The organism is Methylobacterium sp. WL64 (assembly GCF_008039945.1).
Classification (GTDB): Bacteria; Pseudomonadota; Alphaproteobacteria; order Rhizobiales; family Beijerinckiaceae; genus Methylobacterium.
The window spans coordinates 1-113,413 of sequence record NZ_VRVA01000009.1 but is presented as its reverse complement, the minus strand read 5'-3'; the positions used below and the strand labels follow the sequence as shown (position 1 = coordinate 113,413).

The 113,413-nt window shown below is 70.7% G+C and carries 98 protein-coding genes and 4 pseudogenes (1 of these 102 cut by a window edge); 56 read left to right on the top strand and 46 right to left on the bottom strand.

Annotation, left to right across the window (positions count from 1 at the left end):
* A pseudogene (locus FV242_RS36325) lies at positions 1 to 522 on the top strand (MFS transporter) (it extends 1,068 nt beyond the left edge of the window).
* Positions 523 to 935: 413 nt separating this feature from the next.
* Complete coding sequence (locus tag FV242_RS07385; protein ID WP_147938476.1) at positions 936 to 2,426, top strand: murein L,D-transpeptidase family protein; 1,491 nt, start codon at positions 936 to 938, stop codon at positions 2,424 to 2,426.
* Positions 2,427 to 2,429: 3 nt separating this feature from the next.
* Here FV242_RS07385 and FV242_RS07380 read toward each other — a convergent pair whose 3' ends face one another.
* Entirely contained in the window at positions 2,430 to 2,603 is a 174-nt protein-coding gene (locus tag FV242_RS07380; protein WP_147909127.1) for a YqaE/Pmp3 family membrane protein, read from the bottom strand.
* A 198-nt stretch (positions 2,604 to 2,801) separates the two neighbouring features.
* Between FV242_RS07380 and FV242_RS07375 the strand changes: the two genes are divergently transcribed.
* Positions 2,802 to 3,089, top strand: a complete 288-nt coding sequence (locus FV242_RS07375) for a type II toxin-antitoxin system RelE/ParE family toxin (protein ID WP_147938475.1) — start codon at positions 2,802 to 2,804, stop codon at positions 3,087 to 3,089.
* A 5-nt stretch (positions 3,090 to 3,094) separates the two neighbouring features.
* Complete coding sequence (locus FV242_RS07370) at positions 3,095 to 3,379, top strand: HigA family addiction module antitoxin (protein ID WP_147938474.1); 285 nt, start codon at positions 3,095 to 3,097, stop codon at positions 3,377 to 3,379.
* Between the two features lie 380 nt (positions 3,380 to 3,759).
* Here FV242_RS07370 and FV242_RS07365 read toward each other — a convergent pair whose 3' ends face one another.
* The 9 genes from FV242_RS07365 to FV242_RS07320 form a co-directional block, all read right to left on the bottom strand.
* Complete coding sequence (locus tag FV242_RS07365; RefSeq protein ID WP_147938473.1) at positions 3,760 to 5,346, bottom strand: cytochrome c; 1,587 nt, start codon at positions 5,344 to 5,346, stop codon at positions 3,760 to 3,762.
* Between the two features lie 22 nt (positions 5,347 to 5,368).
* Positions 5,369 to 5,716, bottom strand: a complete 348-nt coding sequence (locus FV242_RS07360; RefSeq protein ID WP_147938472.1) for a hypothetical protein — start codon at positions 5,714 to 5,716, stop codon at positions 5,369 to 5,371.
* Positions 5,716 to 6,219, bottom strand: a complete 504-nt coding sequence (locus FV242_RS07355) for a TspO/MBR family protein (protein ID WP_187278356.1) — start codon at positions 6,217 to 6,219, stop codon at positions 5,716 to 5,718. Before FV242_RS07355 ends, FV242_RS07360 begins: the two co-directional genes overlap by 1 nt.
* Positions 6,216 to 7,430 carry a geranylgeranyl diphosphate reductase gene (locus FV242_RS07350; RefSeq protein ID WP_147938471.1) on the bottom strand — a complete coding sequence of 405 codons (1,215 nt, stop codon included), beginning with the start codon at positions 7,428 to 7,430 and terminating at the stop codon, positions 6,216 to 6,218. The genes FV242_RS07355 and FV242_RS07350 overlap by 4 nt, the downstream gene beginning before the upstream one ends.
* A 4-nt stretch (positions 7,431 to 7,434) precedes the next feature.
* The gene (locus FV242_RS07345) at positions 7,435 to 8,673 is read right to left on the bottom strand and encodes a BCD family MFS transporter (RefSeq protein WP_246692629.1); all 1,239 of its coding nucleotides are present in this window, start codon (positions 8,671 to 8,673) and stop codon (positions 7,435 to 7,437) included.
* A gap of 395 nt (positions 8,674 to 9,068) precedes the next feature.
* On the bottom strand, positions 9,069 to 9,953 hold the full coding sequence (chlG, locus tag FV242_RS07335; RefSeq protein ID WP_147909134.1) for a chlorophyll synthase ChlG: 885 nt from the start codon (positions 9,951 to 9,953) through the stop codon (positions 9,069 to 9,071).
* 1,196 nt (positions 9,954 to 11,149) lie between these two features.
* On the bottom strand, positions 11,150 to 12,571 hold the full coding sequence (locus tag FV242_RS07330) for a DUF2254 family protein (protein ID WP_147938470.1): 1,422 nt from the start codon (positions 12,569 to 12,571) through the stop codon (positions 11,150 to 11,152).
* Between the two features lie 675 nt (positions 12,572 to 13,246).
* Positions 13,247 to 14,695 carry a transcriptional regulator PpsR gene (gene ppsR / locus FV242_RS07325; RefSeq protein ID WP_147909136.1) on the bottom strand — a complete coding sequence of 483 codons (1,449 nt, stop codon included), beginning with the start codon at positions 14,693 to 14,695 and terminating at the stop codon, positions 13,247 to 13,249.
* Positions 14,696 to 14,723: 28 nt separating this feature from the next.
* Positions 14,724 to 15,635 carry a B12-binding domain-containing protein gene (locus FV242_RS07320; RefSeq protein ID WP_147938469.1) on the bottom strand — a complete coding sequence of 304 codons (912 nt, stop codon included), beginning with the start codon at positions 15,633 to 15,635 and terminating at the stop codon, positions 14,724 to 14,726.
* A 326-nt stretch (positions 15,636 to 15,961) separates the two neighbouring features.
* Here FV242_RS07320 and bchF point away from each other — a divergent pair, with 326 nt between their 5' ends.
* From bchF to FV242_RS07240, 16 genes are all read left to right on the top strand, one after another.
* Entirely contained in the window at positions 15,962 to 16,468 is a 507-nt protein-coding gene (gene bchF / locus FV242_RS07315) for a 2-vinyl bacteriochlorophyllide hydratase (protein ID WP_147938468.1), read from the top strand.
* 50 nt (positions 16,469 to 16,518) lie between these two features.
* On the top strand, positions 16,519 to 17,754 hold the full coding sequence (locus tag FV242_RS07310) for a ferredoxin:protochlorophyllide reductase (ATP-dependent) subunit N (RefSeq protein ID WP_147938488.1): 1,236 nt from the start codon (positions 16,519 to 16,521) through the stop codon (positions 17,752 to 17,754).
* 4 nt (positions 17,755 to 17,758) lie between these two features.
* Positions 17,759 to 19,348 (top strand): ferredoxin:protochlorophyllide reductase (ATP-dependent) subunit B, encoded by a 1,590-nt coding sequence (gene bchB / locus FV242_RS07305; RefSeq protein WP_147938467.1) that lies wholly within the window; start codon positions 17,759 to 17,761, stop codon positions 19,346 to 19,348.
* Positions 19,338 to 23,084 carry a magnesium chelatase subunit H gene (locus FV242_RS07300; RefSeq protein ID WP_246692625.1) on the top strand — a complete coding sequence of 1,249 codons (3,747 nt, stop codon included), beginning with the start codon at positions 19,338 to 19,340 and terminating at the stop codon, positions 23,082 to 23,084. The genes bchB and FV242_RS07300 overlap by 11 nt, the downstream gene beginning before the upstream one ends.
* On the top strand, positions 23,081 to 23,974 hold the full coding sequence (gene bchL, locus FV242_RS07295) for a ferredoxin:protochlorophyllide reductase (ATP-dependent) iron-sulfur ATP-binding protein (protein WP_147909140.1): 894 nt from the start codon (positions 23,081 to 23,083) through the stop codon (positions 23,972 to 23,974). The genes FV242_RS07300 and bchL overlap by 4 nt, the downstream gene beginning before the upstream one ends.
* A gap of 33 nt (positions 23,975 to 24,007) precedes the next feature.
* Positions 24,008 to 24,763, top strand: coding sequence for a magnesium protoporphyrin IX methyltransferase (bchM, locus tag FV242_RS07290; RefSeq protein WP_147938466.1), 756 nt, complete (start codon positions 24,008 to 24,010; stop codon positions 24,761 to 24,763).
* Positions 24,760 to 26,190 (top strand): BCD family MFS transporter, encoded by a 1,431-nt coding sequence (locus tag FV242_RS07285; RefSeq protein WP_147938465.1) that lies wholly within the window; start codon positions 24,760 to 24,762, stop codon positions 26,188 to 26,190. The genes bchM and FV242_RS07285 overlap by 4 nt, the downstream gene beginning before the upstream one ends.
* 18 nt (positions 26,191 to 26,208) lie before the next feature.
* Complete coding sequence (gene puhA, locus FV242_RS07280; protein WP_147938464.1) at positions 26,209 to 26,988, top strand: photosynthetic reaction center subunit H; 780 nt, start codon at positions 26,209 to 26,211, stop codon at positions 26,986 to 26,988.
* Positions 26,985 to 27,641 carry a photosynthetic complex putative assembly protein PuhB gene (gene puhB / locus FV242_RS07275; RefSeq protein ID WP_147938463.1) on the top strand — a complete coding sequence of 219 codons (657 nt, stop codon included), beginning with the start codon at positions 26,985 to 26,987 and terminating at the stop codon, positions 27,639 to 27,641. The genes puhA and puhB overlap by 4 nt, the downstream gene beginning before the upstream one ends.
* An 11-nt stretch (positions 27,642 to 27,652) precedes the next feature.
* Positions 27,653 to 28,141 (top strand): photosynthetic complex assembly protein PuhC, encoded by a 489-nt coding sequence (puhC, locus tag FV242_RS07270; protein WP_147938462.1) that lies wholly within the window; start codon positions 27,653 to 27,655, stop codon positions 28,139 to 28,141.
* Positions 28,141 to 28,437, top strand: coding sequence for a hypothetical protein (locus FV242_RS07265; RefSeq protein WP_147938461.1), 297 nt, complete (start codon positions 28,141 to 28,143; stop codon positions 28,435 to 28,437). Before puhC ends, FV242_RS07265 begins: the two co-directional genes overlap by 1 nt.
* Complete coding sequence (gene acsF, locus FV242_RS07260) at positions 28,434 to 29,522, top strand: magnesium-protoporphyrin IX monomethyl ester (oxidative) cyclase (RefSeq protein WP_147938460.1); 1,089 nt, start codon at positions 28,434 to 28,436, stop codon at positions 29,520 to 29,522. The genes FV242_RS07265 and acsF overlap by 4 nt, the downstream gene beginning before the upstream one ends.
* 1 nt (position 29,523) lies before the next feature.
* Positions 29,524 to 30,318: a putative photosynthetic complex assembly protein PuhE gene (gene puhE / locus FV242_RS07255; RefSeq protein WP_147938459.1), complete on the top strand. Its 795-nt coding sequence runs from the start codon at positions 29,524 to 29,526 to the stop codon at positions 30,316 to 30,318.
* A 110-nt stretch (positions 30,319 to 30,428) separates the two neighbouring features.
* Positions 30,429 to 31,646, top strand: a complete 1,218-nt coding sequence (gene hemA, locus FV242_RS07250; RefSeq protein WP_147938458.1) for a 5-aminolevulinate synthase — start codon at positions 30,429 to 30,431, stop codon at positions 31,644 to 31,646.
* Positions 31,647 to 31,820: 174 nt separating this feature from the next.
* On the top strand, positions 31,821 to 32,834 hold the full coding sequence (bchI, locus tag FV242_RS07245; RefSeq protein ID WP_147909149.1) for a magnesium chelatase ATPase subunit I: 1,014 nt from the start codon (positions 31,821 to 31,823) through the stop codon (positions 32,832 to 32,834).
* Positions 32,831 to 34,711 (top strand): magnesium chelatase subunit D, encoded by a 1,881-nt coding sequence (locus FV242_RS07240; RefSeq protein WP_281407047.1) that lies wholly within the window; start codon positions 32,831 to 32,833, stop codon positions 34,709 to 34,711. The genes bchI and FV242_RS07240 overlap by 4 nt, the downstream gene beginning before the upstream one ends.
* 36 nt (positions 34,712 to 34,747) lie before the next feature.
* Here FV242_RS07240 and FV242_RS34405 read toward each other — a convergent pair whose 3' ends face one another.
* Positions 34,748 to 34,894, bottom strand: coding sequence for a hypothetical protein (locus FV242_RS34405; protein ID WP_187278355.1), 147 nt, complete (start codon positions 34,892 to 34,894; stop codon positions 34,748 to 34,750).
* 207 nt (positions 34,895 to 35,101) lie between these two features.
* Between FV242_RS34405 and bchO the strand changes: the two genes are divergently transcribed.
* The 3 genes and pseudogenes from bchO to FV242_RS35360 form a co-directional block, all read left to right on the top strand.
* The gene (gene bchO / locus FV242_RS07235; RefSeq protein ID WP_147938457.1) at positions 35,102 to 36,007 is read left to right on the top strand and encodes an alpha/beta fold hydrolase BchO; all 906 of its coding nucleotides are present in this window, start codon (positions 35,102 to 35,104) and stop codon (positions 36,005 to 36,007) included.
* Between the two features lie 90 nt (positions 36,008 to 36,097).
* Positions 36,098 to 36,868 carry a gamma-glutamyl-gamma-aminobutyrate hydrolase family protein gene (locus FV242_RS07230; protein WP_147938456.1) on the top strand — a complete coding sequence of 257 codons (771 nt, stop codon included), beginning with the start codon at positions 36,098 to 36,100 and terminating at the stop codon, positions 36,866 to 36,868.
* Positions 36,869 to 37,070: 202 nt separating this feature from the next.
* A pseudogene (locus tag FV242_RS35360) lies at positions 37,071 to 37,426 on the top strand (outer membrane protein); the annotation flags it as partial.
* A 230-nt stretch (positions 37,427 to 37,656) separates the two neighbouring features.
* On the opposite strand, the gene FV242_RS07220 reads toward FV242_RS35360, so the two are convergent.
* Together FV242_RS07220 and FV242_RS07215 are read right to left on the bottom strand one after the other, a co-directional pair.
* Entirely contained in the window at positions 37,657 to 37,869 is a 213-nt protein-coding gene (locus tag FV242_RS07220) for a hypothetical protein (protein WP_147938455.1), read from the bottom strand.
* Positions 37,870 to 37,909: 40 nt separating this feature from the next.
* Positions 37,910 to 38,092: a hypothetical protein gene (locus tag FV242_RS07215; protein WP_147909061.1), complete on the bottom strand. Its 183-nt coding sequence runs from the start codon at positions 38,090 to 38,092 to the stop codon at positions 37,910 to 37,912.
* A gap of 332 nt (positions 38,093 to 38,424) precedes the next feature.
* Here FV242_RS07215 and FV242_RS07210 point away from each other — a divergent pair, with 332 nt between their 5' ends.
* Both FV242_RS07210 and dusA read left to right on the top strand, forming a co-directional pair.
* Complete coding sequence (locus FV242_RS07210; RefSeq protein ID WP_147938454.1) at positions 38,425 to 39,300, top strand: SDR family oxidoreductase; 876 nt, start codon at positions 38,425 to 38,427, stop codon at positions 39,298 to 39,300.
* A 196-nt stretch (positions 39,301 to 39,496) separates the two neighbouring features.
* The gene (dusA, locus tag FV242_RS07205) at positions 39,497 to 40,513 is read left to right on the top strand and encodes a tRNA dihydrouridine(20/20a) synthase DusA (RefSeq protein ID WP_147909059.1); all 1,017 of its coding nucleotides are present in this window, start codon (positions 39,497 to 39,499) and stop codon (positions 40,511 to 40,513) included.
* 106 nt (positions 40,514 to 40,619) lie between these two features.
* Here dusA and FV242_RS07200 read toward each other — a convergent pair whose 3' ends face one another.
* Genes FV242_RS07200 through cobS form a run of 3 tightly spaced genes read right to left on the bottom strand, consistent with a single transcriptional unit; the run spans position 40,620 to position 42,398 of the window.
* A complete protein-coding gene (locus FV242_RS07200; RefSeq protein WP_147938453.1) occupies positions 40,620 to 41,312 on the bottom strand; it encodes a TIGR02281 family clan AA aspartic protease in 693 nt (230 codons plus the stop codon).
* Positions 41,309 to 41,521: a DUF1289 domain-containing protein gene (locus tag FV242_RS07195; protein WP_147909057.1), complete on the bottom strand. Its 213-nt coding sequence runs from the start codon at positions 41,519 to 41,521 to the stop codon at positions 41,309 to 41,311. The genes FV242_RS07200 and FV242_RS07195 overlap by 4 nt, the downstream gene beginning before the upstream one ends.
* 52 nt (positions 41,522 to 41,573) lie before the next feature.
* On the bottom strand, positions 41,574 to 42,398 hold the full coding sequence (cobS, locus tag FV242_RS07190) for an adenosylcobinamide-GDP ribazoletransferase (protein ID WP_147938452.1): 825 nt from the start codon (positions 42,396 to 42,398) through the stop codon (positions 41,574 to 41,576).
* A gap of 132 nt (positions 42,399 to 42,530) precedes the next feature.
* Between cobS and cobT the strand changes: the two genes are divergently transcribed.
* Positions 42,531 to 43,568, top strand: coding sequence for a nicotinate-nucleotide--dimethylbenzimidazole phosphoribosyltransferase (cobT, locus tag FV242_RS07185; protein WP_147938451.1), 1,038 nt, complete (start codon positions 42,531 to 42,533; stop codon positions 43,566 to 43,568).
* 45 nt (positions 43,569 to 43,613) lie between these two features.
* Here cobT and FV242_RS36045 read toward each other — a convergent pair.
* Positions 43,614 to 44,654 (bottom strand): annotated as a pseudogene (locus FV242_RS36045) (methyl-accepting chemotaxis protein).
* A gap of 453 nt (positions 44,655 to 45,107) precedes the next feature.
* Here FV242_RS36045 and queD point away from each other — a divergent pair.
* Positions 45,108 to 45,464, top strand: coding sequence for a 6-carboxytetrahydropterin synthase QueD (queD, locus tag FV242_RS07175; protein WP_147855190.1), 357 nt, complete (start codon positions 45,108 to 45,110; stop codon positions 45,462 to 45,464).
* A complete protein-coding gene (gene queC, locus FV242_RS07170) occupies positions 45,454 to 46,173 on the top strand; it encodes a 7-cyano-7-deazaguanine synthase QueC (protein WP_147938449.1) in 720 nt (239 codons plus the stop codon). Before queD ends, queC begins: the two co-directional genes overlap by 11 nt.
* Here the strand turns inward: queC and FV242_RS07165 are convergent.
* Complete coding sequence (locus FV242_RS07165; protein ID WP_147938448.1) at positions 46,160 to 46,726, bottom strand: TetR/AcrR family transcriptional regulator; 567 nt, start codon at positions 46,724 to 46,726, stop codon at positions 46,160 to 46,162. The two genes, queC and FV242_RS07165, sit on opposite strands and share 14 nt — an antisense overlap.
* Positions 46,727 to 46,854: 128 nt before the next feature.
* Between FV242_RS07165 and FV242_RS07160 the strand changes: the two genes are divergently transcribed.
* The 4 genes from FV242_RS07160 (at position 46,855) to panB (ending at position 50,409) form a co-directional block, all read left to right on the top strand.
* Positions 46,855 to 47,826 carry a quinoprotein relay system zinc metallohydrolase 2 gene (locus FV242_RS07160; RefSeq protein ID WP_147938447.1) on the top strand — a complete coding sequence of 324 codons (972 nt, stop codon included), beginning with the start codon at positions 46,855 to 46,857 and terminating at the stop codon, positions 47,824 to 47,826.
* A gap of 41 nt (positions 47,827 to 47,867) precedes the next feature.
* Entirely contained in the window at positions 47,868 to 48,686 is an 819-nt protein-coding gene (locus tag FV242_RS07155; RefSeq protein WP_147909049.1) for a quinoprotein dehydrogenase-associated SoxYZ-like carrier, read from the top strand.
* A 2-nt stretch (positions 48,687 to 48,688) separates the two neighbouring features.
* A complete protein-coding gene (locus FV242_RS07150) occupies positions 48,689 to 49,285 on the top strand; it encodes a rhodanese-like domain-containing protein (protein ID WP_147938446.1) in 597 nt (198 codons plus the stop codon).
* A gap of 305 nt (positions 49,286 to 49,590) precedes the next feature.
* Entirely contained in the window at positions 49,591 to 50,409 is an 819-nt protein-coding gene (gene panB / locus FV242_RS07145; RefSeq protein WP_147938445.1) for a 3-methyl-2-oxobutanoate hydroxymethyltransferase, read from the top strand.
* 15 nt (positions 50,410 to 50,424) lie between these two features.
* Here panB and FV242_RS07140 read toward each other — a convergent pair whose 3' ends face one another.
* The gene (locus tag FV242_RS07140) at positions 50,425 to 51,294 is read right to left on the bottom strand and encodes a LysR family transcriptional regulator (RefSeq protein ID WP_187278353.1); all 870 of its coding nucleotides are present in this window, start codon (positions 51,292 to 51,294) and stop codon (positions 50,425 to 50,427) included.
* Between the two features lie 77 nt (positions 51,295 to 51,371).
* On the opposite strand from FV242_RS07140, the gene FV242_RS07135 reads away from it, so the two are divergent.
* Positions 51,372 to 52,592: a YbfB/YjiJ family MFS transporter gene (locus FV242_RS07135; protein WP_147938443.1), complete on the top strand. Its 1,221-nt coding sequence runs from the start codon at positions 51,372 to 51,374 to the stop codon at positions 52,590 to 52,592.
* Between the two features lie 72 nt (positions 52,593 to 52,664).
* Here FV242_RS07135 and FV242_RS07130 read toward each other — a convergent pair whose 3' ends face one another.
* Positions 52,665 to 53,660 (bottom strand): hypothetical protein, encoded by a 996-nt coding sequence (locus FV242_RS07130; protein ID WP_147909044.1) that lies wholly within the window; start codon positions 53,658 to 53,660, stop codon positions 52,665 to 52,667.
* Between the two features lie 202 nt (positions 53,661 to 53,862).
* On the opposite strand from FV242_RS07130, the gene thiE reads away from it, so the two are divergent.
* From thiE to FV242_RS07115, 3 genes are all read left to right on the top strand, one after another.
* Positions 53,863 to 54,573, top strand: coding sequence for a thiamine phosphate synthase (gene thiE / locus FV242_RS07125; RefSeq protein ID WP_147938442.1), 711 nt, complete (start codon positions 53,863 to 53,865; stop codon positions 54,571 to 54,573).
* Positions 54,570 to 55,385, top strand: coding sequence for a bifunctional hydroxymethylpyrimidine kinase/phosphomethylpyrimidine kinase (thiD, locus tag FV242_RS07120; protein ID WP_147938441.1), 816 nt, complete (start codon positions 54,570 to 54,572; stop codon positions 55,383 to 55,385). The genes thiE and thiD overlap by 4 nt, the downstream gene beginning before the upstream one ends.
* Before the next feature lie 96 nt (positions 55,386 to 55,481).
* Positions 55,482 to 56,108: a helix-turn-helix domain-containing protein gene (locus FV242_RS07115; protein ID WP_147938440.1), complete on the top strand. Its 627-nt coding sequence runs from the start codon at positions 55,482 to 55,484 to the stop codon at positions 56,106 to 56,108.
* A 21-nt stretch (positions 56,109 to 56,129) separates the two neighbouring features.
* Here FV242_RS07115 and FV242_RS07110 read toward each other — a convergent pair whose 3' ends face one another.
* The 5 genes from FV242_RS07110 to FV242_RS07090 all read right to left on the bottom strand — a co-directional run bounded on the left by FV242_RS07110 (position 56,130) and on the right by FV242_RS07090 (position 61,191).
* On the bottom strand, positions 56,130 to 56,711 hold the full coding sequence (locus FV242_RS07110) for an ABC-type transport auxiliary lipoprotein family protein (RefSeq protein WP_147938439.1): 582 nt from the start codon (positions 56,709 to 56,711) through the stop codon (positions 56,130 to 56,132).
* Positions 56,712 to 56,832: 121 nt separating this feature from the next.
* Positions 56,833 to 57,915: an MlaD family protein gene (locus tag FV242_RS07105; protein ID WP_147909039.1), complete on the bottom strand. Its 1,083-nt coding sequence runs from the start codon at positions 57,913 to 57,915 to the stop codon at positions 56,833 to 56,835.
* Between the two features lie 98 nt (positions 57,916 to 58,013).
* Positions 58,014 to 58,823 (bottom strand): ABC transporter ATP-binding protein, encoded by an 810-nt coding sequence (locus FV242_RS07100; RefSeq protein WP_187277788.1) that lies wholly within the window; start codon positions 58,821 to 58,823, stop codon positions 58,014 to 58,016.
* Between the two features lie 10 nt (positions 58,824 to 58,833).
* The gene (locus FV242_RS07095; protein WP_147938485.1) at positions 58,834 to 59,958 is read right to left on the bottom strand and encodes an MlaE family lipid ABC transporter permease subunit; all 1,125 of its coding nucleotides are present in this window, start codon (positions 59,956 to 59,958) and stop codon (positions 58,834 to 58,836) included.
* A 66-nt stretch (positions 59,959 to 60,024) separates the two neighbouring features.
* On the bottom strand, positions 60,025 to 61,191 hold the full coding sequence (locus FV242_RS07090; RefSeq protein ID WP_147938438.1) for an MFS transporter: 1,167 nt from the start codon (positions 61,189 to 61,191) through the stop codon (positions 60,025 to 60,027).
* A 163-nt stretch (positions 61,192 to 61,354) separates the two neighbouring features.
* On the opposite strand from FV242_RS07090, the gene FV242_RS07085 reads away from it, so the two are divergent.
* Positions 61,355 to 62,326 (top strand): hypothetical protein, encoded by a 972-nt coding sequence (locus tag FV242_RS07085; RefSeq protein ID WP_147938437.1) that lies wholly within the window; start codon positions 61,355 to 61,357, stop codon positions 62,324 to 62,326.
* Between the two features lie 71 nt (positions 62,327 to 62,397).
* The gene (locus tag FV242_RS07080) at positions 62,398 to 62,838 is read left to right on the top strand and encodes a DUF1489 family protein (RefSeq protein WP_147938436.1); all 441 of its coding nucleotides are present in this window, start codon (positions 62,398 to 62,400) and stop codon (positions 62,836 to 62,838) included.
* 51 nt (positions 62,839 to 62,889) lie between these two features.
* Here the strand turns inward: FV242_RS07080 and FV242_RS07075 are convergent, their stop codons facing one another.
* Positions 62,890 to 70,410: a hypothetical protein gene (locus tag FV242_RS07075; protein WP_147938435.1), complete on the bottom strand. Its 7,521-nt coding sequence runs from the start codon at positions 70,408 to 70,410 to the stop codon at positions 62,890 to 62,892.
* A gap of 290 nt (positions 70,411 to 70,700) precedes the next feature.
* Between FV242_RS07075 and FV242_RS07070 the strand changes: the two genes are divergently transcribed.
* Positions 70,701 to 71,024: an Hpt domain-containing protein gene (locus FV242_RS07070; protein ID WP_147908601.1), complete on the top strand. Its 324-nt coding sequence runs from the start codon at positions 70,701 to 70,703 to the stop codon at positions 71,022 to 71,024.
* Between the two features lie 146 nt (positions 71,025 to 71,170).
* Complete coding sequence (locus FV242_RS07065; RefSeq protein WP_147908602.1) at positions 71,171 to 71,491, top strand: 2Fe-2S iron-sulfur cluster-binding protein; 321 nt, start codon at positions 71,171 to 71,173, stop codon at positions 71,489 to 71,491.
* Between the two features lie 6 nt (positions 71,492 to 71,497).
* On the opposite strand, the gene FV242_RS07060 is transcribed toward FV242_RS07065, so the two are convergent.
* Positions 71,498 to 72,673 carry a VWA domain-containing protein gene (locus tag FV242_RS07060; RefSeq protein ID WP_147938484.1) on the bottom strand — a complete coding sequence of 392 codons (1,176 nt, stop codon included), beginning with the start codon at positions 72,671 to 72,673 and terminating at the stop codon, positions 71,498 to 71,500.
* Positions 72,674 to 73,010: 337 nt separating this feature from the next.
* Between FV242_RS07060 and FV242_RS07055 the strand changes: the two genes are divergently transcribed.
* Complete coding sequence (locus FV242_RS07055) at positions 73,011 to 73,418, top strand: hypothetical protein (protein ID WP_147938434.1); 408 nt, start codon at positions 73,011 to 73,013, stop codon at positions 73,416 to 73,418.
* A 34-nt stretch (positions 73,419 to 73,452) separates the two neighbouring features.
* Here the strand turns inward: FV242_RS07055 and FV242_RS07050 are convergent, their stop codons facing one another.
* The gene (locus FV242_RS07050) at positions 73,453 to 75,300 is read right to left on the bottom strand and encodes a cation:proton antiporter (protein ID WP_147908604.1); all 1,848 of its coding nucleotides are present in this window, start codon (positions 75,298 to 75,300) and stop codon (positions 73,453 to 73,455) included.
* 319 nt (positions 75,301 to 75,619) lie between these two features.
* Here FV242_RS07050 and FV242_RS07045 point away from each other — a divergent pair, with 319 nt between their 5' ends.
* The 3 genes from FV242_RS07045 to FV242_RS07035 all read left to right on the top strand — a co-directional run bounded on the left by FV242_RS07045 (position 75,620) and on the right by FV242_RS07035 (position 78,462).
* A complete protein-coding gene (locus tag FV242_RS07045) occupies positions 75,620 to 76,894 on the top strand; it encodes an ATPase (RefSeq protein ID WP_147938433.1) in 1,275 nt (424 codons plus the stop codon).
* Positions 76,891 to 77,538 (top strand): hypothetical protein, encoded by a 648-nt coding sequence (locus FV242_RS07040; protein ID WP_147938432.1) that lies wholly within the window; start codon positions 76,891 to 76,893, stop codon positions 77,536 to 77,538. Before FV242_RS07045 ends, FV242_RS07040 begins: the two co-directional genes overlap by 4 nt.
* Positions 77,539 to 77,610: 72 nt before the next feature.
* Positions 77,611 to 78,462: a MoxR family ATPase gene (locus FV242_RS07035; RefSeq protein ID WP_147938431.1), complete on the top strand. Its 852-nt coding sequence runs from the start codon at positions 77,611 to 77,613 to the stop codon at positions 78,460 to 78,462.
* Between the two features lie 3 nt (positions 78,463 to 78,465).
* On the opposite strand, the gene FV242_RS07030 is transcribed toward FV242_RS07035, so the two are convergent.
* The gene (locus FV242_RS07030; RefSeq protein ID WP_147938430.1) at positions 78,466 to 79,395 is read right to left on the bottom strand and encodes a class I fructose-bisphosphate aldolase; all 930 of its coding nucleotides are present in this window, start codon (positions 79,393 to 79,395) and stop codon (positions 78,466 to 78,468) included.
* A 173-nt stretch (positions 79,396 to 79,568) separates the two neighbouring features.
* Between FV242_RS07030 and FV242_RS07025 the strand changes: the two genes are divergently transcribed.
* The gene (locus FV242_RS07025; RefSeq protein ID WP_147908609.1) at positions 79,569 to 80,093 is read left to right on the top strand and encodes a histidine phosphatase family protein; all 525 of its coding nucleotides are present in this window, start codon (positions 79,569 to 79,571) and stop codon (positions 80,091 to 80,093) included.
* A gap of 4 nt (positions 80,094 to 80,097) precedes the next feature.
* Here FV242_RS07025 and FV242_RS07020 read toward each other — a convergent pair whose 3' ends face one another.
* Entirely contained in the window at positions 80,098 to 81,129 is a 1,032-nt protein-coding gene (locus tag FV242_RS07020; protein WP_147938429.1) for an alpha/beta fold hydrolase, read from the bottom strand.
* Positions 81,130 to 81,335: 206 nt separating this feature from the next.
* On the opposite strand from FV242_RS07020, the gene FV242_RS07015 reads away from it, so the two are divergent.
* Positions 81,336 to 81,818 carry an Hsp20 family protein gene (locus tag FV242_RS07015; RefSeq protein ID WP_147908611.1) on the top strand — a complete coding sequence of 161 codons (483 nt, stop codon included), beginning with the start codon at positions 81,336 to 81,338 and terminating at the stop codon, positions 81,816 to 81,818.
* Positions 81,819 to 81,969: 151 nt separating this feature from the next.
* On the top strand, positions 81,970 to 82,962 hold the full coding sequence (locus tag FV242_RS07010) for a GNAT family N-acetyltransferase (protein WP_147908612.1): 993 nt from the start codon (positions 81,970 to 81,972) through the stop codon (positions 82,960 to 82,962).
* 155 nt (positions 82,963 to 83,117) lie between these two features.
* Here FV242_RS07010 and FV242_RS07005 read toward each other — a convergent pair whose 3' ends face one another.
* Positions 83,118 to 83,570, bottom strand: coding sequence for an RNA polymerase subunit sigma-70 (locus FV242_RS07005; RefSeq protein ID WP_147908613.1), 453 nt, complete (start codon positions 83,568 to 83,570; stop codon positions 83,118 to 83,120).
* A gap of 221 nt (positions 83,571 to 83,791) precedes the next feature.
* Here FV242_RS07005 and FV242_RS07000 point away from each other — a divergent pair, with 221 nt between their 5' ends.
* The 4 genes from FV242_RS07000 (at position 83,792) to FV242_RS06985 (ending at position 92,283) form a co-directional block, all read left to right on the top strand.
* Positions 83,792 to 84,652, top strand: a complete 861-nt coding sequence (locus tag FV242_RS07000; protein ID WP_147938428.1) for a Kdo hydroxylase family protein — start codon at positions 83,792 to 83,794, stop codon at positions 84,650 to 84,652.
* A gap of 18 nt (positions 84,653 to 84,670) precedes the next feature.
* A complete protein-coding gene (locus FV242_RS06995; RefSeq protein WP_007568328.1) occupies positions 84,671 to 84,970 on the top strand; it encodes an antibiotic biosynthesis monooxygenase in 300 nt (99 codons plus the stop codon).
* A gap of 697 nt (positions 84,971 to 85,667) precedes the next feature.
* Entirely contained in the window at positions 85,668 to 90,953 is a 5,286-nt protein-coding gene (locus FV242_RS06990; protein WP_147938427.1) for an alpha-2-macroglobulin, read from the top strand.
* A 205-nt stretch (positions 90,954 to 91,158) separates the two neighbouring features.
* Positions 91,159 to 92,283, top strand: a complete 1,125-nt coding sequence (locus FV242_RS06985) for a mechanosensitive ion channel family protein (RefSeq protein ID WP_147938426.1) — start codon at positions 91,159 to 91,161, stop codon at positions 92,281 to 92,283.
* Positions 92,284 to 92,429: 146 nt separating this feature from the next.
* On the opposite strand, the gene rlmN is transcribed toward FV242_RS06985, so the two are convergent.
* Positions 92,430 to 93,704, bottom strand: a complete 1,275-nt coding sequence (rlmN, locus tag FV242_RS06980; protein ID WP_147938425.1) for a 23S rRNA (adenine(2503)-C(2))-methyltransferase RlmN — start codon at positions 93,702 to 93,704, stop codon at positions 92,430 to 92,432.
* A gap of 99 nt (positions 93,705 to 93,803) precedes the next feature.
* Between rlmN and FV242_RS06975 the strand changes: the two are divergent.
* Positions 93,804 to 94,458 (top strand): annotated as a pseudogene (locus FV242_RS06975) (class I SAM-dependent methyltransferase).
* Positions 94,459 to 94,614: 156 nt separating this feature from the next.
* Here the strand turns inward: FV242_RS06975 and grxD are convergent.
* The 6 genes from grxD to recQ all read right to left on the bottom strand — a co-directional run bounded on the left by grxD (position 94,615) and on the right by recQ (position 101,349).
* Complete coding sequence (grxD, locus tag FV242_RS06970; RefSeq protein ID WP_147855269.1) at positions 94,615 to 94,953, bottom strand: Grx4 family monothiol glutaredoxin; 339 nt, start codon at positions 94,951 to 94,953, stop codon at positions 94,615 to 94,617.
* A 28-nt stretch (positions 94,954 to 94,981) separates the two neighbouring features.
* Positions 94,982 to 95,491 carry a DUF29 domain-containing protein gene (locus FV242_RS06965; RefSeq protein WP_147938424.1) on the bottom strand — a complete coding sequence of 170 codons (510 nt, stop codon included), beginning with the start codon at positions 95,489 to 95,491 and terminating at the stop codon, positions 94,982 to 94,984.
* 23 nt (positions 95,492 to 95,514) lie between these two features.
* Complete coding sequence (locus FV242_RS06960) at positions 95,515 to 95,751, bottom strand: BolA family protein (RefSeq protein ID WP_007568343.1); 237 nt, start codon at positions 95,749 to 95,751, stop codon at positions 95,515 to 95,517.
* Positions 95,752 to 95,777: 26 nt separating this feature from the next.
* Complete coding sequence (purL, locus tag FV242_RS06955; RefSeq protein WP_147938423.1) at positions 95,778 to 98,003, bottom strand: phosphoribosylformylglycinamidine synthase subunit PurL; 2,226 nt, start codon at positions 98,001 to 98,003, stop codon at positions 95,778 to 95,780.
* 138 nt (positions 98,004 to 98,141) lie between these two features.
* Entirely contained in the window at positions 98,142 to 99,296 is a 1,155-nt protein-coding gene (locus FV242_RS06950) for a hydrolase (RefSeq protein ID WP_147938483.1), read from the bottom strand.
* 211 nt (positions 99,297 to 99,507) lie between these two features.
* A complete protein-coding gene (gene recQ, locus FV242_RS06945; RefSeq protein ID WP_147938422.1) occupies positions 99,508 to 101,349 on the bottom strand; it encodes a DNA helicase RecQ in 1,842 nt (613 codons plus the stop codon).
* Between the two features lie 86 nt (positions 101,350 to 101,435).
* Between recQ and FV242_RS06940 the strand changes: the two genes are divergently transcribed.
* Both FV242_RS06940 and FV242_RS06935 read left to right on the top strand, forming a co-directional pair.
* Positions 101,436 to 101,672: a type II toxin-antitoxin system VapB family antitoxin gene (locus FV242_RS06940; protein WP_147938421.1), complete on the top strand. Its 237-nt coding sequence runs from the start codon at positions 101,436 to 101,438 to the stop codon at positions 101,670 to 101,672.
* Complete coding sequence (locus FV242_RS06935) at positions 101,672 to 102,076, top strand: type II toxin-antitoxin system VapC family toxin (RefSeq protein ID WP_147938420.1); 405 nt, start codon at positions 101,672 to 101,674, stop codon at positions 102,074 to 102,076. Before FV242_RS06940 ends, FV242_RS06935 begins: the two co-directional genes overlap by 1 nt.
* A 4-nt stretch (positions 102,077 to 102,080) precedes the next feature.
* On the opposite strand, the gene denD is transcribed toward FV242_RS06935, so the two are convergent.
* The 5 genes from denD to FV242_RS06910 form a co-directional block, all read right to left on the bottom strand.
* A complete protein-coding gene (denD, locus tag FV242_RS06930) occupies positions 102,081 to 103,058 on the bottom strand; it encodes a D-erythronate dehydrogenase (protein ID WP_147938419.1) in 978 nt (325 codons plus the stop codon).
* Positions 103,059 to 103,166: 108 nt separating this feature from the next.
* Positions 103,167 to 104,453 carry a 3-oxo-tetronate kinase gene (gene otnK, locus FV242_RS06925; RefSeq protein ID WP_147938418.1) on the bottom strand — a complete coding sequence of 429 codons (1,287 nt, stop codon included), beginning with the start codon at positions 104,451 to 104,453 and terminating at the stop codon, positions 103,167 to 103,169.
* Positions 104,450 to 105,232, bottom strand: coding sequence for a 2-oxo-tetronate isomerase (gene otnI, locus FV242_RS06920; RefSeq protein WP_147938417.1), 783 nt, complete (start codon positions 105,230 to 105,232; stop codon positions 104,450 to 104,452). The genes otnK and otnI overlap by 4 nt, the downstream gene beginning before the upstream one ends.
* 29 nt (positions 105,233 to 105,261) lie before the next feature.
* A complete protein-coding gene (ltnD, locus tag FV242_RS06915; RefSeq protein ID WP_147938416.1) occupies positions 105,262 to 106,176 on the bottom strand; it encodes an L-threonate dehydrogenase in 915 nt (304 codons plus the stop codon).
* Between the two features lie 98 nt (positions 106,177 to 106,274).
* On the bottom strand, positions 106,275 to 107,594 hold the full coding sequence (locus FV242_RS06910) for an MFS transporter (protein WP_147938415.1): 1,320 nt from the start codon (positions 107,592 to 107,594) through the stop codon (positions 106,275 to 106,277).
* A gap of 288 nt (positions 107,595 to 107,882) precedes the next feature.
* On the opposite strand from FV242_RS06910, the gene FV242_RS06905 reads away from it, so the two are divergent.
* Together FV242_RS06905 and FV242_RS06900 are read left to right on the top strand one after the other, a co-directional pair.
* On the top strand, positions 107,883 to 108,890 hold the full coding sequence (locus FV242_RS06905) for a LacI family DNA-binding transcriptional regulator (RefSeq protein ID WP_147938414.1): 1,008 nt from the start codon (positions 107,883 to 107,885) through the stop codon (positions 108,888 to 108,890).
* On the top strand, positions 108,887 to 109,564 hold the full coding sequence (locus FV242_RS06900; RefSeq protein ID WP_147938413.1) for an aldolase: 678 nt from the start codon (positions 108,887 to 108,889) through the stop codon (positions 109,562 to 109,564). Before FV242_RS06905 ends, FV242_RS06900 begins: the two co-directional genes overlap by 4 nt.
* Before the next feature lie 50 nt (positions 109,565 to 109,614).
* Here the strand turns inward: FV242_RS06900 and glyS are convergent, their stop codons facing one another.
* The 3 genes from glyS to FV242_RS06885 form a co-directional block, all read right to left on the bottom strand.
* Positions 109,615 to 111,798 (bottom strand): glycine--tRNA ligase subunit beta, encoded by a 2,184-nt coding sequence (gene glyS, locus FV242_RS06895; protein WP_147938412.1) that lies wholly within the window; start codon positions 111,796 to 111,798, stop codon positions 109,615 to 109,617.
* Positions 111,799 to 111,937: 139 nt separating this feature from the next.
* Positions 111,938 to 112,381, bottom strand: coding sequence for a hypothetical protein (locus tag FV242_RS06890; protein ID WP_147938411.1), 444 nt, complete (start codon positions 112,379 to 112,381; stop codon positions 111,938 to 111,940).
* A 68-nt stretch (positions 112,382 to 112,449) separates the two neighbouring features.
* A complete protein-coding gene (locus tag FV242_RS06885) occupies positions 112,450 to 113,361 on the bottom strand; it encodes a glycine--tRNA ligase subunit alpha (RefSeq protein WP_147855523.1) in 912 nt (303 codons plus the stop codon).
* Between the last annotated feature and the right edge of the window lie 52 nt (positions 113,362 to 113,413).

Sequence of the window (113,413 nt, the reverse complement as noted above, 5' to 3'; positions counted from 1 at the left end):
TCGGGCCTCGGGCTGCTGGTGGCCGCGTCCGGACTCGTGTGGCTGGGCTTCACCGAGATCGGCCGCCGCGCGGTGCTGGCGCCGATGCTGCTCATCGGCCTCGGCAGCGGACTGCCCTGGGGGCTGATGGACGGTCTGTCGGTCGCCGTCGTGCCCCGGGCGCGGGCCGGAATGGCGGCGGGCATTTTCGGAACGGTCCGGGTCGCCGGCGAGGGCGTGGGGCTCGCGCTGGTCAGTGCCGCGCTGGCCGGCCTGGCCGCTGTCGCGCTCCGCCGGGCCCCGGGGCAGCCCGACGGCGCCCTGCTGGCCCAGGCCGGCCAGCGCCTGGCCGTGGGGGACCCGGACGCCGCCCGGGCGCTGCTGCCGGGGCTCGACGGCGCCGCCCTGATCCAGGCCTACCAGGCGGCCTTCGCCACCCTGTCCTGGACGCTGGCCGCCGTCACGGTGGTCTGCGCCGTCGCGGTGTTCCGGTTACTGGCGGAGCGGACGGACAACGTGGCCGATGCCGGCGTCGGTCTCTGACGGCGCCCACTACCCCCGCACATCCGCGCGGCCACAAGGCCCCGCCCCTCGCCGGCGCCGCCATGGCGGCACTGGGCCTCGCCTGCCTGCCGTGGCTGCGCCGGGACGGGCGGGTGCGTACGACCGCGGCGGCGAGCCGCGGTTCATTTTTCAGAACAATGGTTTAGCGCCAACCGTGAAGGGCCCGGATTCAAAAGGCCCGGGACCGTTTGCGGGTGCAGGACGCAGCCCCGCCGCCGGGCCGGAGACGGGCCCGCGTTCCCTCATCCACCGGAGAGTCCGGTGCAGTGTTGCGCCCCGGTCCTTGCGGTAACGAAGGCGCAAGCTTAACGAGCCTATTGGGTTGGGGAGTGGCGCCCGATGTCGGCTCGCAAAAGGCCGCCGGGCGCAGACTGAAGACGACGAGGTTCCCCATGACGGCGCGTCTCGCGACTGCGCGACTGCTGGCGGCGGCGTCCCTGCTGGCCCTCGCGCTGGCCGGCTGCCAGGACGGCTCCGGGATCAACGGCCCGAGCGCGCGCAGCATCGCGCCGATCGCCCCCCAGACGGTCGCCCTGATGCAGACCAAGGGCATGCAGCAGACCGACCCGATCCTGATCCGCGCCTACAAGAAGGAAGCGGAGATGGAGGTGTGGAAGCGCGGCGGCGACGGTCGCTACGCGCTCCTGAAGACCTACCCGATCTGCCGCTGGTCCGGACAGCTCGGGCCGAAGGTTCGCGAGGGCGACCGGCAGGCCCCGGAGGGGTTCTACACGATCACCCCGGGCCTCATGAACCCGAACTCGTCTTACTACCTCTCGTTCGACACCGGCTTCCCCAACGCGGTCGACCGGGCCAACGGGCGCACCGGCAAGTACCTGATGGTCCACGGCACCTGCTCGTCGGCGGGCTGCTTCGCCATGACGGACGCGACCATCGCGGAGATCTACGCGGTGGCCCGGGAGGCGTTCATCGGCGGCCAGCGCAGCTTCCAGTTCCAGTCCTACCCGTTCCGGATGACGGCCCAGAACATGGCCAAGTTCCGCAACGACCCGAACATGCCGTTCTGGCAGAACCTCAAGGAGGGCTCGGATTACTTCGAGGCCCTGCGCGAGGAGCCGAAGGTCGGCCAGTGCGGGACCAAATACGTGTTCGGCGGCTCGGACGCGGCGGCCGGCGCGTGCAAGCCGCGACTCGACCCGGTGGTGGCCGAGAAGCGCGAGCACGACGAGCGGGAGGTGGCCGAGCTGGTCGCCAAGGGCACGCCGGCCGTGCGCGTGGTCTACCAGGACGGCGGCCAGAACCCGGTGTTCCGGCCGCAGAACAACAGCAGCGCCTTCGCGAGCCTCGGCGGCACCGAGACCGTGCTGCCCTACGACGCGAAGGAGTTCGGCCGGCACAATCTCGGCGACGTCAGCCGCCCCGAGACCCTGGCGGCTGGGCCGCAAGAGATCGAGATCGGCCCGAAGGTGCAGCCGACGATGATGGCCGGGGCCGAGCCGGCGAAGGCCGCCACGAAGGCCGCGACGAAGGCCGGCCGGGGGCAGAATCCCGTCGCCACGACGCTGATGGCCAACCGCACCGATCCGGACCTGCGGGTCGAGACCACCGCGTCGGTCGGCGAGAGGCCCGCCCGGATCACCGTGGCCGACGCGGACGGCGATCCGAGCAGCTACCAGAAGCTGATGGGCTCGCTGTTCAGCAAGGAGAAGCCGGCCGCCCCCGCGACCCCGGCGGTGGATGCGGCGGTGGTGCCGGAGCCGGTCAAGCTGGCCCATGACGCGGACAAGCTGGCCCCGAAGGCGACGGCCAAGCCGCATGCGGTGAAGACCGCGAAGGTCGAGGGCAAGGTTGACGCGAAGGCCGCGGCCTCCCCGAAGCTCGTCCTGCGCAAGGGCGAGCCGGACGTGAAGGCCAAGCCGTAGCGGTCAGATCAGCGGCCGGTCGCGGTTCATCAGCCACAGGGCGTGGACCGTGCCGGGCAGCCAGAAGATCAGCCACAGCAGGATGTTCAGCAGGAACTGCAGGCCGAAGCCCGTGGTGACGAGCACCGCCACCGGCGGGATGAAGATCGCGAGCAGGATTCGGACGAGACTGGACACGGGAACTCCGAGTTGAAAGGTCCCGGCTCAAACGAAGCGCGACCGTGTCCGTTCCCGGAGGGAAGGACGTCACATCCGAGTTCCCATCGGGCGCTTCCGCCACCCGCCCCTTCGTGCAGGGGCTGACGCGTCCCCTCCGGAACCCTTTTCCCGCTCCTGATATTTTGATACGTGTTACGTACAACGTAGCACGCGGCGATGATCCGGAGTTTCGCGGACAAGGAGACGGAGGCGCTCCACCTCCGCGACGTCTGTCACCGGCAGTGGGGTGCCTTCAAAGCCGTCGCCGTCCGCAAGCTCGACATGATCGACGCCGCGGCCGCGTTGAGCGACCTGCGTTCCCCGCCCGGCAACCAGCTCGAGAAGCTGAGCGGCAACCGCAACGGACAGTGGAGCATCCGCATCAACGACCCGTGGCGCATCCGCTTCACGTGGGGCGACGCCGGACCCGAGTCCGTCGAGATCGTGGATTACCATCGAGGATAGTACCCATGCCCCGCCTGCGCACGCATCCCGGTGAGGTTCTCCGCGAGGAGTTCATGGCGCCGCTCGGACTGAGCGCCAACCGCTTGGCCGCCGAGATCGATGTCCCGCCCAACAGGCTCAGCGAGATCCTCCGCGAACGCCGCGGCGTGACCGCCGATACAGCGCTTCGCTTGAGCATCCGGTTCGGGACGACCCCCCAGTTCTGGCTCAACCTTCAGACCGCGCACGACCTCTCGCACGCGGAGGCCGAAACCGACCTTTCGAAGGTACGGCCCTACGAACCGGCCTAAGCGCCTCTTTCACGCCGGGTGCGATGGCACGTCAGGGAGGCGCCGGCTGGAGGTGGCCGAGGCGGCGGCGTTCGACCTCCGACACGTCGGGGACGTGATCCACGACGAGCTTCCGCCACCCGCCCTGCCATTCCGGAGCCGCAAAACGGGGCCCGGAAACCAGAACCGCCGTGGTTGCCGACTGTGAGCCGCAGCGTTCCGCGCTCTCCGTGCGCGTCGGCGGATCTGGGTTCCGGGCTTGCTTGCGGTGCCCCGGGATCCATAGTCGCGACTGTCGCGGACTTGAGCAGTCGCGTTCCAACCCGTCCATAAAACGCGGTGGTTATGGATTCCGGGCTCCGCTACGCGGCCCCGGAATGACGGTATTAAACCCAAAAACCTCAGTTCTTCGCCGGCGGCGTGGTCGCGCTGGGCACGGCCGCCGCCTGCTTCTCCGGGTTCTTCACCTGGCTGTAGGCGACGTTGGCAAAGGTGCCGATCACCGCGGGCCAGCTCGGGCTGGCGTATTGCGGGTCGTCGCGGCCGACCTTGCAGAAGGCCGTGGTGAGGGCGTTGACCACGTCCTCATCCGTGGCTCCCGCGTCGGCCGCCTTGATCTGCGGCACCACCCGGACCAGCGTCGGCACGAAGTCCTGCTGCTTGAGGCCGGTGAGCGTCGCCGCCACCCCGGCCTTGTCGAAGGCGGCCTTGAGCGCGTCCTGCTCGATCTCGGCGCACGGGGCGGTGCCGGCCAGCATGGTCTTGGTGGCGGCCCGGGCCTCGGAGGCCTTGTCGCCGGTCACCGGCGGCGCCTTGTTGCCCCAGGAATTGCGGATGTAGTCGGTGACGTTCCTAACCTCGACATCGGTCATCTGCTGGCCGATCGCCACCATCGGGGCGTAGCCGCTTTGGGCGGCAAGCCCGCCGTAGATCACCCGCAGCACCGTCTCGGGGCCATCCGACATCACCGAGGTGTTGCCGGCGAGCGCCGGCACCGCGCCCTCGATGCCCTTGCCGTTGGGCTGGTGGCAGGAGGAGCAGTAGGTCAGGTAGGTGGACGCGCCCGGCGCGTCGGCGGTGTCGAAGGCGGTGAGGTCCTTCGGCTTGTAGGTCTGCTTGGCCGGGACCGTGCGGAGGTAGGCGACCATCGCCTTCAGGTCCTCCTCCTTCACCTTGGAGAGGGATTCCATGATGGTCTGGCGCATCGGGCCGGCGGCGACGCCGGGGCGGTCCCCCGGGGCGGTGCCGGTCTTGAGGTAGGTCACCACCTGCTCGTCGGTCCAGGCGCCGATGCCCTGGTGGCCGTCCGGGGTGATGTTGGGGGCGTACCAGCCGTCGATGACGCCGCCGCCGAAGCGGCCGGCGAAGCTCGAATTGCCCACGAGCTTGTTCTCGTTGTGGCACATCGCGCAGTGGCCCAGCCCCTCGACCAGGTAGGCGCCGCGGTTCACCTCGGCGCTGGCGCTCGGGTCGGGCTTGAAGCGCTCCTCCGTGAAGAACGCGGTCCGCCACGTCACCAGCGCGGTGCGGACGCTGAACGGGAACGGGATCTGGTTGTCCTTGCGCTTCTCGTTCACCGGCGGCAGCGATTGCAGGTAGGCCCAGATCGCCTTGGTGTCCTCGTCGGTGACCTTGGTGTACCAACCGAACGGGAAGGCCGGGTACAGGTAGCCGACATGCTTGCTGTAGCCCTGTCGGAACGACTTCTCGAAGTCGGCGTAAGCGTAGTCGCCGAGCCCGGTCTCCTTGTCGGGGGTCAGGTTGGGGGTCATGATCACCCCGAACGGCATGTTGAGCGCGTAGTTGCCGGCCAGGAACTTGCCGCCCGGGGCGGTGTGGCAGGCGGCGCAATCGCCCATGGTGACGAGGTACTTGCCGCGCTCGACCGGATCGGACGCGTCCTGCGCCAGGGCCGGCGCGGCGAGCAGCAGGCCCGCCAGGAGGGGGGCCGCGCCACGGGCCGACGAGAGGGCGTTCCTGCGCTGCATGGCGACCTCTCCCGAGCCGTCTTTATAGGTTTTCTAGGGTGCTGCGCGTGAACGCAGCGCTTTGTGGCGTTGTTCCTGGCTGCGGCCGGGTGCGGCGATGCGCCGTGGCGCCCTGACGGAACCGAAAACCAAGATCGGCGAGGTGGGCCAGGAGGCCCGCCAGCATCCAGCCGGCGACCACCGGCCAGCCGGATCCGGTGAGGGCGGCCCGGAGCGCCAGCATCAGTGCCGCACCGGAGCCCAGGTTGGCGAGCAGCGCCGACGGGGCCATCCCGCGGCGCCGCGCGAACCAGGCGAGCAGCAGCGCCTCGGCGGCGACCAGCGCCAGGATCGCGTCGACGATCCGGCCCGAGGCGAACAGCGCCTCCATCAGGCGAGCCCCCGGAACGGCGCGTTGAGGCGCACGATCCGCAGGTTCAGGCAGGCGGCGACGCTGACCCAGGCGAGATACGGCAGGTTCATCAGCCCGGCCATCGCCGAGACCCGGCCGGTGACCAGCACCAGCACGGCGATCGACAGCCACAGGGCCGCAACCTCGGCGAGCGCCCAGTCGGGCCGGCGGAACCGGAAGAACAGCACGCTCCAGGCGATATTGAGCACGCCGTTGACCGCGTAGGCGGCGACCAGCAGCACCCGGGCGGTGGGATCGGGATCGCCGTTCCAGGCCGTCACCGCCGCGATGGTGGTGAGCAGGAAGATCACGGTCCAGACCGGCCCGAAGGCCCAGTCCGGCGGCTTCCAGGCGGGGAACCGGAGATGCCGGTACCAGCCATCCGTCTTGGTCGCGACCCCGCCGGCGACCGCGACCAGGATCGCCAGCACGGCCGCCACCGCGGGCGGGCCCCAGCTCGGATCGAGCCCCAGAAAAGTCACGGGGAGACCCAGCGGAACAGGTGGGCGAGGTCCTTGAAGAAGATCCGGGCGTGGGCGGCGGGCTTGGCCCGGACCAGCTCCTTGTTCATGTAGCTGTCCCAGGTGAGCTGCTGGACGTCCTTGTCCCGGCAGATCGAGACGAACCGCTCGCGCAGGCCGTCGCTGCGGTACCAGACCCACTGCATCATCCCGAGGATCCAGAACACGCGGCCGTGCAGCTTCATGAACCGCTTCCGCGCACTCGCGAGCGCCCGGACGTCGCCGGTGGCCAGGAAGGCCTTGGCCGCCTCGGCCGAGAGCTGGCCACCCAGCATCGCGTAGTAGATGCCCTCGCCGGAGGCCGGGGCGACGACGCCCGCGGCATCGCCCGCCAGCAGCACGTCGCGGCCGTTGTCCCAGCGCTTGAGCGGCTTCAGCGGCAGGGGCGCGCCCTCCCGGCGGATGGTCTCGGCGCCGTCGAGGCCGGTGGCGACGCGCAGGGCCCGGATCGAGGAGCGCAGGGAGAAGCCTTTCTTCGCGCTGCCGGTGCCGATGCTGGCGGTCTCGCCGTGCGGAAAGATCCAGCTGTAGAAGTCCGGCGAGTGCCGGCCCTGGTAATAGACGTCGCAGCGGGCGGCATCGACGGCGCCGCCCCCCGGCGCGTCGGGGGCCGGCACCCGGACGATCTCGTGATAGGCGAAGACCTGCTTCATCCTGTCGTGGCCCGGCACCTCGGCCCGGCCGACCGGCGAACAGGCCCCGTCGGCGCCGATGACCAGCCGCGCCCGGACCGCGTGACGGGCCTGGGCCTCGCCCTTGCCGGTGGTGAAATGCACCAGCGGCGGCCCGTCATCCGGCCGGCTCATCGTCTCGTAGGCCGCCTCGCGCAGGTCGGCGCCGGCCTCCTCGGCGCGGGCACGCAGCCACGGGTCGAAATGCTGGCGGTCGACCATGCCGACGAAGCCCTCGCCCACCGGCATGTCCACGGCCTTGCCACTCGGCGCCACCATCCGGGCGGAGCGGATCTTGGCCACCAGCAGCGCGTCGGGAATCGCGAAGTCGCGGATCAGCCGGGGCGGGATCGCGCCGCCGCAGGGCTTGATCCGCCCGGGCTTGTCCAGCAGCAGCACCGCGTGCCCGGCCCGGGCCAGCTCGGTGGCCGCCGTCGCCCCCGCGGGGCCCCCGCCGACCACGACGACGTCGTAGGGGGCGTCATCATTCAACCGAGCCATCGCGTCACCTCGCGCCGAGGATGGGATTGAGCGGGATCGCGCCCCGGCCCGCGGCCCGGACGGGCTCGAGCCGCAGGGCCAGCACCACCGCGACGAGGAACAGCACCCCCTCGGCGGCGAAGACGGAGGCGTAGGCCTGGACCGGCTGGGCCGTGAAGAGCCGCACCAGATCCACCGCGGCCGCGCCCAGGAATCCGCCGGCCCCGAACGCGATGCCCTGGGCCGCGCCCCAGACGCCCATGCGGGTGCCGCGCTCCCGTGCGTCGCCGCGGCCGGCGAGCGCCATCATCGACCCGATGGCGGCGACCGCGTAGGCGCCGTTGGCGACCCCCAGCGCGAACACCACCGGGCGCAGGGGCAGGACGTCGCCGCCGGCGGCGAGCGCGAACAGGGCGGCGGCCGAGCCGGCGCAGCCGAGCGCGATCCAGAGCCGCAGGGAGGCCAGCGCGGTGCCGCGCGCCGCCAGCGTGACGCCGGCCACCAGCAGCATCCCGGCGAGCACGCCGCCGTGCTGGAGCCCGGCGAGCTTGGTGGTGGCCCCCGGGCTCATGGCGAAGACCAGCCCGGCATAGGGCTCCAGGATCAGCTCCTGGGCGCTGTAGGCCAGCATCGAGACGAACACGAAGATCGTGAAGGTCCGCGCCACCGGATCGGCAAGCACCTGGACCAGCACCGTGAAGAACGGTTTTTTGGCCGCCGCGGGCTCGGGCGCCCGGGCGGGCAGGCGTCGCTCGACCCCGATCAGCGCCAGCACCGCGACGCAGAACGCGATCGCCGAGACCGTGCCCGACACGGCGACCAGCCGCAGGCCGGAGAACGGATCCAAAAAGTGCCCGGCGAGCGGCGCCGTCAAGGCGAAGCCCAGGATCATCATCACCCACACGATGGTGGCCGCCGCCCCGCGCCGGGCCGGCGCGACGCCCCCCGAGAGCAGGACGAGCAAGGAGGTCCCGGCGGCCCCGGCCCCGATCCCGACGCACAGGAACGACAGCGCGGCCAGCGCGAGGCCGAGCACGAGGTCGGTGGCGGCGAGCGCCGTGCCGCAGGCCGCCCCGAACCCGCCAAGGCAGAGCGCGGCCATGCCGCCGACGATCCAGGGGGTCCGGGTCCCGCTCCGGTCGGAGCCGTAGCCCCAGCGCGGGCGCAGAACCTGCGCGGCGTAGTGCAGGGCGACCAGAAAGCCCGGCACCAGGGCGGGGAGCGCCAGCTCCACCACCATCACCCGGTTCAGCGTCGCGGTCATCAGCACGACGACGCTGCCCAGGGCGGTCTGGACCAGGCCGAGGCGGACGATCTGGGGCCAGCCCAGGCCGTCTTCGGGCGCCGCGCCGCTTTTCCCTCCCCCCTCTGCGGGGGAGGGTACCCTGCGCAGCAGGGGGGGAGAGGGGAGCGCCGCAGCCTGTGACGTCGCGACAGGCGCGAAACCCTGAATCGTCGCGCTGCCCCTCTCCCGACCCTCGCTGACGCGAGGCCCACCCTCCCCCGCAGAGGGGGGAGGGAGAGGCGCGTGGTTCGGCCCGGTGCCCCCATCGAGCGCCGAGACCGCGACGCCCCCCCTCTCCCGCACGGGAGAGGGGGCCAGCGCTGCATCCGGCCTTGGATCAGAAGAGGAAGCTGCGATCGAATCCGAACCACGCATCACGCCCCTCCCACCAGAGGCCGCAGCGCGAAGGCGGCGACCAGCATGCCGAGCACGTAGAGGGTCGTGCCGGTGCCGTTGTACCAGGCCGCCCGCTCGCGCGGGCTCTTCAGGAACCGGACCATCAGGGCGAGCTGCCCGGCGAGCAACGCCGCCACCAGGGCGGCGTGGGCCTCGCGCTCCCAGGCGACCAGCAGCCCGATCACCACCACCTGCGGCACCGCCATGACCAGGCAGGCGAAGCGGGCGGCCCGGTCCGAGCCCATCTGCACCGGCAGGGACCTCAGCCCCATGCGCCGGTCGCCCTCCACGGACTTGAAGTCGTTGAGCGTCATGATCCCGTGGGCGCCGATGGAATACAGCAGGGCGACCAGCAGCACCCGCCGGTCGGGCAGGGCGGCGGCCATCACGGCGGCCCCGGTGAACCAGGGCAGGCCCTCGTAGCAGAGCCCCACCGCGGCATTCCCCCACCACCCGTTTTTTTTGAGACGCAGGGGCGGCGCGGAATAAATCCAGGCCAGGACCAGGCCGAACAGGGCGGCCCCGAGGATCCAGGGCCCCAAAGCCGCCGCGACCAGCAGCGACAGCAGGGTCCAGCCCAATGCCAGGTAGAGGCCCCAGCGGCCCGGGATGCGCCCGGACGGGATCGGCCGGTTCGGCTCGTTGATCGCATCGACGTGCCGGTCGAACCAGTCGTTCGTCGCCTGGCTCGTCGCGCAGACCAGCGGCCCGGCGAGCACGATTCCCGCGGCGATCACCGGCCACTGCCCGTGGGCCGGCTGCCCGGACGAGATCACCCCGCAGGCGAACGCCCACATCGGCGCGAACCAGGTGAGGGGCTTGAGTAGCTCGACGACTGCGCTCGGTGCGGGCGTGGCGGCCATGGACGCAGGCTACCGGGGCCGCCGAGCGTGTCAAGCTGGATTTACACTTGGCGAAAACGTGTCGCGCCGGCTTGGCGAACGAGGTCCGCCGAAGTTTACGAATACAAAATCCATTATCAGTCTATCCCGAACACGAAGGCGCGATCAGCGACCGCTCGGCTGTGCGCGGGAACGGGTCGATCCGGGCCGATGCGGGCCAGCCTTCGTGAACTCCGCGAAGTCTGACGATGCCAATTCTTCGTGAATCCCGCACGCTCACGAGGCGCCAGACGCGGCAGCGCGCAGTCTGGCGGCCCGTGAACAAGCCGGGGCCCCGCATCCGGCATCGACCGCAGCGGATGGACCGACCGCGCCCTGAACGAAAAACAGCCCCGGGCTTGCGCCACGAGGCTGGAAGGTTGCCCCTCACTTTATTGCAGCGTGGCTGAAGCACAGGGCGCCACCTGAAGACACCCGCGCCGACGGATCGAGGGGAATGGACGTCGGCGCGGGCGGTGCCGGCTCGTCGCCGACAACTCGATTTTGCACAATCGATCCCGGAATGCACGGCGGAAAACCACGCAGACACAGAGATAATTCTCAGTCGTCGATCAAATTTTCGTCAGGCTTCGCCCTGCGATACTGCAACGAATTGAATACAAGATCACATATTCCGGCATGGCCTCGGAAGAGCGCTGCGAATGCTACCTGTGATCTGCAACAATCCCACGATTCTCGCCCCATGATTCATACGAGCCCGCCATGTCCTTGCCGGCCCGGGATGCCGGAGCCGATCATCGAACCTGGCGCGCTTCCCCGGGGGCTCGAAAAGACGTGTCGTGCAAAGGACTTGCATCGATGCGCGGGGGCATCCGTGTGGGCTAACGCGTCCCCACATCGCCTTCGAGCGAGGCTCGTCCGGCTCTCCTCCCCCCTGGCAACCGACGGACTATGCCCTCCGGACGATTCATCCCCTGAGGATCGATACCTCAGGCCTCAAGACCCGCGCCGTCATTCCGGGGCGCCGGAGGCGAGCCCGGAACCCAGAACCGCCGTCGGTGCAAGAGCTTGACACGTCGGCGTCCCTGGATCCCGGGCTCCGCTGCGCGGCCCCGGGATGACGGGCCGCGGCTGCATCGGTCCAGCCGCCGCTCGAAGATGAAATCCGGTACGCAGCGCAGGAAGCGCAGGCGTAACAGCCCGGATCGCAGGCACCGCTACGAGACTGTGCCGGGCACGCGGGTCGACCTGGAGTTGAGCCGGCCCAGGCTTTCCGCCAGCCCGGACGCGGCGTCGGACACGGCACCCGCCACGGCGGCGAAGCCGCGTGCCCGCAGCGCCTCCGTAAGGTCGGCCAGGGCGGCTTCGAGCTGGCGGGTCAGGACATGCTCGCCGAGGCTCGACAGCGCCCGGCTGGCGACGTCGGCGAGCCGGGCCGCGGTGGCCGGATCGACATGGCGCAGCAGGATCGCCACGCTGGTGAGGGCTTCGGCAAGCGTCTGGGACTGCATCGATTCCGAGGCCACCAGGATCACGGCCTCCAGGGCGTCGGTGGCCGCGATCGGGGCGGCATCGCCATACACGATGCCGGATCGCGCATCCTCGCCCGTTGCGGTCGCGCCGTCGCCCCAGTGCGCGATGATGTCCCGCAGGGCCTGGATGACCGAGAGCCCCGGGCTGGGATTCGACTTCGACGTGGACACCGAGGTCCACGCAATGGTGGCGAGCTGGTGCAGACCGTAGGTGGCATCGTTCCGGAGGTCGCGCCCGTCATCGTAGGACAGCGCCTTTAGCGCCTCCCCGACGACGGCCTCGCGCGCCGCCGCTTCGAGCGGCGCGCCGGGCCGGCCGCGCAGCCGGAACAGCGGATCGTGCAGGGCCCGGTAGGTCCCGACCGCGATCTCGAACTCGATCTCCACGGCTCCGCCTGCATGCCGGTCCAGGGCCGCCTGGATCCGTTCGAGGTCGAGGTCGACGACGTAGCCGCACTCGCGGGAGCGGATCACGGCGACGACCGGCCAATCGCCCCGGGCGGTCCTGCGCGTCGCGGCGAGCCGGCGCAGATCGGTCGCCCTGGCCTCCAGCACGCGGCCGTGGATGAACTGGATGATCTTGGCGGGCCGCATCTGGTCGATCGTGTTGTAGATCATCACGATGATCAGGCAGAGCGCCGAAGTGGTCAGCACCAAGGCCAGGGATGTACCGAACACCGGCCGGTGAAAGCCTGTATTGGTCACGAGGGTCATCAGGACGAAGACCGACAGGCCGACGAAATACCCGAAGTAGAACTGGTTGGTGCGCCGGGCCATGAACTGGTCGGTCACCTGGGCGGTGAGCGCGGCCGCGCCCTGCTGCACGGCGATGAGCAGAAGGGAGAAGGTGATCGACGTCACCGTGATGATGCTCGACGCCACGGTGGTCAGCAGGCTGCCCAGGGCGGCACTGTCGCCCAGCAGGTCGCCGAGCCACCGGAACCCCGCCGGCGCCTGCCCGGCGGACCACGACCGGTCGGCGAGATAGATCAGGGCGTTCAATCCCACGAAGCCGAGCACGGTGGCGAGCGGCAGGGCGAGGAATTGCCGGAACGACCGCTTCACGGCGTTGAGGAACCGGTTCGGCAGCGACGTGATGGTGGCCATGCTCGACGTTCGCTGTCGCGCGGCGTGCGCTCGGGATGCGTATGGCACGGATGCGGGGGGACCGTCCGCCCTCGGGGTGATGCGGATCGGACGGCTCGCGGCCGTTCACGCACCGGCTGTGGGAGAAGGCGACAACCCCTATCCCGTGCCGGGTTGCAGATTTACGGAACGTGGTCCGGATCGTTCATGGCGGCCGGAGACGGCGCATCGCAACCGACAGGCGCTCTCCCTCCCCCAATGCGGCCTCCGGGCTGGAGAGCTTGGAATTCCGATCTCTGCTCGGGGCGGAAGGCCCGGTCTTCATCGGATGTCGGCTTGACCGGTACAGCCACGCACCGTCATCCCGGGGCCGCGCAGCGGAGCCCGGGATCCAGAGACGCAGACGTACCAACCTCTTGCATCGACAGCGTTTCTGGGCTTCGGGCTCGCCTGCGGCGCCTCGGACTGACGGCGCGGGCTATCACAGATGGGGGATCAAACCCTGGGAGATGGATCTTCCGACCTGTCTAACCCACGGCGCAGAGGGGGAGGGAGACGCGCCCGGGTCCGGTCATCGCCCTCATCCCGTGTGAAGCGCCACCCCTATCCGGCGGAGTAAACCGTTGTCTTGTCTGTGCTTTCAGCCAAGCCCGCTGGACGCAGCCGTCAGCCGCGCCTTCCCCACGTCAAAAAGAATCACGCGTCCTCGGCCGGCGAGTCGAGGTCGCCGACGCCGTAGCGACGCATCTTGGCGTAGAGGCCCTGGCGGCTGAGGCCGAGCATCTCGGCCGCGGAGGCGCGGTTGTCCCGGGTGATCCGCAGGGCCGCCTCGATGCACAGCTTCTCGATCAGGTCGGTGGTCTCGCGGACCAGGGTCTTCATCGAGACCCGGCCGACCAGCTCGGCCATCTGCTCCACCGAGCGCGGCACGTCGCGGCTGCCGGCGAGCCGCCCCTCCGGGATCCGACGCGGGGCGGAGCGGATCGCGAAGCCGAGGCACGGGCGGGACCCGGGCACCGAGACGGCGGCGACCTCGACATCCTCGACGCCGCCATAGGTGCCGCGGATCACGGTGGCGAAGCGGCGCACGGAGCCGTGGTCCACCAGGCTGGCGAACAGGGCCTGCGCCTCGGTATCCTCGCGGCCGAGCCACTGGTCGAGGGTGCGGCCCCGGGCCTGGCTCTCGGTGGCAAGCTGCGCCAGCTCCAGGAAGGCGGCGTTGGCCATCAGGACCCGGCGGGCCGAATCGGTGACCACGAAGCCCTCGGGCATCGCCTCGATCACCGCGCGGGTCGGCGCCTCCTGGTCGGAGCCGACCTCGGCGGCGGCCGAATCGGCCACGATCCGCATCAGCGCGCTCGGGCCCCCCTCGCCGCGGAACAGCGACACCGAGACCGTGACCTCGCCGCGCCCGTGCGGCAGCGCGGCGCGCAACTCGCCGGCCTGCCCGGTCGCCCGCAGGGCGGCGAACTGCGCCTCCAGGGAGCGGGCGCTGCCCGCCTCGAACAGGTCGACCGCGTCCTGGCCGGCCAGCCGCTTGGCCGGGCGGCCGAGCAGGCGCGCGGCGGCGGGGTTCGCCTCGATCACCCGGCGGGTGCCGGCATCGAGCACCAGCACCGGCTCGCCGGAGATCTGGAACAGCAGCCGGTACCGGGTCTCGGCGGCGCGCAGGCGGTCGTAGTCGCGCTCCAGGGCCTGCTGGGCGTCGGTCAGCCGGCGCTGGAGCGCGGCCACCGCCCGCATGTCCCGGCCGAGGATCAGGATCGGGCCGCCCTCCACCGAACGCAGGGAGGCGTAGCGGATCGGCAGGTCGACGCCGCTGGGGGAGGGGTGGTTGATCTGCCGCCAGCGGGTGATGCCGCCGGTCTGGGCGTCGCGCAGCAGCGCGTCGACCTTCGGCCGGCTCTCGATCGTCACGGTGTCGATCCAGCGCCGCCCGAGCCAGCCGGGGATGTTCTCGGCGTCGAGGTCGGCCGCCGCCGTGGCATCCCGAATCACCCCGTCGGCATCCACCACCAGGGACAGGTCGGCCGATGCCGCGACGAGACGTCCGACCGCCTCTCCGTCGAGGTGGCCGGCCACCTGGAGCAGCGCCTGGGGCGGCGGCTGCGGGGTGGGGTGAGGCTGGGGCGTCACGATCACCATTACGTGAGAGTTGAAAATTTTGCCCCTTTCAGCAGGCCATGGCCCGTCTGTCCAGCAAGGCTTCTGCGGTTGCCGGCGCCAAGCAGCCGTCCGGAGCGCACGCATCCGCCCCGACGATGCCCGCCTCACCGCCGTAGCGCGCGAAATACGGGCCGCCGACGATGATCCGGACATCCGGATTGCAGGAGGCCTTCCGGACATCCGTCACGGTGCCGGACAGCGCCGGCAGGAACACGTCGCAGGACAGGGACAGGCCGACCACGTCGAACCACTCCGCGCGCAGCAGGGTCAGGGGATCGACCCCGGGGCCGGGGACCGCCGTGGTCACGTCCCAGCCGGCCTCGCGGAAGAAGCTCGCGACGATCGACAGGCCGAAATGGTGGGTCTCGCCCGGGCAGGGCAGCAGCAGCACGCTGCGGCCGTTGGCCGGCACGGTCTCGTCCTCGAGCTGGGCGCAGAGGCGCCGGCTCACCGCCTGCAGCCGGCCGAGCCCCTCGGTCACGGCCAGGAAATCGCAGGCGTCCTCCTCCCAGAGTTCCCCGAGATGGCGCGCCGCCGGGGCGAGCAGGTCGAGCAGCAGGCGCGGCAGCGGCAGCCCGCCCTCGCGCAGAGACGCGACCTGGCCGTCCAGGTCGATCGGCCCGGGGGCCAGCAGCAGGGCGCTGAAGGCCGCGATCTCCTGCGGGCTGGGCGCCCGGTCGCTCTGGGCCCGGCGCCCAACCGGCCGGTGGGCCATCATCAGGCGGGGCAGGATCTCCGCCTCGACCAGGCGGGCCAGCGCGTCCGGCACCGCCTTGTCGTCGGAGGAGGGGCGCGGGATGGCTTGGTGGCGCACCCGCGGCCCGTCGCCGTAGGCCGACAGGCCATCGCCGATCGCGCCGCAACCGCCAGCGATCGGACCCGGATCCAGACGCTCGCCGAAATGCCTCCAGTCTCCCATAGGCATCCCTCCCAGAAGCGGCCCCGGCCCAGGTGGGCCGGCGGTTCCGCAAGCGCGTCGAGTGCGGCGTTGCCCGCCGATCTTCTCAAGTCTTCGTCGTCGCAGATCCTCGAATCGAACCAGCCAAGCCACGGAAGGCATCGACCAGCGTTCGGAACGATACCTGAGCCGTCGATCTTGGCAATGACTTGGAACAAAGAAAATATATCAAACTCGATGTCACCCGAACGAAGCGTCAAGCGCACTTGACACTTTTGGTGCCTGGGCCCTAGCCTCTGCCCACGACGACACCCGACGGGCGTCGCCGAGCACAGGGGAGCGGATGCATGGGTCCCGGGGACCGGCCATCACGACCGCTCTACACGTCCGCCCAGCGGCAGAGGCGCGACGCCTCGCCCTGGACGCTGGTGCAAGGACTGCTCGCCCCGCTACAATTCCTGATTTTCCTGATGAGTCTGGCCCTGGTGCTGCGGGCGCTCGCCACTGGGCAAGGCCTGCTCGCCGCTCAGATCTCGGTCGTGGCCAAGACTGTGGCGCTCTACGCAATCATGGTGACAGGCTCGATCTGGGAAAAGGTCGTGTTCGACCGCTGGTTGTTCGCGCCGGCCTTCTTCTGGGAGGATGTGGTCAGCATGCTGGTGCTGGCGCTCCACACTGCCTACCTCGCCGCGTTGGTCACTGGCGCGCTGGCTGAGCGGGCCCTGCTGATCCTCGCTCTGGCGGCCTACGCCACCTACGTGATCAACGCCGGTCAGTTTCTGCTCAAGCTCCGGGCCGCCCGCCTGGAGAGCACCGGCGCCGGTGGGCCGCATCTGGCGGAGGCGCTGTCGTGAACGCGCCCGTCCAGCCCCCCGTCACTGCAACGTCGGCCGCCTGCGGCAGCATCGACCTCCATCAGGAGCACGGCCAGCGCGCGGTGTTCTGCGGGCTCACCGGCATCGTCTGGCTGCACCGGAAGATCCAGGATGCGTTCTTTCTGGTCGTCGGCTCGCGCACCTGTGCCCACCTGATCCAGTCGGCCGCCGGGGTGATGATCTTCGCAGAGCCGCGCTTTGCTACCGCGATCATCGACGAGCGCGACCTCGCCGGCATCGCCGACGCCAACGAAGAGCTCGACCGGGTCGTCACCCGGCTGATCGAGCGCCGTCCGGACATCAAGCTGCTGTTCCTGGTGGGCTCCTGCCCGTCCGAGGTGATCAAGCTCGACCTGTCCCGGGCGGCCCAGCGCCTGTCGAGACACCTCGCACCGGTGCGGGTGCTGAACTATTCCGGCTCCGGCATCGAGACGACCTTCACGCAGGGAGAGGATGCGTGCCTGGCCGCCCTCGTGCCGGAGCTGCCCCGGTCATCCTCCGAAGCGGAGCCCTCGCTCCTGATCGTCGGCGCGCTGGCCGACGTGGTCGAGGACCAGTTCGTCCGGATGTTCTCTGCGATGGGGATCACGGACGTCCGGTTCCTCCCGGCCCGCCGCGCCGGGGCCATGCCGGCGGTCGGGCGGAACACCCGCTACCTGCTGGCCCAGCCGTTCCTGGCCGACACCGCCCGGGCCCTCGACGAGCGCGGCGCGCACCGCCTCGCCGCTCCGTTCCCGCTCGGCGCCGAGGGCACCACCGGCTGGCTGCAGGCGGCCGCCGAGGCGTTCGGCGTCACCGACGAATCCTTCGCGGCTGCGACCGCGGCCGGTCGCGCCAGGGCTCAGACCGCGCTTGCTGCCCACCGTGTGAGCCTCACCGGCAAGCGGGTGTTCTTCTTCCCCGATTCCCAGCTCGAAGTGCCGCTCGCGCGCTTCCTCGCCCGCGAACTCGGTGCGGAACTCGTCGAGGTCGGGACCCCATACCTGCACCGGGCGCATCTGGCGGCCGAGATCGAGATGCTGCCGGCGGGAACCCGCGTGACCGAGGGCCAGAGCCTCGACGACCAGATGGACCGCTGCCGGGCGACGCGTCCGGACCTCACGGTCTGCGGCCTTGGTCTCGCCAACCCGCTGGAGGCTGAGGGGCTGTCGACCAAGTGGTCGATCGAGCTGCTGTTCACGCCCGTGCAGGGCTACGAGCAGGCCGGCGACCTCGCCGAATTGTTCGCGCGTCCGCTCCGGCGTCGCGCGCTGCTGGAGGTGTAGCGCGATGCAGCTCACCCTCTGGACCTACGAAGGCCCCCCGCATATCGGCGCGATGCGCATCGCCACCGCGATGACCGGACTTCACTACGTGTTGCACGCGCCGCAGGGGGACACCTACGCAGACCTGCTGTTCACGATGATCGAGCGGCGCGATGCCCGTCCGCCCGTCACCTACACGACTTTCCGGGCTCAGGATCTCGGCCGCGACACCGCCGAGCTGTTCAAGACCTCGGTCGCCGCCGCCTACGCCCGCTTCCAGCCGCAGGCGATGATCGTCGGCGCCTCCTGCACCGCCGAGCTGATCCAGGACGATCCGGGCGGGCTGGCCAAGGCCCTCAACCTGCCGATCCCGGTGATCCCGCTGGAGCTGCCGGCCTATCAGAAAAAAGAAAACTGGGGGGCGTCCGAGACCTTCTATCGGTTGGTCCGGGCGCTCGCCGGAGCGCCCGGACCGCGTCCCGCGCGGGAGCCGGGCCGGCATCCGCTCTGCAACATCCTCGGCCCGACGGCGCTCGGCTTTCGCCACCGCGACGACCTGATCGAGATCCGCAGGCTGCTTGATACGCTCGGGGTCGACGTCAACGTGGTGGCGCCGCTGGGTGCCAGCCCGGCCGACCTCGGTCGCCTCAAGGATGCCGACTTCAACGTCGTGCTCTACCCGGAGACCGCCCGCAGCGCGGCCGAGTATCTCAAGAAGAGCTTCGGGCAGCCGTTCACCCGTGAGGTGCCGCTCGGCGTCGGCGCCACGCGCCGCTTCGTCGCCGAGATCGCGGGCCTCGCCGGCCTCGATCCGGCACCGCTCCTCGAGGGCCCTGGCTCGCGGCTCCCGTGGTACTCGCGTTCTGTCGATTCGACCTACCTGACCGGCAAGCGCGTCTTCGTATTCGGCGACGCCACGCACGCGATCGGCATCGCCAGGATGGCGGCACGGGAGCTGGGCTTCACCGTCGTCGGCCTCGGGACCTACAGCCGCGAATTCGCCCGCGAAGTTCGGGCCGAGGCCGCCGAGCACGGCATCGAGGCGCTGATCACCGACGATTATCTCGACGTCGAGGCTGCGATCCGCGCCGCCGCCCCCGAGTTGGTCCTCGGAACCCAGATGGAGCGCCACGTCGCCAAGCGGCTCGGCATCCCCTGCGCGGTGATCTCCGCCCCGATCCACGTCCAGGATTTCCCGGCACGCTACGCTCCGCAGATGGGTTTCGAGGGCTCCAACGTCCTGTTCGACACCCTGGTCCATCCGTTGATGATGGGCCTGGAGGAGCACCTGCTCGGTATGTTCCGGGAGGATCCCGAATTCCACGACGGCGTCGGGCCCTCGCATCTCGGCGGCAACGCCCTCGCGGTCTCCGCGCCGCAGGAATCCGAAGCGGCCGATCCGGCACCGGCAGCGACTGCCGCGATCCTCCTGGACGAAGACGTCGTGATCACGGCCGCGCCCTGGGCGCCCGAGGCCGAGAAAGAGCTGAAGAAAATCCCGTTCTTCGTGCGCGGTAAGGCGCGCAGCAACACGGAGAAATTCGCCCGTGAGCGGCGGCTGCCGCTCATCACCCTCGAAACCCTCTACGACGCCAAGGCGCATTATGGCCGCTAGAGCGCTCACCGCCGGCCTGGCGGCCGGCTCGGCCAAGGCGGACGCATCCAAGCGCCGGCCGCCGATTCGGGTCGTCATCGTCACACTCGACAACCACCTCGCGAGCGCGGTGGAGCGGGCGCGTCTGCGCCTGCGGTCCGAGATGCCGGGTCTGGTGCTCGACTTCCACGCGGCGGCCGAGTGGGACAACGATCCTGCCTCGCTCGACGCCTGCCGCAGCGACATCGCGCAGGCCGACATCGTGCTCTCCGCGATGCTGTTCATGGACGAGCATGTCCGGGCGATCCTGCCGGCGCTCGCGGCGCGGCGTGACGCTTGCGACGCGATGGTCGGGTGCCTGTCCGCCGGCGAGGTGGTGAAGACGACCAAGCTCGGCCGCTTCGACATGAGCGGCAACAAGCGCAGCGCCCTCGACTTTCTGAAGAAGCTGCGCGGCAAGCCGGGCCAGCAGGGCAATGCCGGCCGGCAGATGGCGCTTGTGCGCAAACTGCCGAAGATCCTGCGCTTCATCCCGGGCTCGGCGCAGGATGTGCGCGCCTATTTTCTCACCCTGCAATACTGGCTCGCCGGCTCGGATGAGAACGTCGCGGCGCTGGTCCGCTTCCTGGTACACCGCTACGCCGCCGGTGCCCGCGCGGCGTGGCGCGACGGACCGGCCGCGCCGGCCCCACTCGACTATCCTGAAACCGGCCTCTACCACCCTCGCTTGGCCGGCCGGATCGGCCAGGACCCATCCCGGCTGCCCCGCGGCGCCGACGCGAAAGGCCGCGTCGGGCTGCTGCTGATGCGCAGCTACGTGCTGGCCGGCAACACCGCCCATTACGATGGTGTGATCGCCGCCCTCGAAGCCCGGGGCCTCGACGTGGTTCCCGCCTTCGCCAGCGGCCTCGACAACCGTCCGGCCGTGGACGCCTTCTTCATGCAGGACGGCCGCGCCCGCATCGACGCGCTGGTGTCGCTCACCGGGTTCTCGCTAGTCGGCGGCCCGGCCTACAACGACGCCGCCGCCGCCGAGGCGATGCTGGCCCGGCTGGACGTACCCTACATCGCCGCGCAGGCTTTGGAGTTCCAGACGATCGAGCAATGGGAGGCGGGCGAGCGTGGCCTGTCGCCCGTGGAGGCGACCATGATGGTCGCGATCCCCGAACTCGACGGCGCCACCGCCCCGATGGTGTTCGGCGGCCGCTCGTCGGCCTCCGGCAGCGACAACGCCCGGGACATGCGCGCCCATCCGGAGCGGGTCGCCCGCCTCGCCGAGCGTGTCCGGAGCCTCGTTTCTCTGCGCCGCACTCCGAAGGCCGAGCGCAAGCTCGCCGTGGTGCTGTTCAACTTCCCGCCGAATGCCGGCGCCACCGGCACGGCGGCGTTCCTGTCGGTCTACGCTTCGCTGCTCAACACCCTGAAGGGCTTGGCGGCGGAGGGCTACACCGTGGATGTCCCGGAGACCGTCGATGCCCTGCGCGACGGGATCCTCGAGGGTAACGCCAAGCGCTACGGGACCCAGGCCAACGTCCACGCCCGCATCCCGGCCGAGAACCACCTGCGCCGGGAGACATATCTGGCCGAGATCGAGGCCCAGTGGGGCCCGGCACCCGGTCGCCACCAGACCAACGGCGCCGACCTGTTCGTGCTGGGCGCCCGGTTCGGAAACGTCTTCGTCGGCGTACAGCCGGCCTTCGGCTACGAGGGCGACCCGATGCGGCTGCTGTTCGAGCGCGGCTTCGCGCCGACCCACGCGTTCTCGGCCTTCTACCGCTACCTGCGCGAGGATTTCGCCGCCGACGCCGTGCTGCATTTCGGCACCCACGGGGCGCTCGAGTTCATGCCCGGCAAGCAGACCGGACTGTCCGAGGCCTGCTGGCCGGAGCGGATGATCGGGGCACTGCCAAACATCTACCTCTATGCCGCCAACAACCCTTCTGAAGGGACCCTGGCCAAGCGCCGCTCGGCCGCGACATTGGTGAGCTACCTGACCCCGAGCCTGGCCACCGCCGGGTTGTACCGCGGGCTGCTCGACTTGAAGAGCTCGATGGAGCGCTGGCGCGGGCTCGATCTCGAAGCGACGGCCGAGCGTGAGACCCTCGCCCGGATGATCCAGGACCAGGGCGCGGCCCTCGACCTCGTCGCCGCCGAGCCGGCCTGGACCGGCGATCTCGGCGTCCGGGTCGGCAACCTCTGGTCCGCCGTGCAGGAGTTGGAGCAGACCCTGATCCCGCACGGGCTGCATGTGGTCGGCCAAGGCGTCCCGGAGGAGGAGCGGGTCGATCTGCTGCTCGCCCTGGCGGAAGCCTCGCACGGGCTGAAGCCGGACCGTGCCGGCATCGCCGCCCTGGTGGCCGGGGGCGCCATCGAGGATGCCTTCGCGGCCTCCGGGCTGCCCGAGCATCCCGAGACCCGCACCGCGTTCTCTGACCTCGCCAGGACCGAGACCCTGCTGGCGAGGGACCACGAGGTCCCGGCCCTGCTGCGGGCGCTCGATGGCCGCTTCATCCCGCCGGTGGCCGGAGGCGACCTTCTGCGCAACCCCGCGATCCTGCCGACCGGGCGCAACATCCACGGCTTCGACCCGTACCGCTTGCCGTCGACCTTCGCGGTCGCCGACGGCGCCCGGCAGGTCGAGCGCATCCTCGAGCGCTTCGCTGCGGACGGCAAACCCTATCCCGAGAGCGTGGCCTTGGTCCTGTGGGGGACTGATAACCTCAAGAGCGAGGGCGGCCCGATCGCGCAGGCGCTGGCCCTGATCGGCGCGGCCCCGCGCTTCGACGGTTACGGCCGTCTCAGCGGCGCCGCGCTGATCCCGTTAGAGACCCTCGGCCGCCCGCGGATCGACGCGGTCGTCACCCTCTCGGGCATTTTTCGCGACCTTCTGCCCTTGCAGACCAAGCTCCTCGCCGAAGCCTCCTATCTCGCCGCCACCGCCGACGAGCCATTGGAAAAGAATTTCGTCCGGAAGCACGCGCTGGCGATCCAGGCGGAGCAGGGCTGCGACCTGGAAACCGCTGCGCTACGGGTCTTCTCGAACGCCGAGGGCGCCTACGGGGCCAACGTCAACCACTTGGTCGATTCGGGGGCCTGGGACGACGATGCCGAGCTGTGCGAGACGTTCTCGCGCCGCAAGAGCTTCGCGTATGGCCGCACGGGCAAGCCGACGCCGCAGCGGGACCTGATGAAGACGGTGCTGGCCTCCGTCGACATGGCCTACCAGAATCTCGACTCGGTCGAGGTCGGCGTCACCTCGGTGGACCACTACTTCGACGGCCTGGGCGGCATGGGCCGGGCGGTGGCCCGCGCCCGCGGCGAAGCGGTGCCGATCTACATCAGCGACCAGACCCGCGGGGAGGGGCGCGTGCGCTCCCTGGAGGAGCAGGTGGCGCTTGAGACGCGCACCCGCATGCTCAACCCGAAATGGTACGAGGGCCTGCTCGGACACGGCTATGAGGGCGTGCGCCAGATTGAATCCCACCTGACCAACACGGTCGGCTGGTCGGCCACCGCCAACGCGGTCCAGCCCTGGATCTACGAGCGGATCACCGAGACCTACGTGCTCGACCCGGCCATGCGCGAGCGCATGGCTTCCCTCAACCCCACCGCCTCCGCCAAGGTCGCCCAACGGCTGATCGAGGCACACCGGCGCGGCTTCTGGACTCCGAACGCAGAGATGCGGGACGCCCTCGACCGGGCCGAGGAGGAACTGGAAGATCGTCTCGAGGGCGTCACCACAGGAGTCGCCGCATGAACATCGCCATCCGTAATCCGGTCGTTGCCCGGAAGGAAGAAGGCAGCCTCCAGGTCGCCCTCGATCCGGACCTGAAGATCGAGACCGCGAAGGTGTTCGCGGTCTACGGCAAGGGCGGCATCGGCAAGTCCACCACCTCGTCGAACCTGTCGGTGGCGTTCTCGAAGCTCGGCAAGCGGGTGCTGCAGATCGGCTGCGACCCTAAGCACGACTCGACCTTCACGCTGACCAAGCGCCTCGCCCCAACGGTCATCGACGCCCTGGAAGCGGTGAACTTCCACTCGGAGGAGCTGCGCGTCGAGGACTTCGTGGTCGAAGGCTACAACGGCGTGATGTGCGTCGAGGCCGGCGGCCCGCCCGCGGGTACGGGCTGCGGCGGCTACGTGGTCGGCCAGACCGTGAAGCTCCTCAAGGAGCATCACCTGCTCGAGGACACCGACGTCGTCGTGTTCGACGTGCTGGGCGATGTGGTCTGCGGCGGCTTCGCCTCGCCGCTCCAGCATGCCGACCGTGCGCTGATCGTCACCGCCAACGACTTCGACTCGATTTTCGCGATGAACCGGATCGTGGCGGCGATTCACGCCAAGTCCAAGAACTACCCGGTGCGGCTCGGCGGCGTCATCGCCAACCGCTCGGCCAAAACCGACGAGATCGACCGGTTCAACGACGCGGTCGGCCTGAAGCGGCTGGCGCACTTCCCCGATCTCGACGTGGTCCGCCGCTCGCGGCTCAAGAAGTCGACCCTGTTCGAGATGGACTCCTCCCCCGAGCTCGACGCGGTCACGGCCGAGTACATGCGCCTCGCCGAGACGCTCTGGGCCGGCGGGGAGCCCTGCGAAGCCCTGCCGATGAAGGACCGCGACCTGTTCGAATTCCTAGGGTTCGATTGAGATTGGGGTTCGATTGAGATTGGGGTTCGACTGATGGCGGGCGCGAGCTACGACACGAGACGGGGCGAACTGACCACCTATTTCGACCGCACCGCGGTCGAGGCCTGGTCGCGCCTGACCTCCGATGCGCCGGTGAGCCGGATCCGCGCCACCGTGCGGGCCGGCCGGGACGCGATGCGCGGAACGCTGCTCTCTTGGCTGCCCGCCGACATGACCGGCCTGCGCCTGCTCGATGCCGGCTGCGGCACCGGGGCGCTCAGCGTCGAGGCTGCACGGCGCGGCGCCGAAGTGGTCGCCATCGACGTCTCGCCGACCCTCGTCGAGCTCGCACGGGAGCGCCTGCCGGCGATCCCCGGCGCCGGCCGGATCGATTTCCGCGTCGGCGACATGCTCGACCCGGACCTCGGCCGCTTCGACCACGTGGTGGCGATGGATTCGCTGATCCATTACCGCGCCGCCGACATCGTCCGGGCGCTCGCTCTCCTAGGCGCCCGCACCGACGGTTCGGTGCTGTTCACGGTGGCGCCCCGCACTGCGCTGCTGACCCTGATGCACGCGGCCGGGCAGTTCTTTCCCCGCGGCGACCGCTCGCCGGCGATCGTTCCGGTGACGGAGGGCGGGCTCCGGCGGCGCATCTCTTCGGAGCCGGCGCTCGACGGGTTCGCCTGGGCGCGAAGTCACAGGGTCAACAGCGGGTTCTACCTGTCGAACGCGGTGGCGCTGACGCGGACGCGCCCGTCCACGCCTTCCGAACGCGGGGACGCGGCCCGGCCCGGGGCGTCGTCATGAGGACCGCCTCCCGGAAACTCACCCACGCCCTGATGCGCCTCGGCCCGGCGATCCTGCCCTTCGCGGATGCCGCCACCGTCGAGCTGCCGATGGGGCGTCTGCTGCGGCTCGCGCTGTTCCAGGTCACGGTCGGCATGGCGGCGGTGCTGCTGATCGGTACGCTCAACCGGGTGATGATCGTCGAGCTCGGCGTTCCGGCCTGGATCGTCGCCGTGATGCTGGCCCTGCCGCTGATCTTCGCGCCGTTGCGGGCCCTGGTCGGGTTCCGCTCGGACACGCACCGCTCGGTTCTGGGCTGGCGGCGGGTACCGTATATCTGGTTCGGCACCCTGCTCCAGTTCGGCGGCCTGGCGATCATGCCGTTCGCGCTGCTGATCCTGTCCGGCGACACCACCGGCCCGCTCTGGGTCGGGGACGTGGCGGCGGCCTTCGCGTTCCTGCTGGTCGGGGCCGGTCTGCATACCACCCAGACCGTCGGCCTCGCCCTCGCCACCGACCTCGCCCCCGCGCATGCCCGGCCCAAGGTGGTGGCCCTGCTCTGCGTCGCCCTGCTGTTCGGCATGATGGCGAGTGCCCTGCTGTTCGGGCTGTTCCTGGCCCACTTCTCCCCCGTGCGGCTGATCCAGGTGATCCAGGGCGCAGCCCTAGTCACCATCGTGCTGAACGGGATTGCCCTGTGGAAGCAGGAGCCGCGCGACCCGAACCGGAGCCGGACCGCTCCCGCACGGGACTTCCGCTCCTCCTGGCGCGACTATGCCGGGCAAGGTGCCGCGCGGCGGCGCCTCGTGGCGATCGGGCTCGGCACCGCCGGGTTCTCGATGCAGGACATCCTGCTGGAGCCCTATGGCGGCCAGATCCTGCACCTTTCGGTCGGGGCGACCACGGCGTTGACCGCGCTGCTCGCCGCCGGCGGCGGGCTTGGCCTGCTGATCGCCGCCCGCTGGCTCGGGCGCGGCGGCGACCCGTTCCGGGTTTCGGCGGTGGGCGTCGGCATCGGCATCCTGGCGTTCTCGGCGGTGGTCTTTGCGGCGCCGCTGGCTTCGGCCGACCTGTTCGCGGCCGGTGTGAGCCTGATCGGCCTGGGCGGCGGCCTGTTCGCCCACGGCACGCTCACCGCCTCGATGAACCGGGCCGGGCCCGAGGATACCGGGCTGGCGCTCGGCGCCTGGGGCGCCGTGCAGGCGACCGCAGCCGGCCTCTCGATCGCCGCCAGCGGCGTGGTGCGCGACGTCGGCGGCGCCATCGCCCAGTCGGGGGTGCTCGGCGAGGGCATGAACGAGCCCGCGATCGGCTACCTCATCGTCTACCACATCGAGATCGCCCTCCTGTTCGCGGCCCTGATCGCCCTGGGTCCGCTCGTGCGGGAGGACGCGCGTGCAACGGTTCGAGATCGCCTCGGCGGCACCCTTGCCGAACGGACGGCCTGAGACTCGGGGAGGACAACCATGCCAACCGGCGCCATTACGGGTTACGTCGACGTCGCCCAGGTCGTGCTCTACGCCTTCTTCATCTTCTTCGCCGGCTTGGTGTTCTGGCTGCGCCGGGAGGATCGCCGGGAGGGCTACCCGTTGGAGAACGAGATCGTCGGCCGTCGCAAGGCGCCGGACCCGGTCCTGATCCCGCGCTCCAAGGCGTTCCACCTGCCGGGCGGCGAGACCACCTACGCGCCGCAGGCGATGCAGGGCCGCGACGACATCGAGACCGGGATCCCGGCCCGCAAGGTCGAGCCCTGGCCCGGCGCGCCCTACGAGCGGACCGACCACTCGCTCCAGGCGGGCGTCGGCCCCGGTTCCTGGGTCGTCCGCCACGACGTGCACGACAGGACCTGGGACGACGAGAAGCGGATCGTGCCCCTGCGGGTCGCCACCGCCTTCGTCGTCCACGAGGACGGTCCGAACCCGATCGGCATGACCGTGTTCGGCACCGACAACGGGGTGGCGGGCGTGGTCAGCGATGTCTGGATCGACCGCGGCGAATCGCTGATCCGCTACTACGAGGTCGAATTGCCCGCGGGCGGACGCCGGCTGATGCCGTCCGCGTTCTGCAGGGCCGGCGGCTTCACCAAGACGGTGAAGTCCGAAGCCCTGCTCGCCGACCAGTTCGCCGACATCCCGGTGACGCGGGATCCCGACAGCATCACCTTCCTGGAGGAGGAGCGGATCATGGCCTATTTCGGTGCCGGCACGCTCTACGCCACCCCGGCCCGGGCGGAGCCCCTGCTATGAGCGGCGATTTCCTGCCCGAGGGCACTCCGCGCGGGTTGCCGGGCCCGCTTCCTGCGGGCGAGCGCATCCTGTGGCAGGGCGCGCCGACCACCGCGGGGGCACTGGTCCGGATCTATCACGCCCGCCTGGTCGCCGCCTGGTTCGCCGCCTGCGCCCTGGCCTTCGGGCTCAGCGCCGGCTCGCCCGCGGCGGCGCTCTCCACCGTGGGGCCGACGCTGGTGGTCGGCGCGGTCGGATTGGCCCTTCTGCGTCTGTTCGCCTGGCTGACCCACCGCACCACGGTCTACACGATCACCAACCGCCGGGTGGTGCTGCAGGCCGGGATCGCCCTGCCGGTGACCCACAACGTGCCCTTCGCCCAGATCGAGGGTGCGGCGTTGCGTGCCTTCACGGACGGGAGCGGAGACTTGCCGCTCCAGTTGCGGCCGGGCCTCCGCATCGCCTACCTTCAGCTGTGGCCGCATGCCCGGCCCTGGCGTCTCGGCCGGACTCAGCCCATGCTGCGATCCGTGCCTGATGCGGATGCGGTTGCGATGGTCCTGGCGCGGGCGATCGAGGCCCATGCCGAGGCGTCTCAGACGGTACGGCCCATGATCGTCCCGCGTCCGCGGGCGGTCCAAGACAATCCCGGCCGCCTCGTCGCGGCCGAGTAGGGAGAGGCGCGATGGGCGAGCGGGCGGAGAGCGTCGGCCGGGCCAAAAGCTCGGCAGCCGGACCGGCACCGGCTCTGCTGATAATCGGCGCCGGCGCGCTGATGGGCTTCTCCATGCTGGCCGTCCTGATCGGGCGCAGCGAAGGCATCGGCATGATCGCCCTGCCGCCGGCCAAGCCCGTCGAGCGGCTGGAATTCCGCGCCGAGGACCAGGTCGACGGGTCGATCGCCCTGCGTAACGCCGCCGACCGGCACATCGTCGCCTGGATCCGCCCCGGCGAGGACGGCTTTCTGCGCGGGACGCTGCGGGGCCTGGCCCAGGCCCGCCAGCGCGATGGCCTCGGCCAGGAACAGCCGTTCAGCCTGACCCGCTACGACGACGGCCGTCTCTCGCTCGCGGACGACGCCACCGGCCGCCGGGTGCCGCTCGAGGCGTTCGGCCCGACCAATGCCGGCGCCTTCGCCCGGCTGCTCGCCGCCGCCACGACGGAGACCCGCTGATGGGTCTGTTCGGGAGCCGCACCGTCACCGTGCCCTGCACGGTCGAGATCGAGCAGACGCCCGAGAGCCTGCACGCGCACGTGACCCTGGATTCCGGCTTCGAGATCGAGCCCGGCGACGAGGTCCAGGTCCACGACGCGCCGACCTCCGTGCCCTATGGCGAGCGGCTCACCGTCCGCCGCACCGCCACCATCACCCGGGCCGGCCCGCTCGAGCGGGCCTGGACCAAGCTCGTCGCCCATCTCGAACTGACCGAACTCTACGAGGTCAGTTTTTCCGAGAGGAGGAAGCTGTGAACGCTCCTGTCCCGCCGCTCTCCGGCCAGCCGGTCCCGAAAACACCGGTCAACGAATCGACCAAGGCCGCGCAGGAGACGACCTTCCTGAGCCCGCGCTTCTACACCACCGATTTCGTCGAACTCGACCGCACCGATGTCGAGCCCGTGCGCCGGGACTGGGATCTTCTCATCGCCGAGTTGCGCGACGACCCGAATAAGCGCCACTTCACCCGCAACGCCGACTTCGACTGTGACCTGTCGCAGATGGAGCCCGAGCTGCGGAAGGAGTTTCTGGATTTCCTGGTTTCGTCGATCACCGCCGAGTTCTCCGGCTGCGTGCTTTACGCCGAGATGAGGAAGCGCGCCAAGAACAAGGACATCAAGGAGCTGTTCGGCTTCATGAGCCGTGACGAGGCGCGCCACGCCGGCTTCATCAACGACACGCTGAAGGATTTCGGCATCGGCGTGGACCTGGGCTTCCTCACCAAGTCGAAAAAATACACGTTTTTCCGGCCGAAGTTCATCTTCTACGCGACGTACCTGTCCGAAAAGATCGGCTACGCCCGCTACATCACGATCTTCCGCGAGCTGGAGAAGCACCCGGAGCGGCGCATCCATCCGATCTTCAAGTGGTTCGAGTTGTGGTGCAACGACGAGTTCCGCCACGGTGAGGCATTCGCGCTGTTGATGCGCGCCAACCCCAAGCTGACCAGCGGCATCAATCGCTACTGGATCCGGTTCTTCCTGCTGGCGGTCTTCGCCACGATGTACGTACGTGACCATCACCGCCCGGCCTTCCACGCCGCGCTGGGGGTCGATCCAACCGACTACGATTACAGGGTCTTCCGCATCACCTCCGAGATCTCGCGGCAGACCTTCCCGCTGGAGCTCGATCTCGACAACCCGAAGTTCCACGCCGGGCTGGAGACGCTGCTGGCCTGCTCGCGGGCGATCGCGGAAGCCCGGGCTCAGGGCGGCGTCCTGGGCAAGCTGAAGCACGGGGTCCAGGTGCTGCGCGCGGCCGCCACCTTCGTCCGGCTCTATCTCCTGCCGGTGAAGGCGAACGCATTGCCGGCCGACATCCGCCTCCAGCCGGTCTGGTAGAATGGCGACCTACGCCGCGCCGGTGGTCTACGCGCTTCTGCTCTGGTGGTTCTCCACCGGGCTGATCCTGCTGCTCGACCACGCGCCGCGGCGCACGCATCCGTGGAGCATGGCCGGCGCGACCCTGCTGCTTGCCGGCGCCCTGGTGGCGATCCGTACCAGCGCCCAGGATACCAGCGCCGCAGGGGCCTACACGGCCTTCACGGCCGCCCTGGTGGTGTGGGGTTGGCAGGAGATGAGCTACTACATGGGCTTCCTGTCGGGCCCGAAGCCGTTCGCCTGCGCGCCGGGCTTGCGCGGTTTCGACCGGTTTCTGGCTGCGCTCGCCACCAGCCTGTGGCACGAATTCGCCATCGTGATCGGCGGCCTGGCGATCCTGGCGCTGGTCTGGGGCGGGGCCAACACCATCGCGTTATGGACCTACGGCGCGCTGGTGGTGATGAACCTGTCGGCGCGGTTGAACCTGTTCCTCGGTGTGCGCAACCTGCACGCCGAGTTCCTGCCTGATCACCTCGGCTACCTGGCCTGCTACCTGTCGCGCAAGCCGATGAACCTCCTGTTCCCGGTCTCGGTGAGCCTCGGGACCATCGCGGCGGGGCTGCTCGGGCGGGCGGCGCTCGGTCCGGACCTGTTGGCGCACGAACTGATCGGTTTCACCGTGCTGGCGACCCTGATGGCGCTGGCGACGCTCGAACACTGGTTCCTGATGCTGCCGCTGCCCTCGGCCGAATTGTGGCGGTGGAGTCTGCGGGCCCGCGGGCCGGACGGCGCGGCGCGGCCGCGGGACAACGGGTAGACCCGGGCATCACAACGGGAGTTCGCGCGCGCACCAGTTTGGAACTGGTCTCGTGCGAAATCCAACCTCACAGGCGGGGGCAACCCGCGAACCAATCGGGGAGAGGCGACATGGACTACGAGACCTTCTTCGGAGCCGAGATCGCCGGTCTCCACCGCGAAGGGCGCTACCGGGTCTTCACCGATCTCGAGCGCCACGCCGGCAACTTCCCGCACGCCACGCACCACCACCCGGCCGGCACGCGCCCGGTCACGGTCTGGTGCTCGAACGACTATCTCGGCATGGGCCAGCACCCCACGGTCACCGGGGCGATGCACGAGGCGATCGACCGCTGCGGCGCCGGCGCCGGCGGCACCCGCAACATCTCCGGCACCAACCACTATCACGTGCTGCTGGAGCAGGAGCTCGCCGACCTCCACCGCAAGGAGGCGGCCCTGCTGTTCACCTCCGGCTACGTCTCGAACTGGGCGGCGCTCGGGACCCTGGCGTCGCGCCTGCCGAACTGCGCGGTCTTCTCCGATTCCGAGAACCACGCGTCGATGATCGAGGGCATCCGGTTCTCCCGGGCCGAACGCCACATTTTTCGTCACAACGATCCGGAGGATCTGAACCGGAAGCTCGCCGTGGTCGATCCGGCCCGGCCGAAGCTCATCGCGTTCGAATCCGTGTACTCGATGGACGGCGACATCGCCCCCATCGAAGAAATCTGCGACGTGGCCGAGGCCCATGGGGCGCTCACCTATCTCGACGAGGTCCACGCGGTCGGCCTCTACGGCGCCCGTGGCGGCGGAATCTCGGAGCGCGACGGCGTCGCCCACCGCCTCGATGTGATCGAGGGGACGCTGGGTAAGGCGTTCGGCGTGCACGGCGGCTACATCACCGCCTCGGAGAAGCTGTGCGACTTCGTGCGCAGCTTCGCCTCCGGCTTCATCTTCACCACTTCGCTGCCCCCCGCGGTTGCGGCCGGCGCAGCGGCCTCGATCCGCCATCTCAAGGCCAGCGGCACCGAGCGGGCGCGCCATCAGGAGCGCTGCGCCAAGGTCCGGACCGCCCTGGAGGCCGCCGACATCCCGGTCCTGCCCAACGACAGCCACATCGTGCCGGTGATGGTCTGCGATCCCGTGCTGTGCAAGGCGATCTCCGACACCCTGCTCGACGAGTTCGGCATCTACGTGCAACCGATCAACTACCCGACGGTAGCCCGCGGCACCGAGCGCCTCCGGATCACCCCATCGCCGCTGCACACGGATGCGGATATCGCCAATCTGGTCGGGGCGCTCTCCACGATCTGGGCGCGGATCGGGCTCCGGCAGAAGGCGGCGGAGTAGCGGTTCCCTTCTCCCACCCGCTCCCGCATCCTGAGAGCCCGCGCGAGCGGGCGTCGACGGAGCCCTCAAGCCGGCGACCCGATCCCCGGAGGTCTCGTTCGAGGCCTTCGCTGCGCTTCGGCACCTCAGGATGAGGGGGGTGGATCGGATCCCCCAGCAGCATCGAGTCACCGCGTGCCAACCTTCCCCTTCTCGGCCATCGTCGCGCAGGACGAGATGCGCCAGGCGCTGCTGATCGCCGCGGTGGATCCCTCCATCGGCGGCGTGCTGGTGTTCGGCGACCGGGGCACGGGGAAGTCCACGGCGATTCGGGCGCTGGCCGCCCTGCTGCCGCCGATGCGGGCGGTGGTCGGCTGCCCGTACCGGTGCGACCCCGACAGCCCGGCCGAAGCCTGCCCGCACTGCGCGGCCACGCCGGGCCCGCGCAAGAGTCACAAGACGGCGGTGCCGGTGGTGGACCTGCCGCTCGGCGCCACCGAGGACCGGGTGGTCGGCACCCTCGATCTGGAGCGGGCGCTCGGCGCCGGCGTGAAGGCGTTCGAGCCGGGGCTGCTGGCCCGGGCCAATCGCGGTTTTTTGTATATTGACGAAGTGAACCTCCTCGAGGACCACCTGGTGGATCTCCTCCTCGACGTGGCGGCCTCCGGGATCAACACCGTGGAGCGGGAGGGCCTCAGCTTGCGCCACCCCGCCAAGTTCGTCCTGGTCGGCTCCGGCAACCCGGAAGAGGGGGAGCTGCGCCCGCAGCTGCTCGACCGGTTCGGGCTGGCCTGCGAGGTCGTGACCCCGCGGGACATCGCCACCCGGATCGCGGTGGTGCGCGCCCGCGACGCCTACGAGCGCGACCCCGAGGGGTTCTGTGCCGCCCGCGCCCGGGACGAGGCCGCCATCCGGAAGAAGATCCTGTTGGCCCGGGAACGCCTGCCGGGCCTGACGGTGCCGGATTCGGCGTTGGAGCGCGCCGCTCAGCTCTGCCTGGCGCTCGGCACCGATGGCTTGCGCGGCGAGCTGACCCTGATGCGCACGGCCCGGGCCTTGGCGGCCCTCGACGGCGCCGGTTCGGTCACGGACGACCACATCCGCCGGGTCGCCCCGGCCGCCCTGCGCCATCGCCTGCGACGCAATCCGCTGGACGAATCTGGCTCGACCGCCCGGGTCGAGCGGGCGCTGGCGGAGGTGTTCTCGTGACGGAGCCGCCGTCTCTCCCTCCCCGCGCTACGGGGGAGGGTACCCTGCGCAGCATAGGGGGCCGGGACGAAGTCCCGCGAGAGGGGCAGCGCGTCGGCTCAGAATGCGAGACCCGTCGCGGCTCCTCCGGCAGCGGCGCTCCCCTCTCCCGACCCTCGCTGACGCGAGGGCCATCCTCCCCCGCAGAGGGGGGAGGAAAGGCGAAAACGGCAAAAAAAACCTGGCTCGAAGCCTGCATCGCCGCACGCCTCCTGGCCGCCGACCCGAGCGGATGCGGCGGCGCGGTGGTGCGGGCGGGGCCCGGGCTTGTACGCGACCGCTGGCTCGATGACGTGCGGGTGTTGCTCCCCACAGGCACGCCCTGGCGGAGGCTGCCGCCGGGCATCGGCGACGACGGCCTGCTCGGCGGCCTCGACCTCGCCGCGACGCTCGCGGCCGGCCGGCCGATGGCGCGGACCGGCCTGCTCGCCGAGGCCGATGGCGGGCTGATCGTCGTGCCCATGGCCGAGCGGCTGCCCTCCGGCGTCGCGGCCCGCCTGGCCGCCGCCCTCGACGCGGGTACCGCGTCGGAGCGGCCGGCGCGCTTCGGCCTCGTGCTGCTCGACGAGGGCGAAGGCGACGAGACCGTGGCGGAGTCCCTCGCCGACCGCCTGGCCTTCCGGATCGACCTGAGCGGCGTCGGGCTCGCGGATTGCGATGCCGCTCAAGTCTATCCGGAGTCCGATCCCGGCGCCCCGGAAGCCGACCCGCTCGGCGTACTGTGCCGATTGTCGGAGGCGTTCGGCGTCGCCTCCCTGCGCGGGCCGATCCTGGCCGCCCGGGTGGCCAGGTCCCTGGCAGCCGGGAACCCGGTCGGCGCGGCCGAGCTCACCATGGCGGCTCGCCTGGTCCTGGCGCCGCGGGCCACGCGGCTGCCCATGCCGGAGGACGCGCCACCCGAGGAGGCCGAGGCACCACCTCCGCCCCCGCCCGCGGAAGACCAGGCTGCCGCGGAAGACGCGGCGGATCCCGCCCCCGCCGAGGCGGCCGACGACCGCGTGCTCGATGCGGTGCGCACGGCGATCCCGGCAAACCTCCTGGATCAGTTGCTGGCGGGGGGCGTACGGCTCTCGGCCGCGAAGGCCGGGCGGGTCGGCCAGCCGGCGGCGTCCCGCACCGGGCGGCCGATCGGCAGCCGGCGGGGCGATCCGCGGCGCGGGCGCCTCGACCTGCTGGCGACCCTGCGGGCGGCGGCCCCGTGGCAGACGCTGCGGCGGGCGGAGGGGGAAACCCGCCCGATCGTGGTCCGGCGGGACGACCTGCGGATCCGGATCCTGCGGCAGCGGACCGAGACCACGACGGTGTTCTGCGTCGACGCCTCGGGCTCGGCCGCCCTGGAGCGGCTGGCCGAGGCGAAGGGCGCGGTCGAGCTGCTGCTGGCCGAGGCGTATGTCCGACGCGACCGGGTCGCCCTGGTGGCGTTCCGCGGCAGCGGTGCGGAACTGGTGCTGCCGCCGACCCGCTCGCTCACCCGGGCGAAGCGCGGCCTCTCGGGCCTGCCGGGCGGGGGTGGGACGCCGCTGGCCGCCGGGATCGATGCGGCACTCAACGTGGCGCTCGGCGTGCGCCGGAGCGGAAGCCGACCGGTCATCGTGCTGCTGACTGACGGACGCGCCAACGTGGCACGCTCGGGGGAGGGCGGCCGGGCCCGGGCCGGGGCCGAAGCCCTGCAGGCGGGCCGGGCGCTCCGGGCAGCCGGGTTGCCGGCCCTGGTGATCGATACCGGGGCCCGGGGCGAAGGCGCCCGGGCGGTCGCCGAGGCGATGGCGGCCCGCTATCTCGTGCTGCCGCGGGCCGATGCCGGCCTGCTCAGCGCCGCGGTACGGGCCGCGCTCTGAGCAGAAAGGTTGGGCGAGGCCGAACCCGGTCGAGGATCAGAGGTGGTACCCGGCCCCGAGATCGGCGACGCGCTGGTTGTGGGACATCCAGGCGTTCAGCATCTCGCGGAACAGGCCTCGGAAGCTCCAGCGGCCGTTGGTCGAGCTGGCAAAGTGATGGGTCGAGGAGGTGAAGACGATCATGGCCGGTTCCAACGGTGAGAGATGCGCGGTGCCTGCGTTCGCCCCTTTGATGCTCTCGATGCTGCGTCGCAGCAATCCAGGCTGCGGCAGCGGTGGCATGCGATTTCCGCATGCGTTCTCAGTGCTTTACGAAATATTTCCAACCCAGAACGATAGCGCAGCCATGATCCATATAGCTACCTTTGGTGCGTCGCGGAACGATGGCCGGTGCTGAGGCCCCGCGACGCCGACCGGCCCGATTGGGCAGTCGAGGGCCGGGATTGGCCGCATCGGGACGCGAGCCGCTTCGTTGAGGCGGCGGGCCTGCGCTGGCATGTCCAGGAGTTCGGGCGGCCCGAGGCGCCGGTGCTGCTGCTCCTGCACGGGACCGGGGCGGCCACCCATTCCTGGCGCGGGCTCGCACCGCTCCTGGCCCACGATTACTTCGTCATCGCCCCGGACCTTCCGGGCCACGGCTTCACCGATCCCCTGCCGGACGCCGACCTGTCGCTGCCCGGCATGGCCAGGGCCGTGGCGGGGCTCGTGGGCGTGCTCGGACGCCCGCCCATCGTGGCGGCCGGTCACTCGGCTGGGGCGGCCGTGCTGGCGCGGATGTGCCTGGACGGGTCGATCGCGCCGCGCCTGCTCGCGGCATTTAACGGCGCGCTGGCGCCGTTGCCCGGGGCGGCGAGCCTGCTGTTCCCCGGCATGGCGAGGCTGCTGTTCCTCAACCCGTTCACGCCGAGGATCTTCGCCTGGACGGCGGACCGGTCGGCGGCCAAAAAGCTGATCGAGGGGACGGGCTCGCGGCTCGATCCGCAGGGCGTCGATCTCTACAGGCGCCTGTTCGCCCGGGCCGGGCACGTCCGCGGCGCCCTCGGCATGATGGCGAACTGGGACCTGGCCGGGCTGCACCGGGCGCTGCCGGAGCTCACGACCCGGACCCTGCTGATCGTCGGCGGCGACGACCGGGCGATCCGACCCGACACCGCCTTCTCGGTCCGCGACCGCTTGCCCGACGCCCGCGTCGCGCTGATCCGGGGGCTCGGCCATCTCGCGCACGAGGAGGCTCCCGAGCGGGTCGCCGAGGTGCTGCACGAGGAGGCCCGGGCCGCGGGCATTCTCGGCGTCTGACGGGACTGGCGCCGGGTTTGCGTGGGTCGTAGAGCCAACCGCAAGGTACAGGGCCTGCGGCGAGGCCAAGATGAAGGAGTGGCCGGGACGATGGCGAGACCCGTGATCGGCGTCATCGGAAACGCGCGCCTGCTCGACAACCGGTTCACGGCACAGATTGTCGGCCAGAACAACCTCCGGGCGGTGGCCGAAGTGGCCGGGGCCCTGCCGCTGATGTTCGCCGGCTGCCCCGGGATCACCGATCTCGGCGACCTCCTCGACACGGTCGACGGCATCCTGCTCACCGGCGGCCGCGCCAACGTCCATCCAACCCGGTTCAGCACCGCGGCGGACCCCGCCCACGAGCCCTACGACGAGGCCCGCGACGCGACGGCGCTTCCGCTGATCGAGGCCTGCGTGGCGCGGGGCGTACCACTGTTCGGCATCTGCCGCGGGTTTCAGGAGATGAACGTCGCCTTCGGTGGCAGCCTGCACCCGGAGATCCGCAACCTGCCCGGGCGCCTCAACCACCGGATGCCACGGCTCGAGAACGGCGAGATTCACCCGGACCTCGAAGTGGTGTTCGCCGACCGCCACGCGGTCCGCCTCACCCCGGGCGGCGCCTTCGCGCGGCTGCTCGGGCGCGAGACGATCCGGGTGAACTCCTTGCACGGCCAGGGCATCCTGAAGCCGGGCGCCCGTATCGTGATCGAAGGCATCGCCGAGGACGACACCATCGAGGCGATCCGCATCCATGACGCGCCGGGCTTCGCCCTGGGCGTGCAATGGCACCCGGAGCACGACGCCGCGACCAACCCGATCAACCGGGCGTTGTTTGCGGCGTTCGGGGCTGCGACGGCGCGGAGGCGGGCCTCACGATGAGAGGCGTTGGATAGACCCTGCGACGGCCCACTATCGACACCGCCGATCAGGCCGGCACCCTTCGATATCGCGCTGCTGCGAACGCATTTACTGCAGAAAGCAAATTGACCACACCGCGAAACGCTTTTGTTTTGATCTAGTAACAGCAGAACTGGGCGTCTGGGCGGGATCAGCACGGTCTGGCAGATGGGCAACGCGCTCGGGGACCCTGCGCGGGCGCGTCGGCTACGCCTTCGACCGCACCCTCGTGTACGGCACCGGCGGCTTCGCCTACGCAGGCGAGACCTACCGCGGCGTCTTCCAGACGGCGGCAGCTCGCGCGTCGAGACCGGCTATGCCGTCGGCGGCGGCATCGAGTTCGCCCTGCCCACCGATTCGGCGTTCAATATCTTCCACACCAACGCCGTGACCCTGAGAGGCGAGGCGCTGTACTACGATTTCGGACGCCGCACCGTCCCGGTCGTGGCGGTCGGACCGGGCGTCGGCGCCTACGTGGCGCGCTTCCGGAACGAGGGCGTGCTCGGCCGCTTCGGCTTGAACTACAAGTTCGGCAGCTAAAGCATCGCTCCGGAAGGCGGCCGCCGGCTCGTCGATGGCTTCGCGGTCCGCTCAGGACTGCAAGCGCTCGCCGCCGACAGGGATCCCGGCTCGGTCGAGCGAGGGCCTCGCATCAAGGATCTGGCGCATTCGGCAAAAGGCCGAGTAAGTATGGCCTTCTGTTTCCGTCGGTCGGCCTTTCGTCCTCCGCATCGGCCCTGACGAGCCCGAGCGGCGTTCGCATCCGCGCCTCACGGCCGCTTCGGCACCGGCCGCCGGCAATAGGCGCGCGCCTCCGCGTCCGAGAGGCCGTCCTGGGCCGTCACACATTGATCGAGGGTCAGGCCGATGCTGGCCGCGTAGGTCTGGTTCGGCGACAGGGCCTCGCGGGCGAGACCCGCCAGGTAGACCAGGAACGCGGCCACCGCGACTAGGGTCACGGCCACGATGGCGCGGTTCAGCATCGGTCCCGCTCCCCTCCACGCCAGATGCCCCCGCGGACCATCACGGGAAACCGACCAGCAGTTGCGCCAGCGCGAGCAGCACGAGGCCCGCGCAGATCAGCACGACGGCGGTGCGATCGAGATCAGGCCGGCCCATCGCGGGCCGGCCTAACCCATCGTGCCGGGTACTGGAACCGGTACGATACGCTGGCTTTCTGATGCGCATCGGCTTTTTGCCGAACACCGGTGGCCGCCTTTCAGGATAATGCTCCCGCATCCGCCGTAGAGCGGGCGGCGCCCGGCGCGGAGCTCACTGGAGTACGCCCCACAGGCCCGCGGCCAGGCCGAAGGTGAGCGCCAGCATCGCGGCGCCGAGCAGGGCGCTATCGATCCTGCGTGCGACGCGAGCCTCAGACTGCAACACGATCATGGCGCGCCCTCCCTCGGGCCGGAGAATGGGGAGCGCCTGTTGCTGCTCGATGTCCCCACGTCTCTGTCCCTATCGGCGCGTCGGCGCGGCACAGGAACACCCCGGTCGAGCCATCGTTGGACCCATAACCCAACGCGAGACCCCGCATGACCACAGATCCGCTGCACAAGTATCCCCGTCCGCCGTTCGAGGCGCAGCCGCAGAGCTTTCCGGGCAAGACCAGCCGCATGGCGCCCGAGCCCGATCACGGCGAGGACAGCTACAAGGGCGCGGGCAAGCTCACCGGCAAGGTCGCGCTGATCACCGGTGGCGACAGCGGAATCGGCCGCGCGGTTGCGATCGCCTACGCCCGCGAGGGGGCCGACGTCGCCATCTCGTACCTGCCCGAGGAGCAGGCGGATGCCGAGGCGGTCAGCGGCTGGATCGAGAAGGCGGGTCGGCGCGCGCTGCTGCTGCCGGGCGACCTCAAGGATCCCGCCTACGGCCGCTCGATCGTGGCCCGCACCGCCGAGACCTTCGGACGCCTCGACGTGCTTGTGAACAACGGCGCGTTCCAGCAGCCGAACCAGGGCCTGGACGCCATCGATGACGCCATCTTCGAGGACCATTTCCGCACGAACGTGTTCGGCCCGTTCTACGTGACCAAGGCGGCGCTCGCTCACCTGAAGCCCGGCGCGTCGGTGATCTTCACCTCCTCGGTGAATTCCAAGCATCCGATGCCGTCCCTCATGGCCTATAGTGCGACCAAGGGCGCACTGAGCAACATGGTGCTGAGCCTGTCCCAACTCCTGGCCGAGAAGGGCATCCGGGTGAACGGCGTGCTGCCGGGCCCGATCTGGACGCCGTTCATCCCGTCCGGGATGAGCCAGGATTCGGTGAAATCCTTCGGTAGCCAGGTGCCGTTCGGCCGCCCGGGCCAGCCGGCCGAGCTCGCCTCCGCGTACGTGATGCTGGCCTCCGAGGAGAGCAGCTACACGTCGGGGGCGCTCGTCACCGTGGCCGGCGCGATGCCGGTGTTCTGAGCCGGACCGCTCCCGCTTTCTGCATCCGGGAACACCGCCGGGCTTGCCACCGGGCGGTGTCCCACACCCGCGCGCTTTTCGAGGCTCGCCCGCCCGTGGTATCAACAGGCCTCCTCCTCGATCCACCGGAAGACACCGACCGCGCCCCGAGGCGCGGGGCGCCGGCAGGACACGGGTCAACACGGATCTTGCACACGTGACGGCGGCTGAGACTTGCGGCGCACTTCCGGGATGGCGGTTCTCCGTCGCCCCGATGATGGACTGGACCGATCGCCATTGCCGGGCCTTCCACCGCACCCTCTCGGCGCGGGCGCGGCTCTATACCGAGATGGTGACCACGGGCGCGGTGCTGCATGGCCCGCGCGAACGGCTGCTTGGGTTTTCCGAGCAGGAGCATCCGGTCGCGGTCCAGCTCGGCGGGTCGGATCCGGCCGAGCTGGCGCAGGCGGCGCGGATCGCGGCGGAGTTCGGCTACGCCGAGATCAACCTCAATGTCGGCTGCCCGTCCGATCGGGTGCAGGACGGCCGCTTCGGCGCCTGCCTGATGCGCGAGCCGGCCCTGGTCGGCGACTGCGTGGCAGCCTTGAAGGCAGCCGTGTCGGTTCCCGTGACGGTCAAGTGCCGGATCGGCGTCGACGACCAGGATCCCGAGGCGGCCCTGGATGCGCTCGCCGACGCGGTCGTGGCCGCGGGGGTGGACGGGCTGATCGTCCACGCCCGCAAGGCCTGGCTCCAGGGGCTGTCGCCCAAGGAGAACCGCGACGTGCCGCCCCTCGATTACGGCCGCGCCGCACGGCTGAAGCGGCGGCTCGGCGCCCTGCCGGTGGCGGTCAACGGCGGGCTGCGCGACCTGGATACGGTGCGCGCGCGCCTCGCCGAGGTGGACGGCGCGATGGTCGGGCGCGCCGCCTATACCGAGCCGGCGCTGCTGCTCGGCGTCGATCCGGAGCTGTTCGGCGTGGCCGCGCCCGTCCCAGACGCCTTCGCGGCCATGGCGGCGTTCGAGCCCTACCTGGCTGAGGTCCTGGCCCGGGGCGAGCGTCTGCATGCCGTGACTCGCCACATGCTCGGTCTGTTCAACGGGAGGCCCGGCGCCCGGGCCTTCCGGCGCCACCTCTCGACCCACGGAATGCGGCCCGATGCCGGACTCCAGACCCTGCGGGATGCGGTCGCCCTGGTCTCGCGCGAAGTGCCGGAGGCGCGGGCGGCGTGAGCGGCGCCCCGTCTCAGCGTATCGTGCCGGGCATCTGTACGATGCGCTAGATCACTGATCCGCATTGTCTTTTCCGAAGGCGGCAGCCGGCTCTCGGAACGATGCTTCAGGGCGGGCTCAGGATCAGCCGGTCGCCTCGGACCTCGTAGGCCGACAGGCGCGTCAGGAAGGTCTGGCCCAGCAGGTTGCCGGCCAGCGAGCCCGGCCGCGCCACCATGGCGTTCACCCGGCGCTCGGTGATGGTGCCGATGCGCAGAGAATCCAGCTGGATCGGCGCCGCATACGCGATGCCGTTGGCCGTGGACACCCGGGCGGTGAAGTCGGCCGCCGCCGGGGTGAGACCCAGGGCGGCGGCATTCTCGGCGGTCAGCACCACGCTGCTCGCGCCGGTGTCGAACAGGAACGGCTGCACGCGGCCGTTGACCTCGGCCTCGACCCGGAAGTCGCCGTCCGACCGCCGGGTGATCGTGACGCCGCCGCCGGGCCCGGAAACGGCCGAGCCCGGCCGGAGTTCGCCGAGCACCCGGCCCCCAACGCCCTGGATCTGGTCGCGGTAGCTGTAACCGATGACCAGGGCGAGCCCGATCAGCGCCCAGGCCAGGAGCGCCCGCAGGCTCGGGCCGAGCGAGGTCGTGATCTGCCGCCAGTAGCCGGCGACCACCAGGATCAGGATGCCCCCCGTCGAGGCGAGCCCGGCGAGGTGGTCGGGCTCGATTACGCCGCCGATGGTGTCGCTGCCGTCGCTGAGGACCAGCACGGCCATGACCAGCGCGATGGCGGCGAGCCCGAGATAGATCATGACGGCAGCGGCTCCTCGATAGGGATGAAACCCGCCGCGCGCAGCCGCGCGCCGAGACCGGCCATGATGGTGCGCCGCCGCGCCTCCGGCATCCCGCCCCAGGTGGCGATCTCGTCGCGGGTCCGACCGCAGCCGCGGCACAACCCGCTGCCGGCGTCGAGCACGCAGACCTTGGTGCAGGGGGACGAGGGTTTGGGCGCGGGCTGCATCGCGGATCCTTGGCCGACGGATCGTGGCCCGATCAAGGCCCTGAATGCCGCATCAATCCGCCAACGCCGCCACCAGGGCCAGCAGCGCGGCTATCTCGGCGAGCTGCTGGCAGGCGCCGATCACGTCGCCGGTCTGGCCGCCGATCTTGCTTCGGGCGAGCCGGGTGAGGGCGAGCGCCGCGAAGCCGGCGCACGGGATCATAAGCGCGACGCCGGCCACCGGCAGGCCGAGGAGAACGCTTCCCAGCGCGACGGCGAGGCCGCTGCCGAGGGCGATCCGAAGGCTCCCCCGGTCCGGGCGGCCGACCGCGGCGGAGAGCCCCCCGGGGCGGGCCGGCGGCAGCAGCACCATCGGGGCGAGCGCCGCGAGCCGCGACAGGGCGGCGACCAGGACGAGCGCGGTCGCGGCGGCGTAGCCGGCGCGGTCCAGGAGCGTCGCCAGCGCGCCGATGCGCAGGGCGAGCGCCAGGACCAGGGCCGCCCCGCCATAGGCGCCGATCCGGCTGTCACGCATGATCTCCAGGCGCCGTTCAAGCGTGGCGCCGCCCCCGAAGCCGTCGGCGACGTCGGCCAGGCCATCCTCGTGGAGCGCCCCGGTGGCCAGGACCATGACGGCCACCGCGAGGGTCGCGGCCAGGAACGGCCCGAGCCCGATCCACCAGCCGGCCGCCAGCGTCAGGGCGGCGGGCAGGGCCAGGATCACGCCGGCCAGCGGCAGCATCCGGGGCAGGGCGGTGAAATCGGGGACCCGGTGCGGATCGGGCTCGCCGGGCAGTTGCGGGACGGGCAGGCGGGAGTAGAACCGCAGGCACCCGGCGAGGTCGTAGAGGGCGGCGCGCCCGGGCCAGTCGGCCTCCCCGCCGGTCTGCCTGTCCATCGCGGTCACTCCCCCACCGCCCCCGGCGGGGCGAGCCGATCGCGAACGGTCGGGCGGCGCAGGACCACTATAGTCGCCCCGCCACGTCGCCGTCTCCCCGTTCGCGGGCGCCCACAGGAAATCATCGCCGCCATGACCGACGCCGCCAAGACTGATCCGGGTCCGTTCGACGACATCCGCAACCTGCTCAAGGCGATGCCGGGCCCGGACCGGGACGCGCAGGAGGCGGTGGCCGCCCGGGACGCGAGCCTGACCAAGCCGGCGGGCTCGCTCGGACGGATGGAGAGCCTCGTCTCCTGGCTGGCGGCCTGGCAGGGCAAGGCGCCCCCGAGCCTCGACAGGCCGCTGGTCTGCGTCTTCGCCGGCAGTCACGGGGTGACGCGCAAGGGCGTCTCGGCCTTCCCGGACGCGGTCAACCGCCAGATGCTCGACAACTTCGCGGCCGGCGGGGCGGCGATCAACCAGATCTGCGCGGCCTACGGGCTCGGCTTCAAGGTGTTCGACTTGGCCCTCGACATGCCGACCGGCGACATCACCGAAGGCCCGGCGCTCGATGAGCGCGCCACCGTGGCGACCATGGCGTTCGGCATGGAGGCGGTGGCCGCCGGCACCGATTGCCTCGGCATCGGCGAGATGGGCATCGGCAACACCACGGTGGCTGCCGCCCTCTACGCCGCCCTGTTCGGCGGCGAGCCCGCCCACTGGGTCGGACGCGGCACCGGCGTCGACCGGGATGGGCTCGCCCGGAAGGTGGCAGCCGTCGAGGCCGCGCTGGCTTACCATACCGGCCATCTCGACGACCCGCTCCAGGTGCTCGCCCGGCTCGGCGGCCGCGAGATCGCCGCCATGGCGGGCGCGATCCTGGCGGCCCGGCTGCAGCGCATCCCGGTGGTGATCGACGGCTACGTCGCCACCGCGGCGGCGGCACTGCTGCACGCCGTGGACCCGACCGCGCTCGACCATTGCCTGGCCGGCCACGTCTCGGCGGAGGGCGTCCACGCGGAGGTGCTGGAGCGGCTCGGCCTGGTGCCGCTCCTGGCCCTGGGGATGCGGCTCGGCGAGGGCTCGGGGAGCGCCATGGCGATCGGCCTGCTCAAGGGCGCGCTCGCCTGCCACACCGGCATGGCGACCTTCGCGCAGGCGGGCGTTTCAGGGAAGAGCGGCGGGTAGGCGTAGGACCGGACCTCGACGCGCTCGCCTCATTGAGGTCCGGTCTCAGGCGATGGATTTCTGCTCGATCACGCCACGCCACCCCATGCCCCGATAGGTCTCGTAACCGGGCGTCTCGTGGAACGCGACCAGGTCGCCGCGCTCGTTCAGATAATAGCCCTGCGCTTGATCCTCGGTGCGAAGTGGGTAGGTCTCGCTCAGCATGCCCTGCCCTCACGAGCAGGCGATCACCCGATGGCGCGCGTCCAGAAGCATCACGCGGGTCCGCTCCTTCTCGCCAGCCCCTAGCCGGACGCCGTCGACGATGGCCTTGGCTTGCGGCTGCCAGTCGAAATGGATCGCCAGAACGCCAAGTGGCGCGCCGTCGCTTCGACCGTCGGCGCGAATGCTCGCGCAGTAGGTGGCGACTTGCGCGCCCCGGAGCCGAGTCTCGGTCCGCACGTCGGCCACAGCGAAGGCGTCGCCGCTCCGCAGTGTCACGGCATCCCTGAACCAAGATTCTCGCCCGACCTCCGAGCCGACGACGTCCGGGTATGTGTCGGGGCGGCCGTTCGCGAGGACGCGGCCGTCCAAATCGCACAGCCACAGGTCCAGGTAGACTGTGTACGCAGAGAGGATGACGCCCAGACGTTGTGTAGCGTAGGCGACCGCCTCCGCGCTCGGGTCGGAGCCGCATGCGACGACCGCCGCGTCCGTTGCCCACCAGCGCACGTCGCAGGTCCGCTCGTAGAGATTACGGTCTATCAACTCGACGGCGTTCAGGGCCAGGTCCACGCTGCGGACGGCGGAAGCCTCGTCGGTCAGGCGGCTCACTGCCTGGGTCAGATCGTCGACGCCGGTACTCAGGTCCAGACGCAGGATCGAGGTCAGTCGATCGACCTGCGTCGACACGGCGCGGACTTCCTGGGCGACGACCGAGAAGCCCGGCCCCTTCTCGCCGGCATGCGCCGCCTCGATCAGCGCGTTCAGAGCCAGCAGCTTCATGCGGCTGGCAATGGTTTGAATGGATGTCAGATGCGAGGTCGCTTGGCTCTTCAATGTCTGAGCCGATATTTTCACAAGATCAGCAACAGCAAAATTGCTCATATCCGCCTCACGCACTTGACATAACGGGGATATTATCGAGTAAATCCGGCGTGAATAAATAAGCATAATCTATGCCATACGACATGGTGTCATGCAGTCCCATCGAAGATATGACTTTTCGAATATATCCATACGTTTAAATATCGAATTGATGTCATATGTGATGTAAGAATTCAAAAAATATTAATAACAATCTTGTTATTGTAGCGAGTAAATTTCAACAAATCTAATACTTTGCATAGATATAGGAAAACAGACGCAGAGAGGAAACGCCCATCTGCACGTCACGCTCGTTCACGCCCTGGAGGGATTGGGGCATCACAGCGGACGCTGGCGATCCGAGGGGAAATGGAGACGCGTCAGCCGGTTGCCTCCGTCGAACCATGTTTTGCATGGAGGCTATCGTCGGCGCTATTCCGGCGCTCCGACCGCCCGGCCTTGCGACCGCGACCCATGAACATCACCCAAGCCTTCACCTTCGAGGCGGCCCACCGGCTGCCGAACGTGCCCGCGACGCATCGCTGCCATCGGATGCACGGGCATTCCTACCGCGTCGAGCTGACCGTCTCCGGGCCCGTGGATCCCCATACCGGCTGGGTGATCGACTTCTACGATATCGAGAGCATCTTCGGGCCGCTGCTGGCACGGCTCGACCACCATTGTCTCAACGAGATCGAGGGGCTGGAAAACCCGACCGCCGAGAACATCGCGGCCTGGATCTGGCAACGGCTGCGGCCGGATCTGCCGGGGCTCGCCCGGGTGCGGGTCGCGGAGACGCCGATGTCCTGGGCGGAGTACGATGGCGACTGACGACACGATCATCGGCGACCGCTCGGCGCTGGTCCTGTTCTCCGGCGGCCAGGATTCGGCCACGTGCCTCGCCTGGGCGCTCGACCGGTACGACCATGTCGAGACGTTGGGGTTCGATTATGGCCAGCGTCACCGGGTCGAGCTGGATCGCCGGGCCGTGCTGCGGGCCGGCATGGGCCGCATCGACCCCACCTGGGCGGGACGCCTCGGAGACGACCACACGGTCGCGCTCGACGCGCTGGGAAAAATCTCCGAGACGGCGCTGACCCGGGACGCCGAGATCGGGTTCGAGGCGTCGGGCCTGCCCAACACTTTCGTGCCCGGTCGCAACCTCGTGTTCCTGACCTTCGCGGCGGCGCTCGCCTACCGGCGCGGCATCCGGAACGTGGTCGGCGGCATGTGCGAGACCGACTATTCCGGCTATCCCGATTGCCGGGACGACACGATCAAGGCGCTGCAGGTCGCGCTGAACCTCGGCATGGAGCGCCGTTTCGTGCTGCACACGCCGCTAATGTGGCTCGACAAGGCGCAGACCTGGGGCCTCGCCGAGGCTCTGGGCGGGCGGGCGCTCGTCGACCTGATCGTGGAGGACAGCCACACCTGTTATCTCGGCGAGCGCGGGGCACGGCATGCCTGGGGCTACGGTTGCGGCACCTGCCCGGCCTGCCGGCTGCGGGCGGACGGCTTCGCAAGGTTCACCGCGGCCTGAGACCGTCCACCAGCACCGCCAGCGTCCCCGAAAACGCCGCCGGGCTCGCGAACAGCCGCTCCATCAGCAGCGCCCCCTCCAGCGTAGCGATGACGTAGCGGGCGAGCGCGGCCGGTTCCTGGCCACGCTGGACGCTACCGTCAGCCTGGCCCGCGCGCAGGATCGTCTCCAGCCAGGCGAGATGCGTCTCGAAGAACGCCGCGATGTCGGCGCGCAGGCGCTCGGGCAGGGCCTCGCCCTCGATGGCCAAAGCCGCACACAGGCAGCCAAGCCCCTGCTCGACGCCGCCGAGATAGAGCCGGCCATAGGCCGCGATCCGGCCGGGACCGTCCGGCACCGCGGTGCCGATCGCCGTGAGGGCGCCGTCGTAGCGCGCCGCGTAAGCTGCCACCAGGGCGGCGCCGAGATCGACCTTGGTGGGAAAATGATGGTGGATGCTCGCCTTGCGGATCCCCACCGCCCCGGCGAGGTCGGCGTAGCTGAAACCGGCATAGCCGCGCCCCCGGACCAGAATCTCGGCTTGGCTCAGCAGCTCGGCCCGTGTGTCGCGCATCGCTCAGACATCGTTTCTGGGGCTCGCGCGAACGTGTGACGGTCCGGGGCCCGAACTCCAACATGCCACTTGACCACCGAAAGATCTACCTACTTAATGGTAGGCAAGAAGAATAGGGAGGTTCCGGCATGACGGCGTCCGCCGTCCATCAAGGCGAATCCGTCGCCGTAGGCCGCCCCCTGTCGCGGCGTCACGCCCTGTTCGCCGGTCTCTGCCTGTGCTGCCTGCCGGGTCTCGGGCGCGCCACCGAGGGCTTCGCGATGGAGGAGGTCGGACCCGGCATCTTCATGCGCCAGGGCCTGACCGCGGACGCTTCGCCCGACAATGCCGACGCCATCGCCAATATCGGTTTCCTCATCGGCCGGGACGGCGTGCTCGTGACCGAGACCGGCGGCAGCTTGGTGGACGGCCAGTGGCTGCGGGCCGAGATCGCCAAGCGAACCCCGAAGCCGATCACCCACGTGGTGCTGACCCATGTCCATCCGGACCACGTGTTCGGGGCAGGTGCCTTCGTGCAGGACAAGCCGGTCTTCATCGGCCACGCCAAGCTCGCCGAGGCCCTGCGTGCGCGGGGCGAATTCTACCGTCAGCGCCTGATCGAGATGCTCGGCGCCGATCGCACCGGGCCGGTGGTCTACCCGACGCTGAGCGTGGCCGACACGGCCGAGATCGACCTCGGCGACCGGCGCCTGACCTTCACGGCGCACGGGCCGGCCCATACCAGCTGCGACCTGTCGATGCGCGATTCCGCCAGCGGCCTTCTGTTCCCCGCCGACCTGCTGTTCGTGAACCGGATCCCGTCCCTCGACGGCAGCCTGCGGGGCTGGCTCAAGGAGATCGAGCGGCTGAAGGCCATGGGGGCGACCCGGGCGGTGCCGGGCCATGGGCCGGTCTCTGTCGATCTCGCCCCGGCACTGGACGACTTGAGCGGCTACCTGACCGCCCTGCGCGACGGCACCCGGGCGGCGATCGCCAAGGATGTCTCGATCGAGAAGGCGGTGGCCAGCGTCGCCCGGGACCAGCGGGACAAGTGGGCCCTGTTCGACACCTATAACGGCCGCAACGTCACCGTGGCCTATCAGGAACTCGAGTGGGAATAGTCGCTCGAACCTCCATATTGAGACCAACCGGGAGAAACGCCATGACGCTCAAGACCGCCCACGCGGCAGCGCTCGCCCTGATCCTCGCAACCACCGCCCTGTCGGGACCCGTCCGGGCCGCCGGCGCCTCCGACACCGAGCAGGAGCGGACCGCGCGCTGGCAGGAGATCGCCAAGTCGATCTTCGGCGACCGCGCCATCGAGACCACCGACAACCTGGTGAAGATCGACGCGCCGGCGCGCGCGCTCGACGCCGCCCTGGTCCCCATCACCCTGACCATGCCGCAGGACGGGCAGATCAAGGCCGTGTCGCTGATCATCGACGACAACCCGGCGCCCTACGCGGCCCGGTTCGAGTTCGGGCCGGCCGCCGACCCGACGGAGCTGAAACTCCGGGTGCGGGTCAACAACTACACCGACATGCATGCCGTGGTGGAGACCCAGGACGGCAAGCTCTACGAGGCCAAGCAGTTCGTGAAGGCGTCCGGCGGCTGCTCGGCCCCGATGGGCATGAGCGACGAGGAGGCCATGAAGGGCATGGGCGACATGCGGATGAAGTTCGCCGAGACGAAGGTCGGCAAGCCCGTGGAGGCGACGCTGATGATCCGCCACCCGAACTTCTCCGGCATGCAGATGAACCAGGTCACCCGCGACTACACGCCGGCCCGCTACATCGACAAGCTCACCGTCTCGGCTGGCGACCGCAAGGTCTTCACGATGACGGGCGACATCTCGATCGCCTCGAACCCGGTGATCAACTTCGCGTTCAAGCCGGACGGCAAGCCGCTCCAGGTCGCGGCGAGCGACAATGCCGGCGGCAGCTGGCAGCACAGCTTCACCCCGCCGAGCCCGACGAACTGACCATGCGGCGCGCATCCCTGATCGGTCGGCTGGCGGCGGCGTTGGCTGCCGTCGGCTGCCTCGCCGCCGCACCGGCCGATTCTCCCGTCAACGTGCCCGAGCCGGAGGGGCTCTACGCCGGCCCGCCCAAGGGCTACACCCCGCAAACCCTGCAGGGCGCCACGGTGGTCGATGCCGACGCGCTCGCCGCCCTGATGGCGGGGCCGGACAAACCGGTGCTGATCGACGTCGCCGCCCCCGATCGCAAGCCGTCGAACTTCCCCGAAGGCCGCCTCTGGCTGCCGGTGCATCCCTCGATCCCCGGCTCGATCTGGCTGCCGCTGGCCGGGGCCGAGCCGATCGCCCCGGAGCGGGAGGCCCTGTTCTACGCCCGGGTCGCGGAGCTGACCGGCGGCGAAACGGGAAAACCTGTCGTGGTGTTCTGCCATGTCGAGTGCTGGGGTAGCTGGAACGCGGCCAAGCGTCTGGTCCGCAAGGGCTATACCGGCGTGCGCTGGTTCCCCGAGGGCGTCGAGGGCTGGCAGGAGAGGCACGAGACCATGACCCTGCGGGAGGATCCGGCCTGGAAGGCTGCCGCCGAGCCCCAGGCGGGACGCTGACCCGCGGGGCGGTGCGGTGTATGAAGAGTACCAGAAGCACTGGGACGGGCCCGTCCTGTACGGGCTCGTTCAGCACATGGGTTTCCTTCCCCCTCTGCGGGGGAGGGTGGCTCGCGAAGCGGGTCGGGAGAGGGGAGCGCCGTTTCCGAAGGGGTCGCGGCGGAGCTGAGATCCTGCTTCGTCGTGCTGCGCATCTCCCGGCCTCTGCTGACGCAGGGGCCATCCTCCCCAACGAACGGGGAGGAAAAACCGTGGTGTTTCGGGCGCCCTCCGCCGACCCCGATGAGCCGAAAGAGGTCTGAACCATGTCGCAGGTCGTGCAGTCGCGCCGGCTCCGAGCCATCGACATCGGAAAGCGCAAAGCCGAGGGGCGCAAGATCATCGCGCTCACCGCCTACCATGCCCACACCGCCGGCATCGTCGATCCCTATTGCGACTTCATCCTGGTGGGCGATTCGCTCGGCATGGTGATGCACGGGATGGAATCGACCATTCCGGTGACCCTGGAGATGATGATCCTGCAGGCGCAGGCGGTGATCCGCGGCACCGCCAAGGCGTTGGTGGTGGTCGACATGCCGTTCGGCTCCTACGAGGCGAGCCGGGAGCAGGCCTTCCTCAACGCCGCCCGGGTGCTCAAGGAGAGCGGGGCGGGGGCGATCAAGATGGAGGGCGGGGCGCATTTCGCCGAGACGGTGGCGTTCCTGGTCCAGCGCGGCGTGCCGGTGATGGGCCATATCGGCTTGACCCCGCAGGCGGTGAACACGATGGGCGGGTTCAAGGTCCAGGGCCGGGCGCCGGACGACGAGCGCCGCCTGCTGGAGGATGCCCGCGCGATCTCAGAGGCCGGGGCCTTCGCGATCGTGCTGGAGGGCATCATCGAGCCGGTGGCGCGCGCCATCGCGACGTCCCCGCAGGTCACCGCCGCCACCATCGGCATCGGCGCCTCGGCGGTCTGCGACGGGCAGATCCTGGTGCTGGAGGATATGCTGGGCCTGTCCGAGCGCACTCCCAAGTTCGTCCGCCAGTTCGGGTCGCTGCGAGCCCATATCGAGGACGCCGTCAAAGCCTACGCCGACGCCGTGCAGGCCGGGCGGTTCCCGGCGGACGACCACACCTACGGGTAGGGGCGACCACGCGCCCTACGCCGGCGCGCTGGTCCCGGCCGCATCGGGCAGCAGCATCGTGAGCGCGCGCAGGGCCGCGCTGGCCTCCCCCTTCCAGACCAGGCGGGTCCGGTTGACGCGCAGGTGCGGCGGCAGCGGATGGCGCTCGACCGCCGTGCTCATCACCGCATTGTCGAGCACCGCCGCCGGCACGATGGCGATACCGGTGCCGGCGGCCACGCAGGCCACGATGGCGTGGTATGAGCTCATCTCCAGAACCCGGTCGTAGGACGCCCCATCCTCCGCCAGCCACGCGATCAGGCGCTGGCGATATGAGCAGCCGTGCGGGAACGCCACCAGGGTCCGCCGGCCGGAGCCGTTGCCGATCTCGGACGCGTTCCGGCCGGTGATCAGCACCAGTTCCTCGTCGAAGGCCGGCACCGACGACAGACTCACGTGATCGAACGGTTCGGAGACGAAGGCCGCCTCGATCTCGAAGCGCTCGAGGTGCCGGAGCATGGCGCGGCTCGTCCCGGTCTGCAGCTCGATCGTGACGTCGGGGAACTGTGCGTGGAAGGCCGACAGGATCGGCGGCAGCCGCGCGCCCGCCGCGCTCTCCAGCGAACCCAGCCGCAGGACGCCGCGGACCACACCGCTGCGCAGCTCCTGCTCGGCCAGATCGGCCATCCGCAGCAGCGTCTCGGCATGGCCCAGGAGAATGCGTCCCGCCTCGGTGAGGTTCAGGTTGCGGCCCTCGCGGCGGAACAGGGCCACGCCCAGCCGCGCCTCGAACTGCTTGATCCGGGTCGTCACGTTGGACGGGACCCGGTGCAGCCGCGTCGCCGCCCGTGTCACCCCGCCCTCCCGGACCACGCAGCGGAAAATATCGAGATCGTCCAGATCCATCGTTCTCATCAAGAGAACCGTACGTCACAAAAATTCATTTTCCAAGAACGTCCGACCGGTGTTCAAGAGGTGCCGCCATGAGCACGCACCCGCACGCCCCGACGGATCCGAAGCACCCAGCCTGGCCAATCGTCGCCAGCGGCCTCGTCGCCCTCGCGGTCGCGATGGGGATCGGCCGGTTCGCCTTCACGCCCCTGATGCCGCTGATGATGCGCGACGGCACCCTCACCGCCGCCGCGGGCGCCGAATGGGCGGCGGCGAACTATGTCGGGTACCTAGTCGGTGCGCTGACGGCCCCCTGGTTCGCCCGCGCTCCGCTCCGGGGCCTCCTCCTCAGCCTCGTCGGCGTAGCGCTGACGACGGTGTCGATGGCGGCGGCCGATCACGCCGCGCCCGCCGGCCTCGGGGCAGGATTGCGGGCCCTGGCCGGCGTGTTCAGCGCGTGGGCGCTGATCTGCGCGAGCGGCTGGTGCCTGGCCGAGCTTGCCCGGTGCCACGTCGCGCGGCTCGGCGCGTGGATCTACACCGGCGTCGGCCTCGGCATCGCGCTGGCCGGCGCGCTGGCCTGGCTGGGCGGAACCCAACCGGCGACGCGGCTGTGGCTCGAACTGGGCCTCGTCGCAGGGCTGGGTGCGCTACTCGTCGGGTTCCTGTCCCGGGGACAGGGCATGGCCCCGGCCCGGATCGAGGAGCGCGCGGGCGCGTCCTTCGCACGTCCTTCCCGGAGCGGGCAGGCGGCCCTGGTCCTGTGCTACGGCATCTTCGGGTTCGGCTACATCGTGCCGGCCACGTTCCTGCCGGCGATGGCCCGCGAGCTGGCCTCGGACCCCCGGGTGTTCGGCCTGACCTGGCCGCTGTTCGGCCTCGCCTCGGCCCTGTCGGTGGCGGCGGCGGCCCGGTGGCTGGCGAGCGTGCCGCGGCGGCTTCTCTGGGCGTCGGCCCAGGGCCTCATGGCGCTGGGCACCGGACTGCCCCTGGTCGCCCACACCCTGTGGGCGGTCGCAGCCTCTGCGGTGCTGGTGGGCGGCACCTTCATGGTTGCCACCATGGCGGGCCTGCAACTGGCCCGCGAGGCGCGGCCCGACAACCCGACGCCGCTCCTCGCCCGCATGACCGCCGCCTTCGCGGCCGGGCAGATCCTCGGGCCGGTGCTGGTGCGCCTGCTGGGTCCCGGCCGCCGCGCCGGCTGGGACGCCCTGGACTGCACCGGTGCCATCGCCACGGTTCTACTGGTGCTGACCGCCCTGTGGCTGTGGCGCGCCGCGCGCGCATCGCCCGAGAGGCTGGTGCCCGTCTGACACGGCGTCAGATCGCACAACCCGATCTCGTAAGCCCCCTGGCCGGCACCGTTGGGCGGCGCGCTGTGCCGATCACCCCACCCGCCGCGAGGGGAGCCGCAACCCCGGCGCCGGCCGTTCCAAGAGCACCTCCCGGCGGAAGCGCACCAGGCGTGCCGGCCGTCCGGCGGTGCCGCTGGTGAGGGCCTCGGTCTCCTCCACCAGACCCTGCTGGGCGACGAGCCGTCGAAAGTTCTGCTTGTGCAGCTGCGTGCCCGACAGGGCCTCGACGGTGCGCTGGAGCTGGAGCAGCGTGAAGGCCGGCTGCATCAGCTCGAACACCACCGGGCGGTACTTGATCTTGCCGCGCAGCCGTCCGATCGCGGTGGCCAGCACCCGGCGGTGGTCGAAGGCCATGGGCACGCCGGTCGGGTCGTTCGGCACCGCCGGGCCGGCGTTGCCCTTCGCCTCCGGAATCAGGCCAGCCTCGAACAGCAACTCGTAGCGCTCCAGCACGCGCTCCTCGTTCCAGGTGCCGCCGTTCATCCCGAAGGTGAGGCCGAGCCGGTCGAGGCGCCGGGTGCGGATCGCGCAATCCGCGGGCTCGGCGGCCCAGGCGGCGAGCCGCGTCTCGATCGCGTCGAGCTGGGGCGGCCGGCCTTTGCGGAAATCCTCGTACGGGAGGTAGCGGTACCAGTTCTGCCACGCCGCCTCGGCCAAGCCGGCCGGGCGCTCCTCCCGGACCAGGGCGAGGTAGGCCACCGAGAGCGAATGCGCGTCCGGCATGTCGGCGGTGCCGGAGCGGTCGCGGTCGCCGAAGGTGTAGAGCTGCTCGACATAGCCGAGGCGCTGGTGCGTCTGCCGCTCGACCCAGGCGCGCAGGCCCCGCTCCAGGGTGGCGTGCTCGGGCACGAGCGGCCCGGCCGGGAGGCCGTCGCCGCGGCCCGGGGCCTGATCCGGAACCCGAATGGTCAGGGCGCGCGGCTCCCCCTTGGTCGCCGCGACGATCACCGCGACGAGGCCCACGGAGGAGCGCTCCGGCAGGGCCTGTGCCCCGCGCGCACCCGTCTGCGCCTCGCCGACCGCCATCGTCCCTCTATAAAACCTCTCCCGCCGGGTGCGGGATCTCAGATCGATACGTCTCTATAGGGGCACAGGATCGCCGCGCGTCAACGCGGCCGTGTGACCGGACGTCTTGCAAAGCCGGCGGCCTCTGCCCAAACAGGGCCGCCCGAGATGCGCCGGCGCGGGGCCGGCGCGGGGCCAGTTCCGGCGGGGGCCGGCGACCAGAATGGCAGCGCGCGCGAACTCCGCGACAGCCGGAAGCCGGCCCGTCGACCTGCGGCTCTACGGCGTCCTCGATGTCGGCGTCTGCGGCGCCGACGGCGATCACCTGGCGCGGCTCGCCGCCGACGCGGCGACGGGGGGCGCGACCCTGCTCCAATACCGCGAGAAGGACATCCCGGACACCCGCGCCGCGCTGGCGCGGATCCGGGCGATCCAGGCTGCCGTGGGCGGGCGGGTGCCTGTGCTGGTCAACGACCGGGTCGATCTGGCCCTGGCGGCCGGGGCGGACGGCGTCCATCTCGGACAGAGCGACCTGCATCCGGCCGAGGCGCGCCGTCTCCTCGGGGAGGGGGCGATCATCGGGCTGACCGTGAAGACCGCCGCCCAAGCCGACGAGCTGTACCGGCTCCCGGTCGACTACGCCTGCATCGGCGGCGTGTTCGCCACCACCAGCAAGGACAATCCGGACCCGCCGGTCGGCCTCGACGGGTTTTCGCGCATCGCCTTCCGGGCCCGGCTTGCCCGGGGCTCCGGCTTGCCGCTCGGCGCCATCGCGGGCATCGGCCTGCACAACGCCGCCCCGGTGATCGCCGCCGGCGCGGACGGCGTCGCGGTGATCACCGCCCTGTTCGGGACCGAGCCAGTGCGCCAGCGCGCCCGGGAGCTGCGCGCGGCCATCGACGCCGCCCTGGCGGCGCGGGGAGACGCGAGGTGAGCGGCGCCAGCCCGATCGCGGTCACCATCGCGGGCTCGGATTCCGGCGGCGGCGCCGGCATCCAGGCCGACCTCAAGACCTTCTCGGCCTTGGGCGTCTACGGCGCCAGCGTGATCACGGCGCTCACCGCCCAGAACACCCGAGGCGTCCAGGGCATCCACGATGTGCCGGCCGATTTCGTGGCCCGGCAGATCGACAGCGTCTTCTCCGATCTGGCGGTCGATGCCGTGAAGATCGGCATGCTGTCGCAGATTGCGGTGATCGAGGCGGTCGCCGACGGGCTGTCACGGTGGGCCGGGACCGCCCCGGTCGTCCTCGACCCCGTGATGGTCGCCACCAGCGGCGACCGGCTGATCTCGGAGGACGCCGTGGCGGCGCTTCGCGAGCGGCTGATGGGCCGGGCCGACCTGATCACCCCCAACCTGCCGGAGGCGGCGGTGCTGCTCGGCGAGCCGGTCGCCGGGGACGAGGCGACAATCGTGGCCCAGGCCCGCCGCCTGGTCGGGCTGGGCGCTCGCGCCGTGCTGATCAAGGGCGGGCACGGGACGGGGGCGATGAGCATCGACCACCTCGTGACGCGGGAGGGTCACGCACAGACCTTCGCGGCCCAGCGAATCGCCACGCGCAACACCCACGGCACCGGCTGCACGCTCTCCTCCGCAATCGCGGCGGGGCTCGCCCGCAGCCTGACGCTGCCTGAGGCCGTGACGGCCGCCAAGAATTACCTCACGGCCGCGCTCACCGCGGCGGACCGGCTCGCGATCGGCGCCGGCCATGGGCCGGTCCACCACTTCCACGCAATCTGGCGCTAGCTCCCGATCGCCCCTGTCTTGCGTCGGGGCAGCGATTGCGTTTGAAGAAGCGCACGATCGTTCGGATAATGGAACGGCCAGGGTGGACCGGTGACGATGCAGGACCAGGCGGAACGGCCCGACCGGACGCGCGGACGCGACCTGCTGACCGGGGCACAGGTGCTCTCCGGCCAGCTCGGCAAGACGATCCAGCGCCTGCGCAAGGCCTACAACCTCTCACTGTCGGAACTCGCCGAGCAATCGGGCGTGGCAAAGTCAATCATCAGCCAGATCGAGCGCAACGAGACGAACCCGACGCTGGCGACGATCTGGCGGCTGTCCCAGGCGCTCGACGTGTCGATCGACCGTGTCCTGGCGTCGAGCGACGAGGAGCCGTTCATCGAGAAGACCTCCCGGGCGGACACCCCGATCCTGGTCTCGGAGGACGGCAAGGTCCGGCTGGCGATCATCGGCTGGATCAAGACGATCGAGTGGCTGCAATGGTACGAGGTCACGGCCGACCTCGGCGGCGTCCTCGATTCGGACCCGCACCAGCGCGGCTCGGTGGAATCGCTCTCGGTCGCCGAGGGCGCGTTCGAGGTCGAGATCGGCGGGATCGTGCAGCGCGCCCGGACCGGCGAGACCCTGCGCTACCGCTGCGACCGGCCCCACCTCGTGCGCTGCACCGAGGGCCCGGCCCGGGCCACCATGGTGGTGATCATGAAGGCCGCGGTGATGGAGTAAGGCGACCGAGGCCTCGGCCCGTCAACGCCCGGTATTCACCCAGCGCACCGCGTCGGCCAGCACGGTGGTCAGAGCCTGATCGAGGGCGCGGGCGCCGTTGCCGGCATCGATCTTGGACACCGGCACGCGGGCGGTGAAGATCCGGGCGGCAGTGACCTTGCCGGTACCGTCGGCCACGAGCTTCAGGGACAGGTCGACCACCGCCTCGCCGGTCGTCGCCTGGATGTCGAAGGCGCGGATCTCGCTGATCAGCTGGTAATCCGCCACGACCTTGTCGCCGGGCCGGCTGACCGAACGGAGCCGGCCGGAATTTTCCAGGCTCTGCAGGAGGCGGGTCTGGATCAGCCGCGGCAGCCGGTCGGCCCATTGGCCGCCGCCCAGGAAGGCGAGGGCGCCACCGGATTCCCGCACGATGATCCGGTCGGCCTCGAACGGCTGGATCCCCACCGGCTCCGACACCGCGATCGAGCGGCCGGCCGCAACCGGGCGCCCGGCCGGAGGGAGTGCCGCGAGATCGAAGGTCAGGGGCGTCGCACCGCCGCAGCCACCCAGCAGGGCGGCGAGCAGGGTGGCGGTGATGAGGTGGGACGAGCAGCGGGCCATACGCACAACCTGAGGAACCCCGCCGGCGAACGGCGGAGCTGTATAAGCTATGCCGCAGAAACTATCCCTCTCTCGTATAAGTGCCGTGCGCCGGGACACATCGGCCCGGCGCACGATGATTTCACCGGCCGCCGTTGTATTCGGGCAACGACGGCTTGCCGCCGAAGATCACCTGGCTCGGGTCGCGCTCCAGGCTGCGCACGGTGCGGTTCAGGGTGTTGAGGGTGCGCTGTCCGTCTCCCGACAGGGCCTCCACCTCCCGGCGGCCGGTCCCGCTCAGGCGGCCGAAATTCGTCGAGATGCTGGCGGTGCGCTTGTCGAGGTTCTCCGACATGACGCGGAAGGCCTTGCCGGCGTCGCGCACCGAGACCGCGGCCGCGCGGATCTCGGTGAACGTGCTGGAGCCCTCCTGGCCAGCGGCGGAGCCGAGGAAGCTCTGGGCGCCGTTGAGCACCGCGTCGATCTTGTCGGCCGAGGCATTGAGCTTGGCCGCCAGCGAGCGGGCGTCGTGCACGGCGCCCTCGATGTCGGGGCTGGACTTGGACAGGGCCGCCGAGAACCGGTCGGCGTTGTCGATGACGTGGCCGAGCTTCGCCCCGTCCACCGCCTTGACCAGGGTCGCGATGTTCGGGCCCGCATCGGCGAGCGTCTTCGAGAACGCCTCGACGTTGGTGAGCGCGCGATTGATCGCGCCCTCGTTGCCGGCCACGATCCGGTCCAGCCTGGCGAGCATGTCGTCGGCCCGCTGGGCGACCTGCCGGGCCAGCGCCATCATGTCCTGCATGTCGGAGGAATCGGCGAAGATCGTCGGCGGCTCCCCGTTGGCCATCGGGGCGAGCACGGGCGCGTCGGCGTTGCCGCCCGACAGGGAGATCACCGAGACGCCGGTCAGCATCGCCGAATCGAGCCGGGCGCGGGTGTCCGCCCGGAGCGGTGTCGAGGGGTCGACCTTGATCTGGGCGAGCACCCGGCGCGGGTCCTGCGGGGCGAGGCGGATATCGGTGACCTCGCCGACCTTGATGCCGTTGAAGTTCACGCTCGACCCGCGGGAGAGCCCGCCGACCGAGCCGGAGAACACGATGCGGACGACTTGGCTCACCTGCCGCGAGGAGCCGCCGGAGAGCCATAGCACGGTGCCGAAGCCCGCCAGGATGACGGCGAGGGTGAAGGCCCCGATGAGGGCGTAGTTCGCGCGGGTTTCCATGCGATCAGCCTGCGGTTCCGCTCGGCGAACACGGTCCGGCCGAGCTGCGTATCCACGATCCCGGATGGGACCGGGACGGGATCAGGGGGAAGAAGCGGTCAGGCATGCGCCGGCACCCCGGGGGTGATGGCCCGAGCCCGCTTGCCGTGGAAGTATGAGCGCAACCAAGGGTGGTCGCTCGCCAGCATCTCCTCGATCGTGCCGGCGGCGATGATCTGCCCGTCGCCCAGCGCCGCGATGCGGTCGCAGGCGGTGTAGAGGCTGTCGAGGTCGTGGGTGACCATGAACACGGTCAGGCCCAGCGTCTCCTTCAGGGTCGAGACGAGGTCGTCGAACTCGCCCGCGCCGATCGGGTCGAGGCCCGAGGTCGGCTCGTCGAGGAACAGGATCTCGGGATCGAGCGCCAGGGAGCGGGCGAGCGCCGCGCGCTTGATCATGCCGCCGGACAGCTCGGACGGCAGCTTGTCGGCTGCATCCGGTTGCAAGCCGACCATCTCGATCTTGAGCCGGGCGAACTCGTCGAGCAGGCGTTCGGACAGGTCGAGATGCTCGCGCATCGGCACCTGGATGTTCTGCTTGACGGTCAGCGCCGAGAACAGGGCGCCCTGCTGGAACAGCACGCCCCAGCGCTGCTCCATGCGGCGCCGCTCGGCATAGGTCATGCCGTCGACGTCGCGGCCGAACACCTCGATCGTGCCCGCCCGCTTCGGCGTCAGGCCCAGGATCGTCCGGGTCAGCACCGACTTGCCCTGGCCCGACGGCCCGACGAAGCCCATGATCTCGCCCGCGCGGATGTCGAGGTTCAGCCCCTTGAGGATGGTGCGGTCCCGGAAGCCGACCACGAGGTCGCGCACCCGGATGATGGGCGCGGGGCCGGCGGCGGTCTCGGGCATGGCGGGGGCGATCATCACAGCGGGCTCAGAAATCGATCGCGGCGAAGAACACCGCGAACAATCCATCGAGGACGATGACCATGAAGATGGACTTCACGACTGAGGCCGTGACGTGGCGGCCCAGCGATTCGGCCGAGCCCTCCACGGCGAAGCCCTCGATCGTGGCGAGGATCCCGATGATCAGCGCCATGAACGGCGCCTTGATCAGGCCGACCATGACGTGGTGCACGCCCACCGCCGCCTGGAGCCGGACCAGGAACTGATCCAGCGTCAGCCCGCCGTACAGCATGGCGGTGAGGCCGCCGCCGGTGAGCGCGGCGATGTCGCCGATCAGCGTCAGCATCGGCAGGCCGACCATCAAGGCCAGCACCCGCGGCACGATCAGGATCTCGACGGGATCGAGGCCCATGACCCGGAGGGCATCGACCTCCTCGCGCATGCGCATCGAGCCGATCTCGGCGGTGATCGCCGAGCCCGAGCGGCCCGCCACCATGATCGAGGTGAGCAGGACGCCCATCTCGCGCAGGATCAGGAGGCCGATCAGGTTCACCACGAAGGTCTGGGCGCCGAAGCGCTGGAGCTGGAAGATGCCCTGCTGGGCGACGATGCCACCGACCAGGAACGAGATCAGCACGATGATCGGGGCGCCGTTGAAGGCCACCTGCTGGATCTGGTTGACCAGGGCGGTGCCCCGGAACGTGCCCGGCCGCAGGGCCACGCGCCCGCAGGCGGCGATCACCTCGCCCAGGAAGGCGAGGGCGGTGACGAACTCGCGACCCCCGCGCACGGTCTCGCGGCCGACGGTGTCGAGGAACCCGACGATGCGGCCGTGCCGCAGCGGGTCCGCCGACTCGACCTCGCGCAGGCGGACCTCGCCCAGCAGGGTCCGGTGCTCGGACCGCACGCCGACATAGGTCAGCGTGCCTCCCGCCTGCTCGATCTCGGCGCGGGTCCGCTCGAGCACCCAGGCGCCCAGCGTGTCGAGCCGCTCGATCCCGGACAGGTCGACCGTCATGGAACTGGCCCGGCCGGCCGCCAGGATGCGCGCCGCATTCGCCTCGACGGTCGGCGCCTGATCGGCGGTCCAGCGCCCGTCGAGCGCCAACCGGCCATCCGCCGGCCGGTCCCGCAGCGATGCGCCGGGAACCATGCCCTCGCTCAGCAAGCCCTAACTCCTCGATTGGAGGCACCACCCTGCCGTGTGGTTATGTCGACATTACGGTTGACGATCCGTATCCGACGTCACGCGGTCGGAGGCGAGCGCCAGACCCAGGCCACAGGCGGCGAGCGGCGCCATCAGCAGGAAGGCGAGGGGGCCGCCGGTCCGGTAGGCGAGCCCGCTCGCCAGGGTGGCGACCACGGAGATTCCGGCGTTGACCGCGCTGAGCGTGCCCTGCGCGCGGCCCCGCGCGCCCTCGGGGGCGAAGGCCGATACCGCCGCCATCGCGCCGAGCTGCGTCGCCCCGAAGGTCAGGCCGTGCAGGCATTGGAGCGGTACCAGGGCGGCCAGGTGGTCGCCGAGAAGATACATGCCGACCGCGCGCAGGATCGCCGCCGCCGCGCCCAGAGCCAGGAGCCGCACCGGGCTGCGCCAGGCGGCGGGGAGGGCGGTGATGCCGGCAAACAGCGCGATCTCGGCCAGCACGCCGGTCGCCCAGAGCGAGCCGACCCAGGCCGGTGCGATCCCCTGGCTGGTCCAGTAGATGCTGCCGAACCCGTAGATCGCCCCGTGGCTCGCCTGGATCGCCGCCGCGGCGCCGATGCAGAGCCACAGCCTGAGCGGCAGGCGCGGCCGCATGGTCCCGGACGGGACCTGCGGCAGCGCCACCACCGAGCGGCTGCGCCAGGCCACGAACCCCGCCGCCAGGGCGAGGCCGGTGAGCAGCAGCGGCACCGCGAGCTGGCCGCCGAGCGCCGAGAGCATCAGGCCGCCCACGAGGTTGGCCAGCAGGAACGCGATGGAGCCCGCCATCCGGATCCGGGCGTAGACCAGGCGGGCGTCGCGGCGCACGGCCGCCAGCGTCAGGTAGTCGATGCACGGCACCAGCGGCGCGCCGGCCACGGCGTTGAGGATGATGAGCGACGCGAGCGCGGGCCAGCCGATCCCGGCGGCGCCGGGCATCAGCGCGTAGGTCAGGCTGAGGGCGAGGCTGCCGAGCATGATCAGCCGCCGCGGACCCAGCCCGCGGTCGAGCAGGCTCATCAGCGGCGCCGTCGCGACGATCCGCGTGGCGATCGGCAGGGCGAGCAGCACGCCGATCACCCCGGCATCGAGGCCGAGCCCGTCGAGCCAGAGCGGCATGAACGGCATCGCGATGCCGATCTCGGTGAAGACGACGGCGTAGAGCAGCGACAGGCGCGCCGGGCCGGACGGACGATGCAAGGATGGAAGGTCCCGGAGGAAGGGAGGCGGGTTCGGGGCGTCCCGGGTCCCGGGTACGAACGCCGTAAGCGCCCGTTAAACCCTCCCTGTCAATTTACCGTCTCCCGGTTCGCACCGCGCGCCGGCCTTCGCCGTGCCGTCCTTTCGGGTTCGGAGGGATTCCATGTCCGGTTCAGCCCCCGCAGGCGCCCTCGCCGAGTACGAGGCGATCGAGGCGACGATCTGCCTCAGCGAGCGCGGGCGCTGGTTCCTGGCCGAGTATGCCCGGCGCAACCGGGCCGCCGAGACCGAGATGCTGCTCGGCGCCATGAGCCGGCTCGAGCACGTGGTGACGGCCGAGCGGGACAACCAAGCCTTCGGTCAGCTGCACGGCAACCTCGTCGAGATGGCCGCGGCGATCAGCCAGACCAAGGCCGAGATCGCCGCGATCAGCGCGCGCGACAACGAGCAGACCCGCCTGACGCAGGCCTCCCTGGCGCTGGACGCCATCGTACGCGAGACCGAGCAGGCGACCTCCGACATCCTCGGCTCGGCCGAAGCGATCCAGGAGGCGGCCTGGACCCTGCGCGAGCGGGGCGCCGACGCCCCGACCTGCGACGCGCTGGATCGGCACGCGACCGCGATCTACACGGCCTGCTCGTTCCAGGATCTCACCGCCCAGCGCACCGCCCGAATCGTCTACACATTGCGCTACCTCGAGGACCGGCTCGCGTCGATGATCGCGATCTGGGGCAGCGAGGCCGAGCGGATCCCGCCGATGCCGGTCAACCCGGCGGCCGGGGCCCTGCCAAACGCGCCGCCGCTCGACCTATGCCAGAGCGACATCGACCGCTACATCGCCATGGAGGTCCCCGCCGTGACGGCGGCGGCGCTCGTCGCCCGCCCGGGAAGCCCGCCGCTGCACGAGGACATCGTGTTCCTGCCGGTCTCGGAGGAGGCGGAGAGCGTGACGGTCGAGGACCTCGCGGCGGCCGACGCGTTCGCAGGCATGGATGCCGTACATGCCGAGCCCAGCCCCGACGCGGATCGGGCCGAGTTCGCGGCCGCACACGCCTTGGAACCGGGCTTGCCGGCCTTGAGTTTCGCGGCGATCGACGCGCTGCCGCCGGAGCAGCGGCTCGCCCTGTTCGCCTGACGGCGCGGACGCGCCCGGAGCCTGCTATCAGGGGGCCCGCCCGCCGAGGGCCGTCAGACGAAAACGCTTCCGTGGCCCTGAACCTGATCAAGCTCTGCGTCGGACCCGCCTCGATCGCGGACCTCGAAGCCCGTCAGGACCGGTTCCGGACCGAGGCGCTGCGCGAGGGACGTCCGGCCGAACCGTTCCACGTCACCCGCACCCTGCCCAAGCGCCATCGCGAGATCGCCGGCAAGGGCTCGATCTATTGGGTGATCCGCGGGACCCTGTCCTGTCGGCAGGCGATCACCGCGATCGAGAAGCTGACCGGAGAGGACGGCATCCCGCGCTGCCGGCTCGTCTTCGATCCGCGCCTCGTTCCCGTGTCGCCCCGCCCCTGCCGCCCATTCCAGGGCTGGCGCTACCTCACGGCCCGGGACGCGCCGGCCGACCTGGGCGCCGGGCAATCGGGTGATCTCGCCGAGATGCCCGAGGCCCTGCGCCGCGAGCTGGTCGGGCTGGGCCTGCTCTGAGGCCGCGTATCGGCGGCGCGGGCACGTGATGCACCCGCGCCGGCCGTCGTCCTACGCGCCGTCGAAGCGCCCGCTGGCATGGGCCAGCATCGTGTAGACCTTGCCGGTCTCCGAGGTGAGATAGGCGTCGGTGCGCTTGGCGTCGCTGTCGTTCTTGACCACGTCCCCCAACAGCCGCTCGAACTCACCCACGTACCGGTCGACGCTGCGGCGGAACTCCGCATCGGCGCGGTAGCGGCGTTGGATCTCCGCGAAGGTGGTCCGGCCCTGCGGCGTGTAGATGCGCGGGTCGAACAGGTTCGGCTCGCCCCGGCGATAGCGCTCCCACAGGTCGACCACGGTCCGGTGCTCGATCATCCGGGCGATGTCGGTGGAGATCGTGTCCAGCGCGATCCGACCGGTCTCGGCGGGGGCCTGAGACTGCGCCGCGGTCTGGCGGCCCGTCGGGGCCGGGGACGCGGCGCTGGTGGCCGCCGGCTCGGCATCGTCGTCCTCGTCCAGCGAGGCGCGGGTCAGCAGGTCCGACAGCCAGCCGCGCTTGGCGCCGCCCGCCGTCATGGCGGCGGGGCGGGCGGTCGCGGAGGGCCGCGGCGCCTCGATCCGGGCCGGACCGATGGCGGACCGCGCCGGAGCCTGGGGCGCCGGCAGAGCCGGGGCCGCCACGGCCTGGACGGACGCGGCGGACGAGACCGCGACGCTGCCGGCCTGCGGCGCCGAGACGGCGCGGGAGCCGCCCTCGGCCACCCGGCGCTGGGCCTGCGGCTGGGCCACGTCCACCGAGCGGGTTGTGCGGGACACCAGGGCCGACAGCTCGTTCAGAGCCTTGATCTGGTCGGCCACCACCCGGCGCATCTCGCCGGTGGCATCCTGCGTCTCGCGCGGAAGGTCGAGGACGCCCCGGGCGAGTTCGGCGCGGGTCGCGTCGAGTTCGCCGCGGATCGAGCCCGCCATCTCCCGCAGGGACGAGACGGAGGCACCGAACTTGGTCTGCGCCTCGTCGAGGCCGCTGCGCATCTCCCGAGCGGCCTCCTCGATGGCCTGCCGCACGCCCTGGGCTGCCTTCTCGCTCTCCGCCCCTGCGCTGTCCTTGAGGCCCTCGAAGGCGCTGGTGACCGAAGCCCCCGCGCCCTCCGCCGAGCGGGTCAGCGCCTCGCCGACGGCGCGGGCGCGCTCTTCGGCAGTCCGCAGCGTGCGCTCGATCGTCTCGGCCAGGGCACCGCCCTGCTGCTCCAGGGTGCTGGCGCGCGCCTCGAAGCCGGCCAGCGCCTCCGCGAGCGCGGCCTCGCGGCCCGCCAGTGTCGCCCCAAGGCGCTCCTCGATCGCGGCGAGCGACGAGGCCGCCCGGTCGAGCGCCGAGACGTGCACCGAGGTCTGCTCGCCGAGTGCACGGCCGCGGCCGTCGAGGGACTCGGCGAGGCCGGTCGCCTCGCGGAGCGCCGTGTTGGCGACCTCGCGCAGGGCCTCGACCTGGGACGCCACGCCCGCGGTGGCGCGGCCGGTCTCCGAGGCGATGCGCTGCAGCGCCGACTGGACCTGCTCGACCCGGCCCGCCAGACCCTGCTCGATCGCGCCGAGATTGGTTCCGGCACCGGACACCAGCTCGCCCAGGGCGGCGTTGGCGCCCTCGATCCGCTGGAGGACGGCACCCAGTTCGCGGCCCAGCCGGTCGTTGGTCTCGAACAGCTCGGTGAGGGCACGGCCCGCGCCATCGTCGATGGCGGCGCGGAGCAGCTCGGCCGAGGCCCGCGACTGCGCGGCCAGTTCCTCGGTCTGTAGCCGCAGGGTCTCGGCCAGCGGCACGCCGGTCTCGATCAGAACGCGCTCGATCGCGTCGGCACGGTCGGCCAGGGCCCGCGACAGGTCGAGCATCGGCCCGTCGATGGCGGCGCGCAGGCGATCGACATGCCCCTCCAGGCTGTCGCCCACCGCACGGCCGCTGCCGTCGACGCTGGCGATGAGCGCCCCGCCCTTCTCCTCGATGGCGCGGACCAGCACCTCGGCGCTCTCCGCAAGGCGACGGGACAGGGCTTCCCCGCGGGCATCGACCAGGGCGCCGAGCGCGGTGGCGCGGCGCTCGAAGCCGGCCCCCAGCGCCTCGGTGCGGGCGTCGATCAGGCCCGCCAGCGCGGCCTCGCGACGGCTGAGCGTGTCGGCCAGGGCGGCGTTGTGCGCGTCGACCTGCCCGGCATGTGCCCGCGCCCGCTCGTCGAGCGCCGCCACGAGGCTGGCGGTGCGCTCGTCCATGAGGACCGCGAAAGCGTCGTGGCGGTCGTCGAAGGCGGTGGCCAGCGTCTCGGCGCGCTGGGCGACCAGCGTCGCGAACAGCCGCATGCGGCTGTCGATGCGCTGGGTGAAGGCGTCGGCGCGGGCATCGACCCCGCGGGCCAGCGCCTCGCTCTGCGCCTCGACCGTGTGGACCAGGGCCGCGGTACGCCCCTCGACGACGCCGTCGAGGTCGCGGATCCGTGCGTCGAACGCCTCGACCAGCGAACCGGTGCGCCCCTGAGCGGCGTCGAGCAGCGACTGGCTGCGCTCGCTGAGCAGCGTCTCGATCGCTGAACGCGCCTCGTCGAAGGTCGTACGCAGGGTCTCGATCCGGGTGTCCAGGAGGGCGGCCACGCCCGTGGGCGCCGCGTCGAGGAGCGTGCGCAGGTCCTGCGTGTGCGCCTGGACCGCCATGGCGATCTCCCGGCCGCGGCTCTCCACAGAAAGCTCGAGGCTGGATTGCGCCCGCTCGAACAGGGTCCGGAGCTGACCGCTGCGGGCCTCGAAGGTCTCGGCGAACTGCGTCTCGCGGGCCTCGAGCAAGCCGGCGATGGCCGGGTTCGCCTGCTCGATCACGGTCTGCAGCGCCTGGGTGCGATGCTCGATCGTCCCCGCGATCTCGCGGCCGCGGCCATCGACCAGGCGGTCGATCTCCGACTGGGCCTGCGCGAACAGGGCCTGCAGGTCGCCGTTTTGAGCCTCGAAGGCCTGGGCCAGCTGGGTCTCACCCGCCTGCAGCAGGCCGGCGATGGCCGGGCTCGCCTGCTCGATCACGGATTGCAGGGCCTGGGTGCGGTGCTCGATCACCCCGGCGATCTCGCGGCCGCGGCCGTCGACCAGGCGGTCGATCTCCGACTGGGCCTGCGCGAACAGGGCCTGCAGGTCGCCGTTTTGAGCCTCGAAGGCCTGGGCCAGCTGGGTCTCACCCGCCTGCAGCAGGCCGGCGATGGCCGGGCTCGCCTGCTCGATCACGGATTGCAGGGCCTGGGTGCGGTGCTCGATCACCCCGGCGATCTCGCGGCCGCGGCCGTCGACCAGGCGGTCGATCTCTGACTGAGCGCGCTCGAACAGGGCACGCAGGTCGGCAAAGCGCGCGTCCAGCAGGTCCGCCATGTCGGTGGGAGCCGCGTCGAGGGTCTGGCGCAGGCCCTCGGTCCGGGTGGTGATCGTGTCGGCGAGTTCCTGGCCGCGCACCTCCACGAGATCGCGCAGGCCTGCCTGAGCCTCCTCGAACAGGGTTTGGAGGCGCTGCGTGCGGCTGTCGAGCGTCGCGGCAAGCTGGCGCTCCCGGGTCTCGACCAGCGCGGTGACGGCGGCGGGCGCCGCCTCCAGCATCGTCCGCAGCGCCTGGATCTTGGTGTCGACCGAGGCGGCGAAGCGGCCGCCCCCGCCTTCCACCACCGCGTCGAGGGCGGTGTGGGCTTCCTCGAACAGGGTCCGCAGGCCCTGGGCGCGGGCGTCCAGGGTCTCAGCGAGGCGGTTGCCGCGGCCCTCGACCAGGTTCTCCAAGTGCCCGAGGCGTTCGTCGAACAGGCCACCGAGCGCCTGGGTCCGGGAATCCAAGGCTCCGGCGGCGCTGCCGAAGGCGTCCTCGACGGCGGCGATCAGCGCGCGGCCGCGGGTGTCCAGCGCCTCGTTGAGCGGGCCCATGCGGCCGTCGAGGGTGCTGGCCAGGGTTCCAGCATGGCCATCCAGCATCACGCGGATCTGGTTGGTGCGGTCGTCGAGCAGGCCGTGGACCGAGCGCACGCCCTCGTCGAGCAGGCCGCTGATGTCGGCGGTGCGGCTCGACAGGGTGTGGCCGAGGCGGCCTTCGCCGGCCTCCAGCATCCGCTCGGCATCCGCGATGGTCTGCTGCAGCTTGGACAGGACGCTGTCGCCGCGCTGGTCGATCAGCTCGGCCAGCGAGGTGCCGCCGCGATCGAACAGGCGCGCCAGCTCGGTGATGCGGCCGCCGATCGCCCCGAACACGGTGCGGCCCTTCTCGTCGAGCTCGCTCGACATGACGGTGATGCGCTCGTCGATCAGCTTCGCGAGCAGCTCCGAGCGCTCGGCGAAGGCCGCGCGCACGGCCTCTGTCCGAGCAGAGAGGGCCGCGTCGGCGCTCTGGGCCCGCTCGTCCACCAGCTGGACGATCTCCTGCACCCGGCCCGACAGCGAGGCCTCGAGAACCCGGGTGGATTCCACGACGGCCCCCGTGAGGCTCCCGATGCTCTCGGCCATCGCCTTGTCGATCCCACCGGTCCGGTCGGTGATCGTCGCGACCAGGTCGCGGGTGCGGCCGGCCAGTTCCTCGTCGACCGCGCGGGTCCGCGCCTCGATCAGGCGGATCGCCTCGAAGGCCTGCACGCCGAAGCTCTCATCCACGAGGCGGGCGCGCTCATCGAGGGCGTTGGCGATTTCCTGCAGACGGCTGATCACGCCGGCGTCGAAATGCTCGGCGCTGCCCGCGATGCGGCGGGCCATCTCGGCGGTGCGCCGATCGATGTCCTGCCCGAGCCCCTCGGCCCGTCCGTCGAGCACCGCGACCAGGTTGCGGCTGCCCTCTTCCATGATCCGGGCCATCTCCCCGGTCCGGGCGGCCAGCGCCTCGTTCAGGGCCTTGCCGCGGGCGTCGATCCGGCCGTCGACGTGATCGACCAGGTTCGCCACGACGTCGCCGATCTCGGCGGCGCGCTTGGCGGAACGCGCTTCCAGGTCGCCGAGATGGGTCTCGACCAGGCTGCCGGCCTCGCGGGCGCGGGTCGCGATGGTTTCGGCCACCGCCTGGCCCTTGACGGTGATGAGCCGGTCCATCTCCTCTAGCCGGGCCCCGACGGTCTCGCCCATCGTCGCGGTGTCGCGGCCGATGCGGTCGGCCAGGATGTCGCCGCGGGCGATGGTCTCCTGCAGGGCGGCGAGGCGGCTGCCCAGCGTCTCGTCGATGGCGCGGACGCGGCCGTCGGCGGTCTCGGCGAAGCTCGCGCCGGTCTGGCTGAGCGTGTCGGCGATCCGCGCACCTTGGCTCGCCACCGCGAGCACGATGTCGCGGCCGGTGCCGCTGATCCGGGTCTGGGTCTCCTCGGCATGGCTGGCCAGGAGTTCGGCAACGCCCTTGCCGTGCTCGCCGAAGGCGGACTCCATCTCGCCGATGCGGGCGGCGAGGTCGTCCGAGATGGCGCGGGCGGCCTGCGCCAGGCTGCCGGTGGCATCGTCGGTGCGGGCGGACAGCTCGCGGTTGAGGTCGTCGAGGGCGCCGCGCAGGGCGGTCACCGCGGCGGAGCTGCGCTCGCCGAGTTCGATGCCGGCCCGGTCGGCGGCATCGCGGAAATGGGTCAGCAGGTTCGCGGTCTCGGCCTCGACCGCGCTGGTCACCTCGGCCGAGCCGTGGCGCAAGGTCTGCAGGGTGTCGGCCAGGCGGGCTGAGGCCGCGCGGGTATGGGCCTCGAGTTCGCCGGTGACGGTGCTCGCGGAGCCGCGAAGGGACTGAACGGCGGCGGCGGCGCCGGCCTCGAAGCCGTGGCCCAGCGCCGAGAAGGCGGATTCCAGGCTCTGCGTGGCCGCCTGTGTCCGGTCGGTGATGTGGCCGCCGGCCCGCTCGGCCGCCGCCTGGACGCGGCCCTCGAGGTCCGAGGCCTGCACGGTCACGGTGTCGTGCAGGCGCGCCGCGATGCCGTCCATGCGCCCGGCCAGGGCGTTGCCGTGCTCGGAAATCGTCTCGGCGATCCGCTCGGCGGTGCCGATCAGGTCGTCGCGCACGGTGCCGGCCTGGCTGGTCAGCGTCTCGCCGACGCCGCCCATGGCCAGCGCCAGGGCGGCCTGGGCGTCGCGTCCGCGGCTCTCGATCGCTTCGGCGACGGAGAGTCCGGCATTCTCGATCTCGGCACGCAGCGCCAGGCCACGGCCGGCGATGTCCTGGGTAAGGGCCGCGCCGGTCTCGGCGAAGCGCGCGGTGATCTGGGTCCCCATCGCGCCGAACCGGTCTGTCAGCTCGGAGCTCCGCGACAGGAAGGCGTTCTCCAGGCCGATCACCGAGCGCTCGAAGCTCTCGCGCACGACGCCGCCCTGGCGTTCCAGGGACTCGCTGACGCGCAGGCCGGTCTCGGCGAGGCTCTGGGCGACGGAGGCGGTGCTCTCGGCGATCCGCCCGGTGAGGGCGTCCCCGGTCGACTGGAACGCGCCGGTCACGTCTTGGGCGCGGGTCTCGAAGGCGCGCGTCAGGCTCTCGCCGACGTCCAGCAGGCTGCCGCGCACGCCCTCGCTCGTCGCCGCGAGGTTCTCGATCAGCTCGTCGCCGCGGCCGGTCATGAGGCTGACGACCCGGTCGCCGGCCTCGCCCAGGGATGCGGTGATGGCCGCGCCGCGGGCGTCGAGCGCCCCGGTCACGCGCTCGCCCGCGCCGTTGAGGGCCAGGACGATCCGCTCGGACGCGCCCTCCAGTTCCTGGCTCAGGCTCTGGTGGGAGCCGGTGATCGCGCCGCGCACCCGCTCGGCGTTGGTGACGATGGATTCCCGCTGCGCCACCAGCTCCTCGACGAGGGAGCGGATGCGGATCTCGTTGTCGGAATAGGCCCGCTCCAAGGTGGCGATCTCGCCGCGCACCAGGGTCTCGAGCTCGCCGGCCCGGGCGAGCGCACGCTCGACGCCGTCGCCGACCGCGGCGACTTCCCGGCGCACCGTCTGCGACATGGTCAGGACCGCGTCCGTGGAGAAGCTCTCGGGCTCGGCCAGGCGCACCGCGACTTCGCCGACTGCGCGGGCGACGAGGCGCATCTCCTGCGCCCGTGCGGCCAGCATGGCGGCGATCACGAACAGGACGACCGGTCCGAGCAGGGCCGCAGCGCCCACCGACGCCTGGAGCGGGGTGAGGCCCGAGACGACGCCGCGCAGGTCGCCGCCGGATTGCAGCCAGGCGACCAGCACCAAGCCGGCGACCCAGGCGAGGCCGGCCAGCAACGCGTACAGGTAAGGCTTGGGCGAGGACCGCACCCGCAGGGTCTGCTGCAGGATCCCGATGTTGCGCCGGTCGTCGTTCGCCACCAGCGAGCGGTCGGGCGGCAGCAGGCCGCCCTCGCGGCGCGGGCGCTCCCGGCCGGGCGGGGGCAGGTCGGAGGCGAGGGGCGGGTCGAGGTCGAGGCGCGGCGGCGTCTGGCGGCCGGCCGGATCGAGGGCACCGTCGAGCAGGGGATCGGCATCCCCGACATCGGGCAGGCGCGGCTCGGCGCGGCTCTCGGTGCCGGTCGGCGTCAGGGCGTCGAGGTTCAGCGCCTGCTCGATCGCAGAGAGCGCGGCCTCGGCCGGATCCTTCAGCTTCTTCTCGGTCGCCATTCAACGCCTCGTCACACGGGTTTCACCGGCACCTGGGGAGGCTGATGCCAGAGACGCAACGTCCCGTTTACCATTACAGGATTAGACGCGGACACCGATTGCCGATACCCGAGCCGCCGTCCGACCCCAGAAACCGTTACGAGAATGGTTACCGGGTCCGCCGCCTTCCGGCTCCACCATCTTGGCGCAGATGAGGGTCCCTGCGCGATCCCCGTCCGGCGAATCGGGGGGTGAATCATGGGGAGAGGTTCGGCAACCCCCAGAAGATTGCGGATTCCGGGAGTTCGAGCATGCTGGCCATCGATCGTGCGGAGCTCGATGCGCAGACCTTCGGCGACGCCGAGCTGGCCGACGAGGTGCTGGCGCTGTTTGCCGGGCAATGCCGGTCGATCCTGCCTCGTCTGACCGACCCGTCCCTGCCAGCGGCCCAGCGCGCCGACCTCGCCCACACCCTAAAGGGCTCGGCCTCCGGAGTCGGCGCCACCCGGGTCCGCGCCTGCGCGGACGCCGCCGAGGCACGATTGCGGGCCGGCGCCGAGGCGGTCGCCCTCGACGACCTCGTTCAGGCCGTTGCGGCGGCACTGGCCGAGATCGCGCCGGACGCCGAGTCTTAAGAGCGGCCGTTCGCCGAACATGCGCCGATGCGGCGATCGATCCGGAACGGACCGCCGCCACCGCGCTTGCATTCCATGGCCTCAGCCGCCAAGCAGTCACCCCGCCCGTCGAAGCGAGGCCGCTCGACGCGAGCCCGGAGCCGAGCATGCCCAAGATCACATACGTCGACCACGCCGGGACGGAGAGGACCGTCGAAGGCAGCGTCGGCGCGACCGTGATGGAGACGGCGCTGCGCAACAACGTCCCGGGCATCGATGCGGAGTGCGGCGGCGCCTGCGCCTGCGCCACCTGCCACGTCTACGTCGCCGACGCGTGGATCGACGTCGTGGGCAAGGCCCAGGACATGGAGCAGGACATGCTCGATTTCGCCTCCGACGTGCGCGAGAATTCCCGTCTGTCCTGCCAGATCAAGATCGCCCCGAACCTGGACGGGCTCGTGGTCTCGACCCCGTCCCAGCAGGGGTAGCGGCTCTCACCGCACCAGCACCCGGGCCGCCGCGTCGAGCCCATCGAGGGTGAGGGGGAACATGCGGTCGCCGACGAGCCGCTGCACCATCCCGATCGACTGGGTGTAGCCCCAGTGAGTCTCCGGCACCGGGTTCAGCCACGCCGCCTTCGGGAAATGGGCGAGGAGCCGCTGCAGCCACACGGCGCCCGGCTCCGCGTTCCAGTGCTCCACCGACCCGCCCGGCGTGGCGATCTCGTAGGGGCTCATCGAGGCGTCGCCGACGAACACCACCCGATAGTCGCTGCCGTAAGTGCGGATCACCTCCGGCAGCGGGGTCCTGGCGTCGTGGCGGCGCCGGTTCTCGGTCCAGACCGCCTCGTAGGGGCAGTTGTGGAAGTAGTAATGCGCGAGGTGCTTGAACTCCGAGCGCGCCGCCGAGAACAGCGCCTCCGCCTGCTCGATGTGCCAGTCCATCGAGCCGCCGACGTCTAGGAACAGCAGCACCTTCACGGCATTGCGCCGCTCAGGCCGCAGCCGCACATCGATGTAGCCCTGGCGGGCGCTCTCGCGGATCGTGCCGTCGAGGTCCAGTTCCTCGGCCGCTCCCGTCCGGGCGAAGCGGCGCAGCCGCCGCAGAGCGAGGCGCATAGTGCGCGCGCCGATCTCGCGGTCGTCGTCGAGATCCTTGAACTCGCGCTTGTCCCAGACCTTCACCGCGCGGAAGTTGCGGTTGCCGTCCTGGCCGATGCGGATACCCTCGGGATTGTAGCCGTAGGCGCCGAACGGCGAGGTCCCGCCGGTACCGATCCATTTCGAGCCGCCTTGGTGACGCTCCTTCTGCTCGGCCAACCGCTGCCTCAGGGTCTCGAACAGCTTGTCCCAGCCGAGCGTTTGCAGCTCGGCCTTCTCGGCATCGGTCAGATACGTCTCTGCGAGCTTGCGCAGCCATTCCTCGGGGATGGCTGCAGGCTCCACCGCCTCCCCGAGCGTCTGCAGCCCCTTGAAGACGGTGCCGAACACCCGGTCGAACCGGTCGAGATGCGCCTCGTCCTTCACCAGGGCCGTGCGCGCCAGGAAGTAGAACGCCTCGACGTCCCGCTCGGCCAAGCCCCGGTCGAGGGCGCCGAGCAGGGTCAGGTACTCCTTGAGGGAGACGGGAACCTTGGCATCTCGGAGGGCCGTGAAGAAGTGCAGCAGCATCCCCGAAGAACGCGCCAGCAAAGCGCGCGGGTCAAGCCCGGGCGAATCAGCCAAGTTCTGGATCCGGCAGCCGGCACGTCCGGCGCTGATCTCAGAGTCTTTTCAGATGGTCGACAAGATTCATCGGCAGGCGAAGCGCTAATCCGGAGTCTCCCGGAGAGTCTCCAGAAGCCTCGGAGAGTCATAAGCTGGGCATAACTCACCGAATCTGTTGATATGTGCGGGTCCAAGCCTCGCGCAGACACTGAAACGGTCACGGGAATCGCTCAACTCGGCATCTCAGGTGTGTTCAGCCGCGAGGACGCGTGCCGCACCAACCGAAGCGAGGAGACCAGCAATGGCGGTCATCCTGCGGAATCTGACGGATTTCAAACGGTTTCTCGGGAAGCCGGGTGCGACGATTCAACTAGTGCGCAACACCTTCATGGATCGCCAGCCCGAGACGACCCGGGAGGCCTATCACGCCAAGGGCATGTACGCGCCGCGCGCCGTACAAGCCCTGTCGCGCAAGGCCGCGGTGTTCACCCTGCGGGGGTTCCCCGGGACCGTGTGGCTGTACTGGGACAAGGGCGCGCGCGGCTGGCGCTTCTCGGGGGACACCGTGACGGTCCCGCTGGTCACCGGCCTCGGGCCGGCGGACGAGATCGTGTACCGGTGCAGCTTCGCCGACGGGTTCGAGCCGGCGCCGCGCAACCGCGTCACGCGTCAGCCCAAGCACGCCGAGGCGCAGCTCGCCCCGGCGTGAGCCGGCACCCGGCTCACGCTCGCTGCGGGCCGGCTCAGGCCTCCTGGCGCCCGGCCTCCTGACGCGGCGGCGCCTCCTTCTTGGCCGGCGGCTTGCCGAGGGCCTTCCCGACGGTGCGCCGGGCCCGGAAGATCGGCTTGGCCTCGTTCTCGCGCTTCTTGAGCAGCGCGCGGTACTCGTCCCGCCGCTCGTGGATCGACGCGATGACGAGCCCCATCGGCACGCCGACATCGACCAGCACGGCCTCCGACAATTGTAGAGACGCCTCGATCGTCTCCGGCACGGCGTCGTCGACGCCCAGCTCGTAGAGCGCCGAGGCGTGCCGGGCGTCGCGGGCACGGGCGACGATCGTCAGGTCCGGCCGCTCAGCCCGGGCCGCCGCCACCGCCTGCTCAACCGCCCGCGGATTGTCGAGGGTGACCACAAGGGCGCGCGCCGTGGCGATGTCGCAGCGGCGCAAGATCTCGGTGTTGCCCGAATCCCCAAAGTAGACGGGCGCGCCGGCCCGGCGCTGCTCGGCGACCCGGGCCGCGTCGGAATCGAGGGCGAGGTAGGGAATCCCGTGCCGGTCCAGCATCTCGGCGACCTGGCGGCCGACGCGGCCAAAGCCCGCGATCACCACCCGGTTCTCCACCCGCTCCGGAAGCGGCTCCGTCTTCATGGCGGCCTGGGCGGCGCTGGCCGCGCCACGGCTCAGCCTGCGGCCCAAGGCCGCCAGGGCCGGGATCATGATCATGGTGACCGTGGTCACGATGAGCGCGGCGGCGCCGACATCCTCCGGCACCAGCCCGGTGGCGACTGCGCCCCCGATCAGCACGAAGGCGAACTCGCCGCCCGGCCCGAGCAGCAACGCCGCCTCCAGGGCCACCGGGCGCGAGATCTTGAGGGCGGGCGCGGCCATCATCACCACGGCGGCCTTGATCAGCACCAGCGCCAGCGACAGGCCGAGGATCGCCCCGGGCGCCGCCATGAGCTGGGCGGGATCCAGGTTCATGCCGACCGAGACAAAGAACACGCCGAGCAGCAGGCCCTTGAACGGGTCGATGGTCGCCTCGATCGCCCGGCGGTACTCGGTCTCGGCCAGCAGCAGCCCGGCCACGAAGGCACCCAGCGTCATCGACAGGCCGCTCGCCGCCGCCGTCAGCGCGGTGCCGACGATGACCAGGAGGCAGGCCGCCATGAACAGCTCGGTCGAGCGCGTCCGCGCCACCAGCTGGAACAGCGGGCGCAGGGCGAGGCGGCCGGCCACGACGATCAGCACCAGCGCGATCGCGGCCTGGCCCAGCGCCATGGCCAACGCCCAGCCCTTGTCGCCCTCGTCGCCGCGGCCGAGGACGGCGATCGCGAACAGGACCGGGGCGACCGCGAGGTCCTGGAACAGCAGGACCGCGAAGCTGGCGCGGCCGGAGGGCGCGTTGAGCCGCTTCTGCTCGGCCAGGACCGGCAGCACCACCGCGGTGGACGACAGGGCCAGCCCGATGCCGACGATCACCGCGCCCGCAAGCGGCACCTGCAGCCCGTACAGGATCGCCCCGAGGATCAGCGTCGAGCAGCCGACCTGCAGCGAGCCGAGGCCGAACACGAGCCGCCGCAGGGTGCGCAGCCGCTCCCACGACAGCTCGACCCCGATCATGAACATCAGGAAGATTACCCCGAACTCGGCCAGGTGCGAGATCTCGGTGCGGTTGCCGATGGTGAAGAGGTGGACGTAGGGATGGGTGTCGGCGAGCCGACCGAGGCCGAACGGTCCGAGCAGGGCGCCGGCGCCGATGAAGCCGAGCACCGGGGAGATCCGCAGGCGGTGGAACAACGGCACCACAATCCCCGCGGTGACGAGGAACAGGATCGCTTCCTTGTAGGAGCCGGCGTGGACTTCTGGCATCGGCGGCGGATCGAACCTCCTGTTTCCGACCGGCGCGGAGACCAATCACGGATGCGCGATCATGGGTCGGCCCCGCGCAGCGGGCAACCGCTTTCGGCCAAGGCAAGGCCGGCGAGGTGCGCTCGGACACAAGCCGGATACACGGCTCGGGTGAGACATTTGAGCCACCCGGATGCGGCTTGCCGGCGATCCACCGGCGAATTGCGTGCAGGGCGGCCCAAAATCGGCACAATGCCCGCATACACGCGGCGGTTAACTGGGCGTTAAGTTCGGCCAGGACCGCGCCCGAGCTGTAACACGGCGCCTGCGACTGGACCCGATGGATGTGACGAGGCCGATGATCTCCATCAAGTCGATATTCTCCGGTCCGACGGCCCCCCCGAGTCGCGATCTGCAGCGCGAGCGCCGCGAGTGGCGGCTCGAGTCGGACCGGTGGGTGCACCAGCGCCACGTCGACCGCGGCTACCGCATCAAGTGGGGCTACGTGGCGATCGCGTATCTCGTCGAGTTTATGGTGATCGGCGCCTCGCTCTGGGGCGCATGGCTGTTCGCGGGCGTCTACAGCGACGGCGACTGGCACGCCTTCTACTTCATGTTGCTGGCGCCCCTGGTCTACGCCGCCGTGGAGCTGTGCCGGGTGCCGCTCGGCATCCTGGCCCGCACCCAGCGCTCGCATTTCGTGCGCGGGCTCGCGGTGCTCGGCATCATCTTCGCGGCCGGCGTCACCACCAAGTCGGTGTCGCAGCTCGGCGAGATGATGTTCCATCCCCGCCTGATGGAAGCCGCCCGGACCAAGACCGCCCTGAAGGACGCCCAGGCCGACCGCGCCACGATCGGCGACCGCATCAAGGCGGCGGACGAGCGCGTGGCGCAGTACACGACCGAGCTCGACCAGATCGAGAAGCGGTCCTCCGACAACGCCCAGCAGCTTGCCGGCCTGCCGGCCCAGCGCTGCGAGCGGGTGTTCGGCACCAACAGCAAGGGCCGCAAGTACCAGAACCTGAAATGCGTGGCCGACCCGCGCGTGGCCGCCCTGTCGGCGGGCGTGACCAAGGCGTCGGCCGACCGTGCCGTGCTGATCAAGGAACTGGAGGACGCCCGCAAGGCGCGCGCGACCCTCGACCCAGGCGCCGCCGACCGGCGCGTGGCCGATGCCGAGCAGGGCTACCGCAACGCGGTCAACCGCTCGCAGCTGCACTCCTTCACCGCGATGGTCTACGGCGTCGATCCGATCGACGTGACCGAGCAACAGGTCCACGCCTTCCTGCGGATCTTCGTGTTCCTGCCCGCCGTCTGCGCCGCCTTCGCGTCGACCATCCTGGCGCTCTGCGCGGTCTCGACCCGCCGGACCTTCATGGATGAGGACGACCTGGGCGCCGCCGTGAACCCGGAGGCCGCGCCCTACATGCTGGACGCGATCGCCGACGCGCTGCGCTCGAACCCCGAGCCGATCCTGCCCCGCGCGGCCAACGCCACGGGTGCGGTGATCCCGATGAACCGCCCCGCCCAGACCCAGCAGAGCCTGCCCGGCCAGAGCCATCCGGGTCAGGCCGTTCCGGGTCAGCCCCTCCCTGCCGCGGGAGCCGGCGCATGAACTACGTCGCCGGCGGCACCCCTGAGAACGTCGCCCTCGCCCAGCAGGTGAACTCCCGCCTGCGGGCGGATTCGAGTTACGTGGCGGCGCGGGCCTTCCTGTTCCGCGCGCTGGGCTTCGGCGCCTTCGCGTGCCTGGCCGGCATCGGGATCGGGGCGGCGGCCTATGGCTGGGCCACCCTCAACCAGTTCGACACGGCGGCCGAGAAGATCGCCGCGGCCATGCAGACCGCGCTCTCGGACGTGACCCTGAAGACCAAGGGCGAGGTCACGCTGACCGACAACACGCTCAAGCTCGAAGGTCTGCCCAAGATGGGTGGCGGCGGCACACCGACGCCCACGAAGGCGCAGCTCGGCAGCGACGCCGCCCCGGCCTCGAAGGCGGCGGTGAACACCACCTTCACGGTGTTCAAGCAGGTACCCTATCTCGACGGCCAGATCGTCACCGGCTGGAATTTCAAGGACAACGCCGACCAGCCCTATCAGCAGTACTGCTACTTCTCCCGACGCTCCAACGAGTCGAAGGGCCAGGTCGAGATCAAGATCGACCTCGCGATGGACACCAAGACCCTGCCGCAGCCGCAGCAGTCCGACGTGAACCTGGAGATCCTGGCCCGGAACTGCGTCTGGCACGAGAAGGGGTAGACCCGTATCGCTTGCGGGACGGCATCGCCACGCGCTACCGGTTGCGTCCAGGCCAGTTTCTCCGAGAGCGCGATGCGATTTTCCGGAACCGAGTCCTACGTCGCGACCCCCGACCTGACCGCTGCGGTCAATGCCGCCGTGGTCTTGGAGCGCCCGCTCCTGGTCAAGGGCGAGCCCGGCACCGGCAAGACCGTGCTGGCCGAGGAGATCGCCCGGGGCCTGGGCGCGCCGCTCATCGTCTGGAACATCAAGTCGACCACCAAGGCCCAGCAGGGCCTCTACGAGTACGACGCTGTTTCGCGCCTGCGCGACTCGCAGCTCGGCGACCCGCGGGTCTCGGACATCGGCAACTACATCCGCCGGGGCAAGCTCTGGGAAGCGTTCACTGCGCCCGAGCGGCCGGTGCTTCTGATCGATGAGATCGACAAGGCCGACATCGAGTTCCCCAACGACCTCCTGACCGAACTCGACCGGATGGAGTTCCATGTCTACGAGACCGGCGAGACCGTGAAGGCCGTGCGCCGGCCGATCATGATCATCACGTCGAACAACGAGAAGGAACTGCCGGACGCGTTTCTGCGCCGCTGCTTCTTCCACTACATCAAGTTCCCGGACGCCGAGACGCTGATGCGCATCGTCGACGTGCACTATCCGGGCATCAAGCACCGCTTGGTCGAGGAGGCCCTGCGGGTCTTTCTCGAGACCCGCGAGGTCCCGGGCCTCAAGAAGAAGCCCTCGACCTCCGAACTGCTGGACTGGCTCAAGCTCCTCGTCTCTGAGGATATTTCGCCCGAGACCCTGCGCGAGCGTGACGGCCGCAAGCTGATCCCGCCGCTGCACGGCGCGCTGCTCAAGAACGAGCAGGATGTCAGCCTGTTCGAGAAGCTGGCCTTCATGATGCGCCGGGAGCAGCGCGGCGGCTGAGCGTCAAACTGCCTTGCCGGCATAGATATCGGTGATCCGCCCCAGCAGCGTCAGGGCATCCGCCTTCGCGCGCTGGAAGGCGTTGCGGCCGACGATGGAGCCGAAGCCGCCGCCCGCCTGGATGGCCCGGATCTCGTCGAGGAACGTGTCGTCCTCGGCCTGGGCACCGCCCGAAAAGATCACGATCCGCCGCCCGTTGAAGGCGCATTGCACCACGTGGCGGACGCGCTCCGCCGTGGTGCCGATCGGGATGCCGGTGGATTCGTAGACCCTCTTGGCCGCCGGCTGCTCGATATGGGCGGTGGGCAGCTTGACCTTGATGATGTGGGCTCCGAGCTGCGCGGCGATCTGAGCCGCGTAGCCGATCACGTCGATGGCGGTCTCGCCGTCCTTCGACAGCGCCGAGCCCCTCGCATAGGACCAGATCACCACTGCGAGCCCGGATCTCTTGGCCTCCTCGGCGATCGCGCGGATCTGGCCATACATGGCGTTGCGGTGCGCGGAGCCCGGATAGATCGTGAAGCCGATGGCGCAAGCGCCGAGCCGCAGCGCGTCCGCCACCGAGCCGGTGATCGCCTGCTCGGGATCCTCCTCGTCGGCCAGGAGGTCGTGGTCGTTGAGCTTGAGGATCAGCGGGATCCGCCCGGCATAGTCCCGGGCGCCCGCCTCGAGGAAGCCCAGCGGCGCCGCGTAGGCGTTGCAGCCCGCCGCCAGGGCCAATTCGAAATGGTAATGCGGATCGTAGGCCGGCGGGTTCGGGCCGAAGCTGCGGGCCGGGCCATGCTCGAAGCCCTGATCCACCGGCAGGATCAGCATCTTGCCGGTGCCGCCGAGCCGGCCGTGCTCCAGCATCCGGGCGAGGTTGGTCAGCGTGCCGGGGCTGTCGGCCCCGTACCAGGACAGGATCTCCGAAACGCGGGGCGAGCGATCCATGGCGCGACCTCCTCCGACAGAGACCGCCACCCTATGCGCGTCCCGCATCGGCGGCCCAGCTTTTCGAACCGGGCAGGATCGCCGAGGTTCCCGGGCGCCGCGCTTTGCGCTAACCGGGCCCCCGCGCCTGTTCGGCGCGCGTCGGTCACCCCATCCCGAGAAGGGCCCGCTCCATGCGCAGGCTGATCCTGTTGCGGCACGCCAAGTCGGATCGTCCGGCCGGCGTCGCCGACCACGAACGGCCGCTCAACGACCGCGGCCGCCGGGCCGCGCCCGCTGTCGGCGGCCACATCGGCCAAGAGGGTCCCCGACCGGACTTGGCCCTGGTCTCCACCGCCACCCGCACCCGCGAGACCTGGGATGCGGTCTCGGCCGCCCTCGGCGCACCCGAGGCGCGGTATCACCACGACATCTACGAGGCGCCGGCCGAGCGGATCCTCGGGCTGATCCGGGGGGCGCCGGACAGCGCGGAAACCGTGATCGTCGTCGGCCACAATCCCGGCCTGGGCGACCTCGCCGCGACCCTGGCCGGGGAGGGGCCGCGCAAGGAACGCACGCGCCTCGCCACGGAATTCCCCACCGCCGCCTACGCGGTGATCGCGTTCGACGCCGCGGCCTGGTCGGCGATCGCCCCGGGGCAGGGGCGGCTGGAGCGGTTCGTGCGGCCGCGGGACATCGACCCCGATCTGGGGGGCTGACGGCTCAGGCCACCGGCACCGCCTGATGTGCCTCAACCTCCGTGTGGGAGGGCAGGGGCGAGCCCGGCACGAAGGCGACGAAGGCCGCCCAGAAATCCTGCCGGATGGCGTCCCGTTCGCTCAGGATCTCGTGCCGGGAATCCGGCAGGACCAGGATGTGGCCGGCCTTCAGCCGCGCCGCGAACCGCTCGGTGTCCAGGGTCCCGCAGACCGGGTCGGCGCCGGCCGCGACGATCAGGGTGGGCAGCGTGATGCGCGGGGCGGCGCGCGGGTCGCGCAGGCGCGCCATCGCACGGAACGCCTCCGCGAGCCACGCGATCGTCGGGTCGCCGACCGCGCCGGCGCCGACCTGCCGGGCCGCCGCCGCGTTGCGGGCATAGCGCGCGGGATCCCGCGACAGCCGGTTGCCGACATAGGGCTTGGTGGCGATCGAGACCGGCTTGCCCAGCGGGATGTAGCGGTCGCCCAGCCCGATCCGGTGCAGGGACCGCGACAGGAACGCCGCCCCGGCGGGCCAGCGCACCATCCGGATCGACAGCATCGGCGCCACCGTCACCAAACGCCGGAACGGCAGCCAGCCGTCGAGCGCCCCGATCAGCGCGACGCAGCCCCCCATCGAATGCGCCAGGCCGACATGCGGCTCAGGCATCAGCGGCACCAGCACCGTCTCGGCCACCGCCCGCAGGTCGAGGCGATAATCGTCGAACCGGCCGACATGGCCCTTGTGCGGGTCGTCGACCCGCCGGTCCGACTCGCCCTGGCCGCGCCAGTCGAACGCCACCACGGCGAAGCCCCGCGCACGCAGGTCGTGGATGGTCTCGTAGTACTTCTCGATGAATTCGGCCCGTCCCTGGAGCAGGCAGACCGTGCCCCGGCAGGTCCGCGTCGTGGCCTGCCAGTAGGCGGCCCGCAGCGTGCAGTCGTCGCGGGTGCCGACCGCGATCAGGGTGCCGCCCGGCGGCACCGGATTGTCCGGCGTGCCGCGCAGGGTCAGGAGCGGCGGCTCCCGTCCGATATCGCCGTCCAACCGTCTCACGGGCCAACCTCAGTCCGTCCGCATGCCGGGTCCGCATGCAAGCGTCACCGTAGCGGAAAAATCTCGCACCCGGGTCCTTCCGGAGGTCTTGAACCCGGTTTTTTGCCCCCCGATATCCCGTCTGTGCCGGCCGTCAGGCGGCACGAACGACGGGTCCGGCCCATCGGGCGGACCGCTTCTGCATGTTGCTCATACGAGGATATGTCATGCGTCAGTTCGATCTCGCTCCCCTGTATCGTTCCACCGTCGGCTTCGACCGACTGTTCTCCGCCCTCGACCAGTTCGCCACCGCCGAGGCGGCGCCGACCTACCCGCCCTACAACATCGAGCGGACCGGCGAGAACGCCTACCGCATCACCGTCGCGGTCGCCGGCTTCACCGAGTCCGACCTGTCGATCGAAGTGCGGGAGAATGCGCTGACCCTGAAGGGCGAGCGCAAGGCCGAGCCCAAGGCGGAGTTCCTGCACCAGGGCATCGCGGCCCGTGCCTTCGAGCGCCGCTTCCAGCTCGCCGACCACGTCCAGGTGACCGGCGCGGCCCTGGAGAACGGCCTCCTCCACATCGACCTCGTCCGCGAGGTCCCGGAGGCGAAGAAGCCGCGCCGCATCCAGATCGCCACGGCCGGGACCCCGTCCGCCCCGGTGATCGAGGGTGACGTGCGCAAGGACCCGGTCCCGCAGGCGGCCTGATCCGGTCGCGGCTCGGAACCCGCTACGCTGTTGGAGCGCCCCGGCCCCGGCCGGGGCGCTTTCGTGTCGGGGCTGTCATAATGGCGTGTGCGGTTCGTGCTCTCTGTCCTTCCCGACGGTGCACGATCGTGCGCCCGGAGTGAACCCGTCCATGGTCGCCAATCTCGCCCGCGGAGCCTACAGCGCGCTCGGAGCCGGCTGGCACAAGGGCGTTCAATGGGGGGTCGGCGCGCCGATCGCGAAACTGCGGCGGCGCCACGCGCTCGTCCAGGCGGAACCGGCGGCCATCGCCGACATCCTGTCGGGCGAGCGGGCGATCCGTCTGCCGGAGCCGTTCGAGGGGCGCAGCCTGGGCCGGATCGGCAACCTCGAGGTCCGGTTAGCTTCGAAGAAATCCGAAATCCGGCGCGCGCAGCGCCTTCGGTTCAAGGTGTTCTACGAAGAAATGGCGGCGATCCCGACGGGTCTTGCGGCTTTGTCACGACGAGACGCCGACGCCTACGACGCGCTCTGCGACCATCTCCTCGTCCTCGACCATGACGCGCCCCGGCGGAAGAAGCCGTTCGTCGAGCATCGGCCCAAGGTGGTCGGCACCTACAGGTTGCTGCGCGGCGAGGTCGCCGAGCGCCATGCCGGCTTCTACTCCGAGGGCGAATACGATCTGGAGCCGATCCTGGCGGCGCAGGGGCATCGGCGCCTGCTGGAACTCGGCCGCTCCTGCGTGCTCAAGCCCTACCGCAGCAAGCGCACCGTCGAGCTGCTCTGGCAGGGGATCTACGCCTACGTGCTGCATCACCGGATCGATGCGCTGATCGGCTGCGCCAGCCTGGAGGGCACCGATCCGGACCGGCTGGCCCTGCCGCTGTCATTCCTACACCACCATGCCCGCGCACCCGAGGCGTGGCGGGCCCGGGCCCTGCCGGAGCGTGCGGTGTCCATGGATCGGATGCCCCGCGAGGCGGTCGATCCCAAGGCGGCTCTTCAGGCGCTGCCGCCCCTGATCAAGGGCTATCTGCGGCTTGGCGCGACCTTCGGGGAGGGCGCGGTGATCGACCGCCAGTTCGGCACCACCGATGTGTTCGTGGCGCTTCCGGTCGAGGCGATCGGCGCGCGCTACCGCGGGCATTTCGCGCCGGCGAACTGAGCCCCGGTCGCCGACCCATCAAAAAAATCCCGGTTTCAAAAGGTCCGTGACCTCTTGCGGGTCCAGGGCAGAGACCCGGCACAGGGATCTCGAGGCTGCGCGCCCCGAACTCCGCCGAAGGGCTGCAAGCCCTTCGGGATCCCCTCCTGTCGCTCCTACAGATCGCCCAAAGCCAGTTGGCCCTGATTGCGCGCCTTGGCGGGCACCTTCGTGGCGGCCGCCTTGCGCTCCTTCGGCCGCGCGGTAGCCAGAGGCGGCTTCTTGGGCTTGGGGTCGCCGCGCATGCGGGCCAGCGCCTTGTCGCGGGCCACCGCCTCGGGGGCCTGGGGGTCGTCCGACAGCCACTTGCCGCGCTTGATCACCTCGTTGACCCGGCCCTGGTTGACCCCGACCTTGAACGCGATCTCCTGCTGGGTCATGCCCGTGGAGGCGTGCAGGTCGAGAATCGCCCGGGCGAGTTCGGGCGTCATCTTCTGGCCCGTGAGACGGCGGGCCGGCTTGACCGTGCGGGTGGCGCGGTCGCGCTCGCGCAGGCGCTCCAGCAACGCCAGCGCCATGTTCATGCCATGCTCGCGCAGGGCTTCCTCGAATTCCTTCAGGGTCGCCATCGGCGCCATCCTCCGCCGGGCTCGTGGGCCGGTATGCGAGGGGGAACGTGCCGGGAACGCGGCGGTTGCGCAAGCACCCGGGGCGGCGCCCCCGGCCGGTGCCAGTGGACGAGCGATGTCATCCACCGGAAATGCGGGCCCTGGCCTCCCGCGGGCGGCTCGGCTACAGGATTGCGCCCCGTCTAGCCCCTCTTCGGCCCGGCAGATCCAGCCCGAACACGATGATCAGCCCGATCCGCACAGTCGTCGCCGGTGAGAATGCCGGCTCCCTGGCCCGGGAGCTGGAAGCCGGGGCGGTGCTGCTGTTCCCGGACCTGCCGTTCCCATTCAGCGCGTACGAGCACCGGTTTACCGAGCGCCCCTTCGCGGACGGAAAGGCCAAGAACGTCAACATCCGGGGCGAGGCCGCGGAGCTGCGCGGCGCCGCCGGCACCCCGGAGGAACAAGAGGCCCTGCGCCAACTCCTGATCCGCTACCGCGCCTTCGCCCGGGACCTGATCGGCACCTACCTGCCGGATTACGCCGACCGGGTGGCGCTCGCCGGCACCTCCTACCGCCCGTTCGACGTGGACCGGCGCAAGCTCAGCTGGCGGCGCGACGACACCCGGCTGCATGTCGACGCCTTCCCGTCGAACCCGATCGGCGAGAAGCGGATCCTGCGGGTGTTCCGCAACATCAACCCGTCCGGCGAGCCCCGCCGCTGGCGGGTCGGCGAGGATTTCGGGTCGATGGCGGAGACGTTCCTGCCCCGGCTGCCGCGCTACGCGCCGCTCACGGCGCGGCTGCTCGCGGCCCTGCGGATCACCAAGGCCCGGCGCTCCGAATACGACCACCTGATGCTGCACCTGCACGACGCCCTGAAGCAGGACGAGACCTATCAGGCCAGCGCCCCCCAGGCCGACGTCGCGTTCCGGCCCGGCGAGACCTGGGTGACCTTCTCCGACCTCGTGATGCACGGGGCGATGGGCGGCCGCTACATGTTGGAGCAGACCGCCTACCTGCCGGTCGCCGCCCAAGCCGATCCCGGCTTGAGCCCGCAGCGTATCCTGGCGGCCAAGCTCGGCCGCCCCCTCCACGCGTAAGGAAAAGGATTCGACGCCATGATCCTCGAAATTGCACAGATCGAGATCAAGCCCGGCATGGAGGCGGCGTTCGAGGCCGGCATCACCGAGGCCTCGGCGATCTTCAAGGCCGCCAAGGGCTGCCGCGCCTTCGAGGTCCGCCGCTCGATCGAGCATCCGCAGCGCTACCGGCTGATGATCCACTGGGACACGCTGGAGGCCCACACCAAGGACTTCACCGGCTCGCAGCCCTGGCAGGATTACCGCGCCCTGGTCTCGCACTGCTTCGCCGGCCCGGTCTCGGTCGAGCACACCGAGCAGGTGCTCAAGGCGTTCTGAATTTTTGGGATCGCGCACCGCGCTCGCGGTAGGAGCGGGACGATCGACCACCGGTGACCCGGGACACGCGCGGGTTGCCTGTCCCGTGCAGGCTCGGTCGTTCGCACATCGCAGCTGGAATGTTCATCGTTTCAGCGCGCGGAAAGCTCCGTCTCGTTCTTCAAGCGGTGGCTGGATCGATGCCGCCACGGGCGGTCGTCCCGGGACCGCGCAGCGGAGCCCGGGATCCAGAACCATCGCTGTGTCGAGCTCCTGCACGGACAGCGTTTCTGGGTTGCCGCCCCCGCGGCCCCTTCGGGTCCGGGCTCGCCTGCCGCGCCCCGGAATGACGGCGCGGGTCAACAGGTATGGGGCATTGATCCTCAGGAGGTGAATTGTCCAACCTGTGCAACCCGTAGCCCGCTAAGGGGGGGCGGAAGAGCGCCGGCCTGCCTCGCGCAGACCTCTCTTGCGGCCGAGGACCGTCCGGAGGGCACTCTGTGCATCCGCCCGCCCATACGGGCGCGGGGGTGCGTTGCAGCCTGCAAAAGCCCATCGCGCCTCGATCCTGTCGCGGCCATAGCTCCGCGGAAAGGGGCCGCGGAGCGGCTCTCAACACGCATCCGAAGCGTTGCGGCGGGATCGATCGGTGCTAGGCTCCCGGCCGGCCGATCCCGGGACGAATCGTCCTGGATCCGGGGCCGACGAGGGCAGGCGTATGGCGTGGCGGATCCGGCTGGCGGGTGCTCTGGCGCTTCTGGCAGGTCTCGCCTGCGGGCCGGCCCTCGCCCAGACGACGCCGGCCTCGCGCACCGCGCCCCGTCAGGCTGCAGCCTTCGAAAGGACCTTCGTCCGGGCCGATCTCGCCAGCGCCGCCGTGCGGCTCGAGGCGGTGCTGAAGGCCGAGGCCGGCGGACCGCTCAGGCCGGCCGTTCAGTCCCGGGCCGCGGGACAGGCGCTGCTCGCCGCCGGCAAGCCGGACGAGGCGCTTGTCACGCTCACCGCCGCGGTCGCGGCCGACCCGGCCGACATCCGGAGTTGGCAGGCGTTCTCCCGCGCCGCCGCGGCAGCGGCCGATGCCCTGGAGGAGAACGATTACCAGGGCCGTGCCCGCCTGCGGGACCGGGCCGCCGCAGCGGCCTACCGGGCCTACGAGCGCGCCGGCTCGCCCGCCGACGCGGCGGCCTCCCTGGCGCAGCTCGGCGCCCTGGAGGCCGGGCAATCCAACTGGCGGCCGGCCCTGAACGCCTACGCGGCCAGCCTGGCCCTCGACGACCTGCCCGCGACGCACCGGACCTACGAAGCCCTGCGGGCCGAGCACGGCTTCCGCATCCTCGACTACAAGGTCGATTCGGATGCCGCCGCGCCGCGCCTGTGCTTCACCCTCTCGGAGCCGGTGGTCCCCAAGACCGACTACGCCCCCTACGTGGCGGTCTCGGGCAGCAGCAGCGCCGCCGTGACCGCCGAGAACGCGCAGGTCTGCCTCGACGGGCTGAAGCACGGCGGCCGCTACGCGGTGGTCCTGCGCCAGGGGCTGCCGTCTGCGGTGGGCGAGAGCCTGCTCAAGTCCGCCGATTACGAGATCTACGTCCGCGACCGCGCCCCGCAGGTCCGGTTCACCGGGCGCAACTACGTCCTGCCCCGCACCGGGCAGGCGGGGGTGCCCCTGGTCTCGGTGAATGCCGCCAAGCTCGACGTCGAGGTCCTGCGCATCGGCGACCGCGGGCTGCTGCCAACCCTGCGCTCCGAGGATTTCCTGGGCCAGCTCAGCGGCACGAATGCCGCGACGCTGGCGGCCGAGAAGGGCCAGCGCGTCTGGAAGGGCACGCTCGACACCGCCAAGGCCGAGCTGAACCAGGAGGCGGTGACCGCCTTCCCGGTCCTGCAGGCCGTGGGCAAGCTGGAACCCGGGATCTACGTGATGGTGGCCCGGCCCTCCGGTACGGTCGCCGGGGACGAGGACGGATACGAGACGCAGGCGACCCAGTGGTTCGTGGTCTCGGATCTCGGCCTCACCGCCACCAAGGGGCGGGACGGGGTCAACGTGGTCCTGCGCTCGCTCGCCTCCGCGCAGGTCCTGCCGGGGGCCGAGATCCGGCTGGTCGCCCGCAACAACGAGGTACTGGGCACCGCCAGGACCGACGCCCAGGGCCGGGCCGTGTTCGGTCCGGGCCTCGCCCGCGGGGAGGGTGGCACCGCGCCGAGCCTCGTAGTCGCCCAGGCCGGGGACGATTACGGCTTCCTCGACCTCAACCTCGGCGCCTTCGACCTGACCGACCGGGGCGTGAAGGGCCGGCCCGAGAGCGGCGGCCTCGACGCCTACCTGTTCACCGAGCGGGGGGTCTACCGCTCGGGCGAGACCGTGCAGATCACCGCCCTGCTGCGCGACCCACGGGGCGCGGCGGTGCCGAACCTGCCGCTGACCGTGGTGGTGAAGCGCCCGGACGGGGTCGAGTATCGCCGGGTTTCGGTGCCGGACCAGGGGCTCGGCGGCCGGGCGCTGCCGCTGCCGCTGCTGTCGGGCGCCATGCGGGGCACCTGGCGGATCGCCGCCTACAGCGACCCGAAGGCGCCGGCCCTGGGCGAGACCAGCTTCCTCCTGGAGGATTACGTCCCCGAGCGTCTGGAGGTGACCCTCAAGCCGGCGCAGGCCGGCCTGCGCCGGGGCGAGGCCGCGCAGGTCGCCGTCGCGGCACGCTACCTCTACGGCGCCCCGGGCGCCGGGCTCGACGTCTCGGGCAGCGTCGTCGTGCAGCAGGCCGCCTCCGGCTCCGGCATCAAGGGCCTGGAGGGCTACGCCGTCGGCCTAGACGACGAGGCGGTGGAGCCGGTCACCCAGGAGATCTCCGGCGGGGCGACCACGGACGCGCAGGGCCTGGCCACGATCCTGGTGCCGATCCCGGACCTCGCGGCGCCGCGGCCCCTGGAGGCGAAGATCACCCTCGCGGTCGGCGAGCCCGGCGGGCGGGCGCTGTCGCGCAGCCTCACCCTGCCGATCCTTCCGGCCGCCCCGGTGCTGGCGATCCGGAAGGGTTTCTCGGACCTGAAGGACGGCGGACGTGCGACCTTCACGGTGGTCTTCGCGGCCCCGGACGGTACGCTGCTGGCCCGGCCGGGCGTGACCTGGACGCTCTCGCAGATCGACCAGAGCTACCAATGGTACCGCGCCGGCGGCCGCTGGTCGTTCGAGCCGGTCAAGACAAGCCGCCGCGTCGCCGAAGGCGGCCTCGACCTCGGGGCCGGCGGGTCGGGCCTGATCGAGGCGCCGGTCGGCCTCGGGCGCTACCGGCTCGAGGTCTCGGCCGCGGGCGCCCCGGACGCCACCGCGAGCCTCGGCTTCACGGTCGGCTGGGGCGGCTCGGAGACCGCCGAGGCGCCGGACCTGCTCGACCTCACCCTCGACAAGGCCGCCTATGCGGCGGGCGACACGCTGCGGGCCAAGATCAGCCCGACGTTCAAGGGGCAGGCCAGCCTCATGGTGGTGGGCGACCGGGTGCACGAGACCGTCGAGGTCAGCGTCCCGGCGGGCGGCACCACCGTCAGCCTTCCGGTCAAGGCCGAGTGGGGCGCGGGCGCCTACCTGGTCGCCACCGCCTACCGGCCCCTCGACCAGGCGGCCAAGCGGCTGCCGGGGCGGGCGCTCGGGCTCGCTTGGTTCTCGGTGGACCGCGAGCGGCGCAGCCTCGGCGTCGCCGTGAAGGCCCCGGAGCGCACCCGTCCGCGCCGGGACCTGACGATCCCGGTGCAGCTCAGCGGGCTGAAGTCCGGCGAGCCGGCACGGATCACCGTGGCTCTGGTCGATGTCGGCATCCTCAACCTGACCCGCTACGAGGCGCCGAACCCGACCCGGTACTTCCTCGGCCAGAAGGCCCTGGGTCCGGAGTTCCGCGACCTCTACGGCTACCTGATCGACGGCATGCAGGGCTCGGCCGGGGCGATCCGATCCGGGGGCGACGCGGGGGGCGGCGAGCTCGCCGACGCGCCGCCGACCCAGGCGCCGCTCGCCCTGTTCTCGGGCGTCGTGACCGTGGGGCCGGACGGGGCGGCCAGCGTCACCTTTCCGCTGCCGGCGTTCAACGGCACCGGCCGCGTGATGGTCACCGCCTGGAGCGGCGACCGGGTCGGACAGGCGCAGGCGGACGTGATCATCCGCGACCCCGTGGTGCTCGCCGCCACGCTGCCGCGCTTCCTCGACACCGGCGACCGCTCGCGCCTGTTCATGGCGCTCGACAACGTCGAAGGCGCGGCGGGCGACTACACGGTCGACATCGCCCCGTCCGGCCCGATCCTGATCGGCGCCGGGGCCCTGCGCCAGACGATCCGGCTGGAGGCCGGGGGCAGGGGCCAGGTCGCGGTCCCGATCACCGCCGCGGGGCCGGGCACGGCACGGCTCGACCTCGCCCTGTCGGGGCCCGGCCTCGACGGCCCTCTCGGCCAGAGCTTCGCGCTCGGCGTGCTGCCGGGGACCGGGGCGCTGCTGCGCCGGTCGGTGCGCAGCCTGGCGCCCGGGGCCGGCCTGACGGTGAGCGCCGACCTGCTGGCCGACCTGCTACCCGGAACCGGCAGCGTCTCGCTCTCGGCCTCGGCGCTGCCGGGCCTCGACGTTCCGGCGCTGCTCCAGGCCCTCGACCGCTATCCTTACGGCTGTTCCGAGCAGATCGTCAGCCGGGCGATGCCGCTGCTCTACGTCAACCGGCTGGCCGGGCCCGACAAGCTGGCCCTCGACGCGAACGTCGACGATCGCGTGCGCGAATCGATCGAGCGGCTGCTCGCCCGCCAGGATGCGAGCGGCGATTTCGGCCTGTGGTCGGCGCAGGGATCGGGCGACGTCTGGCTCGATGCCTACGTCACCGACTTCCTCACCCGCGCCCGGGAGCGCGGCTTCGCGGTACCGCAGCCGGCCTTCACCCAGGCGTTGGACCGCCTGCGCAACACCGTTGCCAACGCCACGGAGGTGCGCGACGGGGGCGCCGACCTCGCCTACGCCGCCTACGTGCTGGCCCGCAACGGCCGGCCGGTGATGGGCGACCTGCGCTACCTCGTCGACACCAAGCTCGACGCCTTCGCGACCGGGCTCGGCCGGGCGCAGCTCGCCGCCTCCCTGGCGCTCCTGGGCGACCGGGGTCGCGCCGCCAAGGCGATGGACGCGGCGCTGGCCACGCTGCGATCACAGCGGGATACGGGCGTGTACCGGGCCGATTACGGCTCCCGCCTGCGCGATGGAGCCGGTCTGATCGCGCTGGCGGCCGAGAGTGGGCTGACCCAGGTCGCGCTGGCCCCGGTGGCCGCGGTGATCGGCGAGGAATCACAGGACACGCGGACCACCAGCACACAGGAGAATGCCTGGCTGGTGCTCGCGGCCGAGGGCCTGTCCAAGGAGGCCGACGCTCTGTCGTTCAGCCTCGACGGCGCGGTGCAGGCCGGGCCGCTCGCCCGGATCTACCGGGGGCCTTCCCTGGATGGGCGCAGCGTCGCGCTGGTCAACACCGGCCGGGCGCCGGTGCAGGTGGTGCTGGGCGTGAACGGCAGTCCGCTGGTGCCCGAGCCCGCCGCCGCCCAGGGCTACAGGATCGAGCGCAGCATCCACCGGCTCGACGGCAGCGTGGTCGATCCGGCCCACGGCCTGCGCCAGAACGACCGGCTCGTGGTGGTGCTCAAGGTGACCGAGGACAAGGCTCAGGCCGGGCGGATCCTGCTGGTCGATCCGCTGCCGGCGGGGCTGGAGATCGACAACCTGAAGCTGCTCGACGCCGACGCCCTCCAGGGCCTCGCCTTCGCCAAATCGGAGGTGCAGCCGGTCCACACCGAGTTCCGCGACGACCGCTTCGTGGCCGCCTACGACCGCGATCCGAGCCACTCGGCGTTCTTCACCGTGGCCTACACGGTCCGGGCGGTCTCGCCCGGGACCTACGTGCACTCGGGCGCTTCGGTGGAGGACATGTACCGGCCGGCGCGGTTCGGCCGGACGGCCACCGGCAGCGTGGAGATCGGCGCGGCGCGCTAGGTGTATGGTCCCGGGATCGGTCCGCCTATCGGGGCGAGTCGCCGACAAGCGCGCGCGGCTGCCCGGCCGGGCGCCGAAACGCAACCGCCCCGCCGCGTTCTGACCATGCCGCTGCGTTGCAGCGCCGGCATGGTGCATTGCGGAACCCCGACCGGTGCCGCCCATTCCTCCAGGTCCCGTTCGGAACCCGTGGAGGTCATGCCCGATGCCGGACCTTGATGCCCTGACCGGCCGCGCCGCCTCCGTGCTGGCCTATCTGCCGTGGTGGGCCGAGAGCCTGATCCTGATCGTCACCTGCTGTGCCGTGGTGATTCCGCTGCACGGGGTCGCGTACCGGGCGATGAAGCGGGCGGTGGCGAGCAAGAGCCTGTTCTGGCGCTCCCTGGTCTCACGCATCCGCGGACCGAGCCGCCTGGGCCTGATCGTCGTGGCGATCAGCCTCGCCTCGACCACGGTGCGCCTGTCCTGGGAGGTGCGGATCGCCCTCAACCAGCTCCTGCTCGTCGCCTTCGTGACGCTCACCGGCTGGTGCTGCGCCACCGCGCTCCACATCGCCACGGTGATCTACCTGCGCCGGTTCAAGCTCGACGCCGAGGACAACCTGCTGGCGCGCAAGCACTTCACCCAGATGCGCATCCTGGAGCGCGCCGCCGTCACCCTGGTCGGCCTGATCACCGTCTCGGTGGCGCTCATGACCTTCGAGCCGGTGCGCCAGTACGGGGTGAGCCTGCTGGCCTCGGCGGGGGCCGCCGGCCTGATCCTGGGGCTGGCCATGCAGCCGGTCCTGTCGAACCTCGTTGCCGGCATCCAGATCGCCATCACCCAGCCGATCCGGATCGAGGACGCGATCATCGTCGAGAACGAGTGGGGCTGGGTCGAGGAGATCACCGCGACCTACGTGGTGGTGCGCCTGTGGGACTGGCGGCGCCTGGTGCTGCCGCTGACCTACTTCATCCAGAAGCCGTTCCAGAACTGGACCCGGGACGGCGCCTCGCTGATCGGCAGCGTGTTCCTGTATGTCGACCATCGCGCCCCGGTGGCCCGGATGCGCGAGAAGCTGTCGGAGATCGCCGCCGCCACACCCCTGTGGGACGGCAAGGTGGTCAACCTCCAGGTCTCGGACGCCCGGGAAACCTCTATCGAGATCCGGATACTGGTGAGCGCCCGCAATGCGCCCCAGGCCTGGGACCTGCGGTGCGTAATCCGGGAGGCGATGATCACCTGGCTCCAGGCGGAGCACCCCGAGGCCCTGCCGCGGCACCGGACCGAATGGGTCGGCGCCGAGGAGCCCCCCTTGCGCCGGGCCGACGGGCACCGGATCGCCGCGTAATCGCCAGGGTCCAAAAGAGGATCCCAAAGGGCCATGCCCTTTGGCGGAACGTCACGGGGAAGCCCGACAGCGGGCGAAGCCCGGCAGTAGCAAGGCTTCGCCCTGCACCCAGGAAAGGTCTCGGACCTTTCGCAACCCTGACCGGGTCAGTCGTCGGTGCCGGCGTAAAAACTCTCCACGCCGATGCCCTCTTCCTGCATCAGCCGGGCCCGGGCGCGCAGCTTCTCGGTCTCGCTCTTGAGCTGGCCGCAGGCGGCCAGGATGTCCCGGCCCCGGGGGGTGCGCACCGGCGAGGCGTAGCCGGCGTTGAACACGATCTCGGAGAAGCGCTCGATCCGGTCCCAGTCCGAGCACTCGTAGCGGCTGCCGGGCCAGGGATTGAACGGGATCAGGTTGATCTTGGCCGGGATGCCCTTGAGCAGGCGGACCAGCTCGCGCGCATCCGCGTCCGAATCGTTCACGCCCTTCAGCATCACGTACTCGAAGGTGATACGGCGCGCGTTGCTCACGCCCGGATAGGTCCGGCAGGCTTCGAGCAGCTGGGCGATCGGGTATTTGCGGTTGAGCGGCACCAGCTCGTTGCGGAGATCGTCGCGCACCGCGTGGAGCGAGATCGCCAGCATGGAATTGGCCGCCTCGCCCAGCCGAGGGATCTGCGGCACGACCCCGGAGGTGGAGACCGTGATGCGCCGCCGCGACAGGGCGAGCCCCTCCTGGTCGGACATCACCCCCACGGCGTCGATCACCGCGTCGAGGTTGTACAGGGGCTCGCCCATACCCATGAACACGATGTTGGTCACCAGGCGTCCCGCGTCGCCGCCCCCGGAGGCGTCGCGGCTCGGCATCTGGCCGGGCCAGTCGCCGAGCTCGTCCCGGGCGGTCACCAGCTGCTGCACGATCTCGGCGGCCGAGAGGTTGCGCACGAGGCGCTGCGTGCCGGTGTGGCAGAACGAGCAGGTGAGGGTGCAGCCGACCTGCGAGGAGACGCAGAGCGTGCCCCGGTCCGGACCCGGAATGTAGACGCACTCGATCTCGGCGCCGCGGTTGTGCTCCTGCGGGTTGGTCGGAGCCATGCGCAGCAGCCACTTGCGGGTGCCGTCGCGGGAGACCTGGCGGCTGGCGACCTCGGGACGCTCCAGGGTGAAATGCTGCGCCAACTCGGCTTTCAGGGCCTTGCCGACATTGGTCATCTCAGCAAAGTCGTGGGCGCCCCGGAAGTTGACCCAGTGCCAGAGCTGGCCGGCCCGCATCCGGCTCTCGCGCTCGGGCACACCCATCGCCACGAGCTGCGCCTTGAGCGCGTCGCGGGTCAGCCCGACCAGCGAGGGGCGCCGGCCGGGGAGCGGCATGGGTTGGAAATCGGGCGCCTTCTCGATCGCGGCATCGGCCGCGCGGGCGCTGTCGAGCGACGGCGTCGCCATAGCGTTCAAACGATCCATTCGATTGGAAAGGGTTTGATATAGGCGATTGCGCCGGCGAATGCGAATGCGCGCCGCCCACAGGGGGCCTGACGGAGAGCCATGGCGAGCGATACCCGAGCCGGGCAGGCGATCTACAACAACCGGACGTTACGGCTGTACGACCTCGTCGTGCTGCGCCTGTCGAACCCGCTGGTCTGGCGCTGCCCGACCGCGCGGATCCTCGCCCTCTACCACCGGCACGTGGGCACCGCCCATCTCGATGTCGGCGTCGGGACCGGCTAGTACCTCGACCGTTGCCGTTTACCGTCTCCGACGCCTCGGGTCGGGTTGATGGATCTCAAAGCCGACAGCCTCGCCTTCGCGGCCCACCGGATCGCGCGTTATCGGCCCGAGATCTATCGCGTCGACGTGCTCGGCGCCCCGGCCGGCGGCCTCGCGCCGTTCGACTCGATCGGCCTAACCTACCTGCTGCATTGCCTGCCGGGGGACATCGCCAAGAAAGCGAAAGCCTTCGACACGGTGCGCCCGTGCCTGCGCGACGACGGTGTGGTGTTCGGCGCCACGATCCTCTCGGGCGGCGTCCCGGTCACGGCTGCGGCGCGGACCCTCATGCGGATCTACAACCGCAAGGGCGTGTTCTCGAACGTCGACGACACCCTGCCAGCCCTGCGCAGCCCTCGATCAGCGCTTCCGGTTCGTGGAGATCACGGTCGTCGGCTGCGTTGCCCTGTTCGTCACGCGGGGGCCGCGCTGATCCGGCCACGGTCTTTGCGGGCGCAGCGAAGCAATCCAGCGGCGCCACGTCCACCGACCTCGCGCCGTCCCGGGTTGCTTCGCCGGACTCGCAATGACGGGCCTGAAAAAGGGCGCCCGCAGGCGCCCTCATTCAATGTGCAAAGTCCCGACAGAATCAGGCGGCGGCGGACTTCACCGGGATGCCCTTCTCGGCCAGGAAGGTCTGCAGCTCGCCCGACTGGAACATCTCGCGGGTGATGTCGCAGCCGCCGACGAACTCGCCCTTCACGTAGATCTGCGGGATGGTCGGCCAGTTCGAGAAGGCCTTGATGCCCTCGCGGATGCCCTGGTCGGCCAGCACGTTCACGCCCTTGAACGGCACTTCGAGGTAATTGAGGATCTGCACCACCTGGCCCGAGAAGCCGCATTGCGGCATCTGCGGGGTACCCTTCATGAACACCACCACGTCCTGGGAGGCGATCTCGTTCTGGATGGTTGCGTTGGCGTCGGTCATTAGGTCAGTCCTCGTGCGATAGCGTGATTTAGGGGTGACCAGGGTCGGAATTCAACACCGTGGCGAGACGCTCCAGCGCTTCGTCCATGTCGAAGCCGGGCGCCGTTATCGCCTCGGGCGTGAACGGCATGCGGTCCGGCAACCCGCCGAGCAGTGCGTCGCCGAACATCCCGAGCGAGGAATCAGCAATCTTTCTGGCTGACGACCAAAGCGCGTCCCAGTCGATGCGCTGCCGCATCGACCGCCGATAATTCCGACGCGCGGATGCCTGAAAAACAAGGACCTCCTTGCGCCAGGATTTCGTAGATTGGGCACCAGGCGCCGACGCATATTTGAGGACGTGGATCAACAGCTGGAGGATAGCACTCTCGACCCGCTCAAGATCGGCCCGCCCCACGCTCTCGATCTCCTCGATCACGTTCGCCCAATCGACGACATTCGACAGGTCGCCGCGCATGGCGAGGGCGCGCAAGGCCGTGACCTGCTCCTCAGCCCAGGTCACGATGTCGTCGTCGTAGAGGCTCGGTCCGTTGTCCATGGCCGCGAATCCCGCGTGAGGCGTCAATCCTGCGGGACGCCCGTGGTCAGCGCAAGGGCGTGCAGCACGCCGCCCATCCGGCCCTGGAGGGCGCCGTAGACCATCTGGTGCTGGGCCACCCGGGTCTTGCCCTTGAAGGCCGCAGACAGGACGGTGGCCGCGTAATGGTCGCCATCGCCCGCGAGGTCGCGGATCTCGACCTGCGCGTCGGGCAGGGCCTCGCGGATCATGCGCTCGATCTCGCCCGCATCCATCGGCATCGAAAAACTCCCAGGGCGTTGAGGGGTCAGGCGGCAGGCGCGGCCGGCTGGCTCGCCATGTAGGTGGGCAGCCAGCCTTCATGGGCCGCGATCAGCTCGGACAGCGATATGGTCTCGCCACCCGGCAGGGTCAAACGGTCGGAGCCGGTCACCCCGACGACGGCCGCGTCGATGCCCTGGGCCGAGGCGCTGTAGAGGAGGTCGGTGGCCACCTCCGGATCGACCGCCAGCAGGTAGCGGGCCTGGTCCTCGCCGAACAGGTAGGCGTGGGGGGCCAGGTCCACCGGCACCTCCGGCAGCGCTGCGCCGATGCCGCCGGCCATCGCCATCTCGGCGAGCGCCACCGCGAGTCCGCCGTCGGACAGGTCGTGGACGGTGTCGACCGTGCCGGACACGATTAGCCCGCGCACGAAGTCGCCGTTGCGGCGCTCGAGCGAGAGGTCGACCGGGGGCGGCGCGCCTTCTTCCCGGCCCTCGATCACCGCGAGATAGGACGACTGGCCGAGCCAGCCCTCGCCGGCGCCGACCAGGACCAGCACGTCGCCCTCGCGCTTGAGCGCGATGGTGGCGTGCCGCTCCACGTCGTCGAGCACGCCGACGCCGCCGATGGTCGGGGTCGGCAGGATGCCGACGCCGTTGGTCTCGTTGTAGAGGGAGACGTTGCCGGACACGACCGGGAAGTCGAGGGCCCGGCAGGCCTCGCCGATGCCCTGGAGGCAGCCGACCAGCTGGCCCATCACCTCGGGCTTCTCGGGATTGCCGAAGTTCAGGTTGTCGGTGATGGCGAGCGGCTTGGCCCCCACCGCGGTGATGTTGCGCCACGCCTCGGCCACGGCCTGCCGGCCGCCCTCGACCGGGTCGGCCTCGCAGTAGCGCGGGGTGACGTCGCAGGTCAGCGCGAGGCCCTTCGGGCCGTCCTCGACCCGCACGATCGCGGCGTCGCCGCCGGGCTTCTGCACGGTGTTTCCGAGGATGAAGTGGTCGTATTGCTCGTAGACCCAGCGCTTCGAGGCGAGGTCGGGCGAGCCGACCAGGCGCTTGAGCGCCTCGGTGAGCGAGGCCGGCGCCGGCACCGCGGATGCGGCGATCACCGGCTGATGGGTGTTGACCAAGTGCGGCCGGTCGTAGAGCGGCGCCTCGTCGCCCAGTTCCTTGATCGGCAGGTCGGCCACGGTCTCGCCGTGCCACTTGACCACGAAGCGCAGCGTGTCGGTGGTCCGGCCGATCACCGCGAAGTCGAGGCCCCACTTCACGAAGATGCCTTCCGCCTCGGCCTCCATGCCGGGCTTGAGCACCATGAGCATGCGCTCCTGGCTCTCGGAGAGCATCATCTCGTAGGGGGTCATGCCGGCCTCGCGGGCCGGCACCTTCTCGATGTCGAGCTCGACGCCGAGATCGCCCTTGGCGCCCATCTCGACCGCCGAGCAGGTCAGCCCCGCCGCGCCCATGTCCTGGATGGCGATGACCGCGCCCGAGGCCATCAGCTCGAGGCAGGCCTCGAGCAGCAGCTTCTCGGCGAAGGGGTCGCCGACCTGCACGGTCGGACGCTTCGATTCCGTGGCCTCGTCGAACTCCGCGGACGCCATGGTGGCGCCGTGGATGCCGTCGCGGCCGGTCTTGGAGCCGAGATAGACGATCGGGTTCCCGACCCCGGTGGCGGCGGCGTAGAAGATCGCGTCGGTGCGGGCGAGCCCCACCGCCATGGCGTTGACCAGGATGTTGCCGTCGTAGCGCCGGTGGAAGCCGGTGAGCCCGCCCACCGTCGGCACCCCGAAGGAATTGCCGTACCCGCCCACGCCCGCCACCACGCCGGAGACGAGGGCGCGGGTGCGCGGATGATCGGGGGAGCCGAACCGCAGGGCGTTGAGCGCCGCGATCGGCCGCGCGCCCATGGTGAACACGTCCCGCAGGATGCCGCCGACGCCGGTCGCCGCGCCCTGGTAGGGCTCGATGTAGCTCGGGTGGTTGTGGCTCTCCATCTTGAAGACGCAGGCGAGCCCGTCGCCGATGTCGATGACGCCGGCATTCTCGCCCGGACCCTGGATTACGTGCGGACCCGAGGTCGGCAGGCCCCGCAGGTGCTTGCGCGACGATTTGTACGAGCAGTGCTCGTTCCACATCGCCGAGACGATGCCGAGTTCGGTCAGCGTCGGGTCGCGCCCGATCAGGCCGCGGAAGCGCTCGTACTCCTCCGGCGTGAGGCCGTGCTGGGCCACGAGCTCGGGGGTGATCGGAACGTCGTTGCGGAACATGCGAAGGTCTCGGCAGAGAGCGGCCCGTCCCGGAGGACGCGTACCGCGGCGAACCCGAACCGGGCTGAGATCTCAAGCTGACCCGGCTCTAAAGCGGAAGCGCCCGCGCTGGCAACATCCGTGGGCGCGGGGCGGGGGTCAGATCCCGGCTTCGCCGACGCGCTCCGGGGGCGGTCCATCCTCCTGGCAGCGGGACACGAGCGCGTGCACCGGCTCCGGCCCGGTGACCACGTCGAGATAGTCGAAGCCGCTGTCGCGCTGGCTCGCCATGAGCAGCTGGAAGTGCATCTGGAACAGGTTCCACTGCCGCCGGCCGACATCGGCGCTGGTGATCAGCTCGTGGATCGCCACCCAGAGGACGGCGGGCCGTCCGGAATCGGGCGGGGTCAGGCCGCAGGCGGCGATCGGGTTGTTCTTGTGGATCGACAGCCAGTCCCAGGTGGCGCGCACGTCGAGCCAGCGGATCTGCGCGGCCCGCCCGAACCGCAGGAGGCTGTCGCGGAAGCCCTGGGCGGCCGGATCGAGGCCGAGCCAGGGGATGACACTGCCGATGCTCACGAACGAGACCGGCGTGCCGCGCCCGCCGAATCCGGGATCGCGGGCGAGCACCCGGTCCAGTGCCTCGATGCCGAGGAAGCTCGACGAGGAATGGCCGACCACCACCACCTCGTCGGCCTCGCCCTCGGCGGCGTGGATGCGGGCCGCGAAGGCGTCGAGCCGGGGTCCCATCTCGGGTGCCTCGCCCGCCGCGTAGGAATGCGTAAAGGCCGTGTCGTCGACGAGGTGGGGCACGTAGAGCGGCTTGCCGCGGGTCGCCCGGATCAGCCCGGCCAGGATCGCGTAGGCGAGCGGCGGCACCGCCAGCAGGCTCCAGGGCTGGACCGGCGCCGGGGCCAGGCCGGCGAGCCCGGCGGCCGCGGCGAGGCTGAGGAGCGCCAGCGCGATGTAGATGTAGTGGACGCAGAAGATCACCGTCGAGAAGCGCCAGCTCTCCCGGCGCAGGTTCGCCATGTAGCCCGACCGCCACAGGCGCCAGAGCAGCGCCGGCACGCCCCGGAGCCGCGTCCAGTCGGATTGCGGGAACCGGGCGCGGACGATGTCCTCCCAGCGCAGCAGGACGTAGCGGGTGGAAACGCCGCGCGATTCCGCCGTCCAGGCAAGTTCGAGCCCGTCCGCCGAGCGGACCGGATCGCCGACCGTGATCGCGGCCCCCCGGCGCGCGGCGGTGAACCGCGCCTCGCGACGGAACAGGCCCCAATAGGTCTCCGGATCGCGCGGGTCGAAGCCCGGCATGTAGAACACGATGCGGGAGGTCAGCGTCCGCGATGCGGCGCCGTCCGGCTTCCCGGAGGGGTGCTGGGCCGGTGCGTCGGCGGCGGGCGTAAGCGTCGAAATGATGGGTCCGATCGATTCGAGTTGGCGGCTTGCCTACATGAAGCGGCCGGGCGCGCCGAGAGTGAAACTGCGTTGGGCCCGCGCCGGACCGGTCGCCGAGGCGGCAGGCTCACGCCGCCGGCGGCTGGGCCAGGAACTCGCCGATCGCCGCCACGAACCGCTCGCCGTAGGCCTCGCGCTTGCGCTCGCCGACGCCGTGGACCGCCCGCAGCGCCCACAGGTCGACGGGCTTCTGCCGGGCCATCTCGATCAGGGTCCGATCCGGGAACACCATGAAGGCGGCGATGCCCTCGGCCCGCGCCAGGGTGGCGCGCAGGCCGCGCAGGTGCTGGAACAGCGCCTCGTCGGCCTCGGAGAGCGCGATCTCGCCCTCCTCGCGCGGCGCGGCGCGGCGGCGGTCGCGGGATTCGGATTTCGGCTCCGGATCGGGGCGCAGCTTGACCGGCTCCCGGCCGAACAGGATCGCCTCGCCCTTCTCGGTCATGGACAGGCCGCCGTAGCCATCGGCATTCTCGGCGATCGCCCCGGCCGCGAAGAGCTGGCGCAGGATCGCCCGCCAGGCGGCCACCGGCTTGTCCGACCCGACTCCGAAGGTCTTGAGGCCGGTATGGCCGTTGCGGCGGACCTGCTCGCTTTCCTTGCCGTGGACCACGTCGCAGATATAGGCCGCACCGAAGCGCTGGCCGGTGCGCACGATCGCCGACAGGATCTTCTGTGCCGCCACGGTCCCGTCCACCAGGGTGACGCCGCCGCGGCAAAGGTCGCAGCGGCCGCAGGGCTCGCTGGCCTCGCCGAAATAGCCGAGCAGCGACTGGCGCCGGCAGGAGGCGCCCTCGCACAGCCCGATCATCGCCTCGAGCTTGCGCCGCTCGACCCGGCGGCGCTCGTCGGAGATCTCCTTCTCGTCGATCTGGCGGCGGCGCAACGCCATGTCGTCGAGGCCGTAGAGGGTCAGCGTGTCGGCCGGCAGCCCGTCGCGGCCGGCGCGGCCGATCTCCTGGTAGTAGCCCTCGACGTTGTTGGGCATGTCGGCGTGGCAGACGAAGCGCACATCGGGCTTGTTGATGCCCATGCCGAAGGCGATCGTGGCGGTCATCACCACCCCGTCCTCCTGGAGGAACCGGTCCTGGTTGCGCATCCGCGTGCCCTGGTCGAGCCCGGCATGGTAGGGCAGGGCGTCGAACCCGTCCTTCTTGAGGGTCTCGGCGAGCTGCTCGACACGCTTGCGCGAGGAGCAGTAGATGATCCCGCTCTCCGTCCTGCGGTGCTTGAGGAAGCGCTCGATCTGGCGGGCCGGGTTGTCCTTGGGCTGGAACGTCAGCCGGATGTTCGGCCGGTCGAAGGAGTGGACGAAGATTTTCGGGCCGCGCCCCTGCGGGAACAGCCGCTCGGCGATCTCGGCCCGGGTGGCGGCATCGGCGGTGGCGGTCAGCGCCAGGGTCTGGATGTTGCCCAGCGCCTGCCGGGCCCGGGCGATCTCCCGATATTCCGGGCGGAAATCGTGCCCCCATTGCGAGACGCAATGGGCCTCGTCCACCGCGAGCCGACGGACCCCGACCCCGCGCAGGGCCTCGATGCAGCCCTCCATCAGCAGCCGCTCGGGGGAGACGAACAGCAGGCGCAGCTCCCCGGAGCGGAGGCTGCGCCAGGTCTCGCGCGACTCGACCTCCGATACGGACGAATTGAGGGTGGCGGCCTCGACGCCGACGCTGCGCATCTGCTGCACCTGGTCGTGCATCAGGGCGATCAGGGGCGAGACGACGACGGTCAACCCAGCATCGATCAGCGCCGGAAGCTGGTAGGTCATCGACTTGCCCGAGCCCGTGGGCATCACGGCGAACACGTCGTCGCCGTCCAGCACCGCGCCGATCACCTCGTCCTGCCCGGGCCGGAAATCCTCGTACCCGAAGGTCTTCTTCAGCGCGGCGCGAGCCTCGTCGAGGCGGGTCATCGGGATCCTTGGTTTCGGGACTTGTGCGCGGCTTGCGGCACCCGTGGCGACACACCAGCCTTTCGGATCTCTACACGGGGACGGTCATGCCGCTCAACATCCGCAGCGAAGCGGTGAACCGACTCGCCGAGACACTGGCCTCGCGCGCCGGCGCGAGCAAGACCGAAGCGGTGCGGATCGCGCGGACGAACGAGTTGGCGCGCCAGGAGCCGCGGGTGCCGCTCGCCGAGCGGCTGAAGCCGTTGCTCGACGAGCTTGCAGCGATCCCGCGCACGGGCCTGGACGCCGACAAAGCGTTCCACGACAGCCTGAACGACGAGTGATGTTCGTCGATGCGTCCGCGATGGTCGCGATCCTGTCGGACGAGCCGGGGGCCGGCGACCTGGTTCGCTGCCTCGACGGGTCCGAGATGCCGATCACATCAGCTTTGGGGGTGTTCGAGACGGCCACAGCCCTCACGCGGAAGCTCGCCCAGGATCTGGCAGCCTCGGTATCGCAGATCCTGCGCTTTCTTATTGCGCGCGGTATCCAAATCGTCCCGATCGGCGCGCCAGAAAGCCGCGAGGCCCTGACCGCCCATGCCCGCTTCGGCACGGGCCGCCACCCCGCCCGGCCGAACCTCGGCGACGGCTTCGCCGATGCCTGCGCGCAGGCCCACGGCGTGCCGCCGCTGTTCGTCGGCGACGATTTCCCCCAGAGGGATATCCGCTCCGCCCTGGCCCGATGACGCCTCAGCCGGCGTGGAACTCCGCCACGTGCTGCGCCACGATCGCGTCGAAGGAGGCGTCCGCCCGGAAGCCGAGCGCCAGGGCCGCCTCCGGCTCGAACGCCTCAGGCCAGGAGGAGACGATCCGGGCGATGGTCGCGTCCGGCTCGCGCCGGATCAGCGCCACGGCCTTGTCGCCGGCCACCCGCCGCAGGGCCTCGATCTCCTCGGCCACGGTCGCGGAGACGCCCGGCATGGTCAGGCTGATCCGCAAGCCGATCGCCGCGCGGTCGAGCCCCGCCGCATGGACCAGGAAGCCGACCGCGGCGGCGGGGCTGGCGAACCAGTGCCGCACCGTCTCTGGGACCGGCAGCACCGCCTCCTGGCCGGCCAGCGGCTCGCGGATGATCCCGGAGAAGAAGCCCGAGGCCGCCTTGTTGGGCTTGCCCGGGCGCACGCAGATGGTCGGCAGCCGCAACCCGATCCCGTCCAGGAAGCCGCGCCGGGCGTAGTCGGCGAGCATCAGCTCGCCCATGGCCTTCTGGACCCCGTACGAGGAGGCCGGACGCAGGATGTAATCGTCCGGGATCACCTTCGGGAAGGGCGGCCCGAACACCGCGAGCGACGAGGTGAAGACCAGCTTCGGCCGGTAGCCGTCGGCGGCGTTGGCCCGGCGGATCGCGTCGAGCAGCAGCCGCGTCCCGTCCAGGTTGACCCGGTAGCCGAGCTCCAGGTTCGCCTCGGCCTCGCCCGAGACCACCGCGGCGAGGTGGAAGATCACCTCCGGACGCTCGGCGATGGCGGATTCGGCGGCGCCCGGGGCGGTGAGGTCCGCGGCCTCGGCCTTCACCGGCCCGGAGAAGCCCGCGGGCGCCGTGGGCGGCACCACGTCGAGCAGGGTAAGGGCGGTGAGCGGCGCGCCGCCTACCGTGCCGTCCGCGACCAAGGCATCGACAAGGCGGCGGCCGATCATGCCGGCGGCACCGAGAATCAGGGCGTGCATGGGTAACCTCCTGCTCCAGGGCAAAGCCCTAGATTTTTTAGTGACGCATCATCGTTGTTCGAAAGCCGGCGCCACCGCTCTCGGGATGATGCTTGGTGGTTTGCCGCGTCAGGCCATCATGTCCAGGGCGCGCCCGAAGAAGTCGGGCCCGCCGAAATTGCCGGATTTCAGGGCGAGCAGCATCGGCTCCGGCCGGCCGGCGGTACGCAGGATCGGCACGCCCGCGGCGATCTCGGGGCCGACCAGGAACGCCCGGAGACCGAGCCGGTCGACCACGGCGCCCGAAGTCTCGCCACCCGCCACCACGAGCCGGCGCACGCCGCGGGCGACCAGCCCCTCGGCGATGGCGGCCAGCGCCGCCTCGATGGCGTGGCCGGTCGCGTCGATCCCGTGCTCGGCCTGGAGGGCACGCACCGCCTCGGGGGTCGCCGAGGAGGCGATCAGCACCGGGCCGGCGGCCAGGCGTTCTTCAGCGAAGGCCAGGGCCTCGCCGACCACGCGCGCCACCGCATCGGCGCCGCCGAGCAGGGCCGCCGTGTCGAGGCGCAGCACCGGCATCAGCGCCTCCGCGGCGGCGATCTGCTGGAGGGTCGCCTGGGAGCAGCTGCCGGCAAGGCACGCCGCGGCCCCGCCCACCGGTTCGCCGAGGGCGCCGCCGGCCGCGTCCGGGGTGCCGCGCCTGTCGGCCACGAGGGCGCGGGCGAGCCCCAACCCGAGCCCCGAGGCGCCCACCGAGAACCGTTTCGCGAGGATCGCCCGGCCGAGCGTTTCGAGGTCGTTGTCGAAGATCGCGTCCGCGATGGCCGCCTGCTTGCCCTCCGCCGCCAGGACGTCGAGCCGGGCCGCCACGGCCTCGGCGCCGCGGGCCACCGTGGCGGTGTCGACGAGGCCAACCGGGCCCGCGCTTTGTCGTGCCAGCACGCGCACAAGGTTGGCATCGCGCATGGGGTTGAGCGGATGATCCTTAAGCGGGCTCTCGTTCAGGGGCACGGAGCCGACGAACAGGTTGCCCTGGTAGACGCTCCGCCCCGTCTCCGGGAAAGCCGGGGTGACCAGGGCGATCGGCTCCCCGGCATCCGTCCGCAGGGCATCCATGACCGGACCGATGTTGCCGGCCTCCGTCGAATCGAAGGTCGAGCAGACCTTGAACATGACGTGGGCGGCGCCCCGGGCGCGCAGCCAGCCGTCCGCTTCGCGGGAGCGCGCCACGGCCTCGCCGGCCGGGATCGAGCGGCTCTTGAGCGCCACCACCACCGCGTCGGCCTCCGGCAGGGCACGGTCATCCGTCGGCACGCCGATGGTCTGGATCGTGCGCAGGCCCGCCTTGGTCAGGGTGTTGGCGAGGTCCGAGGCGCCCGTGTAGTCGTCGGCGACGCATCCCAGTGCAAGGCTCATCGGGCACTCCCTTTGTAGGCGGCGAGCCAGCCGAGGCCGGCCACGGTGTCGGCGGCCGGGATGTACTCGCAGCCGACGAAGCCGGCGTAGGCGAGCCGGTCCAGCTCGTCGAACAGGAACGCGTCGTTCATCTCGCCGGTGCCGGGTTCGTGACGCTCGGGCACGCTCGCGGTCTGGACATGGCCGACGATCGGCATCAGCGCGCGCAGCCGCATGGTCACGTCCCCGTGCAGGATCTGGCAATGGTAGAGGTCGAACTGCAGCTTGAGGTTCGGCAGAGCCAGCGCGCGGATCAGGTCCGCGGCCCGGCCGAAATCGTTCAGGAAGTAGCCCGGCATGTTGCGGCCGTTGATCGGCTCGAGCACGAGGTCGAGGCCCGCCGCGCCCAGGCGCTCCGCCGTCCAGGCCACCGCCCGGCGATAGGCCTCCGCGGCGCGCGGATCGTTCGGGTCGGCCAAGCCCGCCATCAGGTGCAGCCGGGCGACGCCGGTCGCCTCGGCGTAGCGGAGCGCCGTGTCGACGCCGGCCCTCAGTTCATCGAAGCGCTCGGGAAACGCCGCCAAGCCGCGCTCGCCCTTGGCGAAATCGCCCGGCGGCAGGTTGAACAGCGCCTGGGTCAGGCCGTTCGCCCGAAGCCGCTCGGCGATGGCCGCGGGCGGGTGTTCGTAGGGAAACAGGAACTCGACGGCGTCGAACCCGGCACGGGCCGCCGCCTCGAAGCGGTCGAGGAACGGCACCTCGTTGAACATCAGGCTGAGATTGGCGGCAAAGCGCGGCATTTTTTTCGGACTCCCTGCGCTCGATCCGGTTACTTCTGCCCCGGCAACTTGGCGCCCGAGACCTGCGCGTAGAGCCGCGCCACGGACGCGTCGTCGTCCCGGCCCATGCCGGCGCCGGATGCCATCAGGAACATCTGGAGCGCCGCCGCAGCCACCGGGACCGGGTATTTCTCGGCCCGGGCCATGTCCTGCACGATGCCGAGGTCCTTGACGAAGATGTCGACCGCGCTCTTCGGCGCGTAGTCGGCGTCCAGGATGTGGGGCACCCGGTTCTCGAACATCCAGGAATTGCCGGCCGACTTGGTGATCACCTCGTAGACGCGGGCCAGATCGAGGCCCTGCTTGGCCGCGAAGGCCATCGCCTCGCAGGCGGCGGCGATGTGCACGCCGGCGAGCAGCTGGTTGATCATCTTGAAGGCCGCACCCTGGCCGGCCGCGTCGCCGAGTTCGTAGAGCGTGCCCGCCATGGCATTGAGGGCGGGGCGGGCCTTGGCGAAGGCCGCCGCCGAGCCCGAGGCCAGGAAGGTCAGGCCGCCATCCGCCGCGCGGGCGGCGCCGCCGCTCATCGGGGCGTCGAGATAATGGCGGCCGGTGGCCTCCAGCCGCGCCGCCAGTGCCCGGGCGACGGCCGGATCCATGGTCGCCGAGGACACGAACACGGCGCCTTCGGGCATCGCCGCGGCGGCGCCGGCCTCGCCGAACAGCACCGCCTCGGTCTGGGCGGCGTTGACGACCACGCTCACCACCACGTCGGCGCCCCGTGCCGCATCGGACGGATCGGCCGCGGCAGTGCCGCCCGCATCCCGGAATCGGGCGACGGCCTCCGGGTTCACGTCGCAGGCGGACACGGAGAAGCCGGCGCGCAGGAGCGAGCCTGCCATGCCGGAGCCCATGGAGCCGAGGCCGATCACCGCGGCGCGGCCTGTCTGCGTGGTGTTGGCCATCGGGTTAGGTCCTGCTCTTGATGACGGGACAGGTGAGGCGGCAGCGCAGGGCGAAGCGCGCTCTCCTCCCCCGTGTGGAGAGGGGGGGGGAAAGACCCTCAGCGGTTGACCATCCTGGCCGGGGTGACGAACACGCAGGCCGAGCCGACCACCAGCATCACCGCCAGCGCGTACATGCCGGCCGCGGTGCTGCCGGTGGCGTCGCGCAGCGCCCCGATCACGTAGGGGCTGACGAAGCCGGCGAGGTTCCCCACCGAGTTGATCAGCGCGATACCGGCAGCCGCGCCGGCGCCGCTCAGGAAGGCGGTGGGCAGGGACCAGAACAGGGGCGAGCAGGTCAGCACGCCGGCCGCCGCCACCGAAAGGGCCGCCACCGCGACCGTGGTCGAGCCCGCGCTCGCCGAGACCACGAAGCCGACGGCCCCGACCAGCGCCGGGACGATGAGATGCCAGCGGCGCTCGCGCATCCGGTCGGCGCTCAAGCCCAGCAGGACCATCACGACGGCCGCGCACAGGAACGGGATCGCGCTGATCAGGCCGATATTGAGGTTGCCCTGCACCCCGGACGCCTTGACGATGGTCGGCAGCCAGAAGGTCAGGCCGTACTGGCCGGTGACGAAGGCGAAGTAGATCAAGCTCATGAACCAGACGCGGCCGTTGCGGAACACGGTCGCGATCGAGTGCGGGCTGGATTCCTTGCCGTGATTGTCGGCGGCGATGTCCCGCGCCAGCACCTGCTTCTCGGTGTCGGTCAGCCACTTGGCCTCGGACGGACGGTTGTCGAGGTAGAGGAACACGGCGACGCCGATCAGCACGGCCGGCACGGCCTCGATCAGGAACATCCATTGCCAGCCGGACAGGCCGTGGGCGCCGTTGAACGCGTCCATGATCCAGCCGGAGAGCGGGTTGCCGAAGATACCCGAGATCGGGATCGCCGCCATGAACACCGCGATCACCCTGGCGCGGCGATGGGCCGGGAACCACTGCGTCGTGTACAGGATCACGCCCGGGTAGAACCCGGCCTCGGCCAACCCGAGCAGGAAGCGCATCCCGTAGAAGGTCCATTCCGAGTTCACGAACACGAACGCGCCGGAGATCAACCCCCAGGTGATCATGATCCGGGCGATCCAGACCCGGGCACCGACCCGGTGCAGGATCACGTTCGATGGCACCTCGAACAGGAAGTAGCCCAGAAAGAAAATGCCGGCGCCGAGGCCGTAGACCGTCTCGGAGAACTTGAGCTCCTGGGACATCTGGAGCTTGGCGAAGCCGACATTCACCCGGTCCAGATACGCCACCACGTAGCAGAGCATCAGGAACGGCACGAGGCGCCAGAACACCTTCGCGTAGGTGCGGTCGGTAAAAGTCTTCTCGTCCGCGAGGGCCGCGCCCCGCAGCGGGGCGGCTTGAACCGACATCGGCGTACTCCCTGGTCCGCACCCCGCGGGAGGCGGACGGATAATAGTTTTCACCGCTCGTTCCGGCGGCGCTGACGGGGGCTGTAACGGCTTTTGGCAGCGCTGCCAATCCGGCTTGTGCGAAATAATGCAGGCCGCTATGGCGGGGCATAAGGCGCCGCCGAACGGGAGCCCTGCATCCAATCCACCCCCCATCCAGAGGTGCCGAAGCGCAGCGGAGGCCTCAGGATGAGGGCCTTGGGCGGGAGGCGAGGCGGAGACGCGAAAATGGCCGGGAGAAGCCGGGAGATGGATGCATTCCAGCCGCCGGGGCGGCTCGTGACGCTCACCGACGTCGCCCGGGCGGCGGGGGTCGGCGAGAGCACGGTCTCGCGGGTACTGCGCAACCACGGCTCCTATTCGAAGCGGGCCGGGGAGCGGGTGGCCGAGGCCGTGGCCCGGCTCGGCTACGTGCCCAACCGCCTCGCCGGCAGCCTCGCCGGTCCCGGCGCGAGCGCACAGCTCGCCGGGGTGATCGTGCCGTCGCTCGCCAACGTGGTGTTCCCCGACCTGCTGCGCGGGCTGACCGGGGCGCTGGAGGCCGAGGGCATCCAGTGCGTGATCGGGGTGAGCGACTACGATCCCGACCGGGAGGAGGCGCTGGCCGCCGCGCTGCTGTCCTGGCGCCCGGCCGCGCTGTTGCTGACCGGGCTGGAGCACAATCCCGGGACCGTGGCCCTGGCGAAGGCCGGGGGCGTGCGCGTGGTCGAGATGATCGACACGGACGGGCCCGGGATCGACGCCGTGGTCGGCTTCTCCAACCGGGCGGTGGGGGCGGCGAGCGCCCGGCATCTCGCGCTCCGCGGGTATCGCCGCATCGCCTATCTCGGCCACGACCTTGCGGTCGACCTGAGGGCGGGCAAGCGACTGGCCGGGTTCGAGGCTGCCCTGGGCGAAGCGGGCCTGGCGCTCCAGGCCCGAGAAATCCGGCCGGGGCCGTCCTCGCCGGCCTCGGGGCGGGCCGGGCTGGAGACGCTGCTGGCGCGCCGTCCGGACCTCGACGCGGTCTACTTCTCCAACGACGACATGGCGCTCGGGGGCTACTTCGCTTGCCTGTCGGCAGGGCTGGCGGTGCCGGGGCGGATCGCCCTGTTCGGCTTCAACGGGCTCGACTTCACGGCGGCGATGCCCCAGCCCTTGTCGACGGTGCGCACCCCGCGCCTGGAGATCGGCCGGCAGGCGGCCATCTGCCTGATGGGTGAAAGTCCCAAAAGAATCGATCTCGGATTCGAGCTGATCGAGGGAGCGACCGCATGAGCGAGACGGCGTTGCGTGAACAAATCTGCCGCTACGGCCGCTCGCTGTTCGAGCGCGGCCTGACGCCGGGCTCCTCCGGCAACATCTCGCTGCGCCTGCCCGACGGCGGCTGGCTGGTGACGCCGACCAACGCGTCGCTGGGCTTCCTCGACCCCGCCCGGATCTCGCGGCTCGACCAGGATGGCCGGCTGATCTCGGGCGACAAGCCGACCAAGGAAATCCCGCTGCACACTGCGCTCTACGAGAGCCGGGGCGAGGCCAAGGCGATCGTGCACCTGCACTCCACCCACGCGGTGGCGGTCTCGATGCTGCCCGAGATCGACCCGCGCCAGGTGCTGCCGCCGCTGACGCCCTATTACCTGATGCGCACCGGGGGCACCGCGCTGGTGCCGTATTATCGCCCCGGCGACCCCGCGGTGGCGGACGCGATCCGGGGGCTCGCCGGCCGGTACAGCTCGGTGCTGCTCGCCAATCACGGTCCGGTGGTGGCCGGCGACAGCCTGGAGGGCGCGGTGTTCGCCACCGAGGAGCTGGAGGAGACCGCCAAGCTTTATCTGTTACTTCGCAACCTCAACCCGCGGCAGTTGAGCCCGGGACAGGTGGCGGATCTCGTCACCCATTTCGGGCTGACCCTGCCGGAGGTGGACGACCATGCCGGGCACGATCATGGGTGACGGGACGGGGGCCGCGCGTCCCGTCGCCCCACCTGCGGGGAGAAGGGGTGCTATCCCTCGATCTTCGAGAAATCCGCCACCGCGCGGGTCGCGGCGCGTAGCGCGTTGAGCAGCAGCAGGCGGTTCTCGCGCAAGCCCGGATCGGGCGCGTTGACGGTGACATCCTGGAAGAAGGCGTCGACCGGCGCGCGCAGGGTCGAGAGCGCCCGCATCGCGCCGGCGAAGTCCTCGTTCGCGATGGCGTGCGATGCCGTCGCGGCGGCGCCCGCCAGGGCCTCGGCGAGCGCCCGCTCGGCCGGCTCACCGGACGCGGCCAGCGCGGAATCGGGCGCGGCATCGTAGGCGCGGCCGTCCTTTTTCTCCTCGATCCGCAGGATGTTCGAGGCGCGCTTGACCCCGGCCAGCAGGTTCTTGCCGTCCTCGGTCTCCAGGAAGGCCTGCAGGGCCTCGACCCGGCGCACCACCATCAGCAGGTCGTCCTGCCCGGGCAGCGCGAAGACCGCGTCGATCAGGTCGTGCCGGGCGCCCTGGTCGCGCAGGTAGACCTTGAGGCGGTCGGCGAAGAAGGCGAGAAGATCAATGCTGCTGATATCTGCAGTTCGTCCGCCCCAATCGATTAGACCACGACCATGCCCGACAGCATTGCCTCCAGGAGACGCTTTGGCACTTGCTGTCGCGTTTATAGACTTGCAAACCAGATCAGAATGCGCGTCGAAAATGTTAACGAGATTCAGGCGGAGCCCATTGAGCACATACCGAATCACACCCAACGCCGCTCTTCGCAGCGCATATGGGTCCTTGCTCCCCGTCGGCTTCTCGTCGATCGCCCAAAAGCCCACCAGCGTGTCGAGCTTGTCGGCCAGCGCCACGGCGATCGAGACCGGATCGCTCGGCACCCGGTCGGAGGGGCCGACCGGCTTGTAATGCTCCTCGATAGCCGCGCAGACGCTTCCGTGCTCGCCCTGGAGCGCCGCGTATTTGCCGCCCATCAGGCCCTGAAGCTCCGGGAACTCGCCGACCATCTCGGTGACGAGGTCGGCCTTGGCGAGGCGGGCAGCGCGCTCGGCGAGCGCCGGGTCGGCCCCGACCAGGGGCGCCAGCTCCTTCGCCAGGGCGGCGATACGGGCGATCCGCTCACCCTGCGTCCCGAGCTTTTCGTGGAAGACGATGCTGTCGAGCTTGGGCAGCCGGTCGTCCAGGCGGATCGCCTTGTCGGTCTCCCAGAAGAATTTTGCGTCCGACAGGCGCGCCCGCACCACGCGCTCGTTGCCGGCGGTGATCGCCAGCCCGCCATCCGAGGCCACCAGATTCGAGACCAGGATGAACGCGGGGGCCAGATCCTCCGAGCCGGATTTGCGCAGGACGAAGCACTTCTGGTTCGCCCGGATGGTCGCCCGGATCGCCTCGGCCGGGATGTCGAGGAAGGCGTCGTCGAAGGAGCCCATCAGCACCACGGGCCATTCGACCAGGCCGGACACCTCCTCCAGCAGGCCCTCGTCCTCCACGAGGTCGAGGCCGCGGGCGAAGGCAAGGTCGCGGGCATCGTGCAGGATCACGTCCTTGCGCCGGTCGGCGTCGAGGATGACCTTCGCGCGCTCCAGGGCCTGGATGTAGTCGTCGAACCGGCGCACCTCGATCGGTCCGGGCGCCAGGAAGCGATGGCCGTAGGTGACGGTCCCGGCCGCGATGCCACTGACCGCGAACGGCACCACCTCGGGGGTCTCGGTCTCCGGCCCGAAGGTCGCGACGATCGATTGCAGCGGCCGTACCCAGCGCAGGGCGCCGGATTGGGCGGAGGCCGCGCCCCAGCGCATCGCCTTCGGCCAGGGGAAGCTCCGGATGATTTCGGGCAGGAGCTCGGCCAGCACGTCCAGGGTCTCGCGGCCCGGGCGCTCGATCACCGCGAGGTAGAATTCCCCTTTCTTGGGGTCGGTGATTCGTTGGGCCTCGTCCAGGCTCGCAAGGCCGGCGCCCTTCAGGAAGCCTTGGACGGCGGCCTCGGGGGCGCCGACCCGCGGCCCGCGGCGCTCCTCGCGCACGGCCTCGCCGCGGGCGGGCAGGGCGGCGATGTGCAGGGCGAGGCGGCGCGGCGTCGAGAACGCCTTGGCGCCCTCGTACAGGAAGCCGCGCTCGACCAGCGCGTCGGTGACGAGTTTCTTCAGATCCTCCGCCGCGCGCCGCTGCATGCGGGCGGGGATCTCTTCCGAGCGGAGTTCGAGCAGGAGGTCGGGCATGGCGCGGCCATATCGCCGCGCCGCTGGCCTGTCGAGGGTCGAACGGCCGGGGCCGTCCTGAGAACCTCTCACAAATCTCCCGCTGCGCCGTCGCTGCCAGATAAGAACTCCCGGTGATCGGGAGTTTTGTGAGAAGCTCTTATTGCGCCTCGCCCTTCAGGATGGTGGTGAGCTGCCACTTGCGATCGCCGATCGCGTGGGCGTCCGACACCCGCCAGGCGCCGTCCTCGCGCACGAGGTCGAAGACGATGGATTTCGAGCCGTCCCCGCCCTTGCGCTCCACCGTGACCTTCGCCTGGTCCTTGCCCTCCGTGGCCTCCTTGAAGGTCAGGGCCTTCACGGTATCGGGCTTCAGGGGCTCGCCGTTCAGGCGGTAATCGAAGTCGAGGCTGCCGGTGGCGCCGTTGGCCTGCTTGACATCGGCGTCGAACAGGCCCTGCAGGCGCTTGGTGTAGACGGCCGAGTGATTCGGGCGCGGCTCCGCATAGAGCTTCTTGACCACAGCCTCCGGGCCGGGATCGGCCGCGAGCGCCGGGGCGAGACCGAACGCGAGGACGCCGAGGGCGAGGAGGGTCTTTTTCATCATGGGATTCCCGCGTCTGCGGACGCGCCGAAACGCGCCGATTGGCGGGGGTTGCAACGCGCGAGGGCTCAAGGGGCTCCACCGGCCGCCGTCTTGAGCCACGCCGCGCCGCAGGCCTTGGCGAGTTCCCGCACCCGCAGGATGTAGCTCTGGCGCTCGGTGACCGAGATGACCCCGCGGGCGTCGAGCAGGTTGAAGACGTGGCTCGCCTTGATGCACTGGTCGTAGGCCGGTTGCGCCATGCGGTGGCGCTCGGTCTCGGCGGCGGGCGCGCCGGCGTCGAGATAGGACCGGCAGGCGGCCTCCGCGTCGGTGAACTGGCGGAACAGCATCGCGGTGTCGGCCGCCTCGAAGTTGTGCCGGGAATATTCCTGCTCGGCCTGCAGGAACACGTCGCCGTAGGTGATCCGGTCCGCGCCCTCGGCGCCGTTGAAGTCGAGGTCGTAGACGTTCTCGACACCCTGGACGTACATGGCGAGCCGCTCGAGGCCGTAGGTCAGCTCGCCGGCCACGGGCGCGCATTCGAAGCCCGCCACCTGCTGGAAGTAGGTGAACTGGCTGACCTCCATCCCGTCGCACCAGCATTCCCAGCCGAGGCCCCAGGCGCCGAGCGTCGGGCTCTCCCAATCGTCCTCGACGAAGCGGATATCGTGGAGCTTCAGGTCGACCCCGATCGCGTCGAGGGAGGCGAGGTAGAGTTCCTGGAGGTTGGGCGGGTTCGGCTTCAGGATCACCTGGAACTGGTAATAATGCTGGAGCCGGTTGGGATTCTCGCCGTAGCGGCCGTCCTTGGGCCGGCGCGACGGCTGGACATAGGCGGCCTTCCAGGGCTTCGGGCCGAGCGCGCGCAGCGTCGTCGCCGGATGGAACGTGCCGGCGCCGACCTCCATGTCGTAAGGCTGGAGGATCACGCAGCCCTGCGCGGCCCAGAACTCCTGCAGCGTCAGGATCAGCCCCTGGAACGATTTCTTGTGGGACATGGGCGGGGACGGCTCGGCGATGCGGGTCTGGGGGTCGGCGGGCCGGTTTAGG

Coding starts and splice junctions, on each gene's coding strand:
- FV242_RS07010 (WP_147908612.1), top strand. CDS start 81,970: ATGGTCGCCAATCTCGCCCGCGGAGCCTACAGCGCGCTCGGAGCCGGC.
- FV242_RS06935 (WP_147938420.1), top strand. CDS start 101,672: ATGTTCGTCGATGCGTCCGCGATGGTCGCGATCCTGTCGGACGAGCCG.
- FV242_RS07105 (WP_147909039.1), bottom strand. CDS start 57,915: ATGGAAACCCGCGCGAACTACGCCCTCATCGGGGCCTTCACCCTCGCC.
- puhC (WP_147938462.1), top strand. CDS start 27,653: ATGGGCGAGCGGGCGGAGAGCGTCGGCCGGGCCAAAAGCTCGGCAGCC.
- FV242_RS07370 (WP_147938474.1), top strand. CDS start 3,095: ATGCCCCGCCTGCGCACGCATCCCGGTGAGGTTCTCCGCGAGGAGTTC.
- hemA (WP_147938458.1), top strand. CDS start 30,429: ATGGACTACGAGACCTTCTTCGGAGCCGAGATCGCCGGTCTCCACCGC.
- purL (WP_147938423.1), bottom strand. CDS start 98,003: ATGTTCCGCAACGACGTTCCGATCACCCCCGAGCTCGTGGCCCAGCAC.
- FV242_RS07230 (WP_147938456.1), top strand. CDS start 36,098: ATGGCGAGACCCGTGATCGGCGTCATCGGAAACGCGCGCCTGCTCGAC.
- FV242_RS07285 (WP_147938465.1), top strand. CDS start 24,760: ATGAGGACCGCCTCCCGGAAACTCACCCACGCCCTGATGCGCCTCGGC.
- FV242_RS07015 (WP_147908611.1), top strand. CDS start 81,336: ATGCGTCAGTTCGATCTCGCTCCCCTGTATCGTTCCACCGTCGGCTTC.
- FV242_RS07365 (WP_147938473.1), bottom strand. CDS start 5,346: ATGCAGCGCAGGAACGCCCTCTCGTCGGCCCGTGGCGCGGCCCCCCTC.
- FV242_RS06940 (WP_147938421.1), top strand. CDS start 101,436: ATGCCGCTCAACATCCGCAGCGAAGCGGTGAACCGACTCGCCGAGACA.
- FV242_RS07060 (WP_147938484.1), bottom strand. CDS start 72,673: ATGCTGCTGCACTTCTTCACGGCCCTCCGAGATGCCAAGGTTCCCGTC.
- thiE (WP_147938442.1), top strand. CDS start 53,863: ATGGCAGCGCGCGCGAACTCCGCGACAGCCGGAAGCCGGCCCGTCGAC.
- FV242_RS07115 (WP_147938440.1), top strand. CDS start 55,482: ATGCAGGACCAGGCGGAACGGCCCGACCGGACGCGCGGACGCGACCTG.
- FV242_RS06960 (WP_007568343.1), bottom strand. CDS start 95,751: ATGCCGATGGATGCGGGCGAGATCGAGCGCATGATCCGCGAGGCCCTG.
- FV242_RS06885 (WP_147855523.1), bottom strand. CDS start 113,361: ATGTCCCACAAGAAATCGTTCCAGGGGCTGATCCTGACGCTGCAGGAG.
- FV242_RS07065 (WP_147908602.1), top strand. CDS start 71,171: ATGCCCAAGATCACATACGTCGACCACGCCGGGACGGAGAGGACCGTC.
- cobS (WP_147938452.1), bottom strand. CDS start 42,398: ATGGACAGGCAGACCGGCGGGGAGGCCGACTGGCCCGGGCGCGCCGCC.
- FV242_RS07300 (WP_246692625.1), top strand. CDS start 19,338: ATGGCCGCTAGAGCGCTCACCGCCGGCCTGGCGGCCGGCTCGGCCAAG.
- FV242_RS07265 (WP_147938461.1), top strand. CDS start 28,141: ATGGGTCTGTTCGGGAGCCGCACCGTCACCGTGCCCTGCACGGTCGAG.
- FV242_RS07075 (WP_147938435.1), bottom strand. CDS start 70,410: ATGGCGACCGAGAAGAAGCTGAAGGATCCGGCCGAGGCCGCGCTCTCT.
- queC (WP_147938449.1), top strand. CDS start 45,454: ATGGCGACTGACGACACGATCATCGGCGACCGCTCGGCGCTGGTCCTG.
- recQ (WP_147938422.1), bottom strand. CDS start 101,349: ATGACCCGCCTCGACGAGGCTCGCGCCGCGCTGAAGAAGACCTTCGGG.
- ltnD (WP_147938416.1), bottom strand. CDS start 106,176: ATGGCCAACACCACGCAGACAGGCCGCGCCGCGGTGATCGGCCTCGGC.
- FV242_RS07385 (WP_147938476.1), top strand. CDS start 936: ATGACGGCGCGTCTCGCGACTGCGCGACTGCTGGCGGCGGCGTCCCTG.
- puhE (WP_147938459.1), top strand. CDS start 29,524: ATGGCGACCTACGCCGCGCCGGTGGTCTACGCGCTTCTGCTCTGGTGG.
- chlG (WP_147909134.1), bottom strand. CDS start 9,953: ATGGCCGCCACGCCCGCACCGAGCGCAGTCGTCGAGCTACTCAAGCCC.
- FV242_RS07055 (WP_147938434.1), top strand. CDS start 73,011: ATGGCGGTCATCCTGCGGAATCTGACGGATTTCAAACGGTTTCTCGGG.
- FV242_RS07320 (WP_147938469.1), bottom strand. CDS start 15,635: ATGGGAGACTGGAGGCATTTCGGCGAGCGTCTGGATCCGGGTCCGATC.
- FV242_RS07005 (WP_147908613.1), bottom strand. CDS start 83,570: ATGGCGACCCTGAAGGAATTCGAGGAAGCCCTGCGCGAGCATGGCATG.
- cobT (WP_147938451.1), top strand. CDS start 42,531: ATGACCGACGCCGCCAAGACTGATCCGGGTCCGTTCGACGACATCCGC.
- FV242_RS07210 (WP_147938454.1), top strand. CDS start 38,425: ATGACCACAGATCCGCTGCACAAGTATCCCCGTCCGCCGTTCGAGGCG.
- bchL (WP_147909140.1), top strand. CDS start 23,081: ATGAACATCGCCATCCGTAATCCGGTCGTTGCCCGGAAGGAAGAAGGC.
- FV242_RS06990 (WP_147938427.1), top strand. CDS start 85,668: ATGGCGTGGCGGATCCGGCTGGCGGGTGCTCTGGCGCTTCTGGCAGGT.
- FV242_RS07165 (WP_147938448.1), bottom strand. CDS start 46,726: ATGCGCGACACACGGGCCGAGCTGCTGAGCCAAGCCGAGATTCTGGTC.
- FV242_RS07350 (WP_147938471.1), bottom strand. CDS start 7,430: ATGGCTCGGTTGAATGATGACGCCCCCTACGACGTCGTCGTGGTCGGC.
- panB (WP_147938445.1), top strand. CDS start 49,591: ATGTCGCAGGTCGTGCAGTCGCGCCGGCTCCGAGCCATCGACATCGGA.
- FV242_RS07045 (WP_147938433.1), top strand. CDS start 75,620: ATGGATGTGACGAGGCCGATGATCTCCATCAAGTCGATATTCTCCGGT.
- FV242_RS06890 (WP_147938411.1), bottom strand. CDS start 112,381: ATGAAAAAGACCCTCCTCGCCCTCGGCGTCCTCGCGTTCGGTCTCGCC.
- otnI (WP_147938417.1), bottom strand. CDS start 105,232: ATGCCGCGCTTTGCCGCCAATCTCAGCCTGATGTTCAACGAGGTGCCG.
- FV242_RS07025 (WP_147908609.1), top strand. CDS start 79,569: ATGCGCAGGCTGATCCTGTTGCGGCACGCCAAGTCGGATCGTCCGGCC.
- FV242_RS06950 (WP_147938483.1), bottom strand. CDS start 99,296: ATGCCGGGCTTCGACCCGCGCGATCCGGAGACCTATTGGGGCCTGTTC.
- FV242_RS07345 (WP_246692629.1), bottom strand. CDS start 8,673: ATGACCGCGACGCTGAACCGGGTGATGGTGGTGGAGCTGGCGCTCCCC.
- denD (WP_147938419.1), bottom strand. CDS start 103,058: ATGCACGCCCTGATTCTCGGTGCCGCCGGCATGATCGGCCGCCGCCTT.
- FV242_RS06995 (WP_007568328.1), top strand. CDS start 84,671: ATGATCCTCGAAATTGCACAGATCGAGATCAAGCCCGGCATGGAGGCG.
- FV242_RS07030 (WP_147938430.1), bottom strand. CDS start 79,395: ATGGATCGCTCGCCCCGCGTTTCGGAGATCCTGTCCTGGTACGGGGCC.
- ppsR (WP_147909136.1), bottom strand. CDS start 14,695: ATGGTGATCGTGACGCCCCAGCCTCACCCCACCCCGCAGCCGCCGCCC.
- FV242_RS07085 (WP_147938437.1), top strand. CDS start 61,355: ATGTCCGGTTCAGCCCCCGCAGGCGCCCTCGCCGAGTACGAGGCGATC.
- glyS (WP_147938412.1), bottom strand. CDS start 111,798: ATGCCCGACCTCCTGCTCGAACTCCGCTCGGAAGAGATCCCCGCCCGC.
- bchB (WP_147938467.1), top strand. CDS start 17,759: ATGCAGCTCACCCTCTGGACCTACGAAGGCCCCCCGCATATCGGCGCG.
- FV242_RS07000 (WP_147938428.1), top strand. CDS start 83,792: ATGATCAGCCCGATCCGCACAGTCGTCGCCGGTGAGAATGCCGGCTCC.
- puhB (WP_147938463.1), top strand. CDS start 26,985: ATGAGCGGCGATTTCCTGCCCGAGGGCACTCCGCGCGGGTTGCCGGGC.
- puhA (WP_147938464.1), top strand. CDS start 26,209: ATGCCAACCGGCGCCATTACGGGTTACGTCGACGTCGCCCAGGTCGTG.
- FV242_RS07150 (WP_147938446.1), top strand. CDS start 48,689: ATGCGGCGCGCATCCCTGATCGGTCGGCTGGCGGCGGCGTTGGCTGCC.
- bchM (WP_147938466.1), top strand. CDS start 24,008: ATGGCGGGCGCGAGCTACGACACGAGACGGGGCGAACTGACCACCTAT.
- FV242_RS07050 (WP_147908604.1), bottom strand. CDS start 75,300: ATGCCAGAAGTCCACGCCGGCTCCTACAAGGAAGCGATCCTGTTCCTC.
- FV242_RS06985 (WP_147938426.1), top strand. CDS start 91,159: ATGCCGGACCTTGATGCCCTGACCGGCCGCGCCGCCTCCGTGCTGGCC.
- FV242_RS07220 (WP_147938455.1), bottom strand. CDS start 37,869: ATGCTGAACCGCGCCATCGTGGCCGTGACCCTAGTCGCGGTGGCCGCG.
- FV242_RS07100 (WP_187277788.1), bottom strand. CDS start 58,823: ATGATCGCCCCCGCCATGCCCGAGACCGCCGCCGGCCCCGCGCCCATC.
- FV242_RS06910 (WP_147938415.1), bottom strand. CDS start 107,594: ATGTCGGTTCAAGCCGCCCCGCTGCGGGGCGCGGCCCTCGCGGACGAG.
- FV242_RS07195 (WP_147909057.1), bottom strand. CDS start 41,521: ATGCAGCCCGCGCCCAAACCCTCGTCCCCCTGCACCAAGGTCTGCGTG.
- FV242_RS07110 (WP_147938439.1), bottom strand. CDS start 56,711: ATGGCCCGCTGCTCGTCCCACCTCATCACCGCCACCCTGCTCGCCGCC.
- FV242_RS07140 (WP_187278353.1), bottom strand. CDS start 51,294: ATGGATCTGGACGATCTCGATATTTTCCGCTGCGTGGTCCGGGAGGGC.
- otnK (WP_147938418.1), bottom strand. CDS start 104,453: ATGAGCCTTGCACTGGGATGCGTCGCCGACGACTACACGGGCGCCTCG.
- FV242_RS07095 (WP_147938485.1), bottom strand. CDS start 59,958: ATGGTTCCCGGCGCATCGCTGCGGGACCGGCCGGCGGATGGCCGGTTG.
- FV242_RS07360 (WP_147938472.1), bottom strand. CDS start 5,716: ATGGAGGCGCTGTTCGCCTCGGGCCGGATCGTCGACGCGATCCTGGCG.
- FV242_RS07130 (WP_147909044.1), bottom strand. CDS start 53,660: ATGGCGGTCGGCGAGGCGCAGACGGGTGCGCGCGGGGCACAGGCCCTG.
- FV242_RS07135 (WP_147938443.1), top strand. CDS start 51,372: ATGAGCACGCACCCGCACGCCCCGACGGATCCGAAGCACCCAGCCTGG.
- FV242_RS07200 (WP_147938453.1), bottom strand. CDS start 41,312: ATGATCTATCTCGGGCTCGCCGCCATCGCGCTGGTCATGGCCGTGCTG.
- FV242_RS07160 (WP_147938447.1), top strand. CDS start 46,855: ATGACGGCGTCCGCCGTCCATCAAGGCGAATCCGTCGCCGTAGGCCGC.
- FV242_RS07040 (WP_147938432.1), top strand. CDS start 76,891: ATGAACTACGTCGCCGGCGGCACCCCTGAGAACGTCGCCCTCGCCCAG.
- FV242_RS06900 (WP_147938413.1), top strand. CDS start 108,887: ATGAGCGAGACGGCGTTGCGTGAACAAATCTGCCGCTACGGCCGCTCG.
- FV242_RS07155 (WP_147909049.1), top strand. CDS start 47,868: ATGACGCTCAAGACCGCCCACGCGGCAGCGCTCGCCCTGATCCTCGCA.
- FV242_RS07070 (WP_147908601.1), top strand. CDS start 70,701: ATGCTGGCCATCGATCGTGCGGAGCTCGATGCGCAGACCTTCGGCGAC.
- queD (WP_147855190.1), top strand. CDS start 45,108: ATGAACATCACCCAAGCCTTCACCTTCGAGGCGGCCCACCGGCTGCCG.
- bchF (WP_147938468.1), top strand. CDS start 15,962: ATGGGTCCCGGGGACCGGCCATCACGACCGCTCTACACGTCCGCCCAG.
- FV242_RS07330 (WP_147938470.1), bottom strand. CDS start 12,571: ATGGCCACCATCACGTCGCTGCCGAACCGGTTCCTCAACGCCGTGAAG.
- FV242_RS07035 (WP_147938431.1), top strand. CDS start 77,611: ATGCGATTTTCCGGAACCGAGTCCTACGTCGCGACCCCCGACCTGACC.
- FV242_RS06905 (WP_147938414.1), top strand. CDS start 107,883: ATGGATGCATTCCAGCCGCCGGGGCGGCTCGTGACGCTCACCGACGTC.
- FV242_RS34405 (WP_187278355.1), bottom strand. CDS start 34,894: ATGATCGTCTTCACCTCCTCGACCCATCACTTTGCCAGCTCGACCAAC.
- FV242_RS07375 (WP_147938475.1), top strand. CDS start 2,802: ATGATCCGGAGTTTCGCGGACAAGGAGACGGAGGCGCTCCACCTCCGC.
- grxD (WP_147855269.1), bottom strand. CDS start 94,953: ATGACCGACGCCAACGCAACCATCCAGAACGAGATCGCCTCCCAGGAC.
- FV242_RS06965 (WP_147938424.1), bottom strand. CDS start 95,491: ATGGACAACGGACCGAGCCTCTACGACGACGACATCGTGACCTGGGCT.
- rlmN (WP_147938425.1), bottom strand. CDS start 93,704: ATGGCGACGCCGTCGCTCGACAGCGCCCGCGCGGCCGATGCCGCGATC.